Here is a 114,174-nt window from a genome sequence, read left to right on the forward strand (position 1 = left end):
GCGCGCCCGACGAGGCGCTGGTGATCCGCTTCACCCCCGTCGCGTGCGATTACTGGATCTTCCAGCTCTGCAACATCTGGCAGGAAAATCTCGACAATTATGAGGAAGGCGGCGGCCATGTGCAGAAATACCGCGCCCGCCACGAACCCGACGGATCGGTGCTGATCGTCGTCGCCGCGCAGGATCCCGGCATCGGCGGCAACCGCATCGACCCCGACGGCCACCGCCATGGCGGGATGAGCCTGCGCTTCATCAAGACCGCCGGCGACCCGCCGCCGGTGACGCTCCACCGGCTGCCGGTCGCGGCGCTGCGGTCGCGCGGGCTGGCGGCGCTCGCCGATGTCGCGCCGATCGTCAGCGGCGAAATCACCGACTGAGGGGGATGGTTTGCGCCAAATCTTACCGTCGCCCCGGCCTTGTGCCGGGGTCCATGGCTCTCTCCCCGGAGGCCACCGTCGATGGCTGGGCGTGGTGGCGCGAACGGGGCGATGTTCGAGAGCTTCCCGCCCGACGCACCAGCCATGGACCCCGGCACAAGGCCGGGGCGACGGGGTTGGGTCGGGGCTCATCGGGGCGGCTCAGGCTGGTGGTCGAGGTCTGACCCGCACGCAGACCGAACCGAAATGCGAATGCAGCAGGACAAGGGAACCGAGATGAGCTGGACCGATCTGGACTATGACTTCGCCGGCACCCGCGTGCTCGTCACCGGCGGCACCAGCGGTCTCGGCGCCGCGATCGCCGCCGCCTATCGCGATGCGGGCGCGCGGGTGACGATCACCGGCACCCGTGCCGACGCCGCCGACTATGACGCCGACCTGTCGGGCTATCGCTATCTCGCGCTCGACGTCGAACGCGCCGATCAGGTCGATGCGGTCGCCGCCGCGCAGGACGATCTCGATATCCTCATCAACAATGCCGGGCTCGCGCTCGCCTCGACCGGGCTCGACGAATATGATCCGGCGATCTTCGACCGCTCGCTGGCGATGCATTTGTCGGCCGCCTACCGGATGGCGCATGGCTGCCGCGCCGCGCTCGCGCGCAGCACCCGGCCGGGCGGCGCGTCGGTGGTCGGCATCGCCTCGATGACCTCCTATTTCGGGATCGAACTGATCCCCGGCTATGGCGCCGCCAAGACCGGGCTGGTCGGGCTGACCCGGGTGCTCGCGGTCGCCTGGGCGGCGCAGCGCATCCGCGTCAACGCGGTCGCCGCCGGGCTCACCCGCAGCGCGATGACCGCGGGCACCTTCGACCAGCCCGACTGGACCCGGCCGACCCTCGACCGCACCCCGCTCGGCCGGCTCGGCGAGCCGGTCGACATCGCCGGGCCGGTGCTGTTCCTGACCAGTTCGGCGGCGAGCTGGATCACCGGCCAGGTGCTGCCGGTCGACGGCGGTTTCACGGTGGCGGGCTGATGGCGCGCACCCTGGTGCTCGCCGCCGGCACGGTGCAGGCGACGCCGTTCCTCGACCGGCTGCTGCCCGCGCGCGCCGCCGGCTTCGACGCGGTGTCGATCTTCGCGAGCGACTATGAGGCGGTGACCGCGACCGGCATCGATGCCGCCGAACTGCGCCTGCGCGTCGCCGACGCCGGATTGGCGATCACCGAGGTCGAGATCGTCGGCAACTGGCTGCCCGGCGCGCGCCACAAGCCCGGCATGCCGGCCTGGCTGATCGCGCTGCTCGATCGCATGACCCCCGAGCGGGTGATCGCCATCGCCGCCGCGGTCGGCGCGCGCGGCATCACCATCGGCGAGATGTTCGGGATCGATGTCGATGTCGACCGCGGGGCCGAGGCGTTCGCCAGTGTCTGCGCGCGCGCCGCCGACCACGGCCTCACCGTCGCGCTCGAATATATTCCGACCGGCGGCATCGCCAATCTCGACCAGGCCTCGGCGATCGTCGATCGCGCCGGCGCCGCCAATGGCGGGCTGCTGGTCGACGCCTGGCATTTCTTCCGCAGCGGTTCGCGCCTCGACCAACTCGCCGCGCTGCCGGGTCATGCGATCGCCAGCATCCAGCTCTGCGACGCGCCCGCCATCGCCGAGGCCGATCTCGACCATGCGATGGTCCACGACCGGCTGTTGCCGGGCGAGGGCGCGCTCGATCTGCAGGGCTTGTTGGCCGCGCTCGCCGGCACCGGTACCGATGCGCCGATCGCGATCGAGGTGTTTTCCGATGCGCTGGCGGCGCTGCCGATCGACGAGATCGCCCGGCGCTGCGCCACCAGCGTCCACGACCTTCTGCTGGAGAATGCGCGATGATCGACCCCAAACCCGGCGCGGTCGTCGTCGGCACCGGCTTCGGCTTGTTCACCCATGTCCGCGCGCTGCGCGAGGCGGGGTTCGAGGTGCGCGCGATCGTCGGCCGCGATCGCGCGCGCACCGCGGCGCGCGCCGCGCCGCTCGGCATCCCGCTCGCCACCGACAGCCTCGCCGAGGCGCTCGCCGATCCGGCGACCGTGCTGGTGACCGTCGCGACCCCGCCGCACGCCCATTACCCGGTGGTGATGGAGGCGATCGCCGCTGGCCGCCATATCGTCTGCGAGAAACCGTTCGCGCGCGACCTGCCCCAGGCGCGCGCGATGCGCGCCGCCGCCGAACGCGCCGGCATCGTCCATATGCTCGGCGCCGAGTTCCGCTTCGAATCGGCGCAGGCGCTGCTGCGCCGCATCGTCCAGGACGGGCTGATCGGCGCCCCGCGCCAGTTCCTGCGCATCCACCACCAGCCCGGCCTCCAGGACCCCGCCGAGGCGCTGAGCGACTGGTGGGAGGATGCCGCGCAGGGCGGCGGCTTCCTCGGCGCCTTCGGTACCCATATGATCGACCAGATATTGTCGACGATCGGTCCGGTCGCCCGGATCTCGGCGGTGTTGCAGACCCTCGCCCCCGGCCGGCCGCACATGACCGCCGACGACAGCTACAGCGTCCAGATGCTGTGCGAAAACGGTGCCACCGCGCTGATCGTCGCCGCGCTTGCCGCACCCGGTCCGCTGGTGATGACCACCAAGATCGTCGGCAGCGCCGGCGGCGCCTGGATCCAGAGTGGCGCCGTCTTCGGCGAGCCCGAGCAGGTGTGGGTCGATGATGGCGGCGGTCCGCGTCCGATCGCGATGCCCGCCGATCTCATATACCCGCCGCCGACCCCGTTCCCGGTCGCCGAGCTGATCCAGACCGAGCAGGATCGCTGGCACACGATGGGCATCGACGTCGCCCCTTATGCCCGGCTGTTCGGCGAGATGCGCCGGCGCATCGCCGGCGAGGCGATCGTCGCGCGCGAAGTCGCCGGCGACTTTGGCGATGCCGCGCGCGGCCAGGCGGTGCTCGACGCCGCGCGCCTGTCCGCGGCCGAGCGGCGCTGGGTTGATGTCGAGCCGGTTTGACCATTTTGAAATACGCATGATGCGTTGTTAATCTCACAGATTGACGATATGCGTAAAAATATCATCCTGTAAGTGAGGTAATGTGCTTCCCGAGCCCGCAACCCTTGGCGCCCTGATCGACGCGGCCGCGGCCCGCTGGCCCGACCGCGTCGCGCTGCAGGAGGAGGATGGCCGTCGCCTCGATTTCGCCGCCCTGCGCGATGCAGTGCGCGCGGTGTCGCGCAGGCTGCTCGCGACCGGCGCCCGCAAGGGCGATCGCTTCGCGATCTGGGCGCCCAACAGTGGCGCCTGGGCGATCGTCGCCGCCGGCGCGATGCAGATCGGGCTGGTGCTGGTGCCGCTCAACACCCGCTTCAAGGGGCAGGAGACCGCCGATATCCTGCGCCGCGCCGCGGTGAGCCGGCTGTTCACGATTCGCGGTTTCCTCGGCATCGACTATGCGGCGATGCTCGATGGTCATGATCTGCCGGCGCTGGGCGAGATCGTCTATCTCGACGCGCTCGCCGACTGGATCGGCGACGCCGGCCAGGGCGATGACGCCGCGCTCGACGCCGCGATCGCCACGGTCGCGCCCGACGATGTCGCCGACATCTTGTTCACCTCGGGCACCACCGGTTCGCCCAAGGGGGCGATGAGCCTGCACAGCCAGAATCTGCGCAGCTTCGACGCGTGGAGCGACGCGGTCGGGCTGGTCGAGGGCGACCGCTATCTGATCGTGAACCCCTTCTTCCACAGCTTCGGCTACAAGGCGGGCTGGCTCGCCTGCCTGCTGCGCGGCGCGACCGCGCTGCCGGTGGCGAGCTTCGACGCCGCCACGGTGCTCGCCCGGATCGCGGCCGATCGCATCACCGTGCTGCCGGGGCCGCCGACGATCTTCCAGTCGCTGCTCGACGCGCCCGGCCGCGACGCGCACGACCTGTCGACGCTGCGGCTGGCGGTGACCGGCGCGGCGAGCGTGCCCGCGTCGCTGCTGCGGCGGATGCACGACGAGCTCGGCATCCCCGACGTGCTCACCGCCTACGGCCTCACCGAAAGCTGCGGGGTGGTCAGCGCCACCCATGCCGGCGATCCGGTCGAACTGGTCGCTGCGAGCTGCGGCACCCCGATCCCCGGGGTCGAGGTGCGGCTGGTCGATGCGGCCGGCGCCGACGTCGCGCCGGGGATGCCCGGCGAACTGCTGGTGCGCGGCTTCAACGTGATGAAGGCCTATCTCGACGATCCGGCGGCGACCGCCGAGGCGATCGACCGCGACGGCTGGCTGCGCACCGGCGACATCGCCACAAGCGACGCCCGCGGCTATCTGCGCATCACCGACCGCGCCAAGGACATGTTCATCTGCGGCGGCTTCAACTGCTACCCCGCCGAGATCGAGGCGCGGCTGCTCGATCATCCCGACGTCGCCCGGGTCGCGGTCGTCGGCCGTCCCGATCCGCGGATGGGCGAGGTCGGCCACGCCGTGATCGTTCCGACCGCGCAGGCTTCGCGCGACACTGCCGCGCTGCTGCGCTGGTGCCGCGACGCGATGGCCAACTACAAGGCCCCGCGCACCGTGGAGTGGGTCGACGCCCTGCCGACCAACGCCGCGGGCAAGGTCCAGCGGTTTCTGTTGAGGTAGGCGAAACAAAAAGCCCCTCCCTTTCAAGGGAGGGGTTGGGGGTGGGTGGCGAGCGCAGCGAGCTTCCCGAAGGTTCGGCGAGAGTTACACCAGGGGCATCGAGCCCCTGGTTCCGCGACCCACCCCAACCCCTCCCTTTCAGGGAGGGGCTAGAAAGATTACGCCACCACCTTCACCGCCCCGCGCTTGTCGACCACCGTATGCCGCCCGTTCACCCGCTTCTGGAAATCCCCCGCCTGCGCGATCGGGTTGTAGAATTGGCGGTACCAGATCCGGCATTTGTCGGTCGGCCCGTCGCCGCGCACCATCAGCGGCGCGAAGCACGGCTTCTTGTGCGCCCAGATCTCGAAATCCTGCGCGAACGCCTCGACCGAGGCCTGCTGATAGGCGCGCGCCATCGGTATGTCGGCGTCGGTCGCTTGGCGGCCCATGTCGACCATCAGCGCGTGCCAGACATGGATCTTGCCGTCCTCGACCGGGGTGTGGGCGATCAGCATATGGGTCGGGAAGCTGCCGCGCATCGACGATTGCAGGATCGCCGGCCCGGTATACCAGGTGTCGAGCTCGAGCAGCCCTTCGCCCTCCTGGACGAGGGTGCGGTGGCCCGCGCCGAACATCTGCCACTGCACATGGTCGTCGAACTCGTTGTAGAAATATTCGATGTCGCGCGATCCGTGGATCGGCACGAAATGGGCGAAGTCGGTCATATTGTCGACGACCTCGATCGGATGCTGCGGCAGTTCGCCAAGATCGTCGATCGCCCATCGCACCCAGTTCACATTGTCCCACGCCTCGAAGGCCGGCAGCGGATGGTCGGGTTCGTTGCCCTCGACATCGTGCCACATCCAGATGATCCCGGCGCGCTCGACCACCGGCCAGGTCTTGATGAACGCCGCCTTGGGCGGCTTCTGGTCGCTATAGGGGATCTGGTTGCAGCGGCCGTCGGGCCCGAACCGCCAGCCATGGAAGGGGCAGCGGATCGACTCGCCCTCGATCCGCTCATTGTCGCGGACGATGTACGAGGTCTCGTTGCGGCCGAGATGCGCGCCCATATGCGGGCAATAGGCGTCGACGAGATGCGGCGTCCCCGACTCGCCGCGATAGAGCACCATGTCCTGCGCGAAGAAGCGCAGCGGCATCGGCGTCGTGCCGAGCTTGGCGGCGTCGGCGATCATATGCCATCCGCGTGCGAAAACATGCTCGCCCAGTCGATAATCGGCGGTCTGCGCCATCTGCTGCTCTCCGGTCCGGGCGGTCATGCGCCGCCGATTGCTGCAGCCGTCATAGCATGTTCGAAGATGCTGGAGCGTGCACTCCTCCTGTGCAATATTGCACGGCATGGCGATCGAGTGGGACGATGTCCGGGTGTTCCAGTCGGCGGTGCGCGCCGGCGACTACAGCAACGCCGCGCGCAAGCTCGACATGGACCGCACCACCGTCGGTCGCCGCTTCGCCCGGCTCGAACGCGCCACCGGTCGCGCCTTGTGGGAACAGACCGCCGACGGCTATCGCCCGACCGAGGCCGGCCGCGCGGTGATCCGCGCCGCCGCGGCGATGGAGCGGGCGATGGCGCGCCTCGCCGGCGATCTCGCCGATGCCGGTGCGGCGGTCGCCGGGCCGGTGCGGGTCGCGGGCACCGCCGGGATCGGCGCGGTGCTGTTGCCGGCGATGACCGATTTCCTCGCCCGTCACCCGGCGGTTGCGATCGAGCTGGTCGGGGCGCGCGACGCGATCGCCGCGGTCCAGCAGCGCCACGCCGATATCGGTTTCGCGATCGCGCGCAGCAAGCCGCGCGACCTCGCCGGCACCCGGCTGTGCGGCTTCGGCCATCGCCTCTATGCCCGCGCCGGTGCCGCCTCGGACCGCCCGATCGGCTGGGGCCATGCGATGATGCTCGCCAACCCCCAGCCCTGGGCGCGGCTCAACGCCCTGCCGCCCGACCGGCGCGGGCTCGAGGTCGACGGCGTCGCGGCGATGCACGCGGCCGTCCGCGCCGGCCTCGGCCGCGCCTGGCTGTGGGACGCGCTCGGCGATGGCGACCCGCTGCTGCAGCCGCTGCCCGACGCGGCCCCGGCAGCGGCCGACGCCGCGCTCTGGGTGATCCACCGCAGCGACTTCGAGGTCGAACCCGCGGTCGCCGCGCTGCGCGACGCCGCGCCGGCGATCGTCGAAGCGGTCATGCGGGGAGGGGCGGCTTAGGCCTGGCCTGGGCGAACGGCCGGGGCTGGTTGTCCGGCGACGCCTCGATGTCGGACAGCCTCCCGGCAGGCGCGTCGATCTAAATCCGGAGCATCTTCATTTTCGCGACCGGATCTCCTCGGCGCGACGCTCGCATGCTTCGGCCAAGCGGACGAAGGACTCTTCGATGGTGCCGCCGATGCCGGCATGTTTGCCGTCGCTTCGGATCCGTTTCATCATCTGTTTGGCGGTGCGGCGATAGCGCTTTGCATCACGCAAAAGCGCATCGGTGTCGTTCGTGTCGATGATGATTTCCTCATTCTCGAACCGGATCGGCACCTCGACCATGGAAGCTTGTCCCGTTGCGATCTGTCGATCGGGCATGAGGAGCACATTGGCATCCGCGTCGAATGGCAGCAATCGGAATGCGCCGTACAATTCCGGAAAGTCTACCGATCGCGTCGGGATAATAGGGTTAATGACGATCGGTAGCGCGATCGCCCGACGCCATAAAAAAGAAAATTCGTTGCGGGCAAGACGAACCGCGCGGCATGTGAACCGTTGTATCGTTACAGCCTGCGATCGGGTGATCTGGTTCACCGACTATTTACAATTGCGGTTCGATTGGCAGTTGTGCGCGTCTCACATGCTGAACATGAAATATTATTCATCTGGAATTCACGAGACATCGCGTTTACAGCGACCTAGTGGGGGGTCGCAAATTTTAACAAGGGTCTGATTGAATGATTGAAGATAATGAACTGGTTGCCATCACCGCTGACATCGTTGCCGCCCATGTCAGCAACAACAGCGTTGCGCTGAGCGATGTTCCCACGCTGATCGCCAATGTCCATGCCGCGCTCGCCGGCCTCGGCACCCCGGCCGTCGAGCCGGTCGCGATCCAGGAACCCGCGGTGTCGATCCGCTCGTCGATCAAGAACGACTATATCGTCTGCCTCGAGGACGGTAAGAAGCTCAAGATGCTCAAGCGTCACCTGATGACCCATTATCAGATGACCCCCGACCAGTATCGCGCCAAGTGGAAGCTGCCCGCCGACTATCCGATGGTCGCCCCGGCCTATGCCGCGACCCGCAAGGAACTCGCGCTCAAGATCGGCCTCGGCCGCAAGCCCGGCACCAAGGTCGCCCCGGCCAAGGCCGCTCCCAAGCCGCGCGCCAAGGCCGCCATCGCCGCCGAGTGATCGCCAGGCGCTGTCGAACGAAGAAGCCGGGTTCACGCCCGGCTTTTTTGTGTCCGGCGTTAAATGCAGGGACATGGCGTAATTGAGCAGCGTTTGGCACGCTGCGACACGGGCCATCGATAGCGATTAACAGCAAGTCGCGCCTGGCTATTTCTCCGCCTCCGTTGAAGAAATGCACAGGCGGCTGAAGGAGTCTGCAAGGCTCGCTAACCCGCCGCTCGATTCATTGCCTCCGATCGGCGCGCTCGATAGTCTGCCGGGAGAGAGCTATTGGGGGCTCTTGAGAGGCGGGGCATTCTGATGTGGAGCGTTGGGCCTTTCTGCTGCCGCTGAGTGCGGCGCTCGTCACCGTTGCTGTTCCCGAGCCCGCTCGCGCGGCCGATACGCTGTCGGTTTCGCTCAAGGCCGGCGGCTTGGCCGATGCCTTGCGCGAACTGTCGCTGATCAGCGGCACCGGCATCCTCTTTTCACCGGACGTGGTCGGCAACCGTCGGAGCCCTCATGTCGTCGGGAGGATGCGCCTCGACAGCGCGATCGCACAGCTGCTCGCGGGGACCGGACTCGATTTTCGGCGCACCGGCGCCGGCACGATCGTCATTTTCGCGGTTCCGGAAGCGGAAGCCGGGCCGGCGATCCCCGAGATCCTCGTTGTCGGCCAACGGACGCAGAATGTCGACATCCGCCGCGGCGAAATGGACATCCAGCCTTACCAGGTCGTGACGGCGCGAGATATCGCATCGTCACCGGCCGACACGGTCGACCAGTTCCTCCGCACCCGGCTGCCGAGCAATGCCACGTCGCTGCCGCCCTCCCAGGTTCCGAACGCCGACGTCGCCAGCAATCGTTCGGAGGTGGATCTGCACGGCCTCGGCGCGGGGCAGACCCTCATATTGGTCGATGGCGCCAGGATGCCGGCCATTCCCGTGCAGGGGCGGACGCTCTTCCATCAGCCCGATCTCAACGGCTTGCCGCTCATGGCGATCGACCGGGTCGAGAGCCTGACCGCGACCGCCGGCGGAATCTACGGGCCCAGCGCGACCGGCGGCGTCGTCAACGTCGTTCTCAAGCGCGACTATCGCGGCGCCGATCTCAGCGTAAATTACGGACTGACGGCGCGAGGTGATGCGCCGCTCCGGCGTATCGAGGGCCGGATCGGCTTCACCCCGGATCAGGGGCGCACCGATGCGATGATCATCTTTTCGCGATCCGACGCCCATGGGCTCGCGATCGGAGCGCGCAACTATCTGCCTGCGGTACGGGCGATCGAGGCCGGGCGCGACCCGGTCGGGTCGATCCAGAACATTCCGCTGAACGGCATCGTCATTCAAAGCTTTTACCCCGGCAACCTGTCGCTGAAGCCGGCGTTCGGTGGCGCCAGTCTCGGATCGGCGTTCACCTTTCTGCCGATCGGCTATGCCGGCGTCGCCAGTGACGCGGGGGCATCGCTCGCTGCAAACGCCGGCAAATTGCCCCTCGAGCTTTCGCCCGACAATAATGGGACCGGCCGGTCGCTCGTCAGCCACACCGAGGTCACATCGCTGTTGGCGAACGTTCGCCACCGCATCTCCGACGATGTCGAAGCTTTTGTCGATCTCATCGCCTATCAGAACGACAGCCGCGCCGACGACTTCGTCAATCTACCGTCGGTTCAGCTGATCGCGCCCGACGCGCCGACCAATCCGTTTCGCCAGCCGCTGATGGTCTCGATCCCATATCCCGGCTTCGAGTCCGTGGCGATAAACCGGCTCCGCACCTTCCGCTTGTCTGCGGGCCTCATCTGGGAACTGCCGCGCCGGTGGCGGGCGGAGGCGAGCTACAGCCTGGGACGCGTCCGCAATGCCGTCACGCGGCGCGGCTCCATGCTCAACTATGATTTCGAAGCGGCGATCCGGGGCGGGGTCGCGGGCGCTGGCGCCGAACCGGTGCCCAACCCGTTCGGCGCGTGGGAAAGCTACGTCGCGGCCTTGCAGGCGTACAAGGCGCCGAACTTCCTCCGTTTCGTCCTGCGCAATCGGTTCGACGATGCCAATGTGCGTCTCGCGGGGCCGCTTCTGGCCACCGATGCGGGACCGGTCTCGCTGTCGCTTCTGGCGGAACATCGCCGCGAGAATGTACCGGCGAGCGATCATCTCACCTCCATGGTCGGCAAGGACCGTCTCTCGACCTTCCCCCCATGGCAGCAATCGGTGTCCTCTCTATATGGCGAGGTGCGCGCGCCGCTCCTGACGCGCGACAGCGGGGCGTTGCCGCTACGCGGCCTCGAGCTGCAGCTTGCCCTGCGCTTCGACGACATCGGGTCGCGCGTGCCCGACCGCACGAGCACCGGCTTCAGCGGCAGCTGGTCCAAGGCGCGCCACACCGCGCTGGCCTATACGGCCGGTCTGCGCTTCTTCCCCGCGGCGCATGTGATGGCGCGCGCAAGCATCGCCACCGGCGCGCTTCCTCCGGTGCCCGACCTGCTGGTGTCGCAAAGCACGCAGTTCGGGCCCGGCGGAGTCGCCGATCCCAGGCGCGGTGGCCGGATCGTCGGCAGCGAAGGCCGGCTGGAGCTGCTCTACCTCGGATCTCCGAGCCTGCGCCCCGAGACGGCGCGGTCCTTGTCCGTCGGCCTCGTGCTGAACCCGGAGGGCGGCAGCCGTCCGCGCCTGTCGGTCGACTATACCCATATCGCCAAACGCAACGAGATCAGCACCGTCCATCAGTTGGACGTCGCCTATTTCATCGCGCATGAAAGCGACCTTCCCGGTCGCATCACCCGAGCGCCACTGACGGCTGCGGACATGGCCGCCGGTTTCACGGCCGGCATCATAACCCGCGTCGATACGACGCCGCTCAATATCGGCCGTACCACGCTGGACGCGGTCGACGTCAAGGTCGACTCGAGCTTCGCCATGGGCAGCGACCTGCTGCGCCTTTATGGCGGAATGACATGGCAGCCGCGCCTCCGGCGAAGCACGTCGCCCGAAATCGCCGCTGTCGACTATGTCGGCTTTGGCGATGGACCACTCGCATGGCGCGGCAATATCGGCGCCGATTGGTCGCACGGCAGACTGACGCTCGGCGCGAACGGCCAATATTATCATCGCTATCGGGCGGTCGATGCCGAGCGATCTGCCGGCCGTGCGGATCTCGATCTGGCCGGGGTCCGCATTCCCGCCCAATTCTATGTCGACATCACCGCCGCCTATCGGGTGCGCTTGCCTGCCATCACCGCGTTGCGCGCGCTCGATCTCCGCTTCGGCATCGCCAATCTGTTCGACTGCGCGCCGCCGATCGTGACCGAAAACAGTTCCGGATACAGCTATTATGCAGACCCAAGAGGCCGGCGGTTCGAAGCTACGATCAGCGCGCATTTCTGATGGGTGTAGGACGTGCTAAATGCGGGGCCACTATACCTAATTAAACGGCGCCTGGCATGATGTGGGATTGCCAGCGATGCCCCCGAGTTTGATGGCCGCCCGCCACACAGCGTCAATTCCCATAGCCGATGAGGCGCGAACCCCGATTGGTCTTCTCGACGGGAAACTTGCCCAACGGTTCGAGCAAAGGCTCGATGTCGACTTCGACTTCCAGCCACTCGATCGATCGCAGTTCGGTGGGGCCAAATTCGATCGTGTCCATATATGCCAAGGGGCACATCAAGCTCGGTGGGAAGAACATCCGTTTCGGTTCGTCGACGTCGATGAATTTGACCCACATTTCGCCAATGCCGGGATTTGCCCCTGAGATTGCGCGAAATGCCTTGCGCCATTTGGTGTCGGACATGAACGCAGCGGAGAAGCGCGCCCTGGCCAAACGGCCTGCGATATCGGGATCGAGCTGATCTGGTGGGCGCATCCCGCAAGCATGGCGGGCACCGGAAACGCCTGCAATCTGAAACATTCAAGGAGATTAAGGCGACAACCATATTCCGCCGCCTCCGCTGTAAAGGGCGGCACACCTCGCCAAGCTCAATTACACCATGTACCTGAATTAGAAGCCGGTGCTGGCTCTCTCTTCGATCTTCCGATCGGTGTGCGGATCGTAGCAGGCGAGATAGGAAGCGCCGCCATCCGCGCGGTTTGAGCGAAGTTCGACGCAGTTTCGATCGCTCAGCCGCATCACGATGGGGAAGGTAGGGCTTTCCTGGGGGAAGATGGCCCGGGCATCTTTCCGCGCCATCTCCACCAACATCCTGTCCTCGGGACGAACAAAAAGCCGTGCGTCCCGCATGCGTATCGCGGCGATCGCCAACGCCGAGAGCAAAAGCAGCGCCGAGCCGCCCATGACGATCCGATGGGATATTCGCATGGCGGCAATCTGGCCGCCACGCCCGATGTCCGCAACCAGTCGAAGCGGCTCCGCTAAGAATTAGAGCATTTTCAAGTCGGGTGGAATCACCTGACGGCTCGGAAAATGCGGAAAACAAAGGCAATTTAGAGCATGTCCTGATCAATCTCATCAGGACATGCTCCAGGACCGCGCTACTCCGCCGCCTCCGCCGTAAACGGCAGGCACACCTCGTCGAACCCAAGCACATGCGCGACCCGCCCGAGCCCGACCCACGCCGCGACGCAATTGGCGAGGTCGGCGATCTCGGCGTCCGCATAAGCGCCGCGCATCCGTGTCCAGAAAGCCTCGTCGCCCGCCAGCGCCTTGGGCTCGATCCCGAAGCGCTCGGCGAATTCGATCGCCAGCGCCTCGCGCGGGCTGAACAGGGTCGCGGTCCGCCATTCGTTCACCGCGGCGTAGAAGGCCTCGTCGGGCGCCGGGCCGTTGTCGGCGACGGTGCCGCGGGTGCCGCTGCCCGAGAACATCCCACCCAGATCGCGCGCGGCGCGGAAGCGCTGGCAGATCACGCAGCCGTTGATCTCGGCGGTGCGCGCGCGGGCGCCCTCGAACTCGCGCAGCGACAGCCGCGAATGCTGGTAGACCGCCTTCGAGAAGGCGGCGCCCGCGCTCATGATCTCGGGGGCGAGCTGTTCGGTGGCATAGCCATAAGGATCGTGGCCGCGTGTCGTCGGAACATCGATGCGCATATCTCTCTCCTGTCGTTTTTATGAGCGGTAGAAATGTCCTGCCTCGAGCGTCGGCGACGCTGGCCAATAGGTCTCGCCCTGCTCGGCGCGAAACTGGCCGACGCGCGCCGCGACCGCGGCGAGGCCCAGGCTTTCGGCCCACCATAAGGGGCCCCCGAGATGGCGCGGAAAGCCGATACCGTTGACCATCGCCACGTCGATCTCGTGCGGCCGCGCGACGATCCCCTCGTCGATCAGCCGCGCGCCCTCGTTGACCATCGCGAACAGCAGCCGGTCGTGGATCTCTGCGTCGCCGATCGTCCGGCGCACGATCTTGTGGCTATCGCCATGCGCGGCGACCAGTGCCTCGATCGCCGGATCGGGCCGGGCCTTGCCATCCTCGCCATAGGCATACCAGCCCGCACCGCTGCGCCGACCGAGCCGGCCCGCCGCGAACAGCTGGTCGACGAAGTCGGCGCGCCGCTCGCGAGGGGTCAGCCGGTCGGCGCGGGCCTGGCGCGCGGCATGCTGGACGTCGATCCCGGCGAGGTCGCCGAGCGCGAACGGCCCCATCGGAAAGCCGAAATCGACCAGTACCCGGTCGATCGCCCACGGCGTCGCCCCTTCCTCGAGCAGGAAATAGGCCTCGCGCGATCGCTTGGCGAGCAGCCGGTTGACGATGAACCCGTCGCACACCCCGCTGACCACCCCGACCTTGCCGAGCCGCGCGGCGAGCGCCATCGCGGTCGCGACCACATCGGGCGCGGTCGCCGCCCCGCGCACGCACTCGATCAGCTTCATCACATCGGCGGGGTTGAAGAAATGGAGCCCGCAGACATCGGCCGGGTGGCCCGATGCGGCGGCGAGCGCGTCGATGTCGAGATAGGAGGTGTTGCTCGCGAGGATCGCGCCGGGTTTCGCGATCCGGCCGAGCGCCGTGAACAGTTCCAGCTTCTCGGCGGGTGCCTCGCGGATCGATTCGACGATCAGATCGGCCTCGGCCGCTGCGGCCATATCGTCCGACCAGCGCAGCCGCGCCATGCGTGCGGCGCGCGCCGCCGGGCTGAGCTGGCCGCGCGTCTCGGCCTGGCCCCACGCCTTGTCGATCGCGGCCTGCGCCTTGGCGAGGCCGGCCGCGTCGCGCGCGATCGCGACCACCTCTAGCTCGGCGCTCGCCAGCGCGGTGACGATGCCGCGGCCCATCGTTCCCAGCCCGATCACCGCGACCCGCGCGACCGGCCGGACCGGCGTCGCCGGATCGATCCCCGGCGGGTGGGCGACGATATGCTCGGCCCGGGCGATATGCGTAAGGGCGCGCGCCTGCGCCGACCCCGCGGCCTCGCGCGCCAGCCGATCCTCCTCGGCAAGCGCGGCGTCGAGGTCATGGCCGAGCCCGAACCGGATCGCCGCGATCGCCAGCAACGGCGCCGACTGTCCGCGCTGGCGCTTGCGCGCGCCCTGCTCGGCGGCGTCGATCAAGGCGGGGTCGGCGGCCGGTGCGGGAAGGTCGCGCGCGCGCCGTGGCGGATGGTCGCCGGCGGCGATCTCCGCGGCGAAGGCCGTCGCCGCGCGGTCGATCGCGCCTTCGGCGATGCGATCGATCAACCCGGCCGCCAGCGCCTCGCCGGCACCGACCGGCTTGCCTTCGACCGCGAGCTTGAGGGCGAGCGCCAGCCCGGCGAGGCGCGGCAGCCGCGCCGTGCCGCCGGTTCCGGCGATGCGGCCGACCCGGATCTCGGGAAAGCCGTGCCGCACATCGGTGCCGGCGATCCGTGCATGGCAAGCGAGCGCGAGCTGGAGATCGCCGGCGCGCGTCGGCCCCGGCAGCGCGGCGATCACCGGCCGGTCCGACCCCTCGATCCGGCCGATGAGCGCGGCCAGGCCGGGGGCCGTGCCGTCCTCCTCGGCTTCGATCGCGCCATCATCCCCGGCCTCGTCGGCGATTAGGATCGCCAGCCCCGCCAGGGCGCCATCGGCGGCGAAGCGATCGAGCGCGGCGGCGAGGGTGGTCCGTGCGGCGGCGGTCGCGGCCGGCGCGGCGAGCTGGACGGTGGCGATCAGGCCGGTCCGCTGGAGGGTGGCGACGTCTGTCATACCTAAGGTCTAGCAGTCATGATGCGCCATTGTCCACGATGGGTCATGCGTATAGCGATATATAGATGCAATTATTTGCGCATAATGCGTTTTCAGGGAGTCGATATTCTATGCATGATGGTGGTGTTCGCGAGCGGATGATCGATGTCGGGCGCTATCGCCTGCGCGCGGTCGAGGCGGGCGAGGGGCCGCTCATCCTGATGGTCCACGGCTTTCCCGGGCTCGCCTGGTCGTGGCGGCACCAGATGGCGCCGCTGGCGGCGGCGGGTTGGCGCGCGGTGGCGATCGACTGCCTCGGCTATGGCGGCAGCGACCGCCCGATCGATCCCGCCGATTATGCCGCCGACCGCGTCCAGGCCTATCTGCTCGGCGTCCTCGACCATTATCGCGCCGATCGCGCGGTGGTGGTCGGGCAGGATTTCGGCGCGCAATATGCGTGGAACCTCGCGGTGCGCGCGCCCGATCGGGTGCGCGGCCTCGTCGCCACCATCCCCTATGACTATGATCTCGCCGGCCGGGCGATGCTCGGCAGTGCCGCGCGGCTGGCGCCGGGCGAACCCGCGCCGCCGATCATGGCCTTCCCCGATCATCCGCCGAGCGCGCGCTTCGCGGCGATGGCGGCCGAGCATTTCGTCCATTTCCATTATTTCCAGACGGTGGGGCCGGCCGATCGCGAACTGGGCGGGGCGCTTGCCGACTATCTGCGGCGCAGCTTCCACGCGCTCAGCGCCGCGGGCGATCTCTGGGCGTGGAAGACGGTGCCGTCCGAGGGGAGCGGCTATCTCGATGCGCTGCCCGAGGCGCCGCCTTTGCCCTGGCCCTGGCTCGACGAGGCCGAATTCGCGACCTTCGTCGCCGGCTACGACCATGCCGATCCGCTGCGGCGGATGATCGGCGGCCTCAACAGCTATCGCACCGCCGATCGCAACTGGACGATCGGCCGCGATTGGGCTGATGCCGACGTCACCGTGCCGACCCTGTTCGTCCATGGCGACCGCGATCCGTCCTTCGCCTTCTTCCCCGAATGGCGCGAGCGCATGGCGGCGCGGGTGCCGGGTTTGCGCGACATCGTCGCGATCGCGGGGGCGGGGCATCTCGTCCAGCAGGAGAAGCCCGCAGCGTTCAACGCCGCGCTGCTCGGCTTCCTCGACGGCCTGCGCTGAATGCGGCTCGCCGGTCATCTCGGCGTCCGCGCCCCCGACGCGCCTTTGCTGCGCCATATCGCGGGCTCGGCCGATCCGGTCGCGCAGATCGCGCTGTTCGCCGGGCTCGGTTTCGCCGGCGCCGCCGACAACCATCTGGTGCTGCGTCCCGCCGCCGAGCAGGCGCGGATCGGCGCGGCGTTGCGCGACCATGGCTTGGCGATGGGATCGTTCGTCCATGATCCGCTCGGCTGGAACCTGCCGCGCTGGTCGGCCACCGATGCCGAGGGCCGTCACGCGCTCGCCGCAGCGCTCGACATCAGCCTCGCCGCGGCGGTGCGGAGCGGCGGCACCCGGATCAATATCGTCACCGGCCGCGATCCCACGGTCGATGCCGATCGGCAGCGCGGGGCGATGGCCGCCAATCTCCGCGCGGCGGGCGACCGCGCCGCGGCGGCCGGCGTGCTGCTGTGCGTCGAACCGACCCACCCCGCCTTCGCGCCGGGCCTGCTGATCGAACGCTGGCCGGATGCGCTCGCGCTGGTCCGCGCGGTCGATCATCCCGCGGTGATGCTCAACCTCGACCTCGGCCATGTCGCGCTCCACGGCGACGACGGCGTCGCGGCGATCCTCGCGTGCGCGCCCTGGATCGGCATGGTCCAGATCGCCGACGTCCCCGGCCGGGTCGAACCGGGTGCGGGGCGCCTCGACTGGCGCGCGCTGGGCGCGGCGCTCGACCGGGTCGGCTATGACGGGCTGGTCGAGCTCGAGTTCGAGCCCGCCGAACCGGGCGAGGCCGGCGAGCGGGCGATGCTGGCGCGGCTGGTGGGGCTGGGGATGTTGGGAGTTTGACTTGATCCTCCCTGCGCGTAGCGCGGGGAGGGGGACCATCCGCAGGATGGTGGAGGGGTCATGCAGAACCTCAACGCATGCGATGGCATTGCTGTCGGAGAACCCCTCCACCAGCTTCGCTGGTCCCCCTCCCCAAAGCTGCGCTTCAGGGAGGATTTCGATGGCTCTCGCCCCTAAAACGCAAACCCCACATCCACCCCGTAAGTCGCCGGATCGCCATAGGAAATCGCCTGGCTCGAATAGCCGGTGATGATCGATCCCGATCCGATCACGAACCCCGGATAGCGCTTGTCGAGGATGTTCTTCCCCCACAGCGCGACCGAGATCGACCGGCCTTCGCCGCGGTCGATGCGGTAGCTCAGGCGGGCGTCGACCAGCGTATAGCTGTCGTTGACCGGCGCATCGCGGCCGAACGGCACCGACGGGCCGTCGCCGGCGGTGGTGAACACCTTGTCCTTCCAGGTATAGTCGGCATGCGCGGTCAGCTTGCCCGGGCCGATCTCGCCGATCTCCCAGTCGGCCGACAGCCGCACGCTGTTCTTCGGGGTGAACGGCAGTTCGAAATAGCCGCTGATGTCCTGGCCGACCCGGGTCGGGGTCGCCGGATTGACGACCGGATCGAAGATCGATCCCGCCGGCGCCAGCACGTCGGTGATCTTCGAGGTGGTATAGGCGTAGCTCGCCTGCAAGGTCAGCCCGGTCACCGGCACCGCGGTGATGTCGGCCTCGAGCCCCTTCACCGTCGCCCGTCCGACATTGAACGTGTCCGACAGCGAGGCGTCCTGCGCATCGGCTGAGATGTCGAGCTGGAGGTCCTTATACTTGGCGTAGAAGCCGGCGAGGTTCACCCGCAGCCGCCGGTCGAACAGGTCGCTCTTCACCCCGAGTTCGTAGCTCGTCACCGATTCCGGGCCGACGGTGCGGGTGAAGGTCGGCGAGGCCTCGTTCGATCCGCCCGCCTTGTAGCCGGTGACGACCTTGGCATAGACCGAGACATTCTCGACCGGCCGCACGCTGGCGGTGAACGAGGGGTTGAACTTGCTGTTCGACACATGGGTCGCGCCGACCACGCTGCCGAGCGGGATCGAGGCACCGGCGCCGTTGAAGCGGCGTGCCACCAGCGGCGATGTCTGGCCGACGAAGAAGGTGCTGGTGCGGACGCGGTCGGCATCGCGGTCGTCCTTGGTGTAGCGCCCGCCGATCGTCAGATCGAGTTTGCCGTCGGCAAAGGCCGGGGTCCACGTCACCTGGCCATACGCCGCCTTCGAGGTCGACTTCGCCGCGGTGAAGCGGTCGACCATCGCGAGCTGTCCCGGCATGCCGGTGCCGATGTCGGCGGCGAGCGTGTGGTTGGCCTTCTCGCGGAAATAATAGAGGCCGAGCACATATTTGATCGAATCGCCGACATCGCCGATCGCCTGGAATTCCTGGGTGTAGGTCTTCGACCGGACATCGTCGAACGCCCAGAACGGCACCAGGAACGCCTCGACATAGTCCTGGTAGGTCTTCACCTTGATGTGGCGGTAGGACGACAGCGATCGCAGCGTCAGCGCGTCGCTCGCCCGATATTCCGCCGCCAGCATGTGCCCGTCCGACTTGACCGTGCTGTAGGGCAGGTAGACCGGCCGATAGGCATGCTCGACATCGGCGGTGTAGCCGGGGTTGAGCAGCGGCGCGAACGGGCTTTCGGTGATGTAACGCACCGGGGTGGTGCGCTGGTCGCTATAGTCGCCGGCATAGTCGACGGTGACGTCGGCGCTCGGCGTCCAGCGCACCGCCCCGCGCACCGCATATTTGCGGTCGGCCTGGAAATCATGCGCGTCCGGGGTCGATCCGGTGCTGCGGGCATTCTCGGCCCAGCCGTCGCGGTTGCTGTAGAGCCCGGTCAGCTTGACCTTGATGTTGGCGAATTCGTCGAGGTTGAGGTTGGCCAGCGCGCGGCGATAGCCGAGATTGCCGGCCGAAAGCAGGCCGGTGATCCCGAACTCGCCGCTCGGCTTGCGGCTGATGATGTTGACCGCGCCGCCGGTGGTGTTGCGGCCGTAAAGCGTCCCCTGCGGCCCGCGCAGCACCTCGACCCGCTCGACATCAGCCAGGTCGAAGGTCGATGCCTGCGGCCGCGACTGATAGATGCCGTCGACATAGAGGCCGACGCCGCCATCCTTGGTGATGATGTTCGGATCGCCGATCCCCTGGCCGCGCATGAACAGCACCAGTGTCGTCGTCGAGCTTGGATAGGGCGCGAAATAGAGGCTGGGCGAGGCCTGGACCACCCCGGTCAGGCTGGTGATCCCCGACGCCTCGAGCGCCGACGAGGTCAGCGCGGTGATCGCGATCGGGGTCCGCTGGAGATTCTCGGCGCGGCGCTGCGCGGTGACGACGATCTCTTCCACACCTGCGGTCGGTTCGTCGGCGGCGGCCTGCGGTGTGGCTTGCGGCACTGCCTGCGCCCAGGCCGTTCCCGCGCATAGCGCCATCGCTCCCGATCCCGCCAGCGCGCGACCGATCCTGCGTCCGATGTTCAAGGCACCCTCCCTCTATGGCTTATTATGCGCGCAGTGATGCATGTTTTATCCGAACATTGCAATATATGCGTAATGTATTGATCATTCTGTTACGCATGAGGGCAATGGCGACGCGAGCGATTCGCGCGCCGCCCTTGGGAGGGGATATGGCGAGGACCTTGTTCGGGCCGATCGATCAGATCGGCTATGTGGTGACCGATCTCGACGCGGCGGTCGCCGGTCGCATGTCGGGGCTCGGGATCGGGCCCTGGACGATCTTTCGCGGCTCGACGCTGACCGGTCAATATCGCGGCCAGCCGGCCGATGTGACGATCGACGTCGCGCTCGCCTATCAGGGCGGCGTCCAGATCGAACTGATCGCGCAGCGCAGCAGCGGTCCGTCACCCTATCTCGGAGAGACCGGGCCGAAGTGCGGCGCCCATCACATCGCCTGGCTGGTCGACGATCTCGATACCGGCATCGCCGCGGCTGCCGAGCGCGGGCTGAAGGCGATCTTCGTCGCGGGCAACGATGCGGTGCGGGTCGCCTATCTCGAACATCCCGCCGAGCCCGATATCCTCTACGAACTGATCGAGGGCGCGGACATGCGCGCGATGATCGACGCCGGCATCGCCGCGACCGCCGGCTGGGACGGCAGCGATCCGATCGTCGAGATCGCCATGGCGGGGGCGGCGTGATGGCGCGGACGATCCCCGACAGCGCCGACTATGTCGTGATCGGCGCGGGCTCGGCCGGCTGCGTGCTCGCCAACCGGCTGAGCGCCGACCCCCGCCACCGGGTGGTGGTGCTCGAGGCGGGCGGGCGCAATGCCGGGCTGCTCACCACCATGCCGGCGGGACTCGCGACGCTGATGCGCGGGCCGAACCCGAGCAACTGGGCGTTCGAATCCGAACCGGTCGATGCGCTCGGCGGGCGGCGCATGTTCGTGCCGCGCGGCAAGGGCTGGGGCGGATCCTCGGCGATCAACGGCATGCTCTATGTCCGCGGCAATGCCGCCGATTTCGACCAGTGGCGGCAGATGGGGCTGACCGGCTGGGGCTATGACGATGTCCTGCCCTATTTCCGTCGGTCGGAGAACGGCCCCGCCGGACTCGACCCGGCCTATCATGGCGCCGACGGTCCGCTGCCGGTCCGGTTCGGGCCGTCGCGCGATCCGATCTACCGCGCCTTCATCGAAGCGGGGGTCGCGGCGGGCTATCCCGAAAATCCCGATTTCAACGGCGCGACCCAGGACGGGGTCGGGCCCTATCAGGTCAATATCGAGGGCGGCCGCCGCGCCGGTGCGCGCCGCGCCTTCCTGCTGCCCGCGCTCGATCGCCCGAACCTCGCCGTCGCCACCGATATCCAGGTCACCCGGATCGTCGTCGAGCAGGGCCGCGCGGTCGCGGTCGACTATGTCCGGGGCAAGGACCGCACCCCCGGCCGGATCGCGGTGGCGAGTGAGGTCGTGCTGAGCGCCGGTACGATGCAGTCGCCGCAGATCCTCAACCTGTCGGGGATCGGCGACCCCGACCGGCTGCGCGGGCACGGCATCGCGCCGGTCGCGGCGCTGCCGGGGGTCGGGCGCAACCTCCAGGACCATGTCGACGTCGCGGTCACCTACCGCTCGCGTCTGCCTCTGCTGTGGTCGCGCACCAAGGGCTATAAGGCGGCGCTGATCGGCTTGCGCTATCTGCTGCGCCGCGACGGGCTCGGCGCCTCCAATTCGCTCGAGGCCGGCGGCTTCATCCGCAGCCGGCCCGAACTCGACCGCCCCGATCTCCAGATCCAGTTCATTCCCGGCGCGATGGTCAACCATGGCCAGAAGGGGATGCAGCCGTTCGACGGCTTCTCGGTCGACATGATCGCGCTGCATCCGGAAAGCCGCGGCGAGGTGCTGCTGCGCTCGGCCGACCCGTTCGCCGCGCCGATGATCCACCCCAACCATCTCGCCACCCCGGGCGACCTGGCGACGCTGCGCGCGGCGGTCCGGATCGCGCGGTCGATCGGCGCACAGCCCGCGCTCGCCCCCTGGCGGATCGCCGAGGACGAACCCGGCCCCGACATCGCCGACGACGCCGCGCTCGACCGCTGGCTGTGCGCCCATGCCGCGACGATCTTCCACCCGGTCGGCACCTGCCGGATGGGCGGGCAGGGCGATGTCGAGGCGGTCGTCGATGCGACCCTCAAAGTCCGCGGCATCGCTGGCCTGCGCGTCGCCGACGCCTCGGTGATGCCGACGATCGTCAGCGGCAACACCAATGCCGCGACGATGATGATCGCCGAGAAGGCGGCGGATCTGATCCTGGATGGCGCGTGAGCGGCAGGTGTCGCGGCTAACATCCTCCCCATTGCAGCATTTGCGGAAACCGTGATGAACTTCGATCACGATATCATCGGCATCGTAAGGCGCGCGCAGGGTTGGTTCGGTCTTGAGCGGCGCTCGGTCGCTAGCTTCTCGGGAGATCATAGACCCGCACGACGAGGTCGTCCCGTTCAGCATCCAAGGTCACTTCCAGTGCCTTGTTCACAAGATCACCGTCGAGTACCGCAAGCCTTTCCAGCGCCACGCCGAACAACTCCTTCTGCAGTTCGAGATCCATGCCGACGGGGCCGTTGAGGCAGATGAGGCCGGCGTGAATGTCGAGACCACTGTAGAGCCCTTTCGCTCCCGGAGCGTTGGCAGGCCCGCGAAAGTCGATGGAGTTCTTCGTGACCAGCGTGAAGTCGCCGGCAAGCAGGATCGGGATCAGATCCCAATCCTTGGTGCCGAAAAGCTTGCGCCGCCTTACGCTCGCAGATCCCGTATACCCGCAATCGATCGCCATCTGCGTCAGCTCGTCGCTCAGGCATTCGTCGATAAAGAGGTTCACCCTCGACGCGCCACGCGATCTTCCGAGATCAATGCTGCACTATCCAGCAGTGGCCGCGCAGATGGCCGACCTACGAGGGGATTGGCCCGCGCATAGAGGACTGCCAACTCCAGATGTTCGGGCTTCAGGCCGGTGTAGGCCGACACTATCCGCTCGGCGGGAATACCTGCCGCGACCGATGCTGCAACATCGTGGACGGGGATGCGGGTGCCCTTGATCACGGCCGTTCCACCCAGCGTGTCGGCTGATATGGTCACGACGTTCCGCGCAGCGCTGAAGCGGTCCCAGCGCTCACGAGTCATCAGTAGGAACGGTTTCAGGTCGATGTGAAGATACTCGTCGCGCACAAGGCACTTGGAGGCGAGCGAAATCCAGTGCTTGCCCGGCGGCTCCTCGGCGACCCGTTCCCCGACCGCCTTGATCGCGAACCTACGTTCCTCTGCGGTCAGGCGATTGGCGCTCCCGTGATAGAACGCGATATAGAGACAGCCTTCCGCCAAGACTGCGCGCCTGGCGCCACGTCGGACGAGACGATCGGGCAATATACCGCGATCGATCGCATGATTGACATCGCGGAGTTCGACGCCCGAAACCACAGCTGCCTCGGAGGGTTTGAGCATCTCGGCCAGATCAGTCATGACGCTCATCCTCGAAACTCATCCCATGAGTGGGAAGATATATCTGGCGCCAATGATTTTCAAGCTATGCCGCTGTCCGCCGGCTGGCTTCGATCGCGCGACCATCCGCCCGCGATGGGAGGCTTTTCAAGCCGTCTGCACGTCGAACGCGAACCACGCGCTCATGCCATGGTCATAGAGCTGCACCTGCCGATCGGTCACGGTGACCGAAAAGGCGCCCGACGAACTCCGGTCATAGCCCTTGGCGGTGGTGCCATCGATCTCGAGCGAGACGAACGCCTTGTCCGCGGCATCGTACAGCTCGGGCAGGGTGCCGCCGAACTTCGCCGACCGGTGGCCGTCAAACCCCTGCAGATGTTCGCCGCGCGCCTCCGCGGCGATCCGCAGATGCCGCCCGGCGGCGTGGTCATAGATCCCCGCGACTTTCTTGCCGATGATGAAGGCGTGGGCGGCGGCGGCGACCATGGCGCGGGTGTGCGGAGACATGCCGCTCCCTGCCGCCCCCGCGCCGCGAACGCAAGCGGTCTATCGCAGTGAATTCAATGCCTCGCATCCGGCGTCGCCTTCGCGCTCGTCGGTCAGGCGGCTTCCCAAGGATTCAGCACCGGGACGCCCATCGGTGCGAAATCGGCGATGTTGCGGGTGACCAGGGTGAGGCCGTGGACGAGCGCGGTGGCGGCGATCAGGGCATCGTAAACCGGACGCGGATCGGGGACATGCAAGGCGGCGCATCGCCGGGCGATCGCCGCATCGATCGGCAGGATGCGGTTCGCATAGCGCGGCATAAGATCGCCATCGAACCATCGCCTGATCTCGCTTCCCTGTCGCGGATCGCGTCGTTCCAGCATCATTATGCCACGTTCGAGTTCGAGGATCGTCGCGGCTGACAGGGATGCTGCCTCCAGCGGGGCGGCGCTGGCCCATGCCAGCAGCGCCCGATCGGCGCGGTCCGGACGACGCAATCCCGAAACGACATTGGTGTCGAGCAGGATCACCAATCGATATCGCGCGGTTCGTAAAGCTCACGAGACCTTGGCGGCTCGAAGTCGAAATCACCGCTTGAACCGGTCTGGGCGATCGATTCGAGGATGCTCATTCCCTTGCTGGAAAGCCGGTTATATTCCTCGATACTGAGCAGCACATGCGCCGGTCTGCCGCGATCGGTGATGAAGACCGGCCCGCGTGCGGCCTTACGCTTTGCGCCGCTCGCATCCTGATTGAACTCGCGGCTCGTTATGGTGGACATCTCCATGCGCGCCTCCATGTAGAGATATATCTACATATGGTCTTTGCGCAGCTTCGGCAAGCCGCGCAATCCCAGGGACACTATACTTCATTCACGATCGAAGCGGTCGGGGACGAGCGCCGATCGTTCCTCGCGGGAAATAGATATGGTGTCCCCGCGTTACAGCGCGAAGCTGGGCTCGGTCCGGTCGATGATCATCCGGTGGCGGCGTTCGAGCATCGGGTCGAGCGCCTCGGGTTGCGGGACGATCCAGTAATCGCCGCGCGCGATCGCGTCGAACACCGCCGCGGCGAAGGGTTCGGGGTCCATGCCGTGCGCGGTGATCATCCCGCGCAGTTCGCCGACGAACTGCGCGGTCGCCGGGTGGATCGCGGCCGCGCCGAACGGATCGTCGAAGATCGCCGAGCGCACCGGGCCGGGGGCGAGCAGGCTGACCGCGATCGGCGCGCCGATCATGTCGAGTTCGCCCTTGAGCGACTCGGTCAGCGCCACCACCGCGAATTTGGTCGCGCTATAGGGGCCCATCAGCGGGCTCGGACCGAAGCCGCCGACCGAGGCGGTGTTGACGATCCGCGCCGGCGTCCCCGCCGCCAGCATGCGCGGCACGAAGGCGCGCACGCCGTTGAGGACCCCGCCGATATTGACCGCGAGCGAGGCATCCCAGCGCGCCGGCTCGATCTCCCAGGTCAGTCCGGTCGCCATGATCCCGGCATTGTTGAACAGCAGGTCGACGCTGCCGAGCTGCGCATAGGCCTGCTCGGCGAGCCGGGCGACCGCCGCCGCGTCGGTGACGTCGGTCGGCACCGCGATCGCATCGGGCAGCGCCCCGGCCGCCTCGGCGAGCGCCTTCGCGTCGCGATCGGCGAGCATCAGCCGCATGCCCCGCCGCGCCGCCTCGCGCGCCAGCCCCAGGCCGATGCCGCTGGCGGCGCCGGTGATGACCGCGCCTTTCCCGGTGAAATCCATAATGCTTTGTCCCGTTTCAGGGTCGGTCGACATTCGGCACAGCCCGAGTGAATGTCGATCGGCCCTAGTAGGTGAGCTTGAATTCGAGCGATACCCGACGCGGCTCGCTGTAGAATTTGCCGCCGAAGCCGAGCGAGCCGAAGTCGATGCCGTAGAGCACCTGGTCCTCGTTGAGCAGATTCTCGCCGTTGAGCGCGATCTCGGCATGGGCGCGGCTGCCCAGCGCGATGTCGGTGAGCGCCAGCCGGGCGTCGACGGTGTTGGTCGCCTGCGAATCCACCTGATGCTGATAGGGGTTCACCGCGTCGTTCGGGTAGAAATAGACATGGCTGCGATAGGAATAGGACACCCGCGCCTGGAGCTGGCCGACATTGGCGATGTCGAAATCATATTCGGCGGCGATGTTCGAATTGAACTTGGCGACATTGGGGAAGCGCGCGCTGTCGGCGATGTCGCTGATCATGTTGGTGTTCGGATTGACGAACAGGAACTGCTTGTACTTGGGATCGGTGTAACCGAGCGACCCCGACAGGGTGAGGCCATGCACCGGCAGCACCGTCACCTCGAGTTCGACCCCTTTGAAGTCGGCCTTGCCGGCATTGACCAGCAGGGTCGAGGCGCCGCCGCTGCCGGCGGCGAACTGCGGCACCTGGAGATCGTCATATTTGCTGTAGAAGGCCGCGGCGTTGATCCGCAGATGCCGGTCGAGCAGGTCGAGCTTGGCGCCCGCCTCGTACGAGACCAGCTTTTCCGGATCGAAAGAGTTGAGTTCGCTCGCGCGCGGATTGAAACCGCCCGACTTGTAGCCGGTCGAGACCTTGGCATAGCCCAGCGCATTGTCGGTGAACTGATAGCTGAGCGATCCGAGGAACGAGGTGTTGTGGAACTTCACCTTGCCGCGCGGCGGGCCGACCACGGTCGAGACCCCGAACTGGCTGTTCTGCAGGAAGATCGCCTTGCGATCCTCGGTGTAGCGGATGCCACCGGTCACCTCGAGACGCTTGTCGAGCGCCTCGGGCTTCCAGCTCAGCTGGCCGAAGCCGGCGGCCGATTTCGAGGTCTGGCTGTATTTGGCCTCGGGCGCCAGGTTGATGCCGAGATAGAAGGGCGCCGCGGTGGTGCCGGCGTTGAGGATGAAGGTCAGGTTCTGGCGATTGTCCTCGGACACCTTCTCGCGGAAATAATAGCCGCCGAGCACATAGCTGAAGTCGCCGAACGATCCGAGCGCCTGCACCTCCTGCGAATATTGGGTCTGGTTCTGCGGGGCGTTGACCCCGTTATAGGGGGTGACCGACTGGACCGTGACCGCCCCCGTCGCCGGGTTGAGCACCAGCCCCTTGAGGTCGCCCTGGCCGCTCAGCCCCAGCACATTGTCGAGGTGGAGCTTGCGATAGCCGCTGATCGACTTGAGCGTCAGCGCCGGCGAGAATTCATAGGCGAAGGTGAGGTTGTGACCCTGGCTCACCGTCTTCGACGTGTAGCGGCCGGGGCTGCCGCCCTGCTGCTGCCCCGATTTAAGCCGGGTGTCGGCGCCGACGAACTGGAGCGGGGCGCCGCCGAGCGCGGCCGAATTGCCATAATAGGCCCGCGCCGCGTCGCTCAGCGCGACCGTCTGGAAGAAGCCCGGCGCACCGGTGCGGTTGTCGTAATCATAGGCGTAGGAGACCTGGAACGCGTCGAAATCGCCGCGCAGCGCCGCGGTCATCGCATCGACGTTGAGCGAGCCCGGATCCTTGCTCGACTTGGTCAGGCTGTTGTCGAAATAGCCGTCGCGCTGGCGATGATAATAGCTGAACGCTGCCGAGATCGGGGTGTCGCCGAACTGGCCGGTGTCGACCCGCAGCCGCCCGAACCAGTTGTTGCGGGTGCCGTAGCCGCCCTTGGCGGTGAGGCCGAACACATCCTCGGGCTTGCGCGAGACGAGCTGGATCGCGCCGCCGGTGGTGTTGCGCCCGAACAGGGTGCCCTGCGGCCCGCGCAGCACCTCGATCCGCTCGAGGTCGACCAGGTCGAAGATCGATCCGGCGCTGCGCGCGACATAGACGCCGTCGAGATAGATGCCGACCGCGGTGTCGAGCCCGAGCGAGGGATCGGTCTGGCCGATGCCGCGAATGTTGATCGACGCCGCCGACAGCGACGAGCTTTGCTGGCTGATCACCAGGTTCGGCGCGACCTGCGCGACCTTCTCGACCGACTGGACGTTGAGCTTTTCGAGCGCCGTGTTGTTGAGCGCGGTGATCGAGATCGGGGTCTTCTGCAGCGATTCCGACTGGCGCCGTGCGGTGACGACGATGTCCTGGATACCGTCTTCGGCGCCACCGGCCGATGCTGCGGGCGCAGCCGGTTCGGCCGGCGCGGTCTGCGCATGGACGCCGGATGCAAGCGCTGACATGATAGCCGCCGATGCGAGAAAGCGAGCCTTGCCGAGCAACATTTTATATCCCCTCGAAATTTCCCGGATCAGGCGCCCGGTTGCGATATTGTGAACGCATAGAAACCGGAATCGGCGATCGTCAAGCTAAATTGCGTAATGATATCGATTATGATATACGCATTCCGTTATTATTGCTCTGAAATTTGCTGAATCTGGAACGGTTTCGCCATCATGCGTAATCGATAAAACAACATATTACGCAAAACGTAGGTTGCTCTGGCTTCCGTAAAAGCCGTGCGCTAGGATCGCGCATCGTTCGCGACAGACGAACCAGGAGAGACCCTATGGCCCCGACCATCGCCGATGCGGAGCTGCGTACCGATCGCGCGCGCGTCCATGTCTATACCTATCGCTATGAGACGCCGTCGCATCACACCCGCTCGCCGGGCGCCGACGTGCTGGCGCTGTTTCCCGATCAGGCGCGCGGCGCCGCCGGCTTCTACCGCGCCGGCGGGGTCACCAGCCGGCTCTGTCCGCTCGGCGGGCTGATGATCGTGCCGGCGGGCACCTCGATCAGCGCGATGGGCCCCGGCGGCGAGCGGCGGCTGGCGGTGTGCACGATGGCGGACGGGCTGCTGCCGCGCGATTTCGACCGGCACGACCGGCGCCATCTGGCGATGTGCGGCGATATCCGCGACGCCCATATCCGCGGAACGATGCAGCGCATGGCCGCCGAGGCGACCCGGCCCGGCTTTGCCGCCGACGTGCTGATCGACGGCCTCGCGCAGGCGCTCCAGGTCGATCTCGCGCGCTATTTCGCGATGGCCGGCCGGCGCGAGCCGGGCAGCCGCGGCACGCTCGCGCCCTGGCAGCTCCGCCGGCTCGAAGATCATGTCCAGGCCGCCGATAGCGGGCGCATCCGCATCGCCGATCTCGCGGCGGTCGCCGAGGTCAGCCCGAGCCACCTCGCGCGCACCTTCAAGAAGAGCACCGGCCGCACCGTCCACCAGTTCATCGAGGAGGTGCGACTGGTCCGCGCCCGCACCCTGCTCGGCAACACCAGCCTGCCGCTCAAGCAGATCGCCGCCCAGCTCGGCTTCGCGACCCCGAGCAGCTTCACCCTCGCCTTCCGCCGCGCGACCGGAACCACCCCCGGCCGTTTCCGCAGCGAGATGGCGGGGATCGCCTGAGGCGTGCGGGAAGGGCGGGGCGGTTGATGACGCGATCCGGACAGCGATGCGCCGATCGGAACATCCGCGACAAGCGCGGCTCCGCCGGGCGGCATCTATGACATGATCGGGAAAGGGAGGGGAATGGCAGGCGAACGCGTGATCAGGATCGGCGGAGGATCGGCCTATTTTGCCGACAGCACGCTCGGCGTGCCGCAGCTGCTGGCGGCCGGCGGGCTCGACTATCTGATATTCGACTATCTCGCCGAGGCGAGCATGGGGATGCTCGGCCGGATGCGGCAGGCCGATCCGCAGGCGAGCTATCCCCCCGATTTCCTGACCGTCCATGTCGGCCCGCATCTCCACGAGATCGCGCGGCAGGGGATCAAGGTGGTCGCCAATGCCGGCGCGCTCGATCCGCGCGCGCTGGCCCGGGCGCTCGAGGCGCGGATCGCCGCCGAGGGGCTGTCGCTCAAGGTCGCCGCGGTTACCGGCGACGACCTGCTGCCCCGGCTCGACGACCTGCGCGAACGCGGCCTGCGGGACATGTTCACCGGCGCGGCTTTCCCCGACGAGGTGATCACCTGCAACGCCTATCTCGGCGGCTTCCCGATCGCCGAGGCGCTGGCGCGCGGCGCCGACATCGTCGTCACCGGCCGGGTCGTCGACAGCGCGATCATCCTCGGCCCGCTGATCCACGAGTTCGGCTGGACCGCGGGCGACATCGACCTGCTCGCCGCGGGCACGCTCGCCGGCCATCTCCTCGAATGCAGCACCCAGATCACCGGCGGCACCTTCACCGACTGGCGCGCGGTCGAGGGCTGGGAGACGATCGGCTTCCCGATCGGCGAATGCCATGCCGACGGCAGCGTCGTGATCACCAAGCCCGAGGGCAGCGGTGGTCTCGTATCGGTCGGCACCGTCGCCGAGCAGCTGCTCTACGAGGTCAGCGATCCGTCCGACTATATCGTCGCCGACGTCTCGTGCGACTTCAGCGGGGTGCGGCTCGAACAACAGGGGCCGAACCGGGTCCATGTCAGCGGCGCGAAGGGGCGGCCGCCGACGCCGTTCCTCAAGGCGAGCGTCACTTATGGCGCCGGCTGGCGGGCGACCGGTTACCAGCCGATCATCGGTGAGGAGGCCGGCGCCAAGGCACGCCGCCAGGGCGCGGCCTTGATCGCGCGGGCCCGCAGCCTGCTGCGCGCGCGCAACCTGGCCGACTTCACCGACACCGCGGTCAGCGTGATCGGCGAGGAGGCGAGCTTCGGCGCGCACGCCCGGACGACCGGCGCGCGCGAGGTGATATTGAAGATGTGCGCCGACCACCCGACCCCGGAAGGGGCAGGGCTGTTCGCGCGCGAGCAGGCATCGGGCATCACCACCATGTCGGTCGGCACCGCGATCAACATCGCCACCAGCGTGCTGCCGCTGACCGGCATCTTCGCCTTCCTGATCCCGCGCGACGAGGTGCCGGCGACGGTCTGGATGGCGGGCGAGAGCTGGGACGTTTCTTCGGGCACCGGCCGCGCCACCGATCCCGCGCGCCCGGCGGCGCCAGCACCGCCGGAGCCGGATGAGGCGCTGGTCCCGGTCGACCTGATCCGGCTCGCCTGGGCGCGCAGCGGCGACAAGGGGGCGCTGTTCAACGTTGCGGTGATCGCGCGCGATCCGGCCTTCCTGCCGTGGATCGCGGCGGCGATGACCCCCGGGACCGTCGCGGACTGGTACGCGCATCTCGGGCAGGGCGGCGTGCTGCCCAAGGTCGACCGCTTCCACGTCCCCGGCCTGTCGGCGCTCAACTTCGTCGTCCACGACGCGCTCGACGGCGGCATATTGCGCGGCCGCGGGCTCGACCCCGCCGCGAAGGGCATGGCGCAGATGATCATGCGCTTTCCCGTGCCGCTCCCCGCAGCCCTCGCCGCGCAGGCGGCCCCCGATCCCATGGAGACCCGGCCATGAACGATTATAGCTATCTGATGAAGGGCATCGTGCCGCTCTCGACCCAGAGCAGCACGCTGGTCAGCTCGTCGCGTTACCTCGACGATCCGCGGCTGCGCGACTGGGTGGCGACCCATATGCTCCGCCGCAACGGCCCCGACGTGCCGACCCCGTCGGACTCGATCCAGCTCGTGATGATCATGCGCGAGATCCAGGACATCGACCATATCAACGCGCTGATCGCCGAGGAGCGCAGCCGCAATCCCGCGCTCGACGCCTGGTTTGCGGCACGTTTTTCGTCGAGCTTCAGCCGCGACGATCTCGCGCGCTATGCGCCCGACACGGTCGGCGGGATCTTCTACCGCCAGCTCGTCGACAACGACCTGCAGGTCGACATCGTCCCCAAATTCACGCCGCGCAACGACTATGAATATTTCCAGCTCCGATCGGGCCAGGTCCATGATCTCGAACATATCCTCGGCGGCGGCGGGTTCGATTTCATCGGCGAGCTGGTGCCCTATTATATGCGGCTGACCAACCTGTTCGTGCATCTCAGCCCCGAGCTGGCCGGCGAGCTGTCGGCCTTCTCGATCCTCGGTTCGACCCGGATCATCACCCGCGCGGTGCTCCATTATCCGCAGACCTGGCTGACGGTGATGGAGACGATCGAGCGCGGCGCCAGGGTCGGGCGCGAGTCCGATCCGATCTACATGATGCGCTACGAGGATGTGTTCGACATGACCCCCGACGCCGCCCGCGCGCATCTCGGCATCCGCGGCGCGCGCCTGGTCGATACCTCCGAGGCCTCTGCGCTGTGGTCGTGATGAAGGCGCCTTCGATCCGCGAGCATGCGGGTGCCGGCGGGCTGCGGCTGGTCGCGACCCACCAGGGCCCCGATGATGGCGCGCCGGTGCTGCTGCTCCATGGCGGCGGCCAGGCACGCGGGTCGTGGGCGGCGTCGGGGGCGGCGCTGGCGCAGGCGGGCTATCGCACGATCGCGCTCGACCTGCGCGGCCATGGCGACAGCGACTGGTCGGACGACGGCCGCTACACGCTCGACGCCTTCGCCGACGATCTGCGCGCGGTGGCGGCGACCCTCGACCGGCCGCCGGTGCTGGTCGGCGCCTCGCTCGGCGGGCTCGCGTCGCTGCTCGCGGTCGGCGAGGCGCCGGCGGTCGAGGCGGCGGCGGTGGTACTGGTCGACATCGTGCCGTGGATGGAGCCGCGCGGTGGCGAGCAGGTGGTCGGCTTCATGCGCGGCACCTCGCGCGGCTTCGACACGCTCGAGGCGGCGGCCGACGCGATCGCCGACTATCTGCCGCATCGTCCGCGGCCCGAGCGGCTCGACGGGCTCGCGCGCAATATGCGCCGCAAGGCCGACGATCGCTGGTACTGGCACTGGGACCCCGCCTTCGTCGCGCCGCAGGACGGCTGGGACATGGACGAGATCAACCGGCGGCTGTCCGCCGCGGCGCGGGCGATCCGGGCGCCGCTGATGCTGGTGCACGGCACCGCCAGCGAGATCGTCTCGGCCGAGGGCGCCGCGCGCTTCCGGACGATGCTGCCCGACGCGGAGATCGTGCCGATCGCCGGCGCGCATCATATGCTGGTCGGTGACGACAATGACGCCTTCCTCGCCGGTATTCTGCCGTTTCTCGATCGCGCCGCCGCGCGGGTCGCGGCATGAGCGGCTTCGTCGTCCCCTCGCGCGAGGAATCGATGCAGCGGCTGATGCGCGGCTACACCCGCGTCGCCGGCTTCGCGCGCGATCGCGCCTACACCACCGCCGACAGGCTCGAGGAGCGCGCGGTCGATGCCGCCGACCGGCCGTTCATCCTGTTCGAGGATCAGGCGATTTCCTATGCGGCGATGAACGCGCGCGCCAACCGGGTCGCGCATGCCGCGCTGGCCGCCGGGATCGGCCGGGGCGACGTCGTCGCGCTGCTGATGCTCAACCGCCCCGAATTCGTCATGGTCTGGCTGGGCCTCGCCAAGATCGGCGCGATCACCGCTTTGCTCAACACCAGCGCGACCGGCGAGGTGCTGGTCCATGCCCTCGGCCAGGTCGGCGCCAAGGGGCTGATTATCGGCTCCGAGCTCGCCGGCACCGTCGCGGCGATGCCGCGCGAGCGGCTGCCCGACCTGCTGTTCGAACAGTCGGAGACCGGCGCCGACCGGTCGGGCGAGGACTGGCGCGATCTCGACGCGGCGATGGCCGCGGCCTCCGACGCCAATCCCGATCCGGCCGGCCGCGCGGGGATCGTCATGGCCGACCCGCTCTATCTGATCTTCACCTCGGGGACGACCGGGCTGCCGAAGGCGGCGCGGATGAGCCATATGCGCTTCCTCAACGCCGGCGAGATGATGGCCGGGCTGATGGAATTCGGCGCTGACGACGTCATCTATTGCGTGCTGCCGCTCTATCATGGCGCCGGCGGGATGGTGGTGCCGTCGGTGGCGCTGGCGACCGGGCGGCCGTTCGTGCTGCGCCGCAAATTCAGCCGCTCGGGCTTCTGGGAGGATGTGCGCCGCCACCGCATCACCGCGGCTTATTATATCGGCGAGATCGTCCGCTATCTGCTCGCGACCCCGCCCGCGCCCGGCGACCGCGACCACAGCCTGCGGGTGATGACCGGCGCCGGCCTCAAGCCCGATGTCTGGGCGGCGTTCATGGCGCGCTTCGGGGTGAGCAACATCATCGAGGGGCTCGGGTCGACCGAAGCCAATTACGGGATCACCAACGCCGACAACCGGATCGGGTCGGTCGGTCGGCTGCCTTATCCGCAGGCGACCAATATCCGCATCCTCAAATATGACGTCGAGCGCGGCGAGCATGTCCGCGACGCCGGCGGCCGCCATGTCGAGGCCCGCCCGCACGAGGTCGGCGAGATCGTCGCCGAGGTGCTCGACGGCACCGGGGTCGGCGGCTTTTTCGAAGGCTATACCTCGGCCGAGGCGACCGAGGCCAAGCTCATCCGCGACCTGTTCGCGCCCGGCGACCGCTGGTTCCGCTCGGGCGACCTCGTTCGCTTCGACGAGGATGATTATTTCTTCTTCGTCGACCGGGTCGGCGACACCTTCCGCTGGAAGAGCGAGAATGTCTCGACCGCCGAGGTCGAGACGATCTTGTCGGGTTTTGCCGGCCCGTCGGTGATCAACGTCTATGGCGTCGCGGTGCCGGGAACCGAAGGGCGGGCGGGGATGGTCGCGCTGACCTATCCCGACGGCGCCGCCTTCGATCCAGCCGGTTTCTACCGTTTCGCGCAGGGGCATCTCGCCGCTTATGCGGTGCCCCTGTTCGTGCGGCTGGCGCGCGTCGCCGACATGACCGGGACCTTCAAGCTGCGCAAGGTCGAGTCCCAGCGCGAGGGCTACGACCCGGCCGCGACCGGCGGCGATCCCTTGTTCGTCGCCGACCCCGAGGCGGGCACCTACGTCCCGCTCACCCCGGCCGCGCTCGCCCGGTTGAATATCGCGCCGTTCGAAGGAGTTGCCGCACATGCACGTTGATTTCACGGCGGCGCAGAAAACGCTGCGTGCGGAATTCCGCACATATCTGGAAAATCTGATGACGCCCGAGGTCCGCGCGGCGACGGTCGATGCCGAAAGCGGCCCGGCTTACAAGGCGGTGATCCAGCAGATGGGGCGCGACGGCTGGCTGACGCCGGGCTGGCCGGTCGCCTATGGCGGGCGCGGGCTCGACCCGCTGACCCAGAAGATATTGCTCGAGGAACTGGTGCTCGCCGAGGCGCCGTTCCCGTTCGTGACGGTCAACACCGTCGGCCCGGCGCTGATGCGGCTCGGCACCGACGCGCAGAAAAGCGCGATCCTGCCGCGGATCGCCAGCGGCGACCTGATCTTTGCGATCGGCTATTCGGAGCCGTCGGCCGGCACCGACCTCGCCTCGCTGAAGACCCGCGCGGTGCGCGACGGCGACGCCTATGTCGTCAACGGCCAGAAGATCTTCACCAGCGGCGCCGAGGGTGCCGACTATATCTTCCTGGCAGTCCGAACCGATCCCGATGCCCCCCCGCACAAGGGCATCACCATATTGATGATGGACACCAGCCTGCCCGGCTTCTCGGTGTCGCCGATCTGGACGGTCGGCGGCTTCCGCACCAACGTCACCTATTATGAGGATGTCCGCATCCCCGCCGACATGGTGATCGGCGAGGTCAATGGCGGCTGGCGGCTGATCGCCGAGCAGCTCAACCATGAACGCATCGGCCTCGCCGCGCTGACCTATAGCGGCAATGGCTGCTTCGATCAGGTCGTCGAGTGGGCGCGCGGGATCGAGGCCGGCGGGGGCGGCCGGCTGATCGACGTGCCCTGGGTCCAGAGCGCTCTCGGCGAGGCCTATGCGCTGCTCCGCGCGATCGGGGTGATGGGCAACCGGGTCGCCGCTGAGGTCGCCCAGGGATCGACCCGCGCCGATCTCGCCAGCGGGCTCAAGGTCTTCGGGACCGAGGGGATGATCAGGGTGATGCGGCTGCTGCTCGACATATTGGGCCCGGTCGGGCTGATCCGCGACGGATCGCCGGGCGCGGCGCTGCGCGGCCGGATCGAGCGCGAATATCGCAAATGCCAGATCAACACCTTCGGCGGCGGCACCGCCGAGGTGCTGCGCGACATGGTCGCGCAGGTCGGACTCGGCATGCCCCGGGGAGCCCGCTGATGGAGGGCCTTCTGGAGCAGGCCCGCGCCTGGGTCGGCAAACCGGCGAGCGCGCCCGCGGTCGCGCGCGACGCGGTCAACCTGCCGATGATCCGCCGCTGGTGCGAGGCGATGGGCGAGACCAACCCGATATATGTCGACGAGGATGCCGCGCGCGCCGCGGGCCATCCTGGGATCGTAGCACCACCGGCGATGCTCGACGTCTGGGCGATGCCGCCGTTCCGGCCCGGCGGGCGCAGCCCCGAGGAGGGGATGGCGGTGCTCGGCCTGTTCGACGCGGCCGGTTACACCGGCGTGGTCGCGACCAATGTGAAGCAGGACTATGCGCGCTATCTGAAGATCGGCGACATCGTCACCTCGAGCCCGAGCGTCGCCGATGTCTCCGACGAGAAGCGCACCGGGCTTGGCATCGGCCATTTCGTCACGCTCAGCTATGCGTTCACGAACCAGGATGGTGAGGCGCTCGGGCGGATGACCTTCCGGGTGCTCAAGTTCAGGCCGAACCTCGCCCAGCCCAAGGCGGCGGCCGAGCCGGCGGGCGACGCCCCGGCCTTCGCGCATCCGCGGCCGGCGATTACCCATGACAACGCCTTCTTCTGGGAGGGGCTCGCCCAGCGCAAGCTGCTGTTCCAGTCGTTCGGCGGGCGGTTGCGCCATCCGCCCGGACCGATGGACCCGGTGACCGGCACGCTCGATTTCGCGATCGTCGAGGCGAGCGGGCGCGGCAAAATCCACAGCTTCGTGATCATCCACCAGCCGCGCATGCCGGGCTTCGCCTATCCGCTGCCGGTGGTGCTGGTCGAGCTGGTCGAAGGGGTGCGGATCGTCGCCAACATGATCGACGCCGACCCCGCCGAAGTCGCGATCGGTCGCGCGGTGACCGTCGATTATGTCGAGGTCGAGCCGGGCTATGTACTGCCGGCGTTCCGGTTGGTGCGGGCGTGATGCGGGTTTGGCGGACCGAGATCCTCCCTGCGCGAAGCGTGGGGAGGGGGACCGCTCGCAGAGCGGTGGAGGGGTTTTCCCGACCTCGCACCGCAGGGTTTCGGTGATGTCCCGCACAACCCCTCCACCGCCCTGCGGGCGGTCCCCCTCCCCAAAGCTGCGCTTCAGGGAGGATCTTCGTCCCATCTTCCCCGATCCCGCTCTCATCCAAGGATAGTCGATGGATTTCACCCTGACCGACGACCAGCGCGAGTTGCGCGATCTGGCGGCGCGCATTTTCGACGATGCGGTGAGCGACGAGAGTTTGCGCAACTTCGCCGCGGGCGATGCGCCCTATGACGCCGCGCTCTGGTCGACGTTGGCCGAGGCCGGGCTGCTCGGGCTGGCCTTGTCGGAGGAAGCCGGCGGGCTCGGGCTCGGAATGGTCGAGCTCGGGCTGCTGCTCGAGGAGCAGGGGCGCACGCTCGCGCCGATCCCGCTCACCGCGAGCATCGCGCTCGGCGCGGTGACGATCGACCGGCACGGCAGCGCCGCGCAGAAAGCGGCGTGGCTCAAGCGGGTGATCGCCGGCGAGGCGATCCTGACCGCGGCGATCGAGGAGGTCGGCGGGGTCGATCCGGCGGTCCCGGCGACGCGGGCCGAGGCCGACGGCAATGGCTGGCGGCTGACCGGGGCGAAGCCGGCGGTGCCCTATGGCGCGCAGGCGGCGGCGATATTGGTGACCGCGATGACCGCGAACGGCCCCGCGCTGTTCCTCGTCGATCCGGCCGGGCCGGGGGTCCGCATCGAGGCGCAGCGGTCGACCAGCGGCGAGCCGCAGGCGCTCGTCACCCTCGACGGCGCGATCCTGCCCGGTGACGCGCTGGTCGGCAGCGTCGAGCATGGCGCGGCGATCGTCGCCGATCTGGTCGACCGCGGGCAGGTCGCGCTGGCGCAGCGGCAGGTCGGGGTCGCCGCCGAGGCGCTGCGGCGCACCGCCGACTATGCGAGCGGGCGAATCCAGTTCGGCAAGCCGCTCGGATCGTTCCAGGCGGTGCAGCAACGCGCCGCCGACGCCTTCATCGACGTCGAGGCGATGCGGTCGACCGCTTTGCTCGCGGCGTGGCAGCTCGATCAGGGCGCGGTCCAGCCGGCCGATATCGCCACCGCCAAATATTGGGCGGCGATCGGCGGCCACCGCGTCGTCCACACCGCCCAGCATCTCCATGGCGGGATGGGCGCGGACGTCAGCTACCCGATCCACCGCTTCTTCCTGGTCGCGACCCAGATCGGCGAGGCGCTGGGCGGGGCCGCGCCGATGGCGGCGCGGATCGGCCGGGAGGTCGCGGCGGGTACCGCGGCGCCCCTCGCGTGAAGGATTATTCGATGTTCTTCGACCAGATATCACCGGGGCAGGCGCTGCCCGAACTCGCCATCCCGATCACCGCCGGCGCGATCGTCGCCGGGGCGATCGCGACCAATGATTTCGAGAATGTCCACCACGACAAGGCCGCCGCGCAGGCGACCGGGGTGCCCGACATCTTCATGAACATCCTGACCACCAACGGGCTGGTCCAGCGCTATGTCAGCGACTGGTGCGGCCCGGCGGGGCGGATCGCCGGGGTCGAGATCAAGCTGGGTGCGCCCAATTTCGTCGGCGACATAATGCGGCTGACCGGAAGCGTCGTCCGGCAGGAGGGGCGGCGGGTCGAGGTCGCGGTCAGCGGCCGCAACGCGATCGGCGAGCATGTCACGGCGACGATCGTCCTGGATTTTGACAGTCCCGATTCCGGAGATGTCCAATGACCGACGGCCTGTCAGGCAAGGCTGCGATCGTCGGCATCGGCGCCACCGAATTCTCTAAGAACAGCGGCCGGTCCGAACTGCGGCTCGCGGTCGAGGCGATCAGCGCGGCGCTCGACGATGCCGGGATCGACCGTGACGAGGTCGACGGGCTGTGCACCTATACGATGGACAATAATCCCGAGATCGAGGTGTTCCGCAACATCGGCGGTCGCCAGCTCAAATTCTTCAGCCGCATCCATTATGGCGGCGGCGCGGCGTGCGCGCCGGTGATGCAGGCGGCGATGGCGGTCGCGACCGGGGTCGCCGAGGTGGTGGTCTGCTACCGCGCGATGAACGAGCGCTCGCAATATCGGTTCGGCACCGGCTACACCCCGCCGCCGGTGCCCAACGCCGAATCCGCCCATTATGGCTATTATGTCCCGTTCGGGCTGGTTTCCCCCGCGTCGTGGGTGGCGATGGCGGCGCAGCGCTACATGTACGAGACCGGGGCGACCTCGGAGGATTTCGGCCGGGTCTCGGTCGCCTGCCGCCGCCATGCCGCGAACAACCCCAAGGCGTGGTTCTACCAGCAGCCGATCAGCCTCGACGATCATCAGGCGTCGCGCTGGATCGTCGAGCCGCTCCACCTGCTCGACTGTTGCCAGGAATCGGACGGCGCCCAGGCGATCGTCGTCACCAGCGCCGCGCGCGCGGCCAGGCTGCGCCAGCCGCCGGCGATCATCCGCGCCGCGGCGCAGGGCGCCGCCGACGACCAGCAGATGATGACGAGCTATTACCGCCCCGATATCGGCCGGCTGTCCGAAATGGACCTGGTCGCCGAGCAGCTCTACGCGCAGGCCGGCATCGGCCCCGACGCGATCCGCACCGCGACGCTCTACGACCATTTCTCGCCGTTCGTGCTGCCCCAGCTGGAGGCGTTCGGCTTTGCGGGACGCGGGCAGGCGAAGGAATTCGTGCGCGAGGGGAGCCTGGAGATTGGCGGGCGGCTGCCGGTCAACACCAATGGCGGGCAGTTGGGCGAGGCTTATATCCACGGCATGAACGGGATCGCCGAGGGGGTGCGCCAGGTGCGCGGGACCTCGGTCAACCAGGTACCCGGCGATGGGCTGGTGCTGGTGACCGCGGGGACGGGGGTGCCGACCAGCGGGCTGATCCTCGGAGGGGCGTGATGGTGGGCTTTGGGATCCTCCCCATCGCAGATGGGGAGGGGGACCACCCAAAGGGTGGTGGAGGGGTCTTCCAACCGCAGAGCCATCGCGATCGTCGACGTTCTGCACCACCCCTCCACCACCCTGCGGGTGGTCCCCCTCCCCGAAGCTGCGCTTCAGGGAGGATCTGCTGGACTCAGAAGGTGCGGCGGTGGCTCTAATGCCTTCCACCCTCGGCCACCGCCTGTTGCTCGTCGCGCTGATGCTCGGTTCCGCGACCACCGCGCTCGTCCTCGTGGTGCTCGTGCCCGTGCTGCCGATGCTCGCGGCGTCGTTCGGCGGCGGGGCGGCGGGGGCGGCGCTGGCGCAGTCGGTGATGACCGCGCCGGCGCTGGGGCTGATCGCGGGCGGGCTGATCAGCGCGGCGGCGATCAAGGGGCTCGGGGCGTATCGGCTGCTGCTGCTCGGGCTCGCGCTCTATGGGCTGACCGGATCGGCGGGGCTGTGGCTGTCGGGGGCGCCGGCATTGCTCGGCGCGCGCTTCCTGCTCGGGATCAGCGCGTCGTTCGTCGGGATCGCGGCGACCGCGCTGATCGCCGCGCTCTATTCGCCCGAGCCGCGCGCACGGCTGCTCGGTTTCAAGGGCGCGCTCGGATCGGTCGGCGGGGTGCTCGGCATATTGATCGGCGGCGAGCTCGGATCGATCGGCGGCTGGCGGCTGCCGTTCGCGGTCTATCTGATCGGCTGGCTGCTGCTCGGCTTCGTGCTCGCGGGGCGCCGGGTCGAGGTGGCCGCGCCGGTCGCGGCGCCACGGCCGGCGGCGGCCGGCGGGCTGCTCGCGCTGTGGCCCTTCTACCTGATGATCGTCGCGTTCGGCATCGTGCTGATGATGACCAACACCCAATTGTCGTTCCTGCTCGCCGAGATCGGGGTGCGCGCGCCGTCGGCGGTCGGGCGGATCGCGGTGATGGCGTCGGTCGGCGCGGTCGCGGGCGGGCTGAGCTATGGCGCGGTGCGGCGGCGGCTGTCGTCGAGCGTCTGCTTCGCGCTGATCTTCGCAATCTGGACGATCGGGCTCGCGACCCTTGGCTTCGCGCGCGACGCGCTGACCGCGACGATCGGCTGCCTGGTGTGCGGTTGCGCGGCCGGGCTGTTCCTGCCGCACATGGTGACGACGCTGGCCGGGGCGGCCGCCGACGATGTCCGCGACCGGGCGATCGCGATGTTCTATTCGGCGGTGTTCCTCGGCGACTTCCTCAACCCGCTGCTGGTCGAGCCGCTCAGCGAGCAGTTGACGAGGCATGGCGCGTTCCGGGCGGTGGCGGGGTTCACCGGCGCGGCGATGGTGGTGGCGCTGGCAAGGCGGTTCGCGGGGCGGGGGTGAGGGACGGGTCGGGGTGTTTTCCCATTCCGACGCGCCATTGATGGAAGATATGTACCGTCGCCCTGGCCTTGTGCCGGGGGCCATGGCTCTCGCCCCGAATGCGACCGCATATCGTCAGGTGCGATTGCGCTGGTGGCACGATGTTCGGGGCTTCCCGCTTGCCGCACCAGCCATGGACCCCGGCACAAGCCCGGGGCGACGATGGGAGGATCGCCTTGTATCAGGAGCGCCCCTCACCCCAGCACCGCCTGCGGCGTGCTGCGGAAGCTGATCGCGAGGCGGTTATAGCTGTTCATCAGGCCGATCGCGACGGTCAGGTCGACGAGCTGCTTCTCGTCGAACACCGCGCGGGCGGCGGCATAGGCACTGTCGGGGACGGCGGTGGCGGCGACCAGGGTGACGCTTTCGGCCCAGGCGAGCGCGGCGCGTTCCTGGTCGCTGAACAGGCTGCCAGCCTCCGGCCATGCCTGCACCAGCGCCAGTTTCTCGAAGGTCACGCCCTTCTTGATGAGATCGCGGGTGTGCAGGTCGAGGCAATAGGCGCAATTGTTGATCTGCGAGACGCGCAGATAGACGAGGTCGACCAGTTCGGCGGGCAGGCCGCTCTGCACGACATAGCCATAGACGCCGCCGAGCGCCTTCGCCGCGGCGGGGGCGATCCGGGTGTAATCTAGTCTCTGGGTCATGGCTCCGGTCCTCTGATCTTATTTGACGACAGTGGTGAGCACCTTGTCGTCGGAATCGACGACGAAGACCGCGAGCAGCTTGGCCGGCTCGGTCTGGCTGGCGTTGCGGCTGATCGAATGGTTGGCGGCGGGCGGCTCGGACCAGCTTTCGCCGGCATGGTAGATGCGGGTCTCGCCGTCGTTGACCTTCGATTCGATCGCGCCCGAGACGACATAGGCATAGATGAACGCCGATTTCGCATGGGTGTGCGGCCGCGACGCCGCGCCGGGGGCATAGTTCACCTCGACGGCGATCAGCGACTTGCCGGGGATATTGGGAATGGCCTGTTCGAAGTTCGGTTTCACCGTTCCGGCGAGGGCGTCATGCGCCAGGGCGGGTGCCGAGATGGCGACGGCAAGTGCGGCGCAGGCGGATATGAGCGTGGTGCGGATGGGCATGGTCTGTCTCCTCGAGGCAGGAAATGCGCTTCTTTTGGGTCAGGAAAAAGCACCAAGAACGACAAGAAATCCTGTACTACGGCCGCATGACCGATCGACTGCATCTCGAACTCGACCGCACCGCGAAGCTCTCGTTGGCGGAGCAGATCCGCAAGGGGATAAGCAGCGCGATCGAGGCCGGCGTGCTGCAACCCGGCGCGCGGCTGCCGTCATGGCAGGATCTCGCCGCGCAGCTCGGGGTCGCGCGAGGCACGGTGCGCGCCGCCTATGAGAAGCTCGCCGCCGCCCAGCTGATCGAGGCGTCGCGGGCGACCGGAACCCGCGTCGCGCCGCGCCCCCGCGCGGCGATGGCGGGCGAGCCGCCGGCGGACGCGGGGTCGTTCATGGCGACCTATCGCGAGATGACGCGCGGGCCGGCGCTGTTCCAGATGGGGGTGCCCGCGACCGAGACCTTTCCGGCGACGCTGCTCGCCCGCATTCGCGCGCATGCGGTGCGCGCCGAGGCGACCGCGCCGCCGCTCTATCCCGATCCGCGCGGCGAACTCGCGCTGCGGCGGGAGATTGCCGGCTATCTGGCGGTCGCCCGCGGCATCGACTGTTCGCCGTCGCAGATCATCGTCACCGCGGGCTTCGCCGCCGGGCTGGGGGTGGCGCTCGGTGCGCTCGGGCTGGGCGGGCAAAGCGCCTGGGTCGAAAATCCGGGCTTTCCCTGGTCGCGCAAGGGGCTCGAACTCGCCGGCCTGACGATCGCGCCGATCCCGGTCGACGCCGACGGCATCGATATCGACCATGGCCTGCGCCACCACCCCGACGCCCGGCTGGTGATGGTGACCCCGGGACAGCAGGCGCCGCTGGGCGCGACCCTGTCGCTCGAGCGGCGGCTACGCCTGCTCGCCTGGGCCGCCGCCAACCGGGCGTGGGTGATCGAGGACGATTATCTGAGCGAACTGCAACTGGCGGGCCGGGCGGCGCCGGCGTTGGCATCGCTCGACCGCGACGGGCGCGTCATCCATATCGGATCGTTCAGCAAGACGATCAGCCCGACCGTGCGGCTGGGTTTCGTGGTCGCGCCGGTGGAGCTGGTCGCCCGCTTCGGCGAGGTGGCGGGCTGTCTCGCGCCGTCGCCCGGTCCGGCGGTGCAGTTCGCGATCGCCGAATTCCTGCGCGAGGGCCACTATATGCGGCATCTGCGGCGCACCAAGCGGGCCTATGCCGCCAAGCGGCAGGCGCTGCTCGAATGGCTCCAGGCGTCAGTCGGCGCCGATCGGATCAGCGCGACCGGGCTGGCGGTGCTGCTGAAACTGCCGGAAGGGGCGTCGGACGTCGCGGTGGTGCGCGAACTGTCGATGGCGGGCATGTCGCCGTCGCCGTTGTCGGCCTGGTATGTGTCGCCCGACGATGCCCGATCCGGGCTGCTGCTCGGGGTGGCGACCGCGCCGGCGCGGGGGCTGGCGCGATCGTGCGAGCGGCTGGTCGAGGTGATCCGGCGGGCGGGCTGATCGCCGGCATTGCGGGCGTTTCGACCCTGGCGATCGGGCCTATGCCTCGCCGCCATGCGACGGAGTGTCGCACGCCGCGTCGAAACCCCGCGCCAGTTCGGCGAGGCTGACCGCACCGAGCCGTGCGACCAGCAGCGCCTCGGCGTCGCGCAGCGCATCCTCGACCGCGGCGTTGACGACCTTCTCGACCGCGCAGTCGCTATTGGCCGGCTCGTTGCCGATCGCGAAGATGCGCGGGCCGCCGACCGCGCGGTGGACGTCGAGCAGCGACACGGTCTCGAGATCGGCGGCGATCGCCCAGCCGCCGCCATGTCCCTTTTCCGAGCGGACATAGCCGGCGTCGCGCAGGCCCGCCATCGTCCGGCGGACCACCACAGGGTTGGTGCCGATCATATGGGCGATCGTCTCGGAGGTCATCGGGCCGTTATGCCGCGCCATGTGGAGCAGGACGTGGAGCATCCGGGAGAGGCGGCTGTCGTTACGCACCGCGCGATCCTTCGCAGGACGGCCGGGATTGGCAAGAGCTCGATATCACGATACTCATAAAGTTACGTGATTCGGGGGGTGATGTGATGCCGGTTGAATATGAAGACCCCGTCCATTGGGACAAGGCCGCCCAGCATTATGAGGCGACCGCGCACCCCTTCACCGCGCGCTTCGCCGAGGCGGCGCTGGCCCGGGTGACGCTGACCCCCGACATGCAGGTGCTCGATGTCGCCGCGGGCACCGGTGCGCTCGCGCTGGCGGCGGCGCGGACCGGCGCGCGGGTGCTCGCGACCGACTTCTCGCCCGGGATGGTCGCGCGCATCGCCGCCGCGGGCCTGCCCAATGTCGAGGCGCGGGTCATGGACGGGCAGGCGCTCGACCTGCCCGATGGCGGCTTCGACGCGGTGTTCTCGATCTTCGGGGCGATCATGTTCCCCGACTGGCGCAAAGGCCTGGCCGAGATGGCGCGGGTGACCCGCTCCGGCGGGGTCGGCGTGGTCGCGACCTGGCAGGACCGGGGTGCGGCGACCTTCCTGCTGCTCGGCCAGATCCGGCAGAAGCTGTTCCCCGGGCGCGATGGCATGACGATGCCCGAGGCGGTCAAGGCGCTGAGCGATCCCGCGGATTTCGCGCGCGAGCTGATTGCCGCGGGCTATCGCGATCCGCGGATCGAGGCGGTGACGCATGACTATGCGCTCGACGTCGCGGCGCTGGCGGAGCCCGATACGCTGTTCGGGATGTCGCCGGACTGGACCAGCCTCGATGCGGAGGAGAAGGCGGCGGTCGTGGCCGAGGTCCGGGCGATGGCGGGGGGCAGGGCGGTGTTGGGGGTGCCGTCGACGGCGTTGATTGGGGTGGCGGTGAGGTGAGGTGATGCGTCGAGCGATGCTGCCGGGCACCTAAGCCCCTCTGCGAGTTAGCGATAGTAACCTCATGGCCGAGACTACAGGCTCGGGGCGTTCCAGCCCAGAATACGGCCCGACAGGGCAACGCTCGAAATTGCTATCTGCACAGTCGAAATAAATTCGCCTCAGATCGACCCAATGGGATATGCTGCCATGACAACCTCGAATGTTGGATAACTAGAACAATCTCTTGGGAGGGGTCTTGGCCGAGTTCGAAGCGCGATCGCTGCATCTTCATACCCTGGACTCCTTGCTGTCCGACCTTGTTAGCGGACGCGCGATCGTCGTCGGAGACAATGAACTCTACACCCTCACCAATGATCGCACTCGAAGCGCGCTAGATTGGTATCGCAAGCGAGGTGAGGCGAACTGGGGTGCGGCCGTGTCTGCACCTCATGCCGAGAACTTAGTTGATGCCATTCAAGGGGAGCCGATCGAACTTGAAGCTCTTCCAGCCCGTCCATCCAATGCAAATGCGAGACGACTGACGTTAAAAAAGCTGGAAGCCCATCGGTTCGCCGGCCTTCATAAATTTGGGACGCCTTCTAACCCGCCGGATAATTACATCCACGAATTCTCGCGAGACTTTACGTTATTCGAGGGAAGAAACGGATCGGGGAAAACCTCGCTCGCGAACGCGATCATCTGGGTGCTTACCGGAGAGCTTCTGCGTGCCCAGCGCGAACCGGAGTCCGCAAAAGTCGAATTTGAATGCAAGGTAGGCCCAGCGGAACCGGGCGCTGAAGCTACGATGCATCGTATTACTCCGGTGACGCCGTTGCCCGACGCGCAGAGCCATCGACCAGATAGAGATTTCGTCCATGCCGACACATGGGTGGAGCTTACTTTCGTTGATGAAACTGGCACCGAGTTGCCACCCATCCGGCGAACGCAATCCAGGTCGACCCAAGGCCGATTGAACGAAGTTCCGCCAGATTTGTCACTGCTCGGTTTGGACCCGATTGCGGTTCGCATCGGCACGGTTATGCCGGGGCTGTTGTCCGTCATCCGCGTAGGGGGCGAATCGGAGTTGGGTCGGTCTGTCGGCGAATTGACGGGGCTCGCTTCTCTGATCGATCTCGCCAACCATGCTCGTCGGGCAAAACAGAAGATCGATAAGGATTTCGTCAGGGCGAAGACCGGTGAGCTTGAGGGGCTTGATCGAAATTATGAGACCGCTCGATCGGACTTAGCCAAGGCACTCGAAGATCAGCCCGAACTCGCTCTTCCACACGCTATCCCGTCCCCGTCAAATGACAAATCTATTGAGAAAGCAATAGCAGAAGCCGTCAGTCATTTCGAAGCGGCCAAGGCAAAAGCGTTCGAAGCCGCCCAAGCAATCCTCGGTGAGCAGTTCGATCCGAGCGACCGGAAGCGCCAAACCGAACTCGAACAGAATATCAGCGTCGCGTTGGACGAGCTGGAGCGTCTCAATTCGCTGCCGTCGTTCTCGCGCTTGAGGGGCCTTGGCGCGCTTACCGTTGAGGAACTTAGCACGGCGAAAGGCACGCTTGAGAGTATTTTGCGGGACGCCAAGGTTCTCGCTGAACTTGATGCTGACCCGTCGTCTGCGGCGAGGGTGCGGCTGTACGCGCATATCGCGTCTTGGCTTGCGGATCATCCCGATCCGAACCGTGATGATGACTTATGCGTTGTGTGCGGCCACTCCGTAGGAGAAGCGATCGATCCTGTAAGCGGTAATCCTGTCGGGCGGCATCTTCACGATGCGCGGGGTAACGCGACGTTGCTCGCCCAGACATTGGCTCGGTGGGCCAAGGCGGCGCATGCTGAGTTAGTAAAGAGTCTTCCTCCGGCGTTGCAGTCCGAGCTCTCGCAAGAGCTTCCTGGCCACCCTTGCGACCTCGTTCGTAGGGCGATTCTGGATGAGCTGTTTGGGGCAAGGGCATTTAAGGGCGTTCTCGGCGCGTTGCGTTCTGAAACCGCCGCCTCTTTGGAAAAAGCGGTTGAAGGGCGGGCGGAACTTGCGGTGGCGCGGGAATTCTCCTTACCCGCGCATTGCGAAGATTTGTCAAACGCGCTCCAGAAACTTGATGTTGCGCTACGCTTCGCAAAGTGGCGGCAGGAGAGCGGATCGTTTGTGCGCGATCTTGCCCAGAGCATATTAGGAAAACGTCCCAAAGAAGGCGAGCCCAACGAGACGGATACTCTCACCGGAAAGTTTCTCCAGCTCGACGCTATCGTGCGGCAGGCGACGCCAATTACCAACGCTATCGAATTCTGCGGCCGGCTCAAACGGCACCTCGAATCAAGGCGAACCTGCGAAAAGCGGTTAGCCGAATACGCCATCGCGTCCGAGGCGATTGGAAATCTGCTTGAGCTGGGTACGCTGGCTGACAAGCAGATAGATCAGCTTCGGAACAAGCTCAGTGAGAAGGCGGTCGCTTGGCGAGAGCGCATTTATCTAGGAGCATTTCCGAGTACCGCTCATCGCCTCGTGGGCACGGCGATGGGCCGGAAGGGCGAGATCGACCTCTTTGTAGAGAGCGATGGTGTATCTGCCCCTGCGCAACATGTAGTGAACGCCTCAGCCCTACGCGCAAGCTTGGTCGGGTTCTACCTAGCCTTCTGGGAACACGTCATCGCTGAGCGCGGCGGGCTTCGGACGTTGATCCTAGACGACGCGCAGGAGTTGCTTGATGATGAAAATCGCCAACGACTGGCAAGCGGTCTAGCGAGCCTCACAGGCACAGCCCAGCTCATCTTGACGTCCTACGACCCGAGGTTCGCGAGCTTTGTCATCCGCGCGCCCGGTCTGGGAGGCATCAAACACTTCTCTGTCCAACCGGCGACAATCCTTCAACCGGTTATCAGGACAACCCCATCGCATTCCCAGATTGCGCGCAGGCGCGACCTTTTCGACGCGGATCGGAATCAGGAAGAGCCCGCACGCGATTTCGCGGATGGATGCAGGGTGTATTTGGAAGCAATGCTGGGCGATCTGTTCGACGACCCGGCGCATTCGACGTGGGCTCGGCAAAATCCTCATCCCACGCTCGCGAGTTTCGTGACGCGGCTGCGCCCTCTGGTAAAGGTAAACCCTAAAGGTATGTTTGCCGCCAACGTGTTCATGCGCTTTGTGGATCATCCATCGCTCGCTGATAACTCGCCGGTGCTTCAGTTGATGAACAAGGCGCATCACGGTCAGCGCCATGAAATCCGGGCGGCCGACGTTGACCAGTGCACGGCCGATCTCTCTTTCTTGGTTGAGCAGGTTGAAAAGCTTTTCGAAGAATGCTGTCGTTGGCGCGAGCGTGACGCGCTCCCGCAAGCTACCGAAGGCGTAGTTTCGCCATTTCCGCTGCAATCCATGCGTCCGCCTGAGCGCGACTTTTTGATATGCCCAGATCTCGCCGCCTTCACGCATGAGACGGTGGGAGAATCGCAAGAGGCCCCTGACGTTCTCGACCGCAAGATTTTTGATGGAAAATCGGCTTTCTACCTGCGCCGCGACAATTTCGGCTTCGCCGCTCCGCAGGGCGCGGTTGCGATCGTTGAATCCGATCCTGCGCCCGTTGATGATCGCCGGCTCGTTATCGCGCGCCGAGAACAGGCGATCTACGCGCGCCGCGTTTTAAGATCGCAAGGTAGCGACATCGTAGGCCTTACCGCTGAGATTCCCGATCCACGGGTAAGAAGCCCGAAGACGATCTTCGTCGAAGAGGCCAACGTCGAGCTGCACCGGGTGATTGGGGTCATTTTTGACCACAGCATTCAAGTGGGTCCCGGCGGCGACGAAGCGATAGAAGTAGATGCCTCAGAGGCGATCGAGCGTATCGAGATCGCTTTCCGGGTTGTGGATGAAAGCGCGGTGCCGCTTGCGCTCGAAAAGCAGGTCGTTCTTGGCGGACCGACGATCCCATTGGACCAGTTGTCCAGCAACGTCGGCGCGCTGGCGGCGATTTCGCTGGAGGACGGATCGAGCGTGTTCAAGCGCATCGGCGCGGCATTACCCGCCGCGTTATCGCATCTGCGGCAATTCGAGAGCATTGGCGGGCTGGGCTTCTCCCAGATTTTCGCCGTTGGTCGCGAACAGCCCGGAATGAGGCAGGTTCAGCAAGTGCGCCGAATTGTCGGGGTGTTGTACAACGCTTAGCGGAGCGGCGCACCGACGGTATCCAATCGGCGACGGTTGGTCGAAGTCCAGCAGCCACAGGTCGGGCCGCATAAAAACGCCCGATTGTTGAACGATGGGGTTCGGGGAGAGCAGAAATCTCTCCGATAGCACTGATCCGGTTCAATGCCGGAAAGTGCGCCCGCTTGCCGCTATCGACCTCGGACTTCTTCACCCACTCGCTCAGCGTGTATGCCGAGCAGCTTCCCGGCTATCGACACCATCGCGGCCCAGCGCGAAGCATGCTCGCCTTCGTGTTCCATCACCATCTGCACCGCGCGGGCACGAACCTCAGGCGAAAATTTGTTCGTTGTCTTGCTCATACAGGCTCCACCTTCTCAGGAGTTGGAGCCTCCGGCAAACGCGGGGCGGTTCACTGCGCCAGCAACATCCACCACCTCACCCACCAATAAACCCCGCCAGCTCATCCGGCGTGCCCATCGGAAACGCCTCCTTCAAAAACTCGAGAAACGCCGACACCCGCGCGCTCAGCAGACGCCGCGACGGGTAGAGGGTCCATAGCGCGATCTCGGAGCCGTCGATGTCGCCCCAGTGGACGAGGAGGCCGGCGGCGAGGTCGTGGCTCACCAGCGAGATCGGCAGGCTGGTCGCGCCGACGCCGGCGCGGGCGGCGTCGCGGACCATGATCAGCGACGACAGGCTGAGGACCGGATCGATCGCGATGCGTGAGCGTCCGGCCGCCGACGACGGCTTCAGGCGCCAGGCGGCGGCCCCGTCGCCCGTGCCGCGCACGACCGCGGGGACCGGGGTATCGCCGGTCGGTCTCGGAAAGTCGGGGGTGGCGACGACGACGAGCCGGTCGCGCAGGAAGATCCGGCCGACGAGGCTGTCGTGCGGGTCGGGGTTGACCCGGATCACCACGTCATAGCCTTCCTCGATCATGTCGACGGGGCGGTCTTCGGTGGTGACCTCGAGCCGGACCTCGGGATATTTGAGCGCGAAGCCGGCGGCGAGTTTGCCCATCACGGTCTGCGAGAAGAGCAGGGGCGCGCTGATCCGCAGCCGGCCGCGCGGCCGGTCGCCGCCGGCGCCGATCGCGGCGACGGTCTCGTCGAGTTCGGTGAGCAGCGCGCCGGCGCGTTCGTAGAGGGTGCGGCCTTCCTCGGTGAGTTTGAGCATGTGCGATCCGCGATCGAACAGGCGCAGCGCGAGCCCGGCCTCGAGTTCGGCGACGCGGCGCGACAGGGTCGCCTTGGGGCGGCCGGCGGCGCGGGCGGCGCGGCCGAAACCGCCATGGCGGGCGACAAGGGTGAAGTCGGCAAGCGCGAGCAGGTCCATATGTTCCATCACCGAGACGTTGTGTCCCAATATAGCGTCTATTGGATCATCTGTGGATCGCTCATTTGGGAGATGCCCTTTGGCACAAACCCAGGAGTGACCCCCATGACCATCCTCGTTACCGGCGCCACCGGCACGGTCGGCCGCCATGTCATCGATCAACTCGTCGGCCGCGGCGCCGACGTGCGCGCGCTCGTTCGCGATCCCGCCAAGGCGGCCGGCTTTCCGGCGGGCGTTGCGGTCGCGCAGGGCGACCTGCTCGACGTCGACGCGCTGCGCGCCGCGCTTTCGGGCGTTTCGACGCTGTTCCTGCTCAACGCGGTGGTGCCCGACGAATTCACCCAGGCGCTGGTCGCGCTCAACCTCGCCCGCGAGGCCGGCATCGAACGCATCGTCTATCTGTCGGTGATCCACAGCGACCTTTATGTGAACGTGCCGCACTTCGCCGGCAAATATGGCGTCGAGCGGATGATCGAGGCGATGGGCGTCGGCGCGACGATCCTGCGCCCGGCCTATTTCATGCACAACGACCTGACCATCAGGGACGTGGTGACCGGGCATGGCGTCTATCCGATGCCGATCGGCGGCAAGGGCCTCGCGATGATCGACGCGCGCGACATCGGCGAGATCGCGGCGATCGCGCTGCTCCGCCATGAGCAGGCGGCGGCGCCGCTGCCGTTCGAGCGGATCAACCTGGTCGGCCCCGACACGCTCACCGGACGCGATGTCGCGGCGATCTGGAGCGACGTGCTGGGGCGGCCGATCGCCTATCCCGGCGACGACAGCGCCGGGTTCGAACAGAACCTCCGGCAGGTCATGCCGGGCTGGATGGCCTATGACATGCGGCTGATGGCCGAGCGCTTCCTGGGCGACGGCATGCTCCCCGAGGCCGGCGACGACGCGCGGTTGACCGCGCTGCTGGGGCGGCCGCTGCGCGCCTATCGCGACTTCGCCGCCGAGGCGGTCGCCGCGGTCTGAGCGGCGCGCGCCACCATGCGATCGGAAGGGCGGCGGGATGCCGATATCTGGCCGCCCGCCGCGCTTCCGATCGTTGGGGCGAGGCCAAAATGGCGATTCCGGAAAACGACTCACCTTGAATAATGTGTAAGAATCGATCTAGAAAAGATCGATAAAAGATTCGGAGGGGTGAGTCGTGATTAAATCATATGCTCAGGCTGGGCAGGATGCCTATATAAATTTCCTGCTTTTGCGCCAAAAATTCATTCCGCGAGACACGGATTATACGGGATTCTACGTAGATGTTGGCTGTGCTCAGCCGGTGACGTCATCGAATACCTTCAGTTTCTACGAAAGAAACTGGCATGGACTCTGCATAGATGCGAACCCGGACAATAAAGGCGCGTTCGTCGAGAAGCGTCCGCGCGACATTTATGTCACCAGCGGAATCAGCAACGAGGCCGGAAATCTGCCGTTTCACGTCTTCTCGAATCCGCAGCACAACACGTTCGACGGAACGCGGATGTCGAAGGGGACCTATCTCAAGACGATCGACGTCCCGATCCGGCCGCTCAAGGATGTGCTCGGCGAAGCGCTGCCCGCGGGCCAGACGATCGACTTCATGTCGATCGACGTCGAGAATTATGAACTGAAGGCGGTCCAGGGGATGGACTTCAGCGTCCACCGCCCGAAGATCGTCGTTCTCGAGGCGCTGTCGCCGCTGGCGACGATCGCCGAACATCCGGTGACGCGGCATATGAAGGGCGCGGGCTATGCGCTGATCGCGCATACCGGGCATGATTCATTCTTCGCGCTGAAGCGGGCGTAATTCGCCTTCGACGGATTGGGTGCGGTCGCAATGCGGCCGGCGCGATCGAATATTGGCAGTCATTGCGGCTGTGTTCGCATAAGCGCCGACTTATTGGGCGATTTTCGTTCTTCTACGTCGCCCCGCACGCGTTGCGGAGTCCATGGCTATTGTCTCGCTCGTCACCGCCGGAGATCGAAGGCAGCCTTTCCCGTTCTTCCTCCTCCAGTCACGGCGCCCGGCGCACCAGCCATGGACCCCGGCACAAGGCCGGGGCGACGGGTTTATGGTAGCGAGCATGGGAGCTGTTCCGGGGCGACGGTCAGTGCTTGAGAAGCCCGTGCCCTAAACATCTCGCTCCATGGGCAAGTCTTCCAGTGCCTGCGTCCAGGGGTGCTGGCGTTCCTCATAGACCGCGACGCGCGGTGGCGGGAAGCTCGGGTCGGCGAAGGCGCCGATCGCGACCGCGAGGAAGTCCGGCAGGGCGTCCATCTCCCAATAGACGATCGCCGCGCAGGTCGGGCAGAAATGGAAGGTGGCGGTCGAGCCGCTATCGCCGCGGCGGCTCCACTGCGCCGAATGGCCGGCGATGGCGACATGGTCGCGCGGAAAGCGGGCCTGGGCGGCAAAGACGCTGCCGGTGCGCTTCTGGCATTCGAGGCAGTGGCAGATCGAGATGCGGACGGGCTCGCCCTCGCAGGTCAGGCGAAGCTGTCCGCAACTGCAGGAGGCCGATCGGGTCGTCATGTCCCCAGTCTAAGGCCGGCGCGATCGCAGCGGAAGCCGGTTTCGGCGCCATGGTGCGCGCCTAGTCCGAACGGACAATGCGCGCGGTCGGCCGCGCGCCTAGCGATGGCGGGACGCCGACCAGATCGGTGCATGTCGTCGATGAGGAGATGGGATATGTCGGTTGGGTCGTCGGAAATGCTGCGGTCGCCGGTCGCGCCGTCGGGCCCACTGGTGGCGGATAGCCAGGAGGCGGTGACCGCGGCACTCAAGCTCGCGCTGCGGCGGCTTGCCAAGGCGGTGGTGGTGATCACCGTGCGTCATGAAGGGCAGCGTTATGCGATGGCGGCGACCGCGGTCGATGCGCTGTCGATGGAGCCGCCGTCGCTGCTCGCCTGCGTCAACCGCAGCGCGTCGATCCACCCGGCGATGGCCGAGGCCAGCCATTTCGCGATCAACATCCTGGCGCGCGAGCATGAGCCGATCTCGCTCCATTGCGGCGGGCTGAGCAAGGGCGAGGCGCGGTTCGAGGTCGGCGCGTGGGACGATGAGGGGGTGGTGCCGGTGCTCGCCGATGCCCAGGCGGCGATCGTCTGCCGCGCCGATGCGCGGTTCGATTATGGCACGCACAGCATCTTCGTCGGGGTGGCCGAGGCGGTGCGGACCCATGGCGAGGTCAATCCGCTGGTCTATGTCGATGGGCGCTATACGGGGTCGGTGCTGGGGTGAGGCTGGGTGCGGTTGGGCGGGGACGGGGGTGCGCGGGGCGTCTCGACTTCGCTCGACGCGAACGGTTTGGAGGCTTTTGGATCCTCCCTACGCGAAGCGTGGGGAGGGGGACCGCGTAGCGGTGGAGGGGTTCTTCGATCCGCGAGCGGACGTTTGACGAACGCAGAAACCCCTCCACCATCCTGCGGATGGTTCCCCTCCCCATCTGCGATGGGGAGGATCTAAGGTTATACGCCGATCCGCGTCTCGACCTGGTGCCACGCGGTTTCGGCCATCGCGCGGGCGCGGCGGCCGGCGGTGAGGGCGGTGGGGTTGGAGGCGTTGCCGGCGAGCGCGCGCTTGAGGACGCCCTGGCGGATGCAGGCGACGCGGAACATGCTGTAGGCCATCGCATATTCCCATTCGGCGGGATCGATCGGGTCGCGCCCCGCATGGCGCAAATAGGCGGCGATGTGGGCGGCCTCGTCGGGGATGCCGAGCGGGGCGAGGTCGGTATCGGCGAGGCCGTTGAAGGTCTCGCGCGGCAGCCGCCAGCCCATCAGATGATAAGCGAGATCGGCGAGCGGATGGCCGATCGTCGACAGCTCCCAGTCGAGCACCGCGGCGACGCGGCGGCGGTCGGGATCGACGATCAGATTGTCGATGCGATAGTCGCCATGGACCAGGGCGACCTGTTCGCCGGCGGGAATGTGCGCGGGGAGCCAGGCGATCAGATGCTCCATCGCCGCGATCGGTTCGGTCTCGGTCGCGCGATATTGTCTGGTCCAGCGGGCGATCTGGCGGGCATAATAATTGCCGGGGCGGCCGAAGTCGGCGAGCCCGGTGTGGGCGAGGTCGACCGCGTGGATCGCGGCGATCGATCGCGCGATATCGGCGTAGATGGCGGCGCGGGCATCGCGGGCGAGCCCCGGGAGCAGCGGGTCGTGGAAGCTTTGCCCCGCGACATGGTCCATCATGAAGAAGATCGTGCCGATCACGTTCTCGTCGGTGCAGAGGATGTGGCAGCGCGGCACCGGGACCGTGCCCGCCCCGGACTCGGCCGACGCCAGCGCCGACATCACCCGATATTCGCGGTCGACCGCATGCGCCGAGGGCAGCAGCTCGCCCGGCGGCTTCTTGCGGACGACGAAGCGCGGGTGGCCGTCGACGAGGATCGCGAAGGTCGGGTTCGACTGGCCGACCGCGAAGCGCTCAATGGTCAAGGCGCCTTCGATGGGCGTTCCGTCGATACCGGCGATGTTGGCGCGCAGCCAGGCGGTCAGCCGGTCGGGATCGAACGCCAGCGGCGCCGGCGCGGCGATCATGCCGAGGCCGGGACGGTCAGCACCACCTTGCCGGTCGCCTGGCGGTCCATCACCCGGCCGAGCGCCTCGACCGCGTCGGCGAGCGCGAAGGTCTCCGAGACATAGGGTTTGACCCGGCCGTCGCGCAGATAGCCGAACAGGTCGGCCATGTTGGCGGCATGATGATCGGGGTCGGCCTGGACCGCGTCGCCCCAATAGACGCCGAGCAGATCGGCGTTCTTGAGCAGCAGCAGGTTGGGCGGGAAGGCCGGCATCGGGCCCGAGGCGAAGCCGACCACCAGATGGCGCCCCTGCCAGCCGAGGGTGCGATAGGCGGCCTCGGCGAGCGCGCCGCCGACCGGATCATAGACGACGTCGATGCCCTTGCCGCCGATAAGCGCGAGGACCTGCTCGCGCAGGGTGCCGTCGGCATAGTCGATCAGATCGTCGGCGCCGTGCGCTTTGGCCAGCGCGAGCTTCTCCGCGCTCGAGGCGGCGGCGATCACCCGCGCGCCGAGCGCCTTGCCGAGCTCGACCGCGGCGAGGCCGACCCCGCCGCCGGCGCCGAGCACCAGCAGGGTCTCGCCGGCGCGCAGGCGGGCGCGGTCCTTGAGCGCGAACCAGGACGTGCCATAGGTGATCAGGAAGCCGGCGGCGGAGACCAGATCGATGCCGCCGTCGGCGGCGGCGACTGGATCGATGCCGTCGCCGATCGCGAAGACATGGTCGGCGGGCGCAGTGACGGTCTCGGCATAGCCGCCCAGCCGGCAGAAGGCGGCGACCGGATCGCCGACCGCAAAGCCGGTGACGCCCGCGCCGAGCGCGGCGACGGTGCCCGACACCTCGCTGCCCGGGGTGAAGGGGAAGGGCGGCTTGGTCTGATATTTGCCCTGGACCATCAGCCCGTCGAGGAAGTTGATCCCCGCCGCGGCGACCGCGATCGCGACCTCGCCCGGGCCGGGCTGCGGCGGGTCGATATCTTCGAGGCGGAGGTCGGTGATCGGCGCGAACGCGTGACAGACGATGGCCTTCATGTGGCGCTCTCTCCCGGATTTTTTCGGTGGTGATCTCACACTCTTCTTCGTCATCCTGATGAAAATCAGGATCCAGAAGCGCAGCGTCGCGGCAGGAAGCGCGACGTTGCGGCTCTGGATCCCAAATCAAGTTTGGGATGACGAAGAAGGAAAGAGCATATTGCGAATATCGTCGCAAGGCGGGCTGCAGCGGAAATTCGCGGTTCTTTGCAGCCTGCGTAGCTAGTGGACGAATAGATTACGCATTTCGCGAATCCACCTTGCGACTCTCCCGGCCTTGGGCTAGCAGGGCGACAGCGCAGCGCGGCACGCCCGTGACATGCGCAGGGCCACAAGCGCCGAGGGATTTCCGAAACGGATATCTGTGGGAGAGGCGAAATGTCAGATATGTTGATTCGCAACGGGACCGTCGTCGACGGCACCGGGGCCAAGGCGTTCCGTGCCGATGTGCGCGTCGCCGGCGGGCGCATCGCCGAGGTGGGGCAGGGGCTCGCGCCGCAGGGCGGCGAAGAGGTTTTCGATGCGGCGGGCTGCTATGTCACCCCGGGCTTCATCGAGGGGCACACCCATTATGACGCGACGATGTGGTGGCAGCCCGATCTCGATCCGCTGCCCGGCTATGGCGCGACGACGATCATCGTCGGCAATTGCGGCTTCACCGCGGCGCCCCTGTCCGACGATAAGGCGGCGCAGTTCGAAATGGCGAAGATCTTCTCCTTCTTCGAGGATATCCCGCTCGAGCCGTTCCTGAAGCATGTGCCGTGGGACTGGCGCAGCTATTCCGAATATAAGGCGTCGGTGAAGCGCAACATCAAGCTGCCGACCAACATGGCGGGCTTTGTCGGGCATATCGCGATCCGGATGGCGGTGATGGGGCTCGACGCGTGGAAGCGCGCCTCGACCCCCGACGAGATCGTCAAGATGGCGGCGTTCCTCGACGATGCGCTGGGCGCGGGCGCGCTGGGGCTGTCGACCAACCTGCTCGATCATGATGGCGAGAACCGCAAGATCCCGACGCTGGTCGCCGAGGATGACGAGTTCGCGGCGCTGTTCGACGTGCTCGAGCGCTATCCGAACAGCAGCTTCCAGTGCATCATCGACGTCGCGCTGATGCGTGACACCGGACCCGAGCAGACCGACCGGATCGCCAAGCTGCTGAAGGGGCGCAACATCCGCATCCAGCTGACCGGCGGAATCCCGACCTCGGCCTATCAGCATTATCAGCTCCAGCCGATGCGCGACCGGGTGGCGCAGATGCGCGCCGACGGGATCGACGTGTGGCCGGGCTATGGCCATGTCCCGCTGACCGGGCAGTTGAGCCTCTACAAGTCGCTGATCTTCGCCCAGTCGAACGACTATGTCTGGCACGAGGTGGTGCTGGCCGACGGCGAGGAGGCCAAGGCCAAGCTGCTGCGCGATCCCGAATGGCGGGCGCGGGCGCGGGTGAGCTGGGATACCCAGACCTATCCGCAGTCGCCGATGAGCAATCCGCAACTGCTGCTGCTGACCAAGCTCGGGTCGGACAATGGCACCGGGCCGTTCGGGGTGACGCTGCTCGACTATGCCGCCGAACTGGGGCTGCACCGGTCGGACGCGATGGCCGAGTGGCTGCTCGCCAACGGGGTGCTGTCGACGGTGCGGATGGCGCCGATGGAGATGGCCGACAATGTCGTCGTCGAGATGGTGCGCGATCCCAAATCGGTCGGCAACATCACCGACGCCGGGGCGCATCTGCAGATGCTGTGCGGCGGCGGCGAGAATGTCGTCTACCTCACCAAATATGTCCGCGACCAGAAGCTGATCACGCTCGAAGAGGCGATCCACACGATGACCGGCAAGCTCGCCGGCCATTTCCACCTGACCGACATCGGCGAGATCAAGCCCGGCAAGCGCGCCGACATCGTCGTGTTCGACTTCGACGAGATCCAGCAGTTCGACATGGAAAAGGTCTATGACGTCACCGACGGCAAGGGCGGCATCACCTGGCGCTATACCCGCCCGGCGGCGCCGATGAAGCTGACGATGGTCAATGGCGAGGCGACCTTCCGCGACGGGGCCTATACCGGCAACAAGCCGGGGGATTTCCTGGAGCCGGCGGCGGCCGAGGCCGCGGTGGCGATCGCCGCGGAGTAGGGGGGGGCGGGTCTTCTTCTGAAGCCTTCTCCCGCTCTTCGCGGGAGAAGGTTTGGATGAGGGTCTTCTTCTGCTTTCCTTTTCATGCAGAACGGCAAGAGCAGAAGAAGAAGACCCTCACCCAGCCTCTCCCGCGAAAAGCGGGAGAGGGGCAAGAAGAAGCGGCTTCACTTTAGGCGCTTTCCCCTCCTCCAGACATGCGAAGGGCCGCGCCATCGCTGGCGCGGCCCTTCCATTGTCAGCCGTCCTTGGGGTCGGGCTGCACCCGGTCCGTCATGGCGCGATCGATCGCGCCGGGACCGGCCGGCCGTTCAGGCCCGCGCTCCGGGGGAGCGGATCGAGCCATCATGACGTGCCGCGGACGGCGTGGGACAATGAGACATTCGACCACCTCCTTTCATCTTGTTGACGATATTGGAAATATGGGGCGCGTCGCGGCGAATCCAAGAGGGGGACGTGCGGCGCCGGTCCCCGGGATTGCACGCTCGACAAAGCGGTCGGGGATCGGCGATGTGTGTCTATCCTCGGGGGTGATCGCATATGGGTTTCGGCAGGACGCGCGCGCTGGCCCTGGCCGGTCTGGTTCCGCTGCTGCTCGGGGCCGCGCCGGCCGGGCACCAGCTTCGCTATCAGGGACTGTGCGAGGCCTCGGCGGCGGCGGTGGTCGACGCGCGGCATTTCGCGGTGGCGAGCGACGATCTCGAGCAGTTGCTGATCTACGAACGCGGCCATCCGGGGCCGGTCGGGCGGCTGACGGTGCCCGACGTGTCGGACATCGAGGCGGCGGCGCGGATCGGCGACACGATCTTCTGGCTGACCTCGCATTCGCTGAGCAAGATGGGCGAGGACAAGCCCAGGCGGCGGCAGTTGTTCGCGACGAAGGTGGTGGGATCGCGGCTGGAATTGGTCGGCACCCGCTTTCGCGATCTGCGCGCCGTGCTGGCAAGGCTGGCGCATGTCGACGAGAAGCTGCTGGCGCGCCGGCTCAATATCGAGGGGCTGGCGGCGGCGCCCGACGGCAGCCTGCTGATCGGGCTGCGCCGGCAGCTCGCCGACGGCAAGGCGCAGGTCGTGCGGATCGCCGACCCGTTCGCGCTGGTCGGGCTTCCCTCGCGCAAGACCGCGCCAAGCGCGTGGCTGACGCCGCTGCCGCTGGGCGGCCGCGGCATCCGCAGCATCGAACGGGCCGGGGACGGCGCGCATCGCTATCTGATCGCGGCGGGCGGGCCCGATGACGACGGGGTGGCGCCCAAGCTGTTCTGGTGGGACGGCGCGCAGCGGCTCGCCGACGGGCCGCACCCCGATCTGCGCGGGATGGCGCCCGAGGCGCTGATCATGTGGGGCGACGGCAGCGGCCAGCTGATCGGTGACAATGAGGACCAATGCAGCGACAAAAGGCGCGGCGCGCATTGGTATCCGAGCGTCGATTTCGCGATCGGGTGACGGGATAAAGCGGGAGTCGCCGAGCATCCACTTCAGATCCTCCCCAAAGCACAGCTTTGGGGAGGGGGACCATCCGAAGGATGGTGGAGGGGGTTCTTCGTTAGCCAAGCGCGCCGCCTGTGGATCGCAAAACCCCTCCACCGCTCTGCGAGCGGTCCCCCTCCCCATCTGCGATGGGGAGGATCAAAGGCGAAGCGCTGCAGTAATCCCGGCCCGCTCAAAGCAAAGCTGCTGACGGCAAAGGATAATCCATCTCGATTATCACTACCGGATCAATAGAGAATTGACGCGACATCTTTGGAGAGATCGGGATGAGCGACTTGGAAGAAGGCCGGGATCTGCGGGCGCGCCGGCGCGGAATCGATTTTCCGCGGCAGATCGACGAGGTCGTCGAGGGGCTGCGGCAGGCGCGAGCCGACTGGCGCGCGGGGCATGCGCGCAACGCCGAGCAGGGGGTCTATTTCCCGTCGCGTCCGGCGCTCGCCCGGATCAGCCGCGAGCTCGGGGTCGCGCTGTTCCCGCTGCGGCTGGGGCCGCCCGAGCTGACCCCGGCCAACGAAAATGCCTATATCGCCGCGACGCTCGAATCGACGCTGTCGCAGCTCGGCGCGCAGATCCGGCTCGAGCTCGGCTATCATGATCCGGAGAGCGACCATAAGGCGATCGCGGTCGAGGTCGACCGCATCCTCGGCCTGTTCGCCGCCGGGCTGCCCGAGCTGCGCCGCCGGCTCGATCGCGACGTCGAGGCGGGCTATGCCGCGGATCCGGCCGCGCGCAGCGTCGACGAGGTGCTGCTCGCTTATCCTTCGCTGACCGCGGTCATCCACCACCGCATCGCCCACGCCATCTACCGGCTCGGCGCGCCGCTGGTCGCGCGGGTGATTGCCGAGATCGCGCATGAAAAGACCGGGATCGACATCCATCCGGGGGCGACGATCGGCCGCAGCTTCTTCATCGACCATGGCACCGGGGTGGTGATCGGCGAGACCAGCATCATCGGCGACCGGGTGCGGCTCTACCAGGGGGTCACGCTGGGCGGCGACCCGGAGGTGCCGGGCGGCGAGGGCGGCTGGACCCGGCCGCGCCACCCGATCATCGAGGACGACGTCATCGTCTACGCCAATGCCAGCATCATCGGCCGGGTGACGATCGGTGCGCGGTCGCGGATCGGCGGCAATGTCTGGGTGCGGCAGGACGTGCCCGCCGACAGCTTCGTCGAGGCGCCGTCGCCGCTGGTAAGGTATATCGGGTTTCGCCCCGAAGCCGCGCATTGAGGGGGGCGAGGTCTCTCCCTCGTCATTCCGGGCTTGACCCGGAATCTCTCTGCCTTCCGTCGCCGAACGAAGGGAAGTGAGATCCCGGATCAAGTCCGGGATGACGGAGCAAGGAGCGGACCTTACCGCCCGAACGAGGGGTCGAACGCGTCCTCGAGGGTGCGCGTCGTGGTGATCGCGCCGGCGGCGGCGAAGTGGTGGAGGACTTGGCGTTCCCCGGCGATCACCCGGGCGTCGATCGGCACCGGCATCAGTTTCTGCCGCGAGGTGACGTAGCGGGCGACGTCGATCGGGATGCCGGTGTCCTTGACCAGCGCGTCGGCATAGAGATCGGGGTGGAGCTTGGCCCAGCGATAGGCGTTGCCGAGCCGGACGACGAAATCCTGGAGCTGCGGGCGCTTGGCGGCGATCGCCGATTCGCTGGCGGCCTGGAAGGCCTGGCCGGTGACGAGGCCGTTGGCGTCGGCGAGGATGCGGGCATGGTCCTTGACCACCGCGGTCGCGACATAGGTGGTCCAGGTGCACCACGCGTCGACCGCGCCCGAATTGAACGCGGCCTTGGCGTCGCCCGGGGGCAGGAAGCTGATCGTGACGTCGGTCGGCTTGAGGCCCGCCTTTTCGAGGAAGCGCAGCAGGCTGTAATGGCCGACCGAGATCCGGCCGGTGGCGATCTTCTTGCCCTTGAGGTCGGCCAGCGTGCGGATCGGCGAATCCGCGCGGATGAGGATCGCATTGAGCGCGCCGTCGGAGCCGCTCTGCGCGACCGACACCACCTTGATCGGCGCGCCCGCGGCATAAGCGAACAGGAAGGGCGCGTCGCCGACGGTGCCGACGTCGACCGCGTCGGCCGAGATCGCCTCGAGCAGATTTTGCGCGGCGGGGAATTCGGACCATTCGATCCGGTAGGGCAACTTGTCGAGCACCCCCGATGCGGTGAGCAGCGCCTTGGTGCTGCCGCGCTGGCTGCCGACCCGCAGCACCGGGCGGGCGTCGGCGGCGGGGCGGTTGAGCAGCCAGGCGCCGAGCACCACCGACAGCAGCAGCGCGGCGAGGCCGATGACGAGCCAGAGCCGGATCCGGGGCGGTGTTTGAAGAGCGTCGGTCATTCGGCGGCGATCCGCGCCGATGGCCCGGCGGCGACCGCGGCGCGCAGCGCCGGCAGCAGGTTGCGGCCATAATCGATCGCATCCTCGAGCGGGTCGAAGCCGCGGAACAGGAATTTGCTGATCCCGATTGCGTGATAATCGAGCAGCGAGTCGACGACCTGGTCGGGGGTGCCGACCAGCGAGGTCGAATTGCCCTGGGCGCCGGTCAGCCCGGCGATCTCGGTCCACAGCCTTTTGTCGTGGACCTTGCCGCGGGCGGCGGCGTCGCGCAGCCGGGCCGATCCTTCGGAGGTCTTCTGGACGCCGCGATAGGGGCTGGAATCGCGGGTCGCGTGCAGCGCGCGCGCGGTTTCGAGGATATGTTCGGCGCGCGACCAGGCCTCGGCCTCGGTCCGGCCGAGGATCGGCCGCAGCGACATCGAGAAGCGGATATGGTCCTCGCGGCCATGCGGCTTGGCGGCGGCGCGGACCCGGCCGACGATCTCGGCGGCCTGTTCGAGGGTCTCGCCATACATCGCATAGACGTCGGCATGTTTGGCGCCGGTCTGGATCGCCGCCTCGGACGAACCGCCGAAGAAGACCGGGATATGCGGCTTCTGCAGCGGCTTGACCCCGAGATGGTCGGCGAATTTGTAGAACTCGCCGTCATGGTCGAACGGTGTCTCGCTGGTCCAGGCGCGCTTGAGCACCGATATATATTCGTCGGTGCGCCGGTAGCGGTCGTCCTTGGCGAGCCAGTCGCCGTCGCGGCGCTGTTCGGGGTCCGAGCCGCCCGAGATGATGTGGACCGCGAGGCGCCCGTCGCTGAAATGGTCGAGGGTCGCGAGCTGGCGCGCGGCGACGGTCGGCACGATCACCCCGGGGCGGTGGGCGAGCAGGAATTTGAGGCGGCGGGTCTTCTGCGCGGCGTAGGCGGCGATCTGGAAGCCGTCGGGCTGGCCGCTCGAATAGCCGATCAGCACCCGGTCGAAGCCGCCATATTCATGCGCCTGCGCCAGCGCGTCGACATAGGCACGGTCGATCAGCCCGGTGGTCGGGGCGTGGGTTTCGGAGGCATATTGGGTCGAGATCAGGCCGAGGATCTCGAGGTCGGGGGCGGCTGCGGTCATGAGTGCGGCTCCTGATGGAGGAACGGCGGCCGACGCGCGGCCGCCGGGTCGAGGGATCAGAATTGCGTGATCAGAATTTCAGGCGGAGGGTGGCGCCGTAATAACGCGGGTCGCCGACCACGCCGCCATAGCTGTAGGCGGTCGCCTGATCGACCGAAGCGTTGGTGAAATAGAGCTTGTTGAACAGGTTGCGGCCCCAGACCTTGAAGTCCCACACGCCCTTCGCATCGCGGATGCCGATATAGGCGTTCACCAGGCCGTAGGCCGGGATCAGGCTGTAGGGATCGTCGTTGAGCGCACCATAGCTGCTGCTGCGGTGGCTGTAATCGCCGCCGAAATAGGTTTCGGTGTCGAAGCCATAAGCCTTGCCGGTGGCGAAGCCATATTCGGCCGAGGCGTTGTAGACGAATTTCGACACGCCGGCGACGCGCTTGCCGCTGAGATCGCACACCCCGACATTGGCGGCGGTGCGGTCGAGATAGGGGCAGGAGCCGTTGATGTAGGACCGGAAATGGGCGTCGTTATAGGTCGCCGCCGCGGTCAGCCGCAGCCCGTCGATCGGGGTGGCGCGGGCGTCGACCTCGACCCCCTGGGTGCGCACGGTGCCGACATTGGTGATGTAGCTGCGCAGCACCGTCGCACCGTTGATCGTGGTGATGACGTTCTGGTTCGCCTGATAATCCTTGTCGTTCGAGCGGAACAGCGCGGCGTTGAAGGTCAGGCGGTTGTCGAACAGATCGGTCTTCAGGCCGATTTCGAACGCGTCGACGATCTCGGGCTTGAAGGTCTGCGGGGCGGGGCCGCTGGCGAGCTGTACCGGGGCGGCGAGGTTGATGCCCGCCGATTTGAAGCCGCGCGAATAGCCGGCATAGACGTTGATCTCGTTCGTGACCTTGTAGAGCGCGTTGATCGTGCCCGACACCTTCCCGCCCTTGGCCGAGGCGTTGTAGCTGTTCGAGATCGGGTAGCTGCTGTTGCGCTGGTTGACGATCGTCGTGCGCTGCGCCGCGGTCAGCGACGCGAAGATCGGGTCGGTGATCGGGATGCCGTCGACCTGATAGGCGTTGTAATAGCCCGAGCGCTTTTCATAGGTGTAGCGCGCGCCGCCATTGATATCGAGGCGGTCGGTCGCGTGCCAGGTGGCGTTGACGAAGCCCGAATAGCTGCGGGTGCGCGCGAGATAGAGACCGCGCTGGCCGACGCCGTTCAGCGCCTCACTGGGGAAGGCCGCGCCGAGCAGATATTTGGCGGCGTCGGGGCCGAAGGCGTTGTACGGGATCTCGCGGTTGCGCTGCCAGAAATAATAGAGGCCGGCGGTATATTCGAGCGCCTGGCCGCTGGGCGAGGCGATCCGCAATTCCTGGCTGAACTGGCGCTGGAAGGTCGGCAGGTTGCTGGCGGTGGTGATCGCGGCGCCGAGGCGATCGCCGTCGAGCGACGGGGTCCAGTCCCAGAAGCGATAGCCGGTGACCGAGGTCAGAGTGTGGTCGCCGAGCTTCTGGTCGAGCTGGAGCGAGACGCCGCCGGTCTTCATGTCGACGGTGAAGGGGGTGTCGAGATCGGTCAGCCGCGCGCCGGGATCGATCGGCAGCGGGGTGTAGCCGGCATCGCGGGCGCGGTCGTAAAAGTCGCGGGCGACGCCGACGCTGCCGTCGCTGCGCAGCTTGGGCAGGACGCCGCGGGTGAGCTGGAAGCCCGAATATTGGTGCTGATAATTGTAGTCGCCGATCAGCCGCGCCTTGAACGACTCCTCGGGGGTGCGATAGGCGATCTCGCCGCGGACCGCCTCGTTGTGATAATCCTGCCAGTCGGCCTTGAACTTGGTGTTGTAGATGGTGCCGTCGCGATCGGACTTGATGCCGGCGAGGCGGACCGCGAAGCCGGTGTCGCCGATCGGCGCCGACACCGCGACCTTGATCTGGCTGAAGCTGTAATTGCCGTAGCTGAGCTCGCCGCTCGCCTCGGGGGTGTAGGAGGCGGGGTTGGTGTTGACCTCGATCACCCCGGCGACGGTGTTCTTGCCGAACAGCGTGCCCTGGGGCCCGCGCAGCACGTTGACGCTGGCGACGTCGAACACGTCGAACACCGCGATCGACGGCCGGGCATTGTAGACGCCGTTGACATAGACGCCGACGCCCGGCTCGATCCCGCTGTTGACGGTGCCGGCGGTGGTGCCGAGGCCGCGGATCTGGATGGTGATGTTGCGCGGGTTGAAGCCGAGGATCGACAGGCTGGGGACCTGCGCCTGGATCTGGCGGATGCTGAAATTGCCCGACGCCTCGAGCTGGCGCGCGGTGACTGCGGTGACCGCGATCGGCACGCGCTGGAGATTTTCGGCGCGGTGACGCGCGGTGACGGTGATCTCCTCGAGACCCTGGACATCGCCGCCGGCATCGGCGGCGGGGGTCGTGTCGGCGGGTGCGGCATCGGCATCCGCGGTTTCGGCGGCAGACAGGGCGTGGAAGGGAAGCAGGCTGGCGGAGCAGGCGAGCAGGGCCGGGATGAAGACGCGACGAGAAAGCCCATGCGAACGGGTCGTGAAGAACATTGAAATCCCCTTACGTGATGCAAGGGGTATGGGAGCGGTATCCTAATGGATAAACATAGAGTTTCTATGAAAGCGCGAAGCTTTCATCCTGTTTATAGTTTGTGATATCCGGATGAGGATTTTTCATATTGGTGGAAATTATAGATATATGAGGAAAGTAAATAGATTGAGACTGTAATTGATATGTTTTCGTCACCCTGGAATTGTTCTGGGGTCCACTGCGCCGGTGGTGTCCAGCGTCGCGGATGTTGCGCGCGTGGCCCGGTGGACCCCGGAACAAGTCCGGGGTGACGGGTTGGGGAGGCTCCATTGTAGAACGAAACCGGGAGGTGTGAACGCCGCAGCCCCTTACAACCCCGGCAGGTCGAGCCCGAACCTGTCCGCGCAGGCGATCGCGTCGTCATAGCCGGCGTCGGCGTGGCGCATCACGCCGGTGGCGGGGTCGTTCCACAGCACCCGTTCGAGCCGCGCCGCGGCCTCGGCGGTGCCGTCGGCGACGATCACCATGCCGGCATGCTGCGAGAAGCCCATGCCGACCCCGCCGCCATGGTGGAGCGACACCCAGGTCGCGCCGCTCGCGGTGTTGAGCAAGGCGTTGAGCAGCGGCCAGTCGCCGACCGCGTCGGAGCCGTCGCGCATCGCCTCGGTCTCGCGGTTCGGGCTGGCGACCGATCCCGAATCGAGATGGTCGCGGCCGATCACCACCGGCGCCTTGAGCTCGCCGCGCGCGACCATCTCGTTGAAGGCGAGGCCGAGCCGGTGGCGGTCGCCGAGGCCGACCCAGCAGATCCGCGCCGGCAGCCCCTGGAAATGGATGCGCTCGCGCGCCATGCCGAGCCAGCGGTGGAGGGCGGCGTTGTCGGGGAGCAGTTCCTTCACCTTGGCGTCGGTCCTGTAGATATCCTCGGGATCGCCCGACAGCGCGACCCAGCGGAATGGGCCGATCCCGCGGCAGAACAGGGGACGGATATAAGCGGGGACGAAGCCGGGGAAGGCGAAGGCGTCGGCGACGCCCGCGTCCTTGGCGACCTGGCGGATATTGTTGCCATAATCGACGGTGGGGACGCCGGCCGCCTGGAAATCGAGCATCGCCCGGACATGGACCGCCATCGATGCCTTGGCGGCGTCGGACACCGCCTTCGGATCGCGTTCGCGGGCTTCGAACCACTGGTCGAGGGTCCAGCCGATCGGCAGATAGCCGTTGACCGGGTCGTGCGCCGAGGTCTGGTCGGTCAGCAGGTCGGGGCGGATGCCGCGGCGGAACATCTCGGGTAGCAGCTCGGCGGCGTTGCCGAGCAGCCCGACCGACACCGGCTTGCCGTCGGCCTTTGCCCGATCGAGGATCGCCATCGCCTCGTCGATCGTGTCGGCCTTCGCGTCGAGATAGCCGGTGGCGAGCCGCATCGCGATCCGGCTCGGCTGGCATTCGATCGCGACGCACGAGGCGCCCGCCATCACGCTCGCCAGCGGCTGCGCGCCGCCCATGCCGCCGAGCCCCGCGGTCAGCAGCCAGCGGCCGCCCAGATCGCCGGCGTAATGCTGGCGGCCCATCTCGACGAAGGTCTCGTAGGTGCCCTGAACGATGCCCTGGCTGCCGATATAGATCCACGAACCCGCGGTCATCTGGCCGTACATCATCAGGCCCTTGCGATCGAGCTCGGCGAAATGCTCCCAGTTCGCCCAGTGCGGCACGAGGTTCGAATTGGCGAGAAGCACCCGCGGCGCGTCGCGGTGGGTGCGGAATATCCCGACCGGCTTGCCCGACTGGATCAGCAGGGTCTGGTCGTCGTCGAGCCGGCGCAGCGCCGCTGTGATCCGGTCATAGCTTTCCCAGTCGCGCGCGGCGCGGCCGATCCCGCCATAGACCACCAGCTCGTGCGGATTCTCGGCGACCGCGGGATCGAGATTGTTCATCAGCATCCGCAGCGGCGCCTCGGTCAGCCAGCTTTTCGCCGACAGCGCGGTGCCGGTCGCGGCGTGGATCGTGCGGCTATTGTCGAGACGGGTCATGCGGAGCCTTTCGCGAAGCGGGTGGCGGCGGCGAGGATCGCGGCGAGATCGGCGCGCAACGGAGCCGCGCGCGCGGCGTCCCAGGCGGGCGGCCAGTTGGTGTCGTCGGGCGCGCCCGCGGGTTCGTCGAGATAGGCGCGCATCGCGATTTCCATCTGGATCGCGTGGACCCCGTCCCGTGGCCGGCCATAATGGCGGGTGGTCCAGCCGCCGCGGAAGCGGCCGTTCAGCACATGGCTGCGCCCCGCGCAGGCGCCGAGCACCGCGCTGGCCAGCGCGGGATCGCAGGTCGCGCCATGGTCGGTGCCGATGTTGAGTTCGGGCAGTTCGCCGTCGAACAGCCGCGGCACCCGGCTGCGGATCGAATGGCAGTCATAGACGACGATGCGCGGGTGGAGCGCGCGCAGCCGATCGATCTCGGCCTGGAGCGCGGCATGATAGGGATCGAACCAGGCGGCGCGCCGCGCGGCGATGTCGGGGGCCTCGCCGGCGCGGTAGAGCGGCTCGCCGTCGAAGGTCTCGGTCGGGCACAGGCCGGTGGTCGCCTGGCCCGGATAGAGCGACGCGCCCGACGGATCGCGGTTGCAGTCGACCAGGCTGCGCGACGTGCCGGTGCGGATCAGGGTGGCGTCGGCGAGCCCGCGGTAGAGATCGAAGATATGCCAGTCGGCATCGCGGATCGCCCACCAGCGCGACCGGAACTGCGCCGCGTCGTCGCCGAGTGCGGTGCCGCCGTGCGGAAAGGCGAGGATCAGGGGCGCATCGTTGCGCTCGACATGGAGCCAGCTCATGGTTCGAGCCCGGGCAGCGGGCCGGCCGCGTCGAGCAGCTCGGGGGCGCGGACCAGCGCGATCGCCGCGGCCATGTCGGGGGCCATATGGCGGTCGTCGACCAGATGCGGCACCCGCGCGCGCAGCAGCGCCCGCACCGCCTCGACCGGCGCGCTCGACAGCAACGGCGCGTGGAAGTCGCAGCCCTGCGCGCCCGCCAGCAGCTCGATGCCGAGGATCGCATCGACATTGGCGGCCATGTCGAGCAGCCGCCGGCTGCCATGCCCCGCCATCGACACATGATCCTCCTGATTGGCCGAGGTCGGGATCGAATCGACGCTCGCCGGCATCGCCCGCTGCTTGTTCTCGCTGACCAGCGCGGCGGCGGTGACCTGGGGGATCATGAAGCCCGAATTGAGCCCCGGGCGCGGGGTGAGGAAGGCGGGCAGGCCCGACAGCGCCGGATCGACCAGCATCGCGATTCGCCGCTCGGCGAGGCTGCCGATCTCGCACAGCGCCATCGCGATCATGTCGGCGGCGAAGGCAACCGGCTCGGCGTGGAAATTGCCGCCCGACAGCGCCTCGTCGGTGTCGGCGAAGATCAGCGGATTGTCGCTGACGCCGTTCGCCTCGGTCACCAGGGTCGTCGCCGCCTGGCGGAGCATGTCGAGGATCGCGCCCATCACCTGCGGCTGGCAGCGCAGGCAATAGGGATCCTGGACGCGCAGGTCGTCCTGGCGGTGCGAGGCGCGGATCGCCGAGCCTTCCATCAGCCCGCGCAGCGCCGCGGCGGTCTCGATCTGGCCGCGATGGCCGCGCAGCGCGTGGATGCGCGGATCGAACGGCGCGTCGGTGCCCTTGGCCGCCTCGGTCGACAGGATGCCGGTGACGAGCGCGGCGCGGTAGAGCCGCTCGGCCTCGAACAGCCCGGTCAGCGCATAGGCGCAGGAGAATTGGGTGCCGTTGAGCAGCGCCAGCCCTTCCTTGGGGCCTAGCTCGAGCGGTTCGAGCCCCGCCGCCGCCAGCGCCTGCGCCGCCGGATAGATCCGGCCTTCGACGCAGATCTCGCCGACCCCGATCATCGCCGCGGTCATATGCGCGAGCGGCGCCAGGTCGCCCGAGGCGCCGACCGATCCCTGGCAGGGCACCACCGGGATCAGCCCGCGATCGATCATCGCCGTTAGCAGCGCGATCGTAGCCGGCCGGACCCCCGACGCGCCATGGACGAGGCTGGCGAGCTTGAGCACCATCATCAGCCGGGTGACCGCGACCGGCATCGGCGCGCCGACGCCGGCGGCATGGCTCAGCACGATGTTGCGCTGGAGGGTGGCGAGATCCTCGGCCTCGATGCGGACGCTGGCGAGTTTGCCGAACCCGGTGTTGATCCCGTAGACCGGCTCGCCGCGCGCGAGGATCCGCTCGACCGCGGCGGCGCTGGCGGCCACGCGGCGGCCATGATCGGGGTCGAGCGCGACCGCGGCGCCCCGGTGGATGCTGCGCCATCCGGCATAGTCGACCTTGCCGGGGACCAGGGTGATCATCTCAGGCGGCTCCGTCGTCATCGTCGTTCCACACCAAGGGGAACAGGGGATCGTCCATCGGCGCGCCGGCGGGCAACCGGTCGGCGAGGCCGGGAAATTCGGGCGAGGTCGTCCAGCCGCGCGGGGCATGGCGGGCATCGTCGCCGAGATAGCGCACCGAGAAGACCCGCCGCTGCCGGCGCGCGCCGCCCGAACTGTGCAGCGCGAGCATGTGGAAGGCGATCGCGTCGCCGGGCTCGACCGGCCAGCCGATGATCGGATGTGCGGCGCGGTCGGCGTCGATATCGGGGAGGTCGGCGAGCGCACCCTCGGGGAACCAGTGCGCTTGCCCAGTCATGAACGACCGCGGCATCAGCCACGGCCCGAGATGCGATCCGGCGACGAAGTCGAGGCTGCTCGCGCGGTCGACCGGGTCGACCGGAATCCAGAAGCTGACATTCTGGCGGCCCGCGACATTGTAATAAGGCTGGTCCTGGTGCCACGGGGTCGGCTGGCGGGTGCCGGCGGCCTTGGTCAGCATATGGTCATGGTAGAGCCGCACCGTCCGGCTCTGCATCAGCCCGGCGGCGATCCGCGGCAGCGCGGAGCAGCAGATGATCGCGCGATAGGCGGGATTGGCCTGCCAGGTGCAGAAATCCTCGACGAACAGGCCGGGATCGCCGGCGGGGCTGGCGATCTTGGCGCGGTCGCTCGGGCGCGCCAGATTGGCGTCGATGCCCTGCCGCAGCCGATCGACCTCGGCCGGGGTCAGCACCCCCTTGAGCAGCACCGCGCCGTCGCGCGCGAAATCGGCGACAGGATCGGTCATGCGCCGCGCCACACCCGCGCGGACAGGCCGTTCTGGCCGATCCGATAGACCAGCTCGGCGGGGTCGGCGACGTCCCAGATCGCGAGGTCGCACGCCTTGCCGGGCTCGAGGCTGCCGATGTCGGCCTGCAGCCCGAGCGCGCGGGCGGCGTTGACGGTGACCCCGCGCAGCGCCTCGGCGACGGTCAGGCCGAACAGGGTCGCGGCCATGTTGAGCATCAGCAGCAGCGAGGTCACGGGCGAGGTGCCGGGGTTGCAGTCGGTCGCGATCGCGATCGGCACGCGGCGATCGCGCAGCAGCGCGACCGGCGGACGCCGGGTCTCGCGCATGAAATAATAGGCGCCGGGCAGCAGCACTGCGACCGTGCCGGCGGCGGCCATCGCCCGCACATCGGCCTCGTCGGCATGTTCGAGATGGTCGGCCGAGAGCGCGCCGTGTCGCGCGGCGAGGCTGGCACCATGGAGCGCGGAGAGCTGCTCGGCGTGGAGCTTGACCGGCAGGCCGGCGGCGGCCGCCGCCTCGAACACCCGTTCGGTCTGCGCGGGCGAAAAGCCGATCCCCTCGCAAAAGGCGTCGACCGCATCGGCGAGGCCCTGCGCGGCCGGGATCATCTCGCGGCAGACCAGATCGACATAGGCATCGGCGTCGCCGGCATATTCGGGCGGCAGCGCATGCGCGCCGAGCAGGGTCGTGGCGACACCGACCGGCCGCGCCGTGCCGAGCGAACGCGCGGCGCGCAGCATCTTGAGCTCGTCGGCGACGGTCAGGCCATAGCCCGATTTGATCTCGACCGTCGTCACCCCTTCGGCGATCAGCGCGTCGAGCCGGGGCAGCGCAGTCGCGACCAGCTCGGCCTCGGTCGCGGCGCGGGTGGCGCGCATCGTCGAGAGGATGCCGCCGCCGGCGCGGGCGATATCCTCATAGCTGGCGCCGTCGAGCCGCATCGCCCATTCGTTCGCGCGGCTGTCGGCATGGACGAGATGGGTGTGACAGTCGATCAGCCCGGGGGTGATCCAGCGCCCGCCACAGTCGATCGTCTCGCCTGCTGCGGGTGCATCGGCGGCCGGGCCGGCAAAGGCGATCCGCCCGCCCTGCGCCGCGATCGCGCCATGTTCGACGACGCCCAGCCCGTCACCGGTCATCGTCGCGAGTCGGGCATTGGTCCAGAGGCGATCCATGGCGCCGAGTGTTGCGCCTTGTCGTCATTATGTCTAGACATAATATGCATAGACAGAGGACGGAGACGATGATGCGGCATCTCTGGTTCGAACAGGCCCTGCTGCCCGGCGGCTGGGCGCGGGGGGTGCGGATCGGCATCGATGCGATGGCGATCGCATCGGTCGAAACCGGCGCCGCCCGCCTGCCGGGCGACGAGCGCCACGGCGCCGCGCTGCCGGGCCTGTGCAATGTTCACAGCCATGGCTTCCAGCGCGGCATGGCCGGACTGTCCGAACGGCGCGGGCGGCCCGACGACGATTTCTGGAGCTGGCGCGAGATCATGTACCGCTTCCTCGACCGGCTGACCCCCGACGATATCGCCGCGATCACCGCCCAGGCCTATGTCGAGATGCTCGAATCGGGTTTCACCCGGGTCGGCGAATTCCATTATCTCCACCATCAGGCTGACGGGTCGCCCTATGCCGATCGCGGCGAGACCGCGGGGGCGATCGTCGCCGCGGCCGAGGCGACCGGCATCGGGCTGACGCTGCTGCCGGTGTTCTACGCGCATGGCGATTTCGGCGGCGCGGCGCCGTCGCCTGGGCAGCGGCGCTTCCTGTCGGACATCGACGGCTTCGCGGCGCTGGTCGACAGCAGCCGGGCGAAGCTGTCGGGGGACATGCGGCTGGGGATCGCCCCGCATTCGCTGCGCGCGGTGACCCCCGCGCAGCTGCGCGCGATCATGCCGCTCGCCGCGGGCGGTCCGCTCCACATCCATGCCGCCGAGCAGATTCGCGAGGTCGAGGCGTGCCTCGCGTGGAGCGGCGCGCGGCCGGTCGAATGGCTGCTCGACAATGTCGCGGTCGATGCCCGCTGGTGCCTGATCCACGCCACCCATCTGACCGGCGACGAAGCCGACCGGCTGGCGGCGAGCGGGGCGGTGGCGGGGCTGTGCCCGGTGACCGAGGCCAATCTGGGCGACGGCATCTTCCCGGCCGAACGCTACCTCGCCGCCGGCGGACGGATCGGGATGGGAACCGATTCGAACATCCTCGTCGACGCCCCGGCCGAACTGCGCGCGCTCGAATATTCGCAGCGCCTCGCCGCGCGCCGCCGGGCGCTGCTCGCCGACGACGCCCATCCGTCGGTCGGCGAGCACATCTTCACCGCGGCGCTGGCCGGCGGCGCGCAGGCGTTGGGGGGGAAGGCGGGCCTCGCGGTCGGAATGCCGGCCGATATCGTCTCGCTCGATCTCGATCGCCCGGCGATGGCCGGCGCGACCGCGGACACGATGCTCGACCGCTGGATCTTCGCCGGCGGCGGGGTCGACGGCGTGTGGCGGGCGGGGCGCAAGCTGGTCGAGGGCGGCCGCCATGTCGCGGCGGCCGGGGTTGCCGACCGCTATCGCCATCGCCTATCCGCGCTGCTGGCATGACCCTGGAACAGCGTATTCGCGGCGATATCGAGGCGCGCATCCAGTCGGGCGAATGGCGGCCCGGCGACCGCATCCCGTTCGAACATGAACTGGTCGAAACCTATGGCTGCGCCCGCGCCACCGTCAGCAAGGCGCTTGAGGGGCTGGCGCGCGCCGGGCTGATCGAACGGCGGCGCAAGGCGGGATCGTTCGTCGCCCACCCGCCGGTCCATTCGGCGGTGCTCGACGTCCCCGACCTGCCGCAGCTCGTCCGCGAACGCGGCGAGGCCTATCGCTGGGATCTGGGCACCCGCAAGCCCTTGTCGGGCGCGGCGATCCCGGCCGAAAGCGGTATGAACGGCCCTGCCTTGCTGGTCGAGGGAATCCACTGGGCGGCGGCCGAGCCGATCTGCTTCGAGACCAGGCTGATCGCGCTCGATGCGGTCGCCGATGCCGCGCAGGAAGGCTTCGTCGAGACCCCGCCCGGCACCTGGCTGCTCCAGAAGACCCCCTGGACCCGCGCGCGCCACCATATCCGCGCGGTGCCCGCCGGCCGGGCGGCGGCGAAGAAGCTGCTCGTCCCCGCCGGCACCGCCTGCCTGCAGATCCAGCGCTGGACCTGGCGGGCCGACCTGCCGGTGACGATGGTGACCCAGATCTTCCCCGGCGAGCGCTACGACCTGGTCGCCGAGTTCAAGCCGGGGAGCTGACTGCGGATCCGCAGACTTCCGCCAATATGGGGCCAATATGGGGGATGTGCCGGCTTTCCCGGTTCCGGCGGTCGCGGTAAGGAACATGGTGCGTCTCGGCGGGGGCCCGGCGCATCGGGGGAAGGCATGGCCGAGCCGGTACGTCTGCTGATCTGGGATCTCGACGACAGCTTCTGGACCGGGACGCTGTCCGAAGGTGGCATCGTCTGGCGCGACGAGACCGCGCGGATCGTGATCGAGCTGGCGCGGCGCGGGATCATGAGCAGCATCTGTTCGAATAACGATCCCGCCGCGGTCGAGGCGGTGCTGCGCGACCATGGCCTGTGGGACCATTTCATATTCCCGAGCATCGCCTGGACCGCCAAGGCGCCGCGGCTCGCGGCGATCCTCGATCGGTGCCAGCTTCGCGCGGCGACCGCGGCCTTCGTCGACGACAATATCGCCAATCTCAACGAGGCCGGCTATTATCTGCCCGACCTGCAATTGATCGATGCGACGGCGGTGTCCGGCCTGCTCGACGACCCGCGCTTCGCCGGCAAGCCCGATCCCGATTGCGAGCGGCTGGCCCAGTATAAGCTGCTGGAGCGCCGCGACGTCGCGCAGGTGCGGAGTTCCGGCAGCGCCACCGACTTCCTGCGCGCCAGCCATATCCGGGTCCGGCTCGATCAGAATGTCGAGGCCGATCTCGACCGGGCGATCGAACTGCTCAACCGGACCAACCAGCTCAACTATACGAAACGGCGTCTCCCCGAGGATCGGGACGAGGCGCGCCGCATTCTCGGCGAACGGCTCGCCCATCACGAGATCAGCGCCGCGCTGGTCCATGTCGGCGACGATCATGGCGACTATGGCATCTGCGGGCTGCTGATCATGCGCACCGCTTCGTCAGACCGGCATCTGCTCGATTATTGCTTCAGCTGCCGGATTCTCGGCATGGGGGTGGAAAGCTGGCTCTACGACCGGCTCGGCCGGCCGTGGATCGAGGAGGTCGGGCCGGTCGCGGCCGCACTGGGGCCGGCGGGCTCGGTCGACTGGATCGGCGAGGATGACGGTAGCGTTGCGGCACGGGCGGCGGCGCAACCCGGCATCGGCACGGTGATCCTGCGCGGCGGCTGCGATATCATGCCCCTCGCTTATTATTTCGAATCCTGTTCGCGGCGGGTCGTCGGCGAATTCAACCTGCTGCGCGACGGCATGGAGATCAGGCGCGACCATCTCGCCAATCTGCGGCTCGCGCTCGACGGCGTCGATGCCCGGACGATGGCGGCGCTCGACCGGCTCGGCTATCGGCCGGAGGATTTCCGCACCGCGCTGGCCGATATCGGCCCCGAGGTCGATGCGGTGATCCTGAGCCTGGCGATCGACGCCGCGGTGCCGGTCCATCGCCACCGCATGCTCGGCTTCCGCACCCCGGTCCTGCCCCCCGCGACGCCGTCGCCGGTGCAGGCCGAACTCGCCACATATTATCGGCAGGAAGGCCTCGGCCATCAGGCGTTCGTCGACGATCTGACGGTCGCGCTGCGGCGTGTCCCGGCGACCGCGCGGCTGTTCGTCGTCGGCATCAACGATCGTCCGCGCGGCTGGGCGCCCGGCGCGCCGCTGCTGCGCGTCGAGGCCGAGATGAACGGCTGGATCCGCGAGGCGCTCGCGCCGTTTCCGCACGCCATGTTCGTCGATCCGCGACAATTCGTCGAAGATGAGGCCGAGATCGCCGCCGACCATGCCGGCCATTTCAACCGGCTCGTCTATCATCGCATGTTCGAACATATCGCCGGACAGATCCGGGCGCCTGGCGGCGGCGGTCCCGACCCGTCATGGTCGCTGATCCTGCCCGATTTCGACGAAGACGCGGATATGTCTATCCCATAGCCGCGCTGCGCAGCGCCGGGGAAGCCGCGATGTCCGTCCCCGCCTTGGCCGGCAACGCCTGCAGCAGTGCGGTGATCTGATCGGCCATGCGCTTGTAGGCCATGCGCTCATAATGGTTGCCGCCGACCAATATCTCGGCCTCGTCCTCGATCGCCCGTGCGAAGGACGCGATGCCGACGAAGGGCGGCAGATCGAGCATTTCGATCAGCCGGTTATAGTGATGGACCCATGGCGCGTGGCGGAGAACGCCGTCTTCGTACCGGGTCCGGTCGTCGTCGAGCATCAGCACGAGCCGCGAACCGGGTGGAATGCGGCGGAAAATCTCCGTCATGGCGGTGATGACCTCCACGTCGGTCGGGCCGGGCACGCTGCGGTAGATCGATCTGACATGGCGCGCGGTCGCCTCTGCGATCCCGCCCGCCTCGGCGGTCAGGCCGGCGCTTTCGATATGACCTGCCAGTTCCCCACCGCTGATCCCGGTGAGATCGACCGGCGGGAAGCCATTGATTTCGAGCCTGACTTCCCAGCCATGTATCTTGTGGCGATAGCGATGCGGACCGGGCGCGTCATATTGTCCGCCGAACACGAAAGCCGCGCCGGCGGGAGCGTCGTCAAAAAATCGGCTGGCCAGCAGCTCGGGCGGGACCGCCAGCGCTTCGGCTTCGCGATCGAACAATGCGCCGCGGCGATCGCAGGCTGACAGCAGCAGCGATGCGCCGTTCAGCCGGAAGAAGCTGGACCCGGCGTGGAAATTGCCGGTGACGACGAGCCTGTCTGCGACATGGGTCAGATAATGGCCGATCGACGCGGATTCGCAGCCGCCATGGACCCGGATCTCGGGCGCGACATGGGCCGATATGCGATCGCCGGCGCGGTCGGTGGCGATCGCGATCCAGTCGACCGGCATCTGCTTCGAAAGATCGATCAGGACCGGCGCGGCGATGTCGATGTTCGGGCGCTGCAGCCGATCGTAGAGCCAGCTCTCGACATACATGCCCAGCACCCGGCACGAGAAGCAGAAGTGGATCAGCCGCTGGGAAAGCCGATGCCGCGTGGGATCCACGACGCCGTTTTCGAGCATGAAGAAGCCGACGAAGCCATAGTCGCCATAGCGGTCGGAGACATGGACCAGCCCGCTCTGCCGCCAGCGATCGTCGACGTCCTCGCGCAACCGGGCGCGGGCGGCTTTGTCGTCTTCGGGCAATCTTCGCTTGGTGAAGTTGAGCTGGTTGGTGCGGTTCACCAGTTCGACCGCGCGGTCGAGATGTGCGAGGACGTCATATTCGATGCGGACACGAATGTCGCTCTGGCGCAGGAAGTCGAGATTCGATCCCGCGGTCCTGCCGCGGTCGACGTTGCGCGCCTCCAGCAACTTATATTGCTTCAGCCGGGTGAATTCGGGGTCGGGCTTGCCGATGAAGCGCGGATCGTCGAGCATCTGCGCCGTGAACGTCTCGTCGGCCAGCTGAAGTCCCGGCGCCGCCATCGCCGCCTCGGCGCGGTTGCCGTGATGATCGTCGATGAACAATATATTTTCCGGCCGCAATTGCGCGACCCTGATCAGATCGGTGATGCGCGGGCCCTTCGGCGCCCACGAGATGCTCGGGAAGATGAAGAACTGCGCGATGCCCTGCTGTTGCAGGATCTTTAGCGCGGTCGCGGCGTCGTTGCGCGAGCAGATCGAGCTCATGATCCCGCGCCGGGCCAGCGCGATCACCAGGTCATGATGGGCCTTCACATAGATGATGCGGGGATGGTCGACGATCGTGCCACGCCAGAATGTCTCATCGAGATCCCAGATCACGAGTTTGACGGGTTCGACCACGGGATGGTTCCAGTGCGCGTGTTGGTCGCCGCGTCGGCCCCATCCGGGCGGCTGACGCGCAGTTTATGGCGATAAGGGGCGATGCACAATGGAGGATGCAAATAGATCGCATCGACGCGATGGATGATATGATGGGCTGGAACCAAATCATATCGAACTCATCGCAATATTGTCGACGGACATGTGTCTTGCTCGTCGCGCGGTTGGGGCGCTATTCGTTCGGACGGCCTGCCGATCAGGTCGCGGCATAGTTGTCTGCGGGCAAGTGCTGCGATCTTGTCGGCAAGTTCGGGACGACGATAAGGGTTTGAGAAAACGATATCATTCTGGCCGAGTGGTAACGCCGTCAGAATGTATCGCATGGCTATAGGAGGTGGGTGAACCCGACAGAGGTGTGGGGGCGCCATTGGCCCCCCGTTTCAGCGTTGCGCGGGTTCGGCCGCGCGGGGATCGATCATGATCCGCATCACCCGCAACTGGAGCGCCTCCATCGCCTGCTGGCGCTCGGCCTGGGCGGCGGCGTCGAGCGGTGCCTCCTTGAGGTCGTCGAGGGCGACGCCGCGCAGTTGTGCGACCTCGCGCTCGAGCCGGTCGATGCGCTGGTTCGACGCCGACAACTCGACGAGCAGGGCGAGCGCGATCGCGAGCACCTGCTCGGCCTCGGCATTGTCGAGGCTGGCGGGACGCGAACCGCGTCCGCTGGCGATCACCGCGGAAATGGCGTCGGTGGCGCTGGTCATGCGATGCTATCCGCTTTGGTGCCGCTGATCACATACCAGCGGTTGATGTTGCTGACCGCCTCGGCGGCATGTTCGCGGACCCGATCGGCGGCGAAGCCGGCCGCAGCCATGTCGGCGATCAGGTCGGCATCGTTATAGGTCTTCCAGAACAGCTCGCCGTTGAAATCGGTGTCCCAGTTCTTCTCGACCTTGTGGACTTCGGTCGGCGCGAAGCGGGTGTCGACGTCCTGGAAGATGACGACCCCGCCCGGGCGGACGACGCGCAGCGCCTCGGCCATCGCCCGGCGGCGTTTGTCGGCGCCGATCTCGTGGAGCATGTTGTGCGAGACGACGAGGTCGAAATGATCGTCGGCAAAGCCGAGATCGGCGGCGTCCATCTGGTGGAAATGGACCGGCACGCCCAGCGCCTCGGCGCGGCCATGGGCGTAGCGCAGCATGCCCGCGCCGATGTCGATCGCGTGGACCTCGGCCGCGGGGAAATGATCGGCATAGGCGGCCGACGCCGCGCCGGCCGAGCAGCCGAGTTCGAGGATGCGCAGCGGCACGAGCTCGGGGAAGCTCTCGTCGAGCAGCTTGAAGATCACCCCGGCCTTGCTGTCGCTTTTGCCGGCGCCCTGGCCGAACGAGAAGACATTGCCGCCGGTCTCGTAGAAGGCGCCCGCGACGATGTCGTCGGGGCTGTCGTCGCGGGCATAGCCGCCCGGCTGGAGATGGACGTCGGTGCCGGCGATCTCGGGCGAGGGGGCATAGGCCGGATCGAGGTGGAGCGAACCCTTGCGGTCGGGCGCCTCGGCGAGCGCGCGGGCGGCGGCCTGCATCCGGTCGCGGTCGCGGAAGATCGGCTCGCCGACCGACACCCAGATCATCTCCTGCGCGGCGCGGTTGGCGGCGCTCCACATCCGGTAGCCGGTCGATTCGAACAGGGCGTCGCGGATATCGTCGGGCGACTGCGGCTGGCGGCCATGGCGCGCGGCGAAGGCGGGGGCGCCTTCGGTCTCGAAGCGGCGGACATTGTCCGCGCGCACCCGGGCGTTGAGCAGCTTGCGCAGGCTCACCACCGCGCGCTGCCGGCTCAGTTCCTCCTCGGTCGCCTGCGGCAGCAGCGGATGCTGGACGTCGCGAACCCTCATATGCGTGCCTCCTCGATGAATTCGACCCGTTCGCCGGCCGCACCGATCAGGGTGCAGGCCAGCCGGCCCTCATAGCCGATGCCGTCGCGCCGCGCGGGTGGGCGGATCGCCCGGTCCGCGACCAGACCGATATCGACGATCTCGATGCTCGCCATCGCGCAGCCTGGCGGCAATTCGCCGGGCGCGTGAGGGCGGGGCCCCGCGACCAGCCCGGGGCCGGTCGGATATTCGTCGAATTCGAACAGATAGCCATGGTCGCGCAGGCCGGCGGTGGTCATCCGGATCGTGTCGTCGGGGCCGAGCCCCTGCGCGTTCTGCACCAGAGCGATCTTGCTGTCGCGCAAGGGGCGGCGCTTGAGGTCGAACGGCGCGCAATACCATTCGCGCAGCGCGTCGAAATCGCCGCCGGCAACGACCAGGATGAAGGTCCGGTCGATCAGCGAGCGCGGGCTGGGCAGGATCGAGGTGGCGCGGTCGCCGCTCTCCATCGTGAAATAGAGGCATTCGCCCGCCGGGCCCTCGGCCTGCATCGCGACGATCGAGGGCATGAACTGCAGCGGCCTGGGTTCGGCGAGGATGCGGAAGGCCGATCCGCGCAGCCGGTCGTGCACCGCATGGACGTCGTCGACGATGATCTCGAACGCGGCCCAGCCGAAGGTGGTGAGCGCGCGGTAGCCGGGGATGCCGGTGATCTGCACCGCGCGGATATAATCCTGCGACGCGCCTTCGGTGCTCATCACGATATAGGGACGGCCCGCGACCTGCGGCGCCCCCCAGTCGGCGGCCTGGTCGGCATCGACGAGCCCGCGCTCGCGGACATGATAGCCGAGCGTGTCGCAATAGCTGCGCTCGACGATGGCGAGATCGGGCGCGCCGACCGTCGCGAAACGGAATCGGGTCAGCCGCGGGTCGCCGTGCGAGGTCCAGTCGTTCATCTGCGATCCCTGTTCATGGCGACAGATTAGCAGCAATTACTCTTATATCTATATCAAATCGATCGGCTGTGGCAGAAGGCGTCCATGGCCGGTTTTCCGACAGTCGAGATGCCCGTTCGGACGATGTGCGCGGATGGGTTGCGGCGGTCGCCTTTGCGCGGTCGCTTCACCCCCCACGTCGTCGCCCCGGCCTTGTGCCGGGGTCCATGGCTCTCGCCCCGGGGACCAGCATCGATGGCTGGGCACGGTTGCGCAGACGTCGCCACGATCGGGGGCTTCCCGCCTGACGCACCAGCCATGGACCCCGGCACAAGGCCGGGGCGACGGCTTAAGGTAGCGCCTGCCGGGCCATGCCGGGCTGTGCCGGACGCCCGTCGCGCCTTCCCGAACAGGCGCTCAGGCGCGCGCGCTGTGGAGGTCGAGCTTGATCTGGTAGCGGTCGGGCCGGAACTGAGCGAGGACATGCTGGACCGGGCGCTTGTCGACATCCATCACGGTGCGGCTGACCCGCAGGATCGGCGAGCCGATATCGACCCCGAGCAGGGTCGCGAGCGGACCGTCGGCGAGCGAGGCCGAGATCGTCTGGGTGGCGGCGCCGATATGGACGCCTTCCTGTTCGAGCAGGCTGAGCATCGGGGTCGAGCGCAGCGAGGTGCGGTTCATCGCGCCGGCGAGGTCGGCGGGGACATAGCTGACGAGGTAGCTCAGCGGCAGGTCGTCCAGCCAGCGCACGCGGGTGACCCGCAGCACCGGGGTGCCCGGATCGATGTGGAGCGCCTCGGTGATCGGTGCGCGCGCAGGCACGGTCTCGAGCTCGAGGATCTTGACCTGGGTCTTGCGGCCGAAGGTGATCAGCGATTCGATCGCCTGTTCGATGCTGCCTTCGATCGGCTTGGCCGGCGACTGGTAGATGACATGGCTGCCGACCCGGCGCTTGCGCTCGACCAGCCCGGTGTCGGCGAGTTCGGCGAGCGCGCGGCGCGCGGTGATCCGCGACACCCCGAACTGTTCGGACAATTCCTCCTCGGTCGGCATGCGCGATCCGAAGCCACGGCTGCCGCTGTGGATCTCCTCGCGCAGCTGCAGGAAGATCTGATGATAGAGCGGGGTCGCCTGCGCCCGGTCGACCGGCTGGCCCGCTTCGCTGCGCTTGCTCAAATCGGCTCCCCTCGCCCGGCGCCCCATGCGCCCGCCCGTCTCTTAACCACGCCCTCATCCTCAGGAGAAGTAGCATGATCACCAAATATGCGCTGACCGCCGTCGAGCTCGACGCGATCCTCGCCGCCGCCCGCGCCAAGGCCGCCGAGATCGGCCTCGCCGCGTCGATCGCGATCGTCGACGATGGCGGCCATGTCTTCCGGGTCGAGCGCGGCGACGGCGCCGGGGTGATGACCCCGACGGTCGCGCTCGCCAAGGCCCGCACCGCCGCGCTGATGCGCGCGCCGAGCGGCGCGCTGACCGCGCGGCTCAAGGACGAGCCCGAACTGCTGCGGCTGACCGATTACCTGCCGATGCCGGGCGGCCTGCCGATCCGCTATGAGAATGCGTGCATCGGCGGGATCGGGATTTCGGGCGGCAAGCCGGAGCAGGACATCGCGATCGCCGAGGCGGGGCTGGCGGCGATCTGAAGATTCTCCCCATCGAAGATGGGGAGGGGGACCGCGAAGCGGTGGAGGGGTTTGCGCAACGTCGATAGTGCCCACGGCTGCTCCGCAGCCGGCTTCGCGCTTTCGCCATGCCCCCGGCATGGCGACGCACTCCGCCCCCTCCACCAGCTTCGCTGGTCCCCCTCCCCAAAACCTGCGGTTTCAGGGAGGATCCAGAAAGGATCAGTGCATCTCTTCCCCACCGGACACGTTCATCGCCTCGCCGGTGATGTAGCGCGCCTGGCCCGAGCACAGGAAGGCGGTGGCGTTGGCGGTGTCCTCGGGGGTGCCGACCCGGCCGAGCGGGATGCGGCCGCGCATCGCGTCCATATATTCGTCGAGGGTCTGGCCGCGCATCTTGGCCATATATTCGTTCTGCCAGGATCCCAGGCCAGTGGTGACATGGTTGGGGCAGACCGCGTTGACGGTGATCTGCTGCGGGCCCATCTCGATCGCGACCGAGCGGGTGAGGCCGACGATGCCGTGCTTCGAGGCGATATAGGAGGAGGTCAGCGCCGATCCCGATTTCGACCCGCGGCTGCCGATCGACACCACCCGGCCGCGGCCCCAGTTCGGGATTTCGTCCTGGGTCAGCATCTGGCGGATCGCATGCTTCATCGCGAAGAAGGCGCCGCGCAGGTTCACGTCGAGCACGGTGTCCCACATCTCCTGGGTCTGGTCGACGAACGGGCCGAACAGGAAGCCGACCCCGGCATTGTTGACGAGGATGTCGAGCTTGCCGAAGGTCGCCACCGCATGGCCGACCAGCGCCTCGACCTCGGCCTCGACCCGCATATCGGCGGTGAAGCTGGTGATGTTGGGATGGATCGCGCGCAGTTCCTCGGCGATCTGTTCGAGTTCGGACGCCTGACCGACGCCATGTTCGGGCGCCATCGCCCCCTTGGTCGCGCCGAGATCGTGCAGGACGATATGCGCGCCATCCTCGGCCAGCTTGCGCGCGATCGCCGCGCCCAGCCCGCCATGGCGCCCGGCGCCGGTGATGATCGCCACCTTGCCGTCGAGGTCGGAATACATTGCGAGATCTCCTGCTTTGAGCTTCTTAAAGCCCCTCCCTTTCAAGGGAGGGGTTGGGGTGGGTCGCGAGCGCAGCGAGCGTCCGCGCTGGAACCAAGAGCGTCCTCAGCGGCATCGAGCCGCTTCGGCCGCGGACCCACCCCCAACCCCTCCCTTGAAAGGGAGGGGCTTAAACTGGGGGTAGGGCATCACATCACAACGCCATCGCGGCACGATAGCCCTCGCCGGTCGCGGTCAGCACGGTGCGCGGGGCGTAGGCGTCGCCGATCGCGCGCACGTCGATCCCGGCCGCGCGCAGCGGTGCCGCCAGCGCGTCGTCGGGGATGCGGGCGGTGGCGTAGGTGAACAGGGCGACGTCGGCGATCACCGCCTCGCGCCCGTTATAGACATTCGCATAGGCGACCTCGCCCTCCTCGAACCGCGAGCTGGCGAGCGGGCGGACCGAGGTGACGATCTCGATCCCCTTGCGGTAGAGCCGCGCATAGACGCCCTGGCGGGTGACGAGCGCCTCGTCGCTGGCGAGCCGTTCGCGTTCGGTCAGCACCACCACCCGGTCGAAGCGCCCGGCGAGCAGTTCGGCGGCGGCATAGGTGAAGGCGCCATGGTCGGCGTCGTGGATCACCGCGGTGCCCGGCTGGCGCGCGGTCAGCCGGGCGAGGCCGGCGACCGCTTCGCGCAGATCGGGGAAGAAGCCCTCGCCGCGATATTCGGCCGGCAGATAATCGGGCCAGGCCGGGGTCGATCCGGTCGCGAGCACGACATGGTCGGGCGCGAGCGCGACGATGTCGTCGGCGGTCGCGCGTTCGCCCCAGCGGAAGGTCGCGCCGGCGCGTTCGGCGGCGAGCCGCTGATAATCGTAGATGCTGCTCAGATTCTCGCCGCCGGGCAGCAGCGCATGGAGCCGGGTCTTGCCGCCGGCCTCGTCCGAGGCGCCGAAGACGGTGACATGATGGCCGCGCGCGGCGGCGACCCAGGCAGCCTCCATCCCGGCGATCCCGGCGCCGACCACGACGATGCGCTTCGCCGCGTCGGCGGGGGCGGGGCGCCAGTCGGCCTCGTCGGGCAGGCCGACCCGCGGGTTGTTGTCGCACATCAGCCCGCGGCCGATATTGATCATGTGCCAGCAGGTGTTGCACGACACGCAGTAGCGGATCTGCGCCTCGCGGCCCTGTTCGGCCTTGATCCCCCAGGCGGGGTCGGTGACCAGCGGCCGGCCGAGCATCACCAGGTCGGCGAGCCCGTCGCGGACGATCCGCTCGCCCTCGTTCGGATCGGTGATCAGCCCGAGCGCGCCGATCGGCACCCCCGGCGCGGCGCGGCCGAGCGCGGCGATGCGATCGACATAGGGCGTGCGCGGCCCGTGCAGGTCGGGGAGATGCTCGTAGAGCGTGTCGCCATGCGCGCCCCAGCACCAGGTGAGATAATCGACCGCGCCGGTGGCATGGACCAGCCGGGTGATGGCCTCGGCCTGATCGAGGTCGATGCCGCCGTCCATGCCGTCCTCGGCGGGCAGCTTGACCCCGATGATGAAGCCCGCGCCGCAGGTCGCGCGCAGCGCCGCGATCAGCCGGGTGAGCAGCCGCGCGCGGCCGGCGAGGTCGCCGCCATATTCGTCCTCGCGGACGTTCGACCGCGCGGCGAGGAACTGATGGAAGAGGTGGCCATGGCCGGCCGAGATCTCGACCCCGGCGAAACCCTCGGCCTGGAGCCTGGCGGCCGAGGTCGCGAATTCGTCGATCATCCGCGCGATCGCGTCGGCCGACAGCGCGTGCGGCACCGTCCAGCTCAGATCGTCGGGGAGCGCGGAGGGGCCGAAGGCCGAAGGGTTGCGGAAGCCCGAGCGGAAGCCGCGGCCATTATCCTGGATCTGGCCGAGCATCAGCCCGCCGGCTTCGCCGACCGCATCGGCCCAGCGCGCCAGTTCGCCGTCATTGATCCCCGAGAGCACCGCGGGGCGGGTCGGCAGCGTCTGCCATCCGAGCATCGCCATCGGTTCGGTCACCAGCAGCGCCGCGCCGCCGCGGGCGCGGTTGACATAATAGTCGATCAGCCGCGGCGTGACCCGGCCGCCCGCGGCATAATGGGTCGACATCGAGGCATGGACGATGCGGTTGCGCAGGGTGCGGGTGCCGATCCTGGTCGGCGAGAAGAGATGCGGATAGGCGGTCATGTCGGATCGCGGTCAGGCCGCTGCATGCATCCGCATGACGCGCTGGAAATAGGCGTTGCGCCACGCGACCCGCTCGGCCTCGACATCGGCATTGGCGCGATAGGCCTCGATCTCGGCGCGCGACACGCTGCCGTTCGCGTCGAGCAGCCGCTCGACCGTGTCGAGCCGCTCGCGGACCACCGCGACCTCGGTCATCAGTTCGAGCATGAAGGTCATCATCTGGTCGATCGCGGGATCGTCGAAGAAATGCGGACGCCGGCCCTTGCTGGTGCGGGGCAGCTTGACCTGGTCGGGGCTGGGAAGCTCGTCCATCGATGTCGTCCTGGTGACCTGAAAAGGAAGCGGCGGAGAGCATCTCTGCTCCCCGCCGCCGGATATTGGCAAATCAGAAGTCGTAGCGCGCGCGCACCGTCCAGCGGCCCGGCTCGTTGAGATAGGGGTAGATCAGGTAGGAGGCGACGAACCTTTTGTCGAAGCAGTTGGTGCAGTCCGCCGACAGCGTCCAGCCCATGTCGCCATTCTTCAGCGACAGGCCGGCGTTGATCAGGCTGTGCGCCTTCTGATAGCCGCGCACGTCGTTCTGCGCCGACGGCCAGCTGCCGTCGGTATAGGCCCAGGCGACCGACGGGGTCAGGCGGAACGCGCCGAACTCGGCGGTGTAGTTGGCGCCCAGCGTCGAGTTGAAAGGCGCGACCCGCGACGGCTTGGCGATGTCGCCGCTGGCGGTGACGATGCCCTGGTTGCAGTTGGTGGTCACCGCGACCTTCGCCTTGCAGTTGGCGGCCTGGACGAGCACCGACGGATCGATGTTCTTGAAGCGCGCATGCTGGAGGCCCGCGGTCCAGTAGATGTTGAGGCCGTGGACCGGGGCGATCGTCACCTCGGATTCGAGGCCATAGTTGCGCAGGTCGGCGAAGTTGCGGGTGACGTAGATGATCTGGCCGGGGACCAGCGGATTCTCGCGGCCCGCGGGCAGCTGATTGTCCATGTCGTTGAAGTAGAAGCCGGTCAGGTTGACGCGCAGCTTGCGTTCGAACCATTCCGAACGCAGCCCGGATTCGAACGACCAGATCGTCTCGCGCTTGAACGGGAAGACGCCGGCGGCATTATAGGCGCGCGACACCCAGCCGCCCGACTTGAAGCCCTTGGTCGCCGACGCGAACACCGACACCGCAGGGGCGAGCTTGTAGTCGATCGCGAAACGCGGGGTCCAGACATTGGACGTCTGGGTGACCGGCAGGCCCGCGGCGATGATGTTGATCGTGTTGAACGGCTGGTTGATGCCGACCGAGGGCAGCGGCGTCGGATTGGCCGAGAAGGCGATGTCCTTGAACTCATGGGTGAAGCGGATGCCCGCGGTCAGGGTCAGCGCCTCGACCGGCTTGTAGTCGCCCTGGAAATAGGCGGCATAGGCGTCGGTGTTGTTGTCCATCGTCCGGTCGGCCGAAAGGGTCGGCACGCCGGCTGCGGTGATGCCGACATTGGCGAAGTTGGTCTTGTTGTCCTCGCGGATATAATAAAGCCCGCCGGTATAGGTCAGCTTGCCGTCGAACGCCTTGCCGTTGGCCTTGATCTCCTGGCTGAACTGGCCGTGCCAGCTGTCGTTGGCCAGCACCGACGTGCTGCCCGCGACCGCGGTCACGATATCGGCCGGATAGGTGAAGACCGTCGTCGCGCTGTTCAGGCTCATCGCGCTGTCGGTCAGATATTCGTTATAGATGTGGCGATAGCCGGTGATGAAGTTGAAGGTCAGGTCGTCGGTGGCCTGGACCTGCAGGTTCGAGGTGAACGACCAGGTCTTGGCGACGTTGCCGAGCTTGTTGTCGGCGAGGCCCGGCGACAGATATTGGCGGCCGCCGCTGACCGAGGCGAAGGTCTGCTGAACGGTCTGGTCCTGGCGCAGGCGGGTGTAGCTCACCCGCTGCTTGGTTGCCGGATCGTAGAAGTTCGGGAAGTTGGCGTAGCTCTGATAATTGACGTCGGCGGTGCCGTCCCAGGTGACGCTGTCGGAGAACACCCCGCGCAGCGCGCCGCGGGCGCCATAGCTCTTCTCGCCGTTCAGCCGCTCGCCGGTGACCCGGTTATGCACATAGCCGTCATCCTTGACATAATAGCCCTGGACCTTGCTGAACAGGATGTCGGAAACCAGCGGGATGTCGATCGATCCGCGCGCCGACTTGCGGTCGTAGCGGCCATAGCCGACCTCGCCGAAGCCGCCGAGCTCGGTGCCGGGCTTCTTCATGATCACGTTGATCGCGCCGCCGGTGGTGTTGCGGCCGAACAAGGTGCCCTGGGGGCCGCGCAGAACCTCGATCCGCTCGACGTCGAACAGCGAGAAATTGTTGGCGCTCTGCCGCGACATATAGACTTCGTCGACATAGGTGCCGACCGGCAGATCGAAGGTCGAGATCGTCTCGTTGTTGTTGAGGCCGCGCATCGAATAGCTGTTGGCGGTGCCGACCGAGGTGTTGTTGTGGCCGATCAGGTTGGGCACATAGCTCAGCAGGTCGATCGTCCGCGTGATCTGGCGGGTCTGGATGTCCTGGGCCGAGAAGGCGCTGATCGCCAGCGGCACGTCCTGCAGCTTCTGCTCGCGGCGCTGCGCGGTGACGACGATCTCGCCGACGCCTTCGCCGCTGCCGGCGGCGTCGCTGCTGGCGCTGGTTGCTGGGGTCTCCTGGGCGGAGGCGGCGGTCGCCACCATCATCGCGGTGAGGCTGAGCCCCGCGACCATACCGAATTTCAGCGTCTTCATCTCGTATCCCTTTCGAACTCGTGTCTTGTCGACACTGTCACCCGACCCACCTGCGGTTTGCAGGCAAAGTCCCACCCCGCTCCGTCGCACGTGTCGCCGGAGATACCTGAACGATGCGTTTTTTATTTGTTATATGTATATGACATATAGGCGAACGAGTCGCCAACTATTATTTGCTTCGGACCCCTATATGCGCCTGTTCCGGCGCCTATCGCCGTAGCTGTGGCCCAACTGCAACAATCAGCCGTCATAGCCCGGCCGGGCGATCGCCCGGGCCAGCCAGCCGGCGACCCGCGCATGCCCCGACAGGTCGATCTTCGCCGCCTTGGTCAGCGCCGCGATCGTCGCGACGTTGATGTCGGCGACCGAGAAGGCGGGGCCCGTCAGCCAGACCTTGCCGTCGAGCGCGCGGTCGAGCACCGCGAGCGGTGCCTGGAGCGCCTGTTCGGCGGCATCGGCGGCGGCGGCGTCGCGATCGGCCTCGGGCTTGATCACCCGGTCGAACAGGCAGACGGTGATGTGCTTTTCGAGCTCGTTGAGCGCCCAGAAGGTCCATTGCCACACCCGCGCCTCATCCTCGACGCTGGTCGGGTAGAGGGTGCCGCTGCCATATTTCTTGGCGAGATAGAGGCTCTGCGCGAAGGATTCGAACAGGGTCAGCCCGCCGTCGACCAGCGCCGGCACCTTGCCGTTGGGGTTGATCGCCAGATAGTCGGGCTGCTTGATCGCGCCCGGTGCCGGCTCGATATTCTCGACCGCGAGGCCGAGTTCGCGCGCGACCCATAACGGGCGGCGGGCGCGCGATCCGGGGCGGCCATAGATGGTGATCGTCATGTGTTTATGTCGTCCTTTCGGGCGGATGCCGGCCGGTCGGCGCGGCCGAGAAAATCGAGGATCGGCGCCGCCCACTCGTCGGGGCGCTCGAACACCATGCCGGCGCCGCCGGGCAGTTCGGCATAGGCCCAGCCCGGGCGGCGCGCGGTCAGCAGCCGCCCCATCGGGAACAGCCGGTCGGTGTGGCTCGAAATCACCAGCGCCGGGCAGGCGATCCGGTCGAGATCGGCCTCGAGGTCATAGGCCGGGGCGGCGCGGTGGCCGTCCTCCTTCCACGGACCGTTGGCGAAATAGGCGACGATGCCGACATGGATCGTCTCGTCGCTCCACGCCGGATCGGCGATCCGCCGCACCGTCGCCCAGCGATCGGTGAAGTGGCTGCCGTCGGGCTTGATCTCCTGAAGGTCGCTCAGCGACGCGCTGCGCGCCGCGCGCTGCTCGGCGGTGTAATAGGGCATGTTGTCGGTGGCGATCGCGACGACCTTGTCGGGATGCGCTGCCGCCAATCGGGCCGCGACCAGTGCGCCGCCATGATGGCCGATCGCGACCACCGGGCCGGGGGCGAGCGCTTCGATCACCGCGGCGACGGTGTCGGCATAGAGTTCGACACTGGCCTCGCCTGCCGGCGGATCGGACATGCCATGGCCGGGCAGATCGGGGACGATCACGTCATGGCCGGCGGCGACCAGCACCGGCACCGCGCGGCGATACTGGATCGATCCCCATGGCGCCTGGTGGATCAGCACGATCGGCGGGCCTTCGCCCGACCGGCGATAATGGACCTGGCCGCACGGCCCCTCGACATAGCCCCGGCGCTCGCCGGGCAGGATGTTGACCGGAGGCAGCATCAATGGGCTCCTACTGGAAGCGTCTGGCCGAGCAGCCGGCCGAAGGTCATCGCCGGGGTGACCATCATCCCGCCGCACGCCGCCTGGCCCATCGTCTGGCTCGATCCGAGCAGTTCGCCCGCGGCATAGAGATTGGCGACCACCCCGCCATCCTCGCGCAGCACCCGCAGTTGCTCGTCGACCGCCAGCCCGACCGCGCTCGACACCGCGCTGCCCTGCATGCGGATCGCGTAGTAGGGGCCGGTGGCGATCGGCGCCGGCTTGTGGGCCCGGCCGAAAAAGTCATGGCCGGTCTCGACGCCATAATTATAGCCCGCGACCGCCCGGGCGAGTCCGTCGGCATCGATCCCGGCGGCTTCGGCGAGGTCGGCGAGGGTGGCGGCGCTCGCAAAGGCGGGGCCGTCCCCGGCGAAGGCCGCGACCAGTTGTTCGCGGCTCCAGCCGACGACGATCGGCGGCGCCTGGTCGAGGATCGCCTGGTCGAAGACGATCCAGTAGCGCCGGTCGGGCTGGTGGAGCAGCGCCATCTCGCGCGCATCGACGCTGTCGATATCCTCGCGGATGAAGCGCTGGCCCGCGGCGTTGACGTAGATCTCCCAGGGCTGGCGCCGTTCGGGGAAGGTCTCGACCGTGCCGAGCGCGCGCGCCGGGAAGCTGTCGCTGCCGTAGAGCGTGCCGAAATTGTTGAAGACATTCTCATGACCGCGCAGATAGCCGCCGACCGACTGGCCGAGCGTCAGCCCGGCGCCGCGCGAAAAAGGGTAGGGCGCGGCATTGTAGAGCGGATAGCCGTTCAGCGCGGCGAACATTTCGGGATGGGCGGCATAGCCGCCGCAGCTCAGCACCACGCTGCCGCCGTCATAATCATGCTCGACCCCGTCGGCATCGCGCGCGGTCACCCCGATCACCGCGCCGGTGGCATCGGTGCGCAGCGCGATCACCTCATGCCCCAGCCGCAGGTCGATCGCGCCCTGCGCGGCGAGATCCTCGACGATCGGCACCAGCACGTCCTTGACGCTGATCCCGCCCTTGGCGCCCCAATAATAGCGTTTCTCGCGATAGGGCTCATGGCCGAAGCCCTTGACCGGGTGGTCGGGCAGCGGCTCGAAGCCGCGCTCCATCAGCCAGTCGAAGGTGGCGGCGGCATTGTCGATCGCGCGGCGGGCGAGCCCCTGGTTGATCGTGCCGCGGCTGATCCGGACGACATCCTCGAAATGGGCGTCGGCGCTGTCGTCGATTCCCTGCTCGCGCTGCAGTCGGGTGCCGGCCGCGCTCATCTGCCCGGTCGCGACCCACAGGGTGCCGCCGAGCTGCGGCGCATGATCGATCAGCAGCACCCGCGCGCCGCGCTCGGCGGCGAAGATCGATGCCGGCAGGCCGGCCGATCCGCCGCCCACCACGATGATATCCCACATGATGCGACCTATCGTTCTAATATTTGGAACAACGTTCTAGATTCAACGCTAACCTTCGACTTGGGCGAGCGTCAAGCGTTAATCTCGATAGCGGTTTGGACAGGGGCGGCCCGCGCAAAGCGCCCGTAAAATCGGGACTATGCCCGCTTTTCGCGATTGACTCGGCCGGCCGATCGGGCGACGCTGTTTTATAGAACACTGTTCTAATATATGATACGAAAGGCCAGGACGATGCGAAAGCTGATGATTGCCGGTATCGCGGCACTCGCGCTGTCACCCGTGGCGGCGCGCGCCGAAGACGCCGCACCGCCGCCTTCGGCGCGTGCCGGACGCTGCATGCCGCCGGCGATCGGCGATTCGCATTGGGACGGGCTGGGGGTGCTCAAGGGCGGCAAGGGCTATGCGCCGACGCCGATGGGGCAGGTCCACTACCGGCTGATGGGGCCGGCCAAGGGGCCGGTCGTCCTGCTGATCCACCAGACCCCTTGGTCGCTGGTCGAATTCGCCGACATCCAGCCCTGCCTGGCCGCGCGCGGCATCCGCACGCTGGCGGTCGACACCCCCGGCTATGGCATGTCCGACGCCCCCGACGGCAAGCCGAGCATCCAGGCCTATGCCGACAATATCGTGCCGGTGCTCGACTATCTGAAGATCCGAAAGGTGGTGGTCGCAGGCCACCACACCGGCGCCTCGGTCGCCGCCGCGCTCGCCGCGCGCCATGCCGACCGGGTGACCGGGGTGATCCTCCACGGCGCGCCCAATTACAACGATGCCGAGCGCGCCCAGCGGTTGGCGCTGCCCGAGCCCGACCTGACCCTCAAGCCCGACGGCAGCCATCTCAGCAATTACTATGCGAAGCTGTTCCGTGCCCAGGGCGCCAGCCCGCGCAACCTGGTGACGATCAACTGGTCGACCCTCAACATCTTCCTCGCCGGAGCGTCCGACGTCGCCCATGCGGCGGTCTACAACAACGACATGGCCTCGGACCTCAAGCGCATCGCGGTGCCGCTGCTGGTCCTGTCCGATGGCGCCGACGCGCTCAACGCGATCGACAAGCGCACCGGATCGATGAAGCCCAATTTTCGCTACCAGCTCTTCTCCGATGGATCGGCGCATGGCCTGATCGTCGAGCCCGAGCGCTGGTCGGAGATCGTCGCGGGGTTCGTGCGCGAGGTCGAAGGGAAGAAGTGAGCTCGATCGGCACAGAATAGCCGTCATCCCGGCGGAGGCCGGGATCTCAGGAGGCAAGAGCGCAGCCTATCCGCAAAAGCTCCGGCATTTGCCGGAACGGCGATTGGTGGATGGGCGCCCGAGAGTTGCCCGGATAACGAGGGACCCGAATATCGGTTCGTCGCGGGGGAGGGGGCGGCACCCGGCCCGGCGCTGCCGCGCCGGTCGGATGCCGCCGTTGACGTCGGAAGAGCGGGATTTGTTCGCCTAATAGACGACGACCGCGCGGCCGACGACTTCGTTGTGGCGGACCTTGTCGATATATTCGTTGATCTGGTCGAATCGTATCGTCTCGATCGTATGGCGGACCTTGCCCTCGGCGGCGAGCGCCAGCACCTCCATCAGGTCGGCATTGTTGCCCCAGAAGGAGCCGTGGAAGGTCTGCTCGCCCGACACGCGCGGGAACAGCGGGATGTCGATGCGGTCGCCGATGAAGCCGACATCCGAATAATGGCCGCCGATCGCGAGCAGGGCGAAGCCCAGCTGCATCATCTCGGGCGCGCCGGCGCAATCGATGATCGCATCGAGCTTGGCCTGGCCGGTCGCCTGCTTGATCTCCTTGCCGATGTCGGCCGCGGACTTGCCCTTGATGTCGATCGCATGGTCCGCGCCATAATCGATCGCGACCGCGAGCTTGTCGGGATTGCGCGCGAACGCGACGACGGTGGCGCCGGCGCCGAGCAGCTTGGCATATTGCACGGCATAGGCGCCGAGCCCACCGATGCCGAACACGCCGATCACCCGGTCGGGGCCCAGCCCGCCGGCGTCGCGGATCTTCTTGATGCCGCGATAGGGGGTCAGTCCGGCGTCGGTGAGCGGTGCGAGCTGCGCGAACTGGAGATGCTTCGGCACCTTGATCACATAGCGGGCGGGCACCGGGATATATTCGCCGAACCCGCCATAGGTCCCGAAGCCGGGCCAGCGGACATTGGGGCAGATCTGGGTGTTGCCTTCCTGGCAATGCTTGCAGATCCCGTCGCCCCAGCCGGGCGAGACGACGACATGGTCGCCCTCTTCGAAGCCGGCCGCCTTCGGCACGAGGCTGCCCATCGCATGGATCGTCCCGGTGATCTCATGGCCGGGGATGACCGGCGGCGGGATGTCGGCATAGCCCTGGAAGAAGCCGTCGTTGAGCAGGACGTCGGACCGGCACATGCCGCAGGCCGCGACCTTCACCAGGACCTCGTCGGCCTGGATGTCGGGGATCGGAATGTCCTCGATCACGAGCGGCTTCTTATATTCGAGGATGCGGGCAGCCTTCACGATATGTCTCCTTCTGCGCATGGTCGATGGCGGTGGAGGCATGGGTTGCCGGCATGCGGTAGCGCCGTGGCATCCGGTCCTCGATTGTCCCGAAGGATCGGTGACGGCCGGACCGCGAACAATCGGAGATCGCGAACCAGTCTTGTGCGAAATCGCCTTATTGCCAGCCGGTGTCCTTCACGCGATCGTCACCCGTGCCGCGTCGCCCGCGCTATCGTACGCCGCCAACGATCCGCCGCCGGCGTTCGGCGGCGCATCTGTGAATTCAAATCCATGATGCTGGGATCGGCGGCCGGCTTCCGCGCATGCGGCGCCGGGCGTATCCCGGTACCCGACGCCGGACGATCGGTCCGGGAACAGATGCAATGGAAAGGTCCCTATCATGGCCCATGACACTATCCTGCCCGGCAAGCTCGGCTTCGGCGCCGCGCCGCTCGGCAACATGTTCCGCGCGATTCCCGAGGAGGAAGCGCTCGCGACGGTCGAGGCCGCCTGGAACGACGGCATCCGCTATTATGACAATGCGCCCTTCTACGGCGCCGGCCTCGCCGAGATCCGCATGGGCCGCGCGCTCGCCGGCAAGCCGCGTGGCGATTATGCGATCAGCACCAAGGTCGGCCGGGTCGTGCTCGACGAGATCGACGAGAGCCCGCGCGACAATGGCGAGAAGGGCGACGTGTTCGCGCATGGCCGCCCCAACAAGGTGATCAACGACTATAGCGAGGACGCGACCTATCGTTCGATCGAGGGCAGCCTGAAGCGGCTCGGCACCGACCATATCGACATCGCCTTCGTCCACGACGTCGCCCAGGATTTCTACGGCGACGAATGGCTCGACATCTTCGAGAGTGCCCGCAAGGGGGCGTTCCGCGCGCTCGACCGGATGCGCGACGAGGGCGTGATCAAGGCGTGGGGGCTCGGCGTCAACAAGGTCGAACCGATCGAACTGCTGCTCGATCTCGAGGCGCCGCGGCCCGACCTGTTCCTGCTCGCGGGCCGCTACACGCTGCTCGACCATGGCCGCGCGCTGCAGCGGGTGATGCCGCTGGTCGCCGAGCGCGGACTCGGGATCGTCGTCGGCGGGCCGTATAGTTCGGGCGCGCTCGTCGGCGGGCCGAACTTCGAATATGCGCCCGCGACCCCGGCGATCCTGGCGAAGGTCGCGGCGATCAAGGCGATCGCCGACCGCCATGGCATCAGCGTCAAGGCCGCCGGCCTCCAGTTCGCGCTCGCCAATCCCGCGGTCGCGGCGGTGATCCCGGGGGCGAGCCGGCCGGGCCGGATCGCCGAGGACCGCGCGGCGCTCGCCGAGCGGATCCCCGCCGGTTTCTGGCGCGAGCTGCGCGCGGCAGGGCTGGTCGATCCGGCCGCCCCGCTTCCCATCATCGACTGACCCCAGGGCCAGTCGCAACCGCACGCGACGGCCGAAGCCTGCGCTTCGGCCGGAGGGACCCGCGCGCCCGCATCCCGGCGCATCATGGCAGGAAAGGAGAAAGACCATGGGTGAACATGAATCGAACGATGCGACGGGCCTCGGCCGCCGCGAGATGCTGTTGACCGCCGGCGCCGCGATGGTCGCCGGGATCGCCGCCGCCGGTCCGGCGCGGGCCGCCGCGACCCCGGGAACCGACACGATGTCGGCCGCCGCCCGCAACCGCGCGCCGCTCGGCGCGCGCCTGCAGGGGGTGCAGCATTTCGGGCTGACCGTGCAGAATATGGAACGCGCCTATGAGTTCTATACCGAGGTGCTCGGCGGCACCGAGGTGTTCCGCCATGGCGATTTCCAGGGCGATCCGGTCCAGAACACCCTGCTCGCCGACCAGGAGATCCGCGCCAACGAACTCCATGTCGATCCGCAGACGATCGGCGTGCCCAATCTGCGCGACGGCGACCAGCGGCTCGACGTGCGCTTTATCCAGTTCGACAATGTCGTGATCGAGCTGCTCCAGTATCGCAATGCCGACGAGCCGATGGGCAGCGCCAACAGCTTCGCGCCGCCGGTGCAGAATATGAGCCCGGCCTTCCCGCGGATGATGCACATCTGCTTCCACATCCGCGACGATGTCGACTTCAACCATTTCATCACCGATCTCGAGGCCGAATCCGCCCGGCGCGGCATGACCCAGGTGCGCGCCAACCGCATCATCCGGGTCCGCTCGGAGGCCGAGCGCAAGGCGGCGCCCGAGAACACCAACACCAACAAGGTCACCCAGGCGCCGTCGGACGGCTGGGAGCTGATCTACTGCAAGGGCCCCGAGGGCGAGCAGCTCGAATTCGTCAAGGCGATCGGCCCGGTCAAACAGCGCTTCGCCAATGCCCTCGCCACCCGCCAGCGGACGCAGGCCGCCCCCCGCTGACCGGATCGGGGCGGGGCGTCGCGCCCGCCCCGGCCGCATCGACCCAGGAGACTCTCCATGCGCATCATCGCCCTGTTTCTCGCCGCCGCCGGAATGGTCGCGGCCGCCGCGCAGGCCGCCCCGGTCGCGGCCCAGCCGGCCACCGGCATCCGCTACGCCGACATTCCCGACGGCGCCTATTCGATCGTCGCCCAGGTCCGCGCCAGGCCCGGCAAGGAGGCCGAACTGCGCGACGCCACCCTGCCGCTGATCGCGCTGGTGCGCGGCGACCCCAAGAATCTCGTTTATTTCCTCCAGGAGGATCGCGCGGCGCCGGGCCATTTCATCTTCTTCGAGGTCTTCGCGACGAAGGAGGATTTCGAGGCGCACAACGCGATGCCCTACGTCACAGACTGGTTCGCCCGGCTGCCGGCGCTCGCCGATGGCGGCGTCGAGGTGATGCGGATGGAGGTGCTGGGGAAGGGGCGGCGCTGACGCGTCGCGCGGCCGGAGCGAGCCCCGACGCTCCGGCCGCGTGCCTCATCCTTCGAGGAGGAAGTGCTGCATCCGCGGCACCATATAGTCGAGGAAGGCCCGCACCCGCGCCGGCAGGAACTGCGCGCCGCGGAACAGCGCGTGGACCTCGTCGGCCATGCCGATATCGGCATCGGCCAGGATCTCGACCAGCTCGCCGCGGGCGATCGGCTGGCGCAGATGATAGTCGGCGGCGCGGACGATGCCGACCCCGGCGATCGCCATCCGGCGCAGCGTGTCGCCATTATTGGCGAGCAGCGACCCGCTGAGCATCCGCTCGACGATGCGGCCGCCGCCCTCGCGCATCGGCCAGACCGGCATCGCGCGGCGGAAATTGAAGCCCAGGCAATTATGGTGGGCGAGTTCCTCCGGGGTCCGCGGCGTGCCGTGGGCGGCCAGATAGGCGGGCGACGCGGCGATCCGGCGCCTCGTCTCGCCGATCCGCCGCGCCATCAGGTTGGAATCGGCGAGCTTGCCGACCCGGATCGCGACATCGGTGCGGTCGAGATAGAGGTCGGCGACCTCGTCCGACAGCGACAGGTCGACGACGATCCGCGGATAGGCCGCGAGGAAGCCGGGCAGGTTCGGTTCGAGCGCCGCCGTGCCGAAGGTGACCGACGAGGTGACGCGGATCATCCCCTCCACTTCGCTGCTGCCCTGCGCGATCTGCTGCTCGGTCTCGTCGAGTTGGGCGAGCAGCGCCTGGCTGCGCTCATAGTAGAACTGCCCCTCGCCGGTAAGCGCGAGCCGGCGGGTCGACCGCTCGATCAGGCGCACGCCGAGCCGCGCCTCGAGCCGGGCGATCAGCTTCGACACCGTCGACGGGGTCATCAGCATCAGCCGCGCCGCCTCGGAAAAGCTGCCCGCCTCCACCACCCGTACGAAGACCATCATCTCGCCCGCGCGATTGTCCATGCCCCACCTGTGAAAATGCTTCCCGTATCGGCGGCGAGCGTAACGAAATAGGGGGGCGAAGTCGCGCCGTCCGCGAAGCGGGCGGTCAAGCGGCAGGTGTCCGCGTCCGCTGGTGCGGAATCATATATGGTTCGAACATGGATGTGCGGCCGGACGAACATATCCGCCCGGCCGGCACATCGGCGATCGTGGCCGTCAGGCCGCCTTGTCGTCTGCCAGCGCCCGGCGGCCGATGCTCGCGGCGAAGAGCGGGGTCTCGCGGCGATTATGATCGCCGCCGGCCGCCTGGCGCGCCGCGGCGGCATCCTCATAGCTGATGCCGTGCGCGGCGATGAAGTCCATGAAGACGTCGGTCGGATGCGCGGTGACGCTGTTGGTATAGCGGGTGCGGCCGCCTTCGATGCTCTCGGCGCGCAGTTCCCAGATGACATTGACCTGGGTCCGGCCGGCGGCGGTGAAGACGTCGGAGATCGAGTTCATCCGGCAATAGGTCGCGGTCGCTTCTTCCGCGACATAATGCTGGACGATCAGCCCGGTGCCGATCATCTCGACATTGATCATCATCCGCTGGCCGTCGTCGGACAGCGTGTTGCCGCAGGATATATGATCGGGCGCGCAGCAGCGCTGATATTCCGCCTCGGGCAGGTTGAACAGCCAGTCGGCGATGTCGATCCGCGCGATCGGGACGTCGATGTCGGCCGAATAGGCGGAGGACGACAGGATCGTGTCGGTCAGGACCTTCATGGTGCATGTTCCCTTCGAATATGGGGGGCGATCCGGCCATCGTTCGACGGCCGGAGGATAAGGATCCATCGCATCGGCGCCGTTGCGAGGGGCGGCCATGACGTCACGCCATGGCCGCCTGTGCCTGATATCGGCAGGATGCTGCCGTCTCCCAGCCATACCTAGGTTTGCCATGGGGTCGCCTGGCCCCGGATCGGGGCTGGGCGCGCGGCGAGAGGGAGACCGCTAAGCGGCGCGGGGCCGCCTTCTATCCGAGCTGGATACGGCTGCCGACGACGGTCCGGAAGACCCGGTCGGGCATCTGGGCGATGGCCGGCGCGATGAACGCCTCGCCGGTGCAATGGCCCGGAAAAATGAAGTCGGGATCGAGCGCGCGCAGCATCGCCAGCGTCTCGAGCGCCTGGGCCGGGGTCTGGGGCGGGACCAGATGGAAGCCGCCCATCACCGCATGGACCTTGTCAACGCCCGACGCCGCCCGCGCGGCGAGCACGGTGTTGACGATGCCGCGATGGCTGCACGACCCGATCACGACCAGGCCCTTGCCCTTCAGATGGAAGGCGGTGCCGAGTTCGTGGACGGCGTCGTCGACGAAGAAATCGAGATCGCGCCGGTCGGCGTCGAGCCCCTCGCGCCGGCATCCCTGGCCCGGCAGCATCGCGGTCGGGACCTTGGGGTGCTCGGCCGACACGAGCGGAATCCGGCCGGTGGTGAAGGCCGCGCCGGCCACCGTTTGCGGTGTCGGCGCGACCCGCAGTTCGATTCCCGCCGCGATCAGGTCGGGCTTTTCGAGTTCGCCGAAGCCGGCGCCGTCGGGGGCGATGCCGCGCAGCCGCGCGCAAAAGGCTTCCTCGCCGCCGACATAGAGCGGGGTGCCCCGGCGGACATGGCCGAGCAGTGCCGCCAGCCCGCCGAAATGGTCATAATGGCCATGGCTCAGGACCATCGCCTCGATCGACGCCGGATCGACGTTGAGCAACGCCATGTTCGAGGCGAGCGCCTCGGGCGTATAGCCGAAATCGATCAGCAGCCGGTGCTTCGCACCACCGGTCGTCGCGTCGCAGAGCGCCGAATAACCCCATTCGCCGCGCAGCGTCGCCCGGTACGATCCGCTGACGCGCGCCGGCGGCAGCAGTTTCAGCCCGGGGCGTTCGACTGGGGTCGCGAAGCTCGACACCGTTCCGTCGGCGAGGATCATGATCTCGAGCCGGTCGACCTCGGGCACGACGAGCGCGGCTGCCGACAGGCGCCAGGGCAGCGCGGCGGCGAGTCCGCCGGCGATGATCGACCTGCGTGATATCATGGCATATTCCCTTCGGCGCATCCTCGCTCAATCGGAATGCCCCGCCAAGATCTATACGGCGAGGGGAGGGGCAGGGTTTCGGCAGCGCCGATCCGTCGGCTTTTCCTACCTTAAACTCCGATCCACCGCATATTATCGAGCGTCAACTGGCGGCGTTGTCCCTGGCCAGACGACTTCGAGGCGCGAGCGGGCGATGCGCCATTCGCCGTCGATCCGCCGATACGCATCGGCATAAAGTCCGAGCAGCAGCAGCGGATTGGGGTCGGGCTTCGACGCGGTTTCGAAATCGAGGAGATAGCAGCGGCCCTCCGCGGTATCGGGACCGGTGATCCTGATCCAGTGGTTGGCGATGGCGTGGAGGAAGGGATAGCGCCCCACATCGTCGCGATCATAATGGGCGAACGCGGCGGTGAGTCCCGCGCGAATCGCATCGATTCCGCGCATGATCCCGACGGTCACCTCCACCGTCGCGTCGGGCGCGAAGACCCGATCGAGCGCGTCGATATCGTTGCCGTCGAGGTGGTGCGAATAGAGGATCCGCAGATCGCGGATCGCCTCCCTGTCGAGAAGCGCCTGAAGCCGGTCGGCCATGTCGGATGTCCCTGGAACAGACGGTCTAGTTGTGCCGAGCGTCGGCGGCAGAGGCGCCGTAAGTCGGATAGTCGATATATCCCCTGGCGCCGCTGTCGCCGTAGAAGGTCGCCCGGTCGGGAATCGCGAGTGGCCAGCCATTCTTCATCCGATCGACCAGGTCGGGATTGGCGATGAACGGGCGGCCGATCGCGACGAGGCCCAGTTCGCCGGATTCGAGCGCGCGCGTGCCGCTGGCCATGTCGAAGCCCCCCGCCGCGATCAGCGTACCGCGGTAGATCCTGCCGAAGGCGGACGCGAAGCCGTCCGGAATCTTTTCCGCGCCGATCGTCAGCTGGTCGCTGAGATGGACATAAGCGAGCGTCCGCGCCTGAAGCTCGGCGGCAAGCGCCAACCATGTTTCGCCCTCGTCGGCATAAGGCGCCATGTCGAAGAGCCGCCCGAATGGCGAGATGCGCACGCCGACACGGTTGCCGCCGATCTCGGCGCCGACCGCGTCGAGCGTCTCGAGCAGAAACCGCAGCCGATTTGCGATCGAGCCGCCATAAGGATCGGAGCGGTCGTTGAGCGCGCCGCTGATGAATTGTTCGAACAGATAGCCGTTCGCGCCATGCACCTCGACACCGTCGAAGCCGGCGTCGATCGCGAGCCGCGCCGCCTTGACGAAGTCCTGCGTCACCCGGCGGACTTCGTCGGTCGCCAGCGCGCGCGGCGTGCTCGTGGGTACCATGCCGGGCTGGCCGGTGTCGTCATGGGCATAAGCGCGCGCGGTCGGCGCGCGCTCCGCGGTCGGCCCGACCGGCGCACCCCGATCGGGTTGAAGCGACACGTGCGATACGCGCCCGACATGCCAGAGCTGTGCGAAGATCCGCCCGCCTTCGGCATGGACCGCATCGGTCACGCGACGCCAGCCCGCGGCCTGCGCCTGATTGTAGAGGCCGGGGTTGAACAGATAGCCGCGGCCTTCGATCGAAACCGGCGCACCTTCGCTGACGATGAGGCCGGCACCGGCGCGCTGGCGATAATATTCGACCGTCATGTCGTCGGGAATGTCGTGGAGCGCGCGGGCGCGGGTCATCGGCGCCATCACGATGCGATTGGCGAGGCCGAGACCGGCAAGGTCATAGGGTTCGAACAGGATGCTCATGGCGATGTCCTTCGGGTGATGCGGCGGGCAACGGTGGTCGGCGAGATCGGCCGCTCCTGCACTCGATCATCTAAGTGCTCGCGCCTCGAGCGATAATCGCCTTGCGATGACGATGACTTCGTCCCACAGGTTCGGAATGATCGGGCAGGAGCGGTTCAGCGGCATCGTCGAATTCGTCGAGACCCAGCGTGCCGGCAGTTTCACGGCGGCTGCGGCGGTGCTGGGCGTCAGCGGCTCGGCCGTCGGCAAGAGCGTGTCGCGGCTCGAGGCGAGGCTCGGGATCAAGCTGCTTCACCGGACGACGCGGCAACTGACGCTGACGGCCGAGGGCGCCGCCTATCTCGAGACCTGCCTGCGGATACTCGACGATCTGGACGGGGTGGAGACAGGGCTGGCGTCCGGTCGCAACGACCCGGTGGGAAAAGTCCGTCTCGATCTGCCCGCGGCGTTCGGGCGCCGTCACATCATGCCGACGCTGCTAGGGTTGTCGGACCGATATAGCCGGCTCGACCTCGCGGTGATGTTCACCGAGCGGACGGTCGATATCATCGCCGAGGGCGTCGATCTCGCGGTTCGGATCGGGATGCTCGGCGACGACGCCGGGCTGATGGCGAAACGCCTGGGCGTGCAAAGGCTCGTGATCTGTGCGTCGCCCGGCTATCTGGCCCGGCACGGCGCGCCGCGGTCGGCGGACGAACTGGCCATGCGCGACTGCATCATCGGCTGGCGCCGGGTGCCGCGGCCAGCCTGGCTGCTGAAGGACGCGTCCGGCCGCTCCACCCGACGCGAGGTGCGCGTCCGCCACGAATTCAGCGACGGCGAGGCGATGGTCGAGGCCACGCTGGCCGGCGGGGGGCTATGCCAGTTGCCCACCTGGCTGATCGCCGGTCACCTCGCGTCGGGCGCGCTGGTCCCGGTTCTCGAAGAATGGGCCGGTGCGGAAATGCCGATCCACGCGGTCTGGCCACGATCCCGCTATATGCAACCCAAGCTGCGGATCGTGATCGACGCGCTGGCCGTGGCCGCGCTTGCGGAGGGATCGGGTTTCAGGCCCTGAACGGTGCGAGCGCATGGTCCCGATACGAAATGTCGGTCGTCATCCGGGCGGGATCGGCCCCAGGCTTTCGTCACAGCGCGTTGTCGAGCCCCGCCGCATGCTTGGCGGCGATATAGCCGAAGGTCATCGACGGGCCGATGCTGGCGCCGGCGCCCGGATAGACATTGCCCATCACCGACGCGGTGGTGACCCCGGTCGCGTAGAGCCGCTCGATCACGCCGCCCTGCGCGTCGACCACCCGGGCCTTGGCGTCGGTGACGACGCCGCCATAGGTGCTGACGTCGCCGGGGACGACGGGGACCGCGTAGAACGGCCCTTTCTCGATCGATCCGATCGAGCTGCGTTCCGAATAGGGATCGCCGACGAAGCCGCAATTGTCATAGGCGCGCTCGCCGCGGTGGAAGTCCTCGTCGACGCCCTTGGCGACGAAGCCGTTCCAGCGCGCGACGGTCGCCGACAGCCGCGCCGGATCGACTGCGATCGCCTTGGCGAGGCCCTCGATCGTGTCGGCCTTGTGCAGATAGCCCGCCTCGATCCAGCCGGCCGGGATCGTCTTGTCGATGAACTTGCCGGCGACCGGGTAGAGCTCGACATATTGCCGGTCGAGGATCGCCCAGCTCGGGACCGCCGGCGCCGCGGCTTCGCGCTTGAGCATATTCTCGCAATAGAGCTCGTAGCTGCCGCCCTCGTTCATATAACGCTCGCCGGTGCGGTCGACGAGGATCGCGTGCGGCTTGGCGGTCAGCGTCTGCGCGCCCGGCATGACATAATCCTTGTCCGAGCCGGGGGTGGGGGTGAGCTGATAGCCGACCATCTGGTCCATCTGCGCCAGCGTGCCGCCGATCCGTTCGAGCTCGCGGTGCATCTCGCCGGTGTCGCCTTCGGGGGTCTGCGACCACTCGGCGCGCGATCCCGGGATATAGCGGTCGCGCATCGCCTGGTTGTGGGCAAAGCCGCCGGCATTGACGAGAACGCCGAGCCGCGCGCCGATCCGCCACGGCTTGCCGCCTTTGACCGTGGCCACCCCGGTCGCGGTGCCGTCCTCGACGACGATCTCGTTCACCGGCGTGTTGATCCGGACGTCGACCCCGGCGGCGATCGCCGCCTTGAGCAGCCGCCCCTGCAGCGCGGCGCCGGCGGTGGTATATTTGCGCCCCAGCAGCAGGTCGCGGATCGTCCGAAGCGCGATCCGCGCCATCAGCTTGCGCGAGCCCTTGTTGGTCCGCGGATGGCCTTGCGCCTGCATCCCTTCGAACAGGGTGACGTTGAACTCGGCGAAGCCGAGGCGCAGCGTGTCGCGCAGCGCGCCGAGTTGCTTGCGGTCGAACGGCTTGGCGACGACCGTGCGCGATGTTTTGCAGCCGCCGGGCAGCTCGTCATAATAATCGGGCCAGAAGGTCGCGCCGCGCTGCAGCTCGATCCCCTGGTCGACGAGGAAGTCGATCGCGCGGGGGCCTTCGGTCAGATAGGCGAGTCGTTTCTCGCGCGAGGTTCCCGGCGCGGGCTTGCCGTCGAGGTCCTGCAGCGCGTCGAGATAGGCCATGCCGGCATCGACGCTGTCCTGCTCGCCATCGGCCAGCATGAAGCGGTTGGCGGGAATCCACATCACCCCGCCCGATTTGGCGGTGGTGCCGCCGATATATTCGGTCTTTTCGAGGATCGTAACCGATTTGCCGGCCTGCCGCATCACCAGCGCCGAACTGAACGACCCCGCGCCGCTGCCGACCACGACCCAGTCGACCATCTCGTCAAATTCCGCCAATGTGCCTCTCCCTGGGTCTTTCGCCCGATGTCGATCGGACGATGCCGGCATCGAAGCGCCACCGTGCCAGTTCCGGGAGCGGATGTGAATTTACCCGCCATGGCGAAAACGCTGGGGCGATGCAGTGGCGGTAATATTGAAGCTTCGGCGGTTTGGGGGAACAAGCGGCGTGTGGCATGCACACATCTGGTCGGGCCAAGCCGGATCCTCCCCATCGCAGATGGGGAGGGGGACCAGCGAAGCTGGTGGAGGGGTGGTGCAGAACCTCGCCGGTTGCGATGGCGCTGAGGTCGGAAAGCCCCTCCACCGCTACGCGGTCCCCCTCCCCAAACCTACGCTACGGTTTAGGGAGGATCTGCAAGGCTCAACCCGACGCGGACATCCGGTAGCGTAGGCGGGTGGGGCTTAGATAAGCCCCAACCTCACGCCACCAGCCGCTCTTTCGCGGCGACGATCTGGCGTGCCGACGCGCCCAGTTCGCGCGAGGCTTCGGCGGCGGCGGCGCGGACCTGGGCGATCAGGGTCGCGGCATTGTCGTCGGTGTAGCGCGCCAGCGGCAGGGTCAGGCCCATCGCGGCTATGATCTGGTCGTCGGGGCCCCAGACCGGGGCGGCGACGCCGCCGACCGAGACCTCCCATTCGCCGCGGTTGATCGCGATGCCCGAAGCGCGCACCTCCTCGACCGCCGCGACCAGCGCGTCGGGTTCGACGATCGTGCGCGGGGTATAATAGCGCAGCGCGCGCGACAGCGTCTCCTGCAGCGCGGTCGGGTGATAGGCGAGGAAGATCTTGCCGGTCGCCGAGCAATGGGCGGGCGCGCGCTCGCCGATCTCGGAGAAGGCGCGCACCGAATGGACGCCTTCGGCCTTGTCGACATAGATCACGTCGGGGCCTTCGGAGATGGCGAGGTGCACCGTCTCGAGGGTCGCGCGCGCCAGCCGGTCCATGATCGGCCGGATCGCGCGGCGCAGGTCGAGCCGCTCGATCACCTTGGCGCCCTGCTGCCAGATCTTGAGCGTCGCCGCATAGCGGCCATTGGCGGCGCCGACATAGCCCAGCGCGACGAAGGTTTGCAGATAGCGGTGGATGTTGCTCTTGGTCAGCCCGAGCTGCCGCGCCAGTTCGGTGACGCCCATCGGCTCCGGTGCGGCGATCAGCGCCTCGAGCACCGACATGCCCTTGATGATCGTCTTGTCCATCACATCCCCATCGCGGAGCCGGGCCATAGCCGGGCCGGCTCCAACCATTTTTCGTTCATATCATCGCCCGGCCGCCGCCTGTCGGCGTCGCCCCGGACGCCGTCAGGCGGCGGCCGGTTCCCGGTCGAGCGCGGTCTCGAGATCGTGGACCGCCATGCGATAATATTTCAGCCCGAGCGCGCTTATGATGATCGCCGGAACGCCCAGCAATAGCACATAGAAGCTCAGCACGACGCCGATCATTTTCGGGTCGCCGGTGAAATCGGTCGCGGCGCCGATGATCGGCGGCCCGATCAGCGGCCCGATCAGCGAGATGAACACGTTGAAGATCGCCATCGACTGGGTGCGGATCTCGCCCGGGGTGATCAGCGCCATCGACGCGGGGCCGCCGGCGGTCGCCACCGACTTGCCGATGAAGGCGATGAACATGAACACCACCGCGATCTCGGCGCTGGGCATCACCGGATAGAGCGCGCTTGCCGGCACGCAGATCAGCAGGCCGAGGATCAGCACCCGCATCGATCCGTCGGTGCGGCCGACCGCGAGCTTCTTCTGCGCCCAGACCGCCAGCGCGGTGCCGATCGGCCCGGCGGTGAAGTAGAACAGCCCGGTGACGAAGCCGGTCTCGGCGACGCCCCAGCCCCACAGCCGGGAGAACAGCGGGACGTTCCACAGCGTCAGCGCCGACAGCGCGAAGTTGCAGGTCGATCCGATGATCAGCCCGCCGAAACCACGCCAGCGCGCGATCATGTAGCGGAAGGCGTAGCGGCCGTCCTGGTCGGGCGAGGTCCGCTCGAGCCGCCTGGGCTCGTCGACGGTGAGCATCAGGCCGGCGAAGATGAAGCCGGGAATGCCGACCAGAACGAAAGTCGCCTGCCAGGGGGCCAGCGTGCCGAAGATCGGCCAGTCGACATGGCCGAGGCCCTGGAGCCAGTGAACGACCACGCCGCCGATCAGGAAGGCGAGGCCCGCGCCCAGATAAGGCCCGGCCATGTAGACGCTGATCGCGCGCGGCCTCTCCTTGCGGTTGAAATAGTCGCTGATGATCGAGACCGAGCAGGGGCTGACCACCGCTTCGCCGAGGCCGAGGCCGAGCCGCATCAGGAACAAGGGCAGGAAGGTCGCGACCAGTCCGCTGCTCGCGGTCATCGTGCACCAGATCAGGATGCCGGCGAACAGCAGATATTTGCGGTTCGAGCGGTCGGCATACCAGCCGAGCGGGATCGCCACGAGCACATGGAAGGTCGAGAAGGCGGGGCCGAGCAGCAGCCCGACCTCGAAGTCGCTCAGCTTCATCGCCGCCTTGATCGGTTCGACCAGCAGGCTGAGGATGAACCGGTCGAAATAGGACAGGATGAAGATCAGCAGCAGCAATATGACGACATACCAGCGGTATGCGGCGCTATTCTTGTCGAGCATGTCGTCATGGCCCCTTATGGCCGGCGTCCGGATCTTCCCGTGGCGCCGTGCCGGAAATGTCGAAATCGATCCCGCCGGCGATCAGCGCGGCTTGCGGCTGCCGAACACGTACCAGCCGCCCTTGCCGTGGCGCGGCCGGCCGGGCTCGTCCCAGGCGAAGGCCGCCGCACGATCGGGATAGGCGCCGATATCGGGCAGGATATGCGCGAAGCCGGCGTCGCGATCGAACCCGGCATCGGCCATCAGCGCGATCGGATCCTGGTCGCGAAAGGCGGTATAGGCCGGCTCGTTGTTGTTGCGCGTGTCCCAGTTCCAGAAATAATTCTCCCACGCATCGACCAGGTCGTGCGCGGGCAGTTCCTGGTGGACCATCAGCCCGCCGGGCTTGAGCAGCCGGTGGCATTCGGCGAGCACCTTCTTCGTCGCCCAGACCGGGATCTCGTGGAAGAAGAAGCTCGAGACGATCAGGTCGAAATGGCCGTCGGGAAAGTCGGTCCGTTCGGCATTTTGCTGGCTGAACTGGATCGGGATGCCCTCATGTTCGGCGACGGCATGGCCGTAACGCAGCAGCGGCGCGCCGACGTCGATGCCATGCGCCTCGACCCCCGGAAAGGCCTGGACATAGGGCATCAGATTCTTGCCCGAGGTGGTGCCGAGATCGAGCATCCGCGCGGGCGCGACGTCGGGAAAGGCGTGCTTGATCCAGCGGCTGACGACGCGGGCGACCCCGCCCCAGCTGCGATGGCTCTGCTGCGCGGTGAACACCCGCGATCCCAGGCTGACGACCGCGCCCTGGGCGACGTCGTCGGCGGTATATTCGCTGTGGAAACAGCCCGGGGTCAGGTGGACATCGAGATTGGTGACATAGGCCGGCACCTCGAACCCTGGATCGAGCCGCAGCGATCCGCCGGCCGGGCTGCGCTGCGCGGCGTCGCGGGCGATCCCGACCAGTTCGGGCAGCGCGCGTTCGACCTCGGGCTGGACCGAGAGGAAGCACATCTCCTGCGCATTGTAGCGCAGCGTCGAATAGAAGCGGTAGCTGTTCTCGCCCGTCATCGCCTTGTCGATGTCGCGCCAGCGGGCCGCGGGGCCGCCATGGCGCGGCGCCACCCGCTCGCGATAATCGGTCTCGAGCGCGCCGACGAAATCCTGGATCGCGTGACGGCGCAGCGTGCTGCAGAATTTCTGGCGGGCGATCTCGTCATGGGTCGGCCGCGTCACCGATTCGATGTCGGCCACCGGCGGCTCCGCAAAATCGCTGTTGCTGCTGTCGGCCATCGGCTGCGCCATGATCGGATTCCCTGCCTTCGTTCTGGCCATGTCCGGCCCGGTCCAATATTCAGAACATTGTTCCGAATCGGAGGCTATCACTCCATCCGCCTTCCAGCAATGGGCCTGCGAGGCCCGCCGGCAACAAAGCGTCCGCCCCGGCTCGTGCGGATCGGCGTCGCGCAAAATTCGCTTGCGTGGACCAAATTACTATTAGAAGTAGTACAAATGAATTTCCGGTCGCGGAGGGCATTTGGTGGCGGTTGATGCGGAGATTATCGTCGTCGGGGCGGGGCCGGTCGGTCTGACCGCGGCGCTGCTGCTCGGCCGCCGCGGCATCCCGTTCGTGCTGATCGCGTCGGAGCCGGTGCTGGCGACCGACCTGCGCGCCTCGACCTTCCATCCGCCGACGCTCGATCTGCTCGATATGCTCGGGCTGGCCGAACCGCTGATCGCGCAGGGGCTGCGCAGCCCGACCTGGCAGGTGCGGATGCACGAGACCGGCGAGCGCGCCGAGTTCGATCTGGCCGCGATCGCCGGCGACACCAACCATCCCTTCCGGCTCCAGTGCGAACAATCGAAGCTGTGCGCGCTGCTGCTCGACCGGATCCGCGCCGAAGGGCAGGGGCGGCTGCTGCTCGGCCTCAGGGTCGATGCGGTGCGCCAGGACGATGACGGCGTCGAAGTGGTCGCGCGGCCGGTCGACGGCCCCGACGATGCCGATCCGCAGGTCTTTCGCGGCCGTTTCCTGATCGGCGCCGACGGATCGCGCAGCGTCGTGCGCCGCGACGCCGGCATCGCCTTCGAAGGCAAGACCTATCCCGAGACGACGATCCTCGCGACCACCCTGTTCCCGTTCCACGATCATCTGCCGGGCCTGTCCAACGTCAACTATGTCTGGAAGCAGGGCGGCACCTTCAGCCTGCTCCGGCTGCCGCATCTGTGGCGCTGCAGCCTCTATCCCGACCATGACGAGACGATCGAGGACGGGCTGCGCCCCGAGAGCATCACCCGCAAGCTCGACCAGATTGCGCCCAATCCGGCCGGGCACAGCGTCATCGACACCCGCGCCTATCGCATCCACATGCGGATCGCCGACGATTATCGCGCGGGCCGGATCCTGCTCGCGGGCGATGCCGCGCATGTGAACTCGCCGTCGGGCGGGATGGGGATGAACGGCGGCGTCCATGACGCGTTCGAACTGGTCGCGACGCTGGCCGAGGTGCTCGACGGCGCGCCGATCGAGACGCTCGACCGCTATACCCGCCGCCGCCGGCCGATCGCCGAGCAGGAGGTGCTGGCGCAGGCCGACCGCAACCGCGCGCGGATGCAGGAACGCGACCAGGACCGGCGGCGCGAGACGCTGGCGGCGCTGCAGAAGACCGCGGGCGACCCGGTCGCGGCGCGCGAGCACCTGCTGCGCAGTTCGATGATCGCGGGCCTGCGCCGCGCCGCGGAGATCGCATGATCGCGGGGCGGATCCAGCGGGGGGGCTATGATTATGGCCGCGCCGGCCGGATCGGCATCGGCACGCCGCAGGCCAATCCGACCGTCGAGACCGAATTTTCGATCCTGGTGCCGCCCGCGGCGAGCCTCACCACCGTCCGCCTGACCAGCCGCGCGGCGGCGCCGGCCGATCGGCTCCGCGACTATCTGCTGCGGCTGCCCGAGCATCTCGAAAGCTTCGACAGCTTCCGCCCCGACCTGTTCGGCTTCGCCTGCACCGCCTCCTCCTATCTGGTCGCTCCGGCCGAGGAACGCACGGTGCTGGGCTATTGCGAGGCGCGGTTCGGCTTCCCGATCATCACCGCGGCCGATGCGATCGCCTGGACCCTCAACCGGATCGGCGCGCGCCGGATCGCGCTGGTGTCGCCCTATCCGGCGGCGCTGGCCGACGCGGCCCAGGCCTATTGGACCGGGCGCGGCTTCGCGCTGGTCGAAACCGGGCAGGCGGGGCAACTCGCCCCCGATGCCGATACCCGCGGCATCTACGATCTCGGCAGCGCCGACGCCGCCGCGGCGCTCGGCCGGATCGACCTGTCGGCGATCGACGCGATCCTGCTCAGCGGCACCGGCATGCCGTCGCTGCCGCTGATCGCCGCCGCCCCGATCGACCTGCCGATCCTGTCGTCGAACCTCTGTCTCGCTGCGGTGATCTGCGACCGGCTCGGGCTCGGCGATCCGATCGATCCGCTATCCTCGCCCGGCCTCGCCTGGCGCGACCGCTGCCGCGCCGCCACCGCGCCCTTTTTCAGGAGTCCCACATGACCGAGTTGATGACCGCCTTGATCGATGGTGAGGTGATCGGCACCGGCGACGCGCCGATCGAGGTGATCAACCCGGCCGACGACAGCCTGATCGTCGAACTGCCCGAGGCCGATGGCGCCACCGTCGACCGCGCGGTCGCGGCCGCCCGGCGCAGCTTCGACGAGGGCGTCTGGCGGACGATGCCGGTCGACAAGCGCCAGGCGGTGCTGCGGCGCTGCGCCGAACTGATCGACGCCGCCGCCGACGAACTCGCCGACATCGAATGTTCGAACACCGGCCTGCCGCTGTCGCAGATCCGCGGCCGCTCGGTGCTGCGCGCCGGCGACAATTTCCGCTTCTTCGCCGACTATATCGGCCAGAGCGTCGGCCAGCTCTACGAGCAGAATCCCGATTATCTGACGATGGTGCGGCGTGAGCCGGTTGGCGTCGCCGCGCTGATCAGCCCGTGGAACTCGCCGATCGCGCTCGGTTCGATGAAGATCGCCTCGTCGATCGCCTTCGGCAACAGCTGCATCCTCAAACCCTCCGAACAGGCGCCGCTCGGCATCAGCCGGCTGGTGGCGATCCTGCGCGACGCGGGGATTCCCGACGGCGTCGTCAACCTCGTCAACGGCCGCGGCGCCACCGCCGGCGACCGGCTGATCCGCAATCCCGGGGTCGACGTCGTCACCTTCACCGGTGGCACCCCGACCGGGCGGGTGATCATGCGCACCGCGGGCGAACTGCTCAAGCCCGCCACCGTCGAGCTCGGCGGCAAGTCGGCCAACATCATCTTCGACGATGCCGATTTCGAACAGGCGGTCGACGGCGCGCTGCTCGGCATCTTCACCAACAACGGCCAGCAATGCCTCGCCGGATCGCGCATCCTCGTCCAGCGCGGCATCGCCGACCGCTTCATCGAGGCGTTCGTCGAGCGCGCGCGCAAGATCCGGGTCGGCGACCCGCGCGATCCCGCGACCGAGATCGGGCCTTTGGTGTCGCAACGCCATATGCAGCATGTGCTCAGCTTCGTCCCCGGCGCCGGGGAGAGCGGCGAAAAGCTGCTGACCGGCGGCCGCCGCGCGCCGGCGTTCGACAAGGGCTGCTATGTCGAACCGACGATCGTCCTCGCCGGATCGAACGATGCGCGGGTCTGCCAGGAGGAGATTTTCGGCCCGTTCGCGGCACTGGTCGTGTTCGACACCGACGAGGAGGCTTACCGCCTCGCCAATGCCAGCCGGTTCGGACTGGTCTCCTATGTCTGGTCGCAGAGCATCGCCCGGATCATGGCAGCGCAGGAACGGATCGAGGCGGGCATCGTCTGGTGCAACACCCCGATGATGCGCGAACTGCGCGCGCCGTTCGGCGGCTACAAGGAATCGGGGGTCGGCGCCGATGGCGGTGCGGCCTGCGAGGCCTTCTACACGCGGCAGAAGGCGATCTCGATCCCGCGCCGTCCGATCGTGCTGCGGAAGCTCGGGGTTTGACCCGGCCGGGGCCGTCATGGCGGCCCTGGCTGGCCGTCCTGCTGCTGTTCCTCGCCCAGGCGCTGTCGCATCTCGACCGCTTCCTGCCGAGCCTGCTGATCAAGCCGATCAAGGCGAGCCTGGATCTCAGCGACTTCCAGGTTGGGCTGCTGCTCGGGCCGGCCTTCGCGCTATTCTATGCGACGATGGCGATCCCGGCGGGCTATCTCGCCGATCGCTACAGCCGCCGCAAACTGCTCGCCGGCGCGATCGCGATCTGGTGCGCGATGACGATGCTTGCCGGCTTCGCCGATCATTTCGGCATGTTGTTCGTGTCGCGGCTGGGCGTCGGGCTCGGCGAGGCCGCGGTGACGCCGTGCGCGCTGTCGCTGATCAGCGACTATTTCGACCGGCCGCGGCGGCCGCGCGCGATCGCGCTGATGATGGCGGGCACCACCTTCGGATCGGCGATGGCCTTTCTCGGCGGCGGGCCGCTGGTCGCCTGGATCGCCACGCTGCCGCCGATCGCGCTGCCGCTGATCGGCGGGGTCGAACATTGGCAGGCGGTGTTCCTGATCGCCGGCCCGCCGGGGTTCCTGCTCGCCGCGCTGATGCTGCTGATCCGCGAGCCGGCCCGGTCCGAGACGATCGGCGGCGCGATCGGCGCCGATGCCCATCATCATGTGCCGCTGGCGGCGGCGATCGGCTTCATGGCGCGGCGCTGGCGCGCGTTCGGGCCGCTGGTCGTCGGCAATGCCGGATCGCTGACCCTGGGCACGCTCAGCCTGTGGAACGTCGCCTTGTTCGAGCGGAGCTGGAGCTGGGACGTCGGCCGGTTCGGGCTGGCGGCGGGGCTGATCTATCTGTCGGTCGGTGCGATCGGCTATACGCTCGCGGGCTGGCTGTGCAGCCGCGCGCTCAAGGCCGGGCACAAGGACGGTACGCTGCGCGCCTTCCTGATCGGCATCTGCATCGTCGTGCCCGCCACCATCCTCTATCCGCTCGCGCCGAGCGCGCCCTGGGCGCTGGTCGGGTTCGCGCTGTTCCTGCTCGGCCAGTGCATCTGCGGCACCGCCGGCCCGGCGTCGTTGACGATGCTGACCTCGAGCGACGTCCGCTCGACCGCGACCGCGCTCTATTTCGTGATCCTCAGCCTGACCAGCCTGGTGCTCGGCCCCTTGCCGGTCGGCTTCATGGTCGATCGCTTCGGCGACCCGGCGATGCTGCGTTATGCGATGGCGATCGAGGCGGCGCTGATCGGCATCCCGGCGATCCTGATCGTCTGGCGCGGCTTCGGCGGCTATCGCCGCGGCGTGATCGAGGTCGAAGGGCTGATCGCCCTCTCCGCAACAAGGGAAGCCTCCAGCCATGACGACTGACCTGCGCCGCCGGCTCGGCGGTATCCGCGCGGTCACCTATTCGGTGCCCGACATCGCCGCGATCGAGCGCGCTTATGGCGGCGTGCTCGACTATCGCGTCGTCGACCGCGGCACCGTCGCCGCCGATCGCGCCGCCTTCTGGGGCGCGCCCGCGGCTGCCGGCCGCCGCTATGTCGCGCTCGAACCCGCGGGCGGCGAGGCGGTGGCGCTGCGCTTCGTCGAGACCCCGCACCACGAGCCCTGGCGCGCGCTCACCACCCATGGCTGGAACGCGACCGAGATCATCGTCGAGGATGTGAACCTGCTCGCCGAACGGATCGCGGATTCGCCGTTCCGCCGCATCGGCGGGCCGCGCCCGCTCACCAACTATCCGAAGATCAGCGCGATGCAGGTGATCGGCCCGGCCGGCGAATGCGTCTATCTGACCCATGCCCCGCCCGGCTGCGGGATGGACCTGGGACCCGCGCGCGGTTTCGTCGGCCGGGTGTTCTCGGTGGTCGCCGGCGGCCCCGACATCCACGCGATGAACGCGGCCTATGCGGCGTCGTTCGACAATGTCGTGCGCCCGCCCAAGCCGACCCCGATCGGCATCATCAACGAGGCCAATGGCCTGCCCGCCGACCACAAGACCGATCTCGGGCTGGTCGAGCTCGAATGGGGCACGGTGCTCGAACTCGACGGCTATGCCCCGGCGATGACCCCGCGCCCGACCCGCGACGGCGACCTGCCGCCGGGTATGGCGATTGTGACGTTGGACGTGCGCGCGATGGGAGCGGGTTATATGCCGGATGCGCATAAGCCGCTGCCGCTGTCGGCGGGGCCGGACGCGGCGCTGAGGATGTGGCGTGGGGCGGCTGGGGAGTTGATCGAACTGGCTGCGACGGACCTTTAGCGCGCGATGATCCGAGGCCGTCTTCCCCAATTTAAGCCCCTCCCTTTTAAGGGAGGGGTTGGGGTGGGTCGCGAGCGCAGCGAGCGTCTACGCTGGAACCGAAGCGACTTCAGC

At 67.6% G+C, this 114,174-nt stretch carries 98 protein-coding genes and 1 pseudogene (1 of these 99 cut by a window edge); 47 read left to right on the forward strand and 52 right to left on the reverse strand.

What is annotated here, in order from left to right:
* The 5 genes from AC1RM6_RS10925 to AC1RM6_RS10945 form a co-directional block, all read left to right on the forward strand.
* Positions 1 to 377, forward strand: partial view of a hypothetical protein gene (locus tag AC1RM6_RS10925; protein ID WP_493101013.1) — the end only. 859 nt of this gene lie to the left of the window's left edge; only the last 377 of its 1,236 coding nucleotides appear in the window; its start codon lies beyond the left edge, outside the window; it ends in the stop codon at positions 375 to 377.
* Between the two features lie 276 nt (positions 378 to 653).
* Positions 654 to 1,412: an SDR family NAD(P)-dependent oxidoreductase gene (locus AC1RM6_RS10930; RefSeq protein ID WP_493101015.1), complete on the forward strand. Its 759-nt coding sequence runs from the start codon at positions 654 to 656 to the stop codon at positions 1,410 to 1,412.
* Entirely contained in the window at positions 1,412 to 2,260 is an 849-nt protein-coding gene (locus tag AC1RM6_RS10935; protein ID WP_493101017.1) for a sugar phosphate isomerase/epimerase family protein, read from the forward strand. The genes AC1RM6_RS10930 and AC1RM6_RS10935 overlap by 1 nt, the downstream gene beginning before the upstream one ends.
* Positions 2,257 to 3,378: a Gfo/Idh/MocA family protein gene (locus AC1RM6_RS10940; RefSeq protein ID WP_493101018.1), complete on the forward strand. Its 1,122-nt coding sequence runs from the start codon at positions 2,257 to 2,259 to the stop codon at positions 3,376 to 3,378. Before AC1RM6_RS10935 ends, AC1RM6_RS10940 begins: the two co-directional genes overlap by 4 nt.
* An 82-nt stretch (positions 3,379 to 3,460) precedes the next feature.
* Positions 3,461 to 4,993, forward strand: coding sequence for a FadD3 family acyl-CoA ligase (locus tag AC1RM6_RS10945; RefSeq protein WP_493101020.1), 1,533 nt, complete (start codon positions 3,461 to 3,463; stop codon positions 4,991 to 4,993).
* 158 nt (positions 4,994 to 5,151) lie between these two features.
* On the opposite strand, the gene AC1RM6_RS10950 is transcribed toward AC1RM6_RS10945, so the two are convergent.
* Positions 5,152 to 6,225, reverse strand: a complete 1,074-nt coding sequence (locus AC1RM6_RS10950) for a 3-ketosteroid-9-alpha-monooxygenase, oxygenase component (protein ID WP_493101022.1) — start codon at positions 6,223 to 6,225, stop codon at positions 5,152 to 5,154.
* A gap of 76 nt (positions 6,226 to 6,301) precedes the next feature.
* On the opposite strand from AC1RM6_RS10950, the gene AC1RM6_RS10955 reads away from it, so the two are divergent.
* A complete protein-coding gene (locus tag AC1RM6_RS10955) occupies positions 6,302 to 7,192 on the forward strand; it encodes a LysR family transcriptional regulator (RefSeq protein ID WP_493101024.1) in 891 nt (296 codons plus the stop codon).
* Between the two features lie 96 nt (positions 7,193 to 7,288).
* Here the strand turns inward: AC1RM6_RS10955 and AC1RM6_RS10960 are convergent, their stop codons facing one another.
* Positions 7,289 to 7,771 (reverse strand): hypothetical protein, encoded by a 483-nt coding sequence (locus AC1RM6_RS10960; protein ID WP_493101026.1) that lies wholly within the window; start codon positions 7,769 to 7,771, stop codon positions 7,289 to 7,291.
* Between the two features lie 143 nt (positions 7,772 to 7,914).
* Here AC1RM6_RS10960 and AC1RM6_RS10965 point away from each other — a divergent pair, with 143 nt between their 5' ends.
* Both AC1RM6_RS10965 and AC1RM6_RS10970 read left to right on the forward strand, forming a co-directional pair.
* Positions 7,915 to 8,373, forward strand: coding sequence for a Ros/MucR family transcriptional regulator (locus tag AC1RM6_RS10965; RefSeq protein WP_493101028.1), 459 nt, complete (start codon positions 7,915 to 7,917; stop codon positions 8,371 to 8,373).
* 302 nt (positions 8,374 to 8,675) lie between these two features.
* Entirely contained in the window at positions 8,676 to 11,732 is a 3,057-nt protein-coding gene (locus tag AC1RM6_RS10970) for a TonB-dependent receptor (protein ID WP_493101030.1), read from the forward strand.
* Positions 11,733 to 11,844: 112 nt separating this feature from the next.
* On the opposite strand, the gene AC1RM6_RS10975 is transcribed toward AC1RM6_RS10970, so the two are convergent.
* From AC1RM6_RS10975 to AC1RM6_RS10990, 4 genes are all read right to left on the reverse strand, one after another.
* Positions 11,845 to 12,255, reverse strand: coding sequence for a hypothetical protein (locus AC1RM6_RS10975; RefSeq protein ID WP_493101032.1), 411 nt, complete (start codon positions 12,253 to 12,255; stop codon positions 11,845 to 11,847).
* 90 nt (positions 12,256 to 12,345) lie between these two features.
* The gene (locus AC1RM6_RS10980; protein WP_493101034.1) at positions 12,346 to 12,663 is read right to left on the reverse strand and encodes a hypothetical protein; all 318 of its coding nucleotides are present in this window, start codon (positions 12,661 to 12,663) and stop codon (positions 12,346 to 12,348) included.
* Between the two features lie 173 nt (positions 12,664 to 12,836).
* Positions 12,837 to 13,391 carry a carboxymuconolactone decarboxylase family protein gene (locus AC1RM6_RS10985; RefSeq protein ID WP_493101036.1) on the reverse strand — a complete coding sequence of 185 codons (555 nt, stop codon included), beginning with the start codon at positions 13,389 to 13,391 and terminating at the stop codon, positions 12,837 to 12,839.
* Between the two features lie 18 nt (positions 13,392 to 13,409).
* Positions 13,410 to 15,464: a 3-hydroxyacyl-CoA dehydrogenase NAD-binding domain-containing protein gene (locus AC1RM6_RS10990; RefSeq protein WP_493101038.1), complete on the reverse strand. Its 2,055-nt coding sequence runs from the start codon at positions 15,462 to 15,464 to the stop codon at positions 13,410 to 13,412.
* 110 nt (positions 15,465 to 15,574) lie between these two features.
* Here AC1RM6_RS10990 and AC1RM6_RS10995 point away from each other — a divergent pair, with 110 nt between their 5' ends.
* Together AC1RM6_RS10995 and AC1RM6_RS11000 are read left to right on the forward strand one after the other, a co-directional pair.
* A complete protein-coding gene (locus AC1RM6_RS10995) occupies positions 15,575 to 16,627 on the forward strand; it encodes an alpha/beta fold hydrolase (protein ID WP_493101040.1) in 1,053 nt (350 codons plus the stop codon).
* Positions 16,628 to 17,458, forward strand: a complete 831-nt coding sequence (locus tag AC1RM6_RS11000; RefSeq protein ID WP_493101041.1) for a TIM barrel protein — start codon at positions 16,628 to 16,630, stop codon at positions 17,456 to 17,458. It abuts the gene before it with no gap.
* Positions 17,459 to 17,631: 173 nt separating this feature from the next.
* Here AC1RM6_RS11000 and AC1RM6_RS11005 read toward each other — a convergent pair whose 3' ends face one another.
* Complete coding sequence (locus tag AC1RM6_RS11005; RefSeq protein ID WP_493101043.1) at positions 17,632 to 19,983, reverse strand: TonB-dependent receptor; 2,352 nt, start codon at positions 19,981 to 19,983, stop codon at positions 17,632 to 17,634.
* 146 nt (positions 19,984 to 20,129) lie between these two features.
* Here AC1RM6_RS11005 and AC1RM6_RS11010 point away from each other — a divergent pair, with 146 nt between their 5' ends.
* Both AC1RM6_RS11010 and AC1RM6_RS11015 read left to right on the forward strand, forming a co-directional pair.
* Positions 20,130 to 20,660 carry a VOC family protein gene (locus tag AC1RM6_RS11010; protein WP_493101045.1) on the forward strand — a complete coding sequence of 177 codons (531 nt, stop codon included), beginning with the start codon at positions 20,130 to 20,132 and terminating at the stop codon, positions 20,658 to 20,660.
* Positions 20,660 to 22,282 (forward strand): GMC family oxidoreductase, encoded by a 1,623-nt coding sequence (locus AC1RM6_RS11015; protein ID WP_493101047.1) that lies wholly within the window; start codon positions 20,660 to 20,662, stop codon positions 22,280 to 22,282. The genes AC1RM6_RS11010 and AC1RM6_RS11015 overlap by 1 nt, the downstream gene beginning before the upstream one ends.
* A 130-nt stretch (positions 22,283 to 22,412) precedes the next feature.
* Here AC1RM6_RS11015 and AC1RM6_RS11020 read toward each other — a convergent pair whose 3' ends face one another.
* The 7 genes from AC1RM6_RS11020 to AC1RM6_RS11050 all read right to left on the reverse strand — a co-directional run bounded on the left by AC1RM6_RS11020 (position 22,413) and on the right by AC1RM6_RS11050 (position 28,077).
* On the reverse strand, positions 22,413 to 22,835 hold the full coding sequence (locus tag AC1RM6_RS11020; RefSeq protein WP_493101049.1) for a hypothetical protein: 423 nt from the start codon (positions 22,833 to 22,835) through the stop codon (positions 22,413 to 22,415).
* Positions 22,832 to 23,473 (reverse strand): DUF433 domain-containing protein, encoded by a 642-nt coding sequence (locus AC1RM6_RS11025; RefSeq protein WP_493101051.1) that lies wholly within the window; start codon positions 23,471 to 23,473, stop codon positions 22,832 to 22,834. Before AC1RM6_RS11025 ends, AC1RM6_RS11020 begins: the two co-directional genes overlap by 4 nt.
* A 126-nt stretch (positions 23,474 to 23,599) precedes the next feature.
* On the reverse strand, positions 23,600 to 23,959 hold the full coding sequence (locus AC1RM6_RS11030; protein WP_493101052.1) for a hypothetical protein: 360 nt from the start codon (positions 23,957 to 23,959) through the stop codon (positions 23,600 to 23,602).
* Positions 23,960 to 24,051: 92 nt separating this feature from the next.
* Entirely contained in the window at positions 24,052 to 24,468 is a 417-nt protein-coding gene (locus AC1RM6_RS11035; protein WP_493101054.1) for a type II toxin-antitoxin system VapC family toxin, read from the reverse strand.
* Positions 24,465 to 24,725, reverse strand: coding sequence for a type II toxin-antitoxin system Phd/YefM family antitoxin (locus tag AC1RM6_RS11040; protein WP_493101056.1), 261 nt, complete (start codon positions 24,723 to 24,725; stop codon positions 24,465 to 24,467). Before AC1RM6_RS11040 ends, AC1RM6_RS11035 begins: the two co-directional genes overlap by 4 nt.
* A gap of 153 nt (positions 24,726 to 24,878) precedes the next feature.
* A complete protein-coding gene (locus tag AC1RM6_RS11045) occupies positions 24,879 to 25,685 on the reverse strand; it encodes an SDR family NAD(P)-dependent oxidoreductase (RefSeq protein WP_493101058.1) in 807 nt (268 codons plus the stop codon).
* 64 nt (positions 25,686 to 25,749) lie between these two features.
* Positions 25,750 to 28,077, reverse strand: a complete 2,328-nt coding sequence (locus AC1RM6_RS11050; protein ID WP_493101060.1) for a TonB-dependent receptor — start codon at positions 28,075 to 28,077, stop codon at positions 25,750 to 25,752.
* 326 nt (positions 28,078 to 28,403) lie between these two features.
* On the opposite strand from AC1RM6_RS11050, the gene AC1RM6_RS11055 reads away from it, so the two are divergent.
* The 11 genes from AC1RM6_RS11055 to AC1RM6_RS11105 all read left to right on the forward strand — a co-directional run bounded on the left by AC1RM6_RS11055 (position 28,404) and on the right by AC1RM6_RS11105 (position 41,102).
* Positions 28,404 to 29,249: a helix-turn-helix transcriptional regulator gene (locus AC1RM6_RS11055; protein ID WP_493101062.1), complete on the forward strand. Its 846-nt coding sequence runs from the start codon at positions 28,404 to 28,406 to the stop codon at positions 29,247 to 29,249.
* Between the two features lie 123 nt (positions 29,250 to 29,372).
* Positions 29,373 to 31,187: an acyclic terpene utilization AtuA family protein gene (locus AC1RM6_RS11060; protein WP_493101064.1), complete on the forward strand. Its 1,815-nt coding sequence runs from the start codon at positions 29,373 to 29,375 to the stop codon at positions 31,185 to 31,187.
* Positions 31,184 to 31,990 carry a hypothetical protein gene (locus AC1RM6_RS11065; RefSeq protein WP_493101066.1) on the forward strand — a complete coding sequence of 269 codons (807 nt, stop codon included), beginning with the start codon at positions 31,184 to 31,186 and terminating at the stop codon, positions 31,988 to 31,990. The genes AC1RM6_RS11060 and AC1RM6_RS11065 overlap by 4 nt, the downstream gene beginning before the upstream one ends.
* Complete coding sequence (locus tag AC1RM6_RS11070) at positions 31,990 to 32,853, forward strand: alpha/beta fold hydrolase (RefSeq protein ID WP_493101068.1); 864 nt, start codon at positions 31,990 to 31,992, stop codon at positions 32,851 to 32,853. Before AC1RM6_RS11065 ends, AC1RM6_RS11070 begins: the two co-directional genes overlap by 1 nt.
* Entirely contained in the window at positions 32,850 to 34,676 is a 1,827-nt protein-coding gene (locus tag AC1RM6_RS11075) for a long-chain-acyl-CoA synthetase (protein WP_493101070.1), read from the forward strand. Before AC1RM6_RS11070 ends, AC1RM6_RS11075 begins: the two co-directional genes overlap by 4 nt.
* Positions 34,666 to 35,841 carry an acyl-CoA dehydrogenase family protein gene (locus AC1RM6_RS11080; protein WP_493101072.1) on the forward strand — a complete coding sequence of 392 codons (1,176 nt, stop codon included), beginning with the start codon at positions 34,666 to 34,668 and terminating at the stop codon, positions 35,839 to 35,841. The genes AC1RM6_RS11075 and AC1RM6_RS11080 overlap by 11 nt, the downstream gene beginning before the upstream one ends.
* On the forward strand, positions 35,841 to 36,785 hold the full coding sequence (locus AC1RM6_RS11085; RefSeq protein ID WP_493101074.1) for a bifunctional MaoC family dehydratase N-terminal/OB-fold nucleic acid binding domain-containing protein: 945 nt from the start codon (positions 35,841 to 35,843) through the stop codon (positions 36,783 to 36,785). The genes AC1RM6_RS11080 and AC1RM6_RS11085 overlap by 1 nt, the downstream gene beginning before the upstream one ends.
* A 220-nt stretch (positions 36,786 to 37,005) precedes the next feature.
* Positions 37,006 to 38,139 carry an acyl-CoA dehydrogenase family protein gene (locus AC1RM6_RS11090; protein ID WP_493101076.1) on the forward strand — a complete coding sequence of 378 codons (1,134 nt, stop codon included), beginning with the start codon at positions 37,006 to 37,008 and terminating at the stop codon, positions 38,137 to 38,139.
* Positions 38,140 to 38,150: 11 nt separating this feature from the next.
* Positions 38,151 to 38,570 (forward strand): MaoC/PaaZ C-terminal domain-containing protein, encoded by a 420-nt coding sequence (locus tag AC1RM6_RS11095; RefSeq protein WP_493101078.1) that lies wholly within the window; start codon positions 38,151 to 38,153, stop codon positions 38,568 to 38,570.
* Positions 38,567 to 39,739, forward strand: coding sequence for a lipid-transfer protein (locus tag AC1RM6_RS11100; protein WP_493101080.1), 1,173 nt, complete (start codon positions 38,567 to 38,569; stop codon positions 39,737 to 39,739). Before AC1RM6_RS11095 ends, AC1RM6_RS11100 begins: the two co-directional genes overlap by 4 nt.
* Before the next feature lie 199 nt (positions 39,740 to 39,938).
* The gene (locus AC1RM6_RS11105) at positions 39,939 to 41,102 is read left to right on the forward strand and encodes an MFS transporter (protein ID WP_493101082.1); all 1,164 of its coding nucleotides are present in this window, start codon (positions 39,939 to 39,941) and stop codon (positions 41,100 to 41,102) included.
* A 233-nt stretch (positions 41,103 to 41,335) separates the two neighbouring features.
* On the opposite strand, the gene AC1RM6_RS11110 is transcribed toward AC1RM6_RS11105, so the two are convergent.
* Both AC1RM6_RS11110 and AC1RM6_RS11115 read right to left on the reverse strand, forming a co-directional pair.
* Positions 41,336 to 41,788, reverse strand: coding sequence for a carboxymuconolactone decarboxylase family protein (locus tag AC1RM6_RS11110; protein WP_493101084.1), 453 nt, complete (start codon positions 41,786 to 41,788; stop codon positions 41,336 to 41,338).
* Between the two features lie 18 nt (positions 41,789 to 41,806).
* Positions 41,807 to 42,226 carry a cupin domain-containing protein gene (locus tag AC1RM6_RS11115; RefSeq protein WP_493101086.1) on the reverse strand — a complete coding sequence of 140 codons (420 nt, stop codon included), beginning with the start codon at positions 42,224 to 42,226 and terminating at the stop codon, positions 41,807 to 41,809.
* An 86-nt stretch (positions 42,227 to 42,312) separates the two neighbouring features.
* Here AC1RM6_RS11115 and pdxR point away from each other — a divergent pair, with 86 nt between their 5' ends.
* Positions 42,313 to 43,725 carry a MocR-like pyridoxine biosynthesis transcription factor PdxR gene (pdxR, locus tag AC1RM6_RS11120; RefSeq protein ID WP_493101088.1) on the forward strand — a complete coding sequence of 471 codons (1,413 nt, stop codon included), beginning with the start codon at positions 42,313 to 42,315 and terminating at the stop codon, positions 43,723 to 43,725.
* Between the two features lie 39 nt (positions 43,726 to 43,764).
* Here the strand turns inward: pdxR and AC1RM6_RS11125 are convergent, their stop codons facing one another.
* Complete coding sequence (locus AC1RM6_RS11125; protein ID WP_493101090.1) at positions 43,765 to 44,211, reverse strand: Rrf2 family transcriptional regulator; 447 nt, start codon at positions 44,209 to 44,211, stop codon at positions 43,765 to 43,767.
* A gap of 86 nt (positions 44,212 to 44,297) precedes the next feature.
* On the opposite strand from AC1RM6_RS11125, the gene AC1RM6_RS11130 reads away from it, so the two are divergent.
* Both AC1RM6_RS11130 and AC1RM6_RS11135 read left to right on the forward strand, forming a co-directional pair.
* Positions 44,298 to 45,080 (forward strand): class I SAM-dependent methyltransferase, encoded by a 783-nt coding sequence (locus AC1RM6_RS11130; RefSeq protein WP_493101091.1) that lies wholly within the window; start codon positions 44,298 to 44,300, stop codon positions 45,078 to 45,080.
* 238 nt (positions 45,081 to 45,318) lie between these two features.
* Positions 45,319 to 49,230: an ATP-binding protein gene (locus AC1RM6_RS11135; RefSeq protein WP_493101093.1), complete on the forward strand. Its 3,912-nt coding sequence runs from the start codon at positions 45,319 to 45,321 to the stop codon at positions 49,228 to 49,230.
* A gap of 145 nt (positions 49,231 to 49,375) precedes the next feature.
* On the opposite strand, the pseudogene AC1RM6_RS11140 reads toward AC1RM6_RS11135, so the two are convergent.
* Together AC1RM6_RS11140 and AC1RM6_RS11145 are read right to left on the reverse strand one after the other, a co-directional pair.
* Positions 49,376 to 49,571 (reverse strand): annotated as a pseudogene (locus tag AC1RM6_RS11140) (IS3 family transposase); the annotation flags it as partial.
* A gap of 76 nt (positions 49,572 to 49,647) precedes the next feature.
* Complete coding sequence (locus AC1RM6_RS11145) at positions 49,648 to 50,556, reverse strand: LysR family transcriptional regulator (protein WP_493101563.1); 909 nt, start codon at positions 50,554 to 50,556, stop codon at positions 49,648 to 49,650.
* Between the two features lie 96 nt (positions 50,557 to 50,652).
* Between AC1RM6_RS11145 and AC1RM6_RS11150 the strand changes: the two genes are divergently transcribed.
* Positions 50,653 to 51,525, forward strand: coding sequence for an NmrA/HSCARG family protein (locus tag AC1RM6_RS11150; RefSeq protein WP_493101095.1), 873 nt, complete (start codon positions 50,653 to 50,655; stop codon positions 51,523 to 51,525).
* A 175-nt stretch (positions 51,526 to 51,700) separates the two neighbouring features.
* On the forward strand, positions 51,701 to 52,333 hold the full coding sequence (locus tag AC1RM6_RS11155) for an FkbM family methyltransferase (protein ID WP_493101097.1): 633 nt from the start codon (positions 51,701 to 51,703) through the stop codon (positions 52,331 to 52,333).
* Between the two features lie 324 nt (positions 52,334 to 52,657).
* Here the strand turns inward: AC1RM6_RS11155 and AC1RM6_RS11160 are convergent, their stop codons facing one another.
* Positions 52,658 to 53,059: a GFA family protein gene (locus AC1RM6_RS11160; protein WP_493101099.1), complete on the reverse strand. Its 402-nt coding sequence runs from the start codon at positions 53,057 to 53,059 to the stop codon at positions 52,658 to 52,660.
* Positions 53,060 to 53,215: 156 nt separating this feature from the next.
* Between AC1RM6_RS11160 and AC1RM6_RS11165 the strand changes: the two genes are divergently transcribed.
* Positions 53,216 to 53,767 carry a flavin reductase family protein gene (locus AC1RM6_RS11165; RefSeq protein WP_493101101.1) on the forward strand — a complete coding sequence of 184 codons (552 nt, stop codon included), beginning with the start codon at positions 53,216 to 53,218 and terminating at the stop codon, positions 53,765 to 53,767.
* A 227-nt stretch (positions 53,768 to 53,994) separates the two neighbouring features.
* Here the strand turns inward: AC1RM6_RS11165 and AC1RM6_RS11170 are convergent, their stop codons facing one another.
* The gene (locus AC1RM6_RS11170; RefSeq protein WP_493101103.1) at positions 53,995 to 55,071 is read right to left on the reverse strand and encodes a phosphotransferase; all 1,077 of its coding nucleotides are present in this window, start codon (positions 55,069 to 55,071) and stop codon (positions 53,995 to 53,997) included.
* The gene (locus AC1RM6_RS11175; RefSeq protein ID WP_493101105.1) at positions 55,068 to 56,084 is read right to left on the reverse strand and encodes an NADPH:quinone oxidoreductase family protein; all 1,017 of its coding nucleotides are present in this window, start codon (positions 56,082 to 56,084) and stop codon (positions 55,068 to 55,070) included. The genes AC1RM6_RS11170 and AC1RM6_RS11175 overlap by 4 nt, the downstream gene beginning before the upstream one ends.
* Here AC1RM6_RS11175 and AC1RM6_RS11180 point away from each other — a divergent pair.
* The 4 genes from AC1RM6_RS11180 (at position 56,074) to epsC (ending at position 60,934) form a co-directional block, all read left to right on the forward strand.
* Positions 56,074 to 56,310 carry a hypothetical protein gene (locus tag AC1RM6_RS11180; RefSeq protein WP_493101107.1) on the forward strand — a complete coding sequence of 79 codons (237 nt, stop codon included), beginning with the start codon at positions 56,074 to 56,076 and terminating at the stop codon, positions 56,308 to 56,310. The two genes, AC1RM6_RS11175 and AC1RM6_RS11180, sit on opposite strands and share 11 nt — an antisense overlap.
* Before the next feature lie 152 nt (positions 56,311 to 56,462).
* Entirely contained in the window at positions 56,463 to 58,217 is a 1,755-nt protein-coding gene (locus AC1RM6_RS11185) for an N-acyl-D-amino-acid deacylase family protein (RefSeq protein ID WP_493101108.1), read from the forward strand.
* 540 nt (positions 58,218 to 58,757) lie between these two features.
* Positions 58,758 to 59,660, forward strand: coding sequence for a hypothetical protein (locus tag AC1RM6_RS11190; RefSeq protein WP_493101110.1), 903 nt, complete (start codon positions 58,758 to 58,760; stop codon positions 59,658 to 59,660).
* A gap of 311 nt (positions 59,661 to 59,971) precedes the next feature.
* Complete coding sequence (epsC, locus tag AC1RM6_RS11195) at positions 59,972 to 60,934, forward strand: serine O-acetyltransferase EpsC (RefSeq protein ID WP_493101111.1); 963 nt, start codon at positions 59,972 to 59,974, stop codon at positions 60,932 to 60,934.
* Between the two features lie 122 nt (positions 60,935 to 61,056).
* Here epsC and AC1RM6_RS11200 read toward each other — a convergent pair whose 3' ends face one another.
* The 8 genes from AC1RM6_RS11200 to hutI form a co-directional block, all read right to left on the reverse strand.
* On the reverse strand, positions 61,057 to 62,040 hold the full coding sequence (locus tag AC1RM6_RS11200) for an ABC transporter substrate-binding protein (protein ID WP_493101113.1): 984 nt from the start codon (positions 62,038 to 62,040) through the stop codon (positions 61,057 to 61,059).
* Entirely contained in the window at positions 62,037 to 63,149 is a 1,113-nt protein-coding gene (locus AC1RM6_RS11205; RefSeq protein WP_493101115.1) for an LLM class flavin-dependent oxidoreductase, read from the reverse strand. The genes AC1RM6_RS11200 and AC1RM6_RS11205 overlap by 4 nt, the downstream gene beginning before the upstream one ends.
* A gap of 70 nt (positions 63,150 to 63,219) precedes the next feature.
* On the reverse strand, positions 63,220 to 65,697 hold the full coding sequence (locus tag AC1RM6_RS11210) for a TonB-dependent receptor (RefSeq protein WP_493101117.1): 2,478 nt from the start codon (positions 65,695 to 65,697) through the stop codon (positions 63,220 to 63,222).
* A gap of 348 nt (positions 65,698 to 66,045) precedes the next feature.
* Complete coding sequence (gene hutU, locus AC1RM6_RS11215; RefSeq protein ID WP_493101119.1) at positions 66,046 to 67,707, reverse strand: urocanate hydratase; 1,662 nt, start codon at positions 67,705 to 67,707, stop codon at positions 66,046 to 66,048.
* A complete protein-coding gene (gene hutG / locus AC1RM6_RS11220; protein ID WP_493101122.1) occupies positions 67,704 to 68,498 on the reverse strand; it encodes an N-formylglutamate deformylase in 795 nt (264 codons plus the stop codon). Before hutG ends, hutU begins: the two co-directional genes overlap by 4 nt.
* On the reverse strand, positions 68,495 to 70,018 hold the full coding sequence (gene hutH / locus AC1RM6_RS11225; protein ID WP_493101124.1) for a histidine ammonia-lyase: 1,524 nt from the start codon (positions 70,016 to 70,018) through the stop codon (positions 68,495 to 68,497). The genes hutG and hutH overlap by 4 nt, the downstream gene beginning before the upstream one ends.
* 1 nt (position 70,019) lies before the next feature.
* Positions 70,020 to 70,826 (reverse strand): phytanoyl-CoA dioxygenase family protein, encoded by an 807-nt coding sequence (locus AC1RM6_RS11230; RefSeq protein WP_493101125.1) that lies wholly within the window; start codon positions 70,824 to 70,826, stop codon positions 70,020 to 70,022.
* Positions 70,823 to 72,004, reverse strand: a complete 1,182-nt coding sequence (gene hutI / locus AC1RM6_RS11235) for an imidazolonepropionase (protein WP_493101127.1) — start codon at positions 72,002 to 72,004, stop codon at positions 70,823 to 70,825. The genes AC1RM6_RS11230 and hutI overlap by 4 nt, the downstream gene beginning before the upstream one ends.
* Positions 72,005 to 72,075: 71 nt before the next feature.
* On the opposite strand from hutI, the gene AC1RM6_RS11240 reads away from it, so the two are divergent.
* From AC1RM6_RS11240 to AC1RM6_RS11250, 3 genes are all read left to right on the forward strand, one after another.
* Positions 72,076 to 73,419 (forward strand): formimidoylglutamate deiminase, encoded by a 1,344-nt coding sequence (locus AC1RM6_RS11240; RefSeq protein WP_493101565.1) that lies wholly within the window; start codon positions 72,076 to 72,078, stop codon positions 73,417 to 73,419.
* A complete protein-coding gene (gene hutC, locus AC1RM6_RS11245) occupies positions 73,416 to 74,108 on the forward strand; it encodes a histidine utilization transcriptional repressor HutC (RefSeq protein ID WP_493101129.1) in 693 nt (230 codons plus the stop codon). Before AC1RM6_RS11240 ends, hutC begins: the two co-directional genes overlap by 4 nt.
* A 126-nt stretch (positions 74,109 to 74,234) precedes the next feature.
* Entirely contained in the window at positions 74,235 to 75,977 is a 1,743-nt protein-coding gene (locus AC1RM6_RS11250; RefSeq protein WP_493101131.1) for a hypothetical protein, read from the forward strand.
* Here the strand turns inward: AC1RM6_RS11250 and AC1RM6_RS11255 are convergent.
* From AC1RM6_RS11255 to AC1RM6_RS11275, 5 genes are all read right to left on the reverse strand, one after another.
* Positions 75,967 to 77,802 carry a hypothetical protein gene (locus AC1RM6_RS11255; protein WP_493101133.1) on the reverse strand — a complete coding sequence of 612 codons (1,836 nt, stop codon included), beginning with the start codon at positions 77,800 to 77,802 and terminating at the stop codon, positions 75,967 to 75,969. The genes AC1RM6_RS11250 and AC1RM6_RS11255 overlap by 11 nt on opposite strands.
* A gap of 419 nt (positions 77,803 to 78,221) precedes the next feature.
* Positions 78,222 to 78,542 carry a hypothetical protein gene (locus tag AC1RM6_RS11260; RefSeq protein ID WP_493101135.1) on the reverse strand — a complete coding sequence of 107 codons (321 nt, stop codon included), beginning with the start codon at positions 78,540 to 78,542 and terminating at the stop codon, positions 78,222 to 78,224.
* Positions 78,539 to 79,672, reverse strand: a complete 1,134-nt coding sequence (locus tag AC1RM6_RS11265) for a class I SAM-dependent methyltransferase (RefSeq protein WP_493101137.1) — start codon at positions 79,670 to 79,672, stop codon at positions 78,539 to 78,541. Before AC1RM6_RS11265 ends, AC1RM6_RS11260 begins: the two co-directional genes overlap by 4 nt.
* A complete protein-coding gene (locus tag AC1RM6_RS11270; RefSeq protein ID WP_493101139.1) occupies positions 79,669 to 80,607 on the reverse strand; it encodes a hypothetical protein in 939 nt (312 codons plus the stop codon). Before AC1RM6_RS11270 ends, AC1RM6_RS11265 begins: the two co-directional genes overlap by 4 nt.
* Positions 80,608 to 81,003: 396 nt before the next feature.
* Entirely contained in the window at positions 81,004 to 81,765 is a 762-nt protein-coding gene (locus AC1RM6_RS11275) for a GntR family transcriptional regulator (protein ID WP_493101141.1), read from the reverse strand.
* A 74-nt stretch (positions 81,766 to 81,839) separates the two neighbouring features.
* Between AC1RM6_RS11275 and AC1RM6_RS11280 the strand changes: the two genes are divergently transcribed.
* Entirely contained in the window at positions 81,840 to 82,235 is a 396-nt protein-coding gene (locus AC1RM6_RS11280) for a GlcG/HbpS family heme-binding protein (RefSeq protein WP_493101144.1), read from the forward strand.
* 201 nt (positions 82,236 to 82,436) lie between these two features.
* On the opposite strand, the gene AC1RM6_RS11285 is transcribed toward AC1RM6_RS11280, so the two are convergent.
* The 7 genes from AC1RM6_RS11285 to AC1RM6_RS11315 form a co-directional block, all read right to left on the reverse strand.
* The gene (locus AC1RM6_RS11285; RefSeq protein WP_493101146.1) at positions 82,437 to 83,288 is read right to left on the reverse strand and encodes an SDR family NAD(P)-dependent oxidoreductase; all 852 of its coding nucleotides are present in this window, start codon (positions 83,286 to 83,288) and stop codon (positions 82,437 to 82,439) included.
* A 193-nt stretch (positions 83,289 to 83,481) separates the two neighbouring features.
* Positions 83,482 to 85,458: an oxidoreductase gene (locus AC1RM6_RS11290; protein WP_493101148.1), complete on the reverse strand. Its 1,977-nt coding sequence runs from the start codon at positions 85,456 to 85,458 to the stop codon at positions 83,482 to 83,484.
* A 12-nt stretch (positions 85,459 to 85,470) separates the two neighbouring features.
* Positions 85,471 to 85,770, reverse strand: coding sequence for a hypothetical protein (locus tag AC1RM6_RS11295; protein ID WP_493101150.1), 300 nt, complete (start codon positions 85,768 to 85,770; stop codon positions 85,471 to 85,473).
* Between the two features lie 73 nt (positions 85,771 to 85,843).
* Positions 85,844 to 88,213 (reverse strand): TonB-dependent receptor, encoded by a 2,370-nt coding sequence (locus tag AC1RM6_RS11300; RefSeq protein ID WP_493101152.1) that lies wholly within the window; start codon positions 88,211 to 88,213, stop codon positions 85,844 to 85,846.
* Between the two features lie 240 nt (positions 88,214 to 88,453).
* A complete protein-coding gene (locus tag AC1RM6_RS11305) occupies positions 88,454 to 89,047 on the reverse strand; it encodes a glutathione S-transferase family protein (protein WP_493101154.1) in 594 nt (197 codons plus the stop codon).
* Positions 89,044 to 89,895 (reverse strand): alpha/beta fold hydrolase, encoded by an 852-nt coding sequence (locus AC1RM6_RS11310; protein ID WP_493101157.1) that lies wholly within the window; start codon positions 89,893 to 89,895, stop codon positions 89,044 to 89,046. The genes AC1RM6_RS11305 and AC1RM6_RS11310 overlap by 4 nt, the downstream gene beginning before the upstream one ends.
* On the reverse strand, positions 89,895 to 91,310 hold the full coding sequence (locus AC1RM6_RS11315; protein WP_493101159.1) for an FAD-dependent oxidoreductase: 1,416 nt from the start codon (positions 91,308 to 91,310) through the stop codon (positions 89,895 to 89,897). Before AC1RM6_RS11315 ends, AC1RM6_RS11310 begins: the two co-directional genes overlap by 1 nt.
* A 231-nt stretch (positions 91,311 to 91,541) precedes the next feature.
* On the opposite strand from AC1RM6_RS11315, the gene AC1RM6_RS11320 reads away from it, so the two are divergent.
* Positions 91,542 to 92,501 carry an alpha/beta fold hydrolase gene (locus AC1RM6_RS11320; protein WP_493101160.1) on the forward strand — a complete coding sequence of 320 codons (960 nt, stop codon included), beginning with the start codon at positions 91,542 to 91,544 and terminating at the stop codon, positions 92,499 to 92,501.
* Between the two features lie 246 nt (positions 92,502 to 92,747).
* Here the strand turns inward: AC1RM6_RS11320 and AC1RM6_RS11325 are convergent, their stop codons facing one another.
* The gene (locus AC1RM6_RS11325; protein ID WP_493101162.1) at positions 92,748 to 93,803 is read right to left on the reverse strand and encodes an NAD(P)-dependent alcohol dehydrogenase; all 1,056 of its coding nucleotides are present in this window, start codon (positions 93,801 to 93,803) and stop codon (positions 92,748 to 92,750) included.
* Positions 93,804 to 94,185: 382 nt separating this feature from the next.
* Between AC1RM6_RS11325 and AC1RM6_RS11330 the strand changes: the two genes are divergently transcribed.
* The 3 genes from AC1RM6_RS11330 (at position 94,186) to AC1RM6_RS11340 (ending at position 96,634) form a co-directional block, all read left to right on the forward strand.
* Positions 94,186 to 95,196 (forward strand): aldo/keto reductase, encoded by a 1,011-nt coding sequence (locus AC1RM6_RS11330; protein WP_493101164.1) that lies wholly within the window; start codon positions 94,186 to 94,188, stop codon positions 95,194 to 95,196.
* A gap of 106 nt (positions 95,197 to 95,302) precedes the next feature.
* Entirely contained in the window at positions 95,303 to 96,160 is an 858-nt protein-coding gene (locus AC1RM6_RS11335) for a VOC family protein (RefSeq protein ID WP_493101165.1), read from the forward strand.
* Positions 96,161 to 96,217: 57 nt separating this feature from the next.
* Entirely contained in the window at positions 96,218 to 96,634 is a 417-nt protein-coding gene (locus AC1RM6_RS11340; RefSeq protein WP_493101167.1) for a putative quinol monooxygenase, read from the forward strand.
* Positions 96,635 to 96,679: 45 nt separating this feature from the next.
* Here AC1RM6_RS11340 and AC1RM6_RS11345 read toward each other — a convergent pair whose 3' ends face one another.
* From AC1RM6_RS11345 to AC1RM6_RS11365, 5 genes are all read right to left on the reverse strand, one after another.
* Positions 96,680 to 97,588 (reverse strand): LysR substrate-binding domain-containing protein, encoded by a 909-nt coding sequence (locus tag AC1RM6_RS11345; RefSeq protein ID WP_493101169.1) that lies wholly within the window; start codon positions 97,586 to 97,588, stop codon positions 96,680 to 96,682.
* Between the two features lie 195 nt (positions 97,589 to 97,783).
* Positions 97,784 to 98,332 (reverse strand): hypothetical protein, encoded by a 549-nt coding sequence (locus AC1RM6_RS11350; RefSeq protein WP_493101171.1) that lies wholly within the window; start codon positions 98,330 to 98,332, stop codon positions 97,784 to 97,786.
* A gap of 247 nt (positions 98,333 to 98,579) precedes the next feature.
* The gene (locus tag AC1RM6_RS11355) at positions 98,580 to 99,632 is read right to left on the reverse strand and encodes an MBL fold metallo-hydrolase (RefSeq protein ID WP_493101173.1); all 1,053 of its coding nucleotides are present in this window, start codon (positions 99,630 to 99,632) and stop codon (positions 98,580 to 98,582) included.
* 132 nt (positions 99,633 to 99,764) lie between these two features.
* On the reverse strand, positions 99,765 to 100,223 hold the full coding sequence (locus tag AC1RM6_RS11360) for a nuclear transport factor 2 family protein (protein ID WP_493101175.1): 459 nt from the start codon (positions 100,221 to 100,223) through the stop codon (positions 99,765 to 99,767).
* A 25-nt stretch (positions 100,224 to 100,248) separates the two neighbouring features.
* Positions 100,249 to 101,370 (reverse strand): alkene reductase, encoded by a 1,122-nt coding sequence (locus AC1RM6_RS11365; RefSeq protein WP_493101177.1) that lies wholly within the window; start codon positions 101,368 to 101,370, stop codon positions 100,249 to 100,251.
* Between the two features lie 106 nt (positions 101,371 to 101,476).
* Between AC1RM6_RS11365 and AC1RM6_RS11370 the strand changes: the two genes are divergently transcribed.
* Entirely contained in the window at positions 101,477 to 102,427 is a 951-nt protein-coding gene (locus AC1RM6_RS11370; RefSeq protein WP_493101179.1) for a LysR family transcriptional regulator, read from the forward strand.
* A gap of 70 nt (positions 102,428 to 102,497) precedes the next feature.
* Here the strand turns inward: AC1RM6_RS11370 and AC1RM6_RS11375 are convergent, their stop codons facing one another.
* The 4 genes from AC1RM6_RS11375 to AC1RM6_RS11390 all read right to left on the reverse strand — a co-directional run bounded on the left by AC1RM6_RS11375 (position 102,498) and on the right by AC1RM6_RS11390 (position 108,097).
* On the reverse strand, positions 102,498 to 104,240 hold the full coding sequence (locus AC1RM6_RS11375) for an FAD-dependent oxidoreductase (RefSeq protein ID WP_493101181.1): 1,743 nt from the start codon (positions 104,238 to 104,240) through the stop codon (positions 102,498 to 102,500).
* A 371-nt stretch (positions 104,241 to 104,611) separates the two neighbouring features.
* A complete protein-coding gene (locus AC1RM6_RS11380) occupies positions 104,612 to 105,388 on the reverse strand; it encodes an IclR family transcriptional regulator (protein ID WP_493101183.1) in 777 nt (258 codons plus the stop codon).
* A 102-nt stretch (positions 105,389 to 105,490) separates the two neighbouring features.
* On the reverse strand, positions 105,491 to 106,807 hold the full coding sequence (locus tag AC1RM6_RS11385) for an MFS transporter (RefSeq protein ID WP_493101185.1): 1,317 nt from the start codon (positions 106,805 to 106,807) through the stop codon (positions 105,491 to 105,493).
* Between the two features lie 81 nt (positions 106,808 to 106,888).
* On the reverse strand, positions 106,889 to 108,097 hold the full coding sequence (locus AC1RM6_RS11390) for a class I SAM-dependent methyltransferase (RefSeq protein ID WP_493101187.1): 1,209 nt from the start codon (positions 108,095 to 108,097) through the stop codon (positions 106,889 to 106,891).
* Positions 108,098 to 108,332: 235 nt separating this feature from the next.
* Here AC1RM6_RS11390 and AC1RM6_RS11395 point away from each other — a divergent pair, with 235 nt between their 5' ends.
* The 5 genes from AC1RM6_RS11395 to AC1RM6_RS11415 are packed head-to-tail and all read left to right on the forward strand — an operon-like array spanning position 108,333 to position 114,060.
* Complete coding sequence (locus AC1RM6_RS11395; RefSeq protein ID WP_493101189.1) at positions 108,333 to 109,544, forward strand: FAD-dependent oxidoreductase; 1,212 nt, start codon at positions 108,333 to 108,335, stop codon at positions 109,542 to 109,544.
* Complete coding sequence (locus AC1RM6_RS11400; protein ID WP_493101191.1) at positions 109,541 to 110,344, forward strand: maleate cis-trans isomerase family protein; 804 nt, start codon at positions 109,541 to 109,543, stop codon at positions 110,342 to 110,344. Before AC1RM6_RS11395 ends, AC1RM6_RS11400 begins: the two co-directional genes overlap by 4 nt.
* The gene (locus AC1RM6_RS11405) at positions 110,341 to 111,810 is read left to right on the forward strand and encodes an aldehyde dehydrogenase (protein WP_493101193.1); all 1,470 of its coding nucleotides are present in this window, start codon (positions 110,341 to 110,343) and stop codon (positions 111,808 to 111,810) included. The genes AC1RM6_RS11400 and AC1RM6_RS11405 overlap by 4 nt, the downstream gene beginning before the upstream one ends.
* Positions 111,807 to 113,168, forward strand: coding sequence for an MFS transporter (locus tag AC1RM6_RS11410; protein WP_493101195.1), 1,362 nt, complete (start codon positions 111,807 to 111,809; stop codon positions 113,166 to 113,168). Before AC1RM6_RS11405 ends, AC1RM6_RS11410 begins: the two co-directional genes overlap by 4 nt.
* Positions 113,158 to 114,060 carry a hypothetical protein gene (locus AC1RM6_RS11415; protein ID WP_493101197.1) on the forward strand — a complete coding sequence of 301 codons (903 nt, stop codon included), beginning with the start codon at positions 113,158 to 113,160 and terminating at the stop codon, positions 114,058 to 114,060. Before AC1RM6_RS11410 ends, AC1RM6_RS11415 begins: the two co-directional genes overlap by 11 nt.
* Positions 114,061 to 114,174 lie beyond the last annotated feature (114 nt).

Source organism: Rhizorhabdus sp. GW822-FHT03C02, assembly GCF_058801765.1.

Bases quoted from the DNA above. Each gene is read 5' to 3' on its own strand.
- AC1RM6_RS10930 (WP_493101015.1), top strand. From the start codon at position 654: ATGAGCTGGACCGATCTGGACTATGACTTCGCCGGCACCCGCGTGCTC.
- AC1RM6_RS10935 (WP_493101017.1), top strand. From the start codon at position 1,412: ATGGCGCGCACCCTGGTGCTCGCCGCCGGCACGGTGCAGGCGACGCCG.
- AC1RM6_RS10940 (WP_493101018.1), top strand. From the start codon at position 2,257: ATGATCGACCCCAAACCCGGCGCGGTCGTCGTCGGCACCGGCTTCGGC.
- AC1RM6_RS10950 (WP_493101022.1), bottom strand. From the start codon at position 6,225: ATGGCGCAGACCGCCGATTATCGACTGGGCGAGCATGTTTTCGCACGC.
- AC1RM6_RS10965 (WP_493101028.1), top strand. From the start codon at position 7,915: ATGATTGAAGATAATGAACTGGTTGCCATCACCGCTGACATCGTTGCC.
- AC1RM6_RS10975 (WP_493101032.1), bottom strand. From the start codon at position 12,255: ATGTTTCAGATTGCAGGCGTTTCCGGTGCCCGCCATGCTTGCGGGATG.
- AC1RM6_RS10980 (WP_493101034.1), bottom strand. From the start codon at position 12,663: ATGCGAATATCCCATCGGATCGTCATGGGCGGCTCGGCGCTGCTTTTG.
- AC1RM6_RS10985 (WP_493101036.1), bottom strand. From the start codon at position 13,391: ATGCGCATCGATGTTCCGACGACACGCGGCCACGATCCTTATGGCTAT.
- AC1RM6_RS10990 (WP_493101038.1), bottom strand. From the start codon at position 15,464: ATGACAGACGTCGCCACCCTCCAGCGGACCGGCCTGATCGCCACCGTC.
- AC1RM6_RS10995 (WP_493101040.1), top strand. From the start codon at position 15,575: ATGCATGATGGTGGTGTTCGCGAGCGGATGATCGATGTCGGGCGCTAT.
- AC1RM6_RS11000 (WP_493101041.1), top strand. From the start codon at position 16,628: ATGCGGCTCGCCGGTCATCTCGGCGTCCGCGCCCCCGACGCGCCTTTG.
- AC1RM6_RS11010 (WP_493101045.1), top strand. From the start codon at position 20,130: ATGGCGAGGACCTTGTTCGGGCCGATCGATCAGATCGGCTATGTGGTG.
- AC1RM6_RS11015 (WP_493101047.1), top strand. From the start codon at position 20,660: ATGGCGCGGACGATCCCCGACAGCGCCGACTATGTCGTGATCGGCGCG.
- AC1RM6_RS11025 (WP_493101051.1), bottom strand. From the start codon at position 23,473: ATGACTGATCTGGCCGAGATGCTCAAACCCTCCGAGGCAGCTGTGGTT.
- AC1RM6_RS11030 (WP_493101052.1), bottom strand. From the start codon at position 23,959: ATGTCTCCGCACACCCGCGCCATGGTCGCCGCCGCCGCCCACGCCTTC.
- AC1RM6_RS11040 (WP_493101056.1), bottom strand. From the start codon at position 24,725: ATGGAGATGTCCACCATAACGAGCCGCGAGTTCAATCAGGATGCGAGC.
- AC1RM6_RS11045 (WP_493101058.1), bottom strand. From the start codon at position 25,685: ATGGATTTCACCGGGAAAGGCGCGGTCATCACCGGCGCCGCCAGCGGC.
- AC1RM6_RS11050 (WP_493101060.1), bottom strand. From the start codon at position 28,077: ATGTCAGCGCTTGCATCCGGCGTCCATGCGCAGACCGCGCCGGCCGAA.
- AC1RM6_RS11055 (WP_493101062.1), top strand. From the start codon at position 28,404: ATGGCCCCGACCATCGCCGATGCGGAGCTGCGTACCGATCGCGCGCGC.
- AC1RM6_RS11060 (WP_493101064.1), top strand. From the start codon at position 29,373: ATGGCAGGCGAACGCGTGATCAGGATCGGCGGAGGATCGGCCTATTTT.
- AC1RM6_RS11065 (WP_493101066.1), top strand. From the start codon at position 31,184: ATGAACGATTATAGCTATCTGATGAAGGGCATCGTGCCGCTCTCGACC.
- AC1RM6_RS11070 (WP_493101068.1), top strand. From the start codon at position 31,990: ATGAAGGCGCCTTCGATCCGCGAGCATGCGGGTGCCGGCGGGCTGCGG.
- AC1RM6_RS11075 (WP_493101070.1), top strand. From the start codon at position 32,850: ATGAGCGGCTTCGTCGTCCCCTCGCGCGAGGAATCGATGCAGCGGCTG.
- AC1RM6_RS11080 (WP_493101072.1), top strand. From the start codon at position 34,666: ATGCACGTTGATTTCACGGCGGCGCAGAAAACGCTGCGTGCGGAATTC.
- AC1RM6_RS11085 (WP_493101074.1), top strand. From the start codon at position 35,841: ATGGAGGGCCTTCTGGAGCAGGCCCGCGCCTGGGTCGGCAAACCGGCG.
- AC1RM6_RS11090 (WP_493101076.1), top strand. From the start codon at position 37,006: ATGGATTTCACCCTGACCGACGACCAGCGCGAGTTGCGCGATCTGGCG.
- AC1RM6_RS11095 (WP_493101078.1), top strand. From the start codon at position 38,151: ATGTTCTTCGACCAGATATCACCGGGGCAGGCGCTGCCCGAACTCGCC.
- AC1RM6_RS11100 (WP_493101080.1), top strand. From the start codon at position 38,567: ATGACCGACGGCCTGTCAGGCAAGGCTGCGATCGTCGGCATCGGCGCC.
- AC1RM6_RS11105 (WP_493101082.1), top strand. From the start codon at position 39,939: ATGCCTTCCACCCTCGGCCACCGCCTGTTGCTCGTCGCGCTGATGCTC.
- AC1RM6_RS11110 (WP_493101084.1), bottom strand. From the start codon at position 41,788: ATGACCCAGAGACTAGATTACACCCGGATCGCCCCCGCCGCGGCGAAG.
- AC1RM6_RS11115 (WP_493101086.1), bottom strand. From the start codon at position 42,226: ATGCCCATCCGCACCACGCTCATATCCGCCTGCGCCGCACTTGCCGTC.
- pdxR (WP_493101088.1), top strand. From the start codon at position 42,313: ATGACCGATCGACTGCATCTCGAACTCGACCGCACCGCGAAGCTCTCG.
- AC1RM6_RS11130 (WP_493101091.1), top strand. From the start codon at position 44,298: ATGCCGGTTGAATATGAAGACCCCGTCCATTGGGACAAGGCCGCCCAG.
- AC1RM6_RS11145 (WP_493101563.1), bottom strand. From the start codon at position 50,556: ATGGAACATATGGACCTGCTCGCGCTTGCCGACTTCACCCTTGTCGCC.
- AC1RM6_RS11150 (WP_493101095.1), top strand. From the start codon at position 50,653: ATGACCATCCTCGTTACCGGCGCCACCGGCACGGTCGGCCGCCATGTC.
- AC1RM6_RS11160 (WP_493101099.1), bottom strand. From the start codon at position 53,059: ATGACGACCCGATCGGCCTCCTGCAGTTGCGGACAGCTTCGCCTGACC.
- AC1RM6_RS11165 (WP_493101101.1), top strand. From the start codon at position 53,216: ATGTCGGTTGGGTCGTCGGAAATGCTGCGGTCGCCGGTCGCGCCGTCG.
- AC1RM6_RS11170 (WP_493101103.1), bottom strand. From the start codon at position 55,071: ATGATCGCCGCGCCGGCGCCGCTGGCGTTCGATCCCGACCGGCTGACC.
- AC1RM6_RS11180 (WP_493101107.1), top strand. From the start codon at position 56,074: ATGGCCTTCATGTGGCGCTCTCTCCCGGATTTTTTCGGTGGTGATCTC.
- AC1RM6_RS11175 (WP_493101105.1), bottom strand. From the start codon at position 56,084: ATGAAGGCCATCGTCTGTCACGCGTTCGCGCCGATCACCGACCTCCGC.
- AC1RM6_RS11185 (WP_493101108.1), top strand. From the start codon at position 56,463: ATGTCAGATATGTTGATTCGCAACGGGACCGTCGTCGACGGCACCGGG.
- AC1RM6_RS11190 (WP_493101110.1), top strand. From the start codon at position 58,758: ATGGGTTTCGGCAGGACGCGCGCGCTGGCCCTGGCCGGTCTGGTTCCG.
- epsC (WP_493101111.1), top strand. From the start codon at position 59,972: ATGAGCGACTTGGAAGAAGGCCGGGATCTGCGGGCGCGCCGGCGCGGA.
- AC1RM6_RS11200 (WP_493101113.1), bottom strand. From the start codon at position 62,040: ATGACCGACGCTCTTCAAACACCGCCCCGGATCCGGCTCTGGCTCGTC.
- AC1RM6_RS11205 (WP_493101115.1), bottom strand. From the start codon at position 63,149: ATGACCGCAGCCGCCCCCGACCTCGAGATCCTCGGCCTGATCTCGACC.
- AC1RM6_RS11210 (WP_493101117.1), bottom strand. From the start codon at position 65,697: ATGTTCTTCACGACCCGTTCGCATGGGCTTTCTCGTCGCGTCTTCATC.
- hutU (WP_493101119.1), bottom strand. From the start codon at position 67,707: ATGACCCGTCTCGACAATAGCCGCACGATCCACGCCGCGACCGGCACC.
- hutG (WP_493101122.1), bottom strand. From the start codon at position 68,498: ATGAGCTGGCTCCATGTCGAGCGCAACGATGCGCCCCTGATCCTCGCC.
- hutH (WP_493101124.1), bottom strand. From the start codon at position 70,018: ATGATCACCCTGGTCCCCGGCAAGGTCGACTATGCCGGATGGCGCAGC.
- AC1RM6_RS11230 (WP_493101125.1), bottom strand. From the start codon at position 70,826: ATGACCGATCCTGTCGCCGATTTCGCGCGCGACGGCGCGGTGCTGCTC.
- hutI (WP_493101127.1), bottom strand. From the start codon at position 72,004: ATGGATCGCCTCTGGACCAATGCCCGACTCGCGACGATGACCGGTGAC.
- AC1RM6_RS11240 (WP_493101565.1), top strand. From the start codon at position 72,076: ATGCGGCATCTCTGGTTCGAACAGGCCCTGCTGCCCGGCGGCTGGGCG.
- hutC (WP_493101129.1), top strand. From the start codon at position 73,416: ATGACCCTGGAACAGCGTATTCGCGGCGATATCGAGGCGCGCATCCAG.
- AC1RM6_RS11250 (WP_493101131.1), top strand. From the start codon at position 74,235: ATGGCCGAGCCGGTACGTCTGCTGATCTGGGATCTCGACGACAGCTTC.
- AC1RM6_RS11260 (WP_493101135.1), bottom strand. From the start codon at position 78,542: ATGACCAGCGCCACCGACGCCATTTCCGCGGTGATCGCCAGCGGACGC.
- AC1RM6_RS11265 (WP_493101137.1), bottom strand. From the start codon at position 79,672: ATGAGGGTTCGCGACGTCCAGCATCCGCTGCTGCCGCAGGCGACCGAG.
- AC1RM6_RS11270 (WP_493101139.1), bottom strand. From the start codon at position 80,607: ATGAACGACTGGACCTCGCACGGCGACCCGCGGCTGACCCGATTCCGT.
- AC1RM6_RS11280 (WP_493101144.1), top strand. From the start codon at position 81,840: ATGATCACCAAATATGCGCTGACCGCCGTCGAGCTCGACGCGATCCTC.
- AC1RM6_RS11285 (WP_493101146.1), bottom strand. From the start codon at position 83,288: ATGTATTCCGACCTCGACGGCAAGGTGGCGATCATCACCGGCGCCGGG.
- AC1RM6_RS11290 (WP_493101148.1), bottom strand. From the start codon at position 85,458: ATGACCGCCTATCCGCATCTCTTCTCGCCGACCAGGATCGGCACCCGC.
- AC1RM6_RS11295 (WP_493101150.1), bottom strand. From the start codon at position 85,770: ATGGACGAGCTTCCCAGCCCCGACCAGGTCAAGCTGCCCCGCACCAGC.
- AC1RM6_RS11300 (WP_493101152.1), bottom strand. From the start codon at position 88,213: ATGAAGACGCTGAAATTCGGTATGGTCGCGGGGCTCAGCCTCACCGCG.
- AC1RM6_RS11305 (WP_493101154.1), bottom strand. From the start codon at position 89,047: ATGACGATCACCATCTATGGCCGCCCCGGATCGCGCGCCCGCCGCCCG.
- AC1RM6_RS11310 (WP_493101157.1), bottom strand. From the start codon at position 89,895: ATGCTGCCTCCGGTCAACATCCTGCCCGGCGAGCGCCGGGGCTATGTC.
- AC1RM6_RS11315 (WP_493101159.1), bottom strand. From the start codon at position 91,310: ATGTGGGATATCATCGTGGTGGGCGGCGGATCGGCCGGCCTGCCGGCA.
- AC1RM6_RS11320 (WP_493101160.1), top strand. From the start codon at position 91,542: ATGCGAAAGCTGATGATTGCCGGTATCGCGGCACTCGCGCTGTCACCC.
- AC1RM6_RS11330 (WP_493101164.1), top strand. From the start codon at position 94,186: ATGGCCCATGACACTATCCTGCCCGGCAAGCTCGGCTTCGGCGCCGCG.
- AC1RM6_RS11335 (WP_493101165.1), top strand. From the start codon at position 95,303: ATGGGTGAACATGAATCGAACGATGCGACGGGCCTCGGCCGCCGCGAG.
- AC1RM6_RS11340 (WP_493101167.1), top strand. From the start codon at position 96,218: ATGCGCATCATCGCCCTGTTTCTCGCCGCCGCCGGAATGGTCGCGGCC.
- AC1RM6_RS11345 (WP_493101169.1), bottom strand. From the start codon at position 97,588: ATGGACAATCGCGCGGGCGAGATGATGGTCTTCGTACGGGTGGTGGAG.
- AC1RM6_RS11350 (WP_493101171.1), bottom strand. From the start codon at position 98,332: ATGAAGGTCCTGACCGACACGATCCTGTCGTCCTCCGCCTATTCGGCC.
- AC1RM6_RS11355 (WP_493101173.1), bottom strand. From the start codon at position 99,632: ATGATATCACGCAGGTCGATCATCGCCGGCGGACTCGCCGCCGCGCTG.
- AC1RM6_RS11360 (WP_493101175.1), bottom strand. From the start codon at position 100,223: ATGGCCGACCGGCTTCAGGCGCTTCTCGACAGGGAGGCGATCCGCGAT.
- AC1RM6_RS11365 (WP_493101177.1), bottom strand. From the start codon at position 101,370: ATGAGCATCCTGTTCGAACCCTATGACCTTGCCGGTCTCGGCCTCGCC.
- AC1RM6_RS11370 (WP_493101179.1), top strand. From the start codon at position 101,477: ATGACGATGACTTCGTCCCACAGGTTCGGAATGATCGGGCAGGAGCGG.
- AC1RM6_RS11375 (WP_493101181.1), bottom strand. From the start codon at position 104,240: ATGCCGGCATCGTCCGATCGACATCGGGCGAAAGACCCAGGGAGAGGC.
- AC1RM6_RS11380 (WP_493101183.1), bottom strand. From the start codon at position 105,388: ATGGACAAGACGATCATCAAGGGCATGTCGGTGCTCGAGGCGCTGATC.
- AC1RM6_RS11385 (WP_493101185.1), bottom strand. From the start codon at position 106,807: ATGCTCGACAAGAATAGCGCCGCATACCGCTGGTATGTCGTCATATTG.
- AC1RM6_RS11390 (WP_493101187.1), bottom strand. From the start codon at position 108,097: ATGGCGCAGCCGATGGCCGACAGCAGCAACAGCGATTTTGCGGAGCCG.
- AC1RM6_RS11400 (WP_493101191.1), top strand. From the start codon at position 109,541: ATGATCGCGGGGCGGATCCAGCGGGGGGGCTATGATTATGGCCGCGCC.
- AC1RM6_RS11405 (WP_493101193.1), top strand. From the start codon at position 110,341: ATGACCGAGTTGATGACCGCCTTGATCGATGGTGAGGTGATCGGCACC.
- AC1RM6_RS11415 (WP_493101197.1), top strand. From the start codon at position 113,158: ATGACGACTGACCTGCGCCGCCGGCTCGGCGGTATCCGCGCGGTCACC.